Source organism: Lysobacter sp. A378, from assembly GCF_054052125.1.
Window position 1 is genome coordinate 57,672 of the sequence record NZ_JBSVRK010000003.1, and the last position, 115,343, is coordinate 173,014.

A 115,343-nucleotide genomic window follows, 5' to 3' on the forward strand; every position below is an offset into this window, starting at 1 on the left:
TCACGAACACGAAACGCGCCGGACTCATGTTGGCACTGGTCGGACCCCACTTCACCAGCTCATACAGTTGGCGCAAGGTCGCGTCGCTGACCTCCCCTCCCAGCTCGTTGTGGGTGCGGGCGGTGCGGAACAACTGGTCAAGTGCCGGCTGGTCGAGCGCGTCGTGTCGGGTCTGGGGCATTTATGATCTCCATGGGATCGGACAAGTCTGAGTGGGAAAGCGGCGCCTGCCGTCATTGCCGCCGGTCGGTGGCCGCACTGCGGGATTGCCGCGTACCCGACAAGTGTATGGTCTCGATTATGCATTGCCATTGAGCGTTTTAAAACGGATTACGTACAAAAATGGAACGATTGAACCCCCAGGGATCCACCTGGGTCCTGACCGATGGTCACTCCGGCAACCTGCGCCAGGCCCACGCATTGGCGGCGGCACTGTCCCGGTCGGCGCGCGACTGGACGCTGCACGCCCGCGTACCCTGGCGGTGGACGGCACCACGTGGATCCATCCTGGCGCGCCGGGCATTCGGGCCGGACTTCGCCCAAGCCTTGTCCAAGCCACCGGAGCTGGCCATCGGCTGCGGCCGTCAAGCCGCACTGGCGACCCGGTTGCTGCGTCGGCTCGGGTCGCGCAGCGTGCAGATACTGGATCCACGGATCGCGACCCGCCATTGGGATCTGGTGATCGCCCCGGAGCATGACCAGTTGGAAGGCGACAACGTGATTCCGTTGCTGGGCAGCCTGCATCCGGTCGATGAGCAATGGCTGGCCGCCGCGCGACGCCGGTTCAGCGCGTTGGCGACCCTGCCGCAACCGCGGACCGCGCTGTTGCTGGGCGGGAGCAGTGCGCACGCACGATACGAGCCGGCGATACTGGAGGCCATTGCCACCCGCGTGCAACGCTGCACGGAAGCCGAAGACGGTTGCCTGCTGGTTACGACTTCCCGGCGGACACCGGCGGAGTTGGCAGGCCGGCTTCGTCACCATGTCGCCGGCCGCAGCGGCATGGTCTGGAGCGGGCCCGGCGATGGTGCCAATCCCTATCCGGGCCTGCTGGCGTGCGCGGACCGCATCGTGTGCACCGCCGATTCGGTCAACATGCTGTCGGAGGCATGCGCAACCAATGTGCCGGTGTTCGTCGCCGGACTGGAGCAACTGAAGGGCCGGCCCCGGCGCTTCCTCGATACCCTGCTCGGCTCGGGCCGGGTGCGCCCGGTCGACGACACGATGGCGCCCTTTGCGGTGACCCCACTGCGCGAGACGGCGCGCGTGGCCGCCGAAGTGCAGCGTCGGCTCAATCAGGATTAAATTCCGGCAGGATTAAATTCCAGCAGGATTGAATTCCAGGCCATGGCGCTGCACCGCGGCGCGGATCGCGCTGCGCGCCAGCTGGATGGATTCGTCCAGTGGCAGCCGACGCGCCCGGCGATCCAGGCTGCATTCCAGGCCGCGCGCCAGCAACGTGGCATGGGCCGCCTGGAGCGACGCCCGGGTCGGGTCGTCGAACACCGCGGCATCGTGCATCGCCTCGATCAAGCCCGACGTGTCGCGCGGCTGCATCAACCCGGGCGCCCCGTCGGCATGGTCCAGCACCAGCGCTTGCAACAGGAACTCCAGGTCCACCAGACCGGCCTCGCCCTGCTTGAGATCAAAACGTGCGCCGGGCGACCCGGGGCTCTCGCTGCGGTCGAGCTCGGCGCGCATCCGCACGCGCATTTTCGATACATCGGCGCGCACGGTCGCCGGATCACGCGGGCGCGCGAGGATGTCGCGACGAAGCTTGCCGAAGCTGGCACACAGGCCGGGATCGCCGGTCACGCATCGTGCGCGGACCAGCGCCTGGTGCTCCCAGTTCCACGCACGCTGGCTTTGGTACTCGGAGAAACTCGCCAGGCTGGACACCAGCAGTCCCTTGGCACCGTCGGGCCGCAGGCGCACGTCGACCTCGTACAGGCGACCGGCGACCGACGGGGTATCGAGCAATGCGACTACCTTCTGCGCCAGCCTGGCAAACCAGCGCGACGCGTCCAGCGGGCGCTTGCCATCGGACATCACGTCCTTGCCATGACCATCGCGGACATCGCCATCGCGCCCGCCGGGCTCGCTGCTGGTGTCGATGTCGTACAGGAACACCAGGTCCAGGTCGGACCCGAAACCCAGCTCCTCCCCGCCGAGGGAACCGTAGCCCAGCACCGCAAAACGGGCGCCCGGCAAGCGGCCGTGGGCACGATTGATCTCACCCTCCGCCAATGCCACTACCCGCCGTATGACACCGTCGGCCAGCCACGCCAGCTGGCCCGCGCTGGCACCGGCGGGTTGCCGGCCATCACGATGCGCCATGGCAATGCGGAAGCTCAGCGCCTGGCGCACTTCGTTCAACTTGTTGAGCACCGCCTCCGGCGCATCGACGGCGCTATCGTTGACGTGGTTGGCGACCGCGGTACAGGCGGCGATCAACGCCTCGCGGTCCGGCAACGGGCCGCCAATGCGGGCATCCAACAACTCATCAAGCAATAGTGGGTACGACGCCAGTCGCTCGGCCAGCAGCGCACTCTGGCTGACCACCTCGACCAGGCGCGCCAATGCGGCGGGCTGCTCATCCAGCAAGGCCAGGTAGGCGCTACGGCGCAGGATGTTGTGCAGCAGTGCCAGCATCCGGCGCAGACCAAGCAGCGGCTGGCTGGAGGTCGCAGCGCCCTGGACCAATGCGGGCAAAACCCGGCCCAGGCGCCCGCGGGTAATGTCCGACAACCCCCGCACACCCAGGCTGCGCGCGAAATCACGCAGCAATCCGTCCGCCTGCGCAGCATCGTCAAACCCGGCATCGGCCAACACCTGTGCATCGCCGGCTGTGGGCAAAGCCAGCCAGTAGTCGGCCAGCGCGCCCGGCGCCTGTTTGCGTTCACGTGGCGCCAGCAGTGCATTGAACTCCTCGTTGATCACCGCGCGGTGACCGTCCAGTGCTTCATGCAAGCCATTCCAGTCCGCATAGCCCAGGCCCACCGCGATCCGGGCCCGGTCGCTCGCGTCTTCGGGCAACGCGTGGGTTTGCTGGTCGCGCAGCATCTGCAGACGGTTCTCAAGCCGGCGCAGGAACCGGTAGGCCTGGGCCAATGCGGCACCGGCTCCGGGTTCTATCTGGTGGGCTTCCACCAGCGCCGTCAACGCCGGTTGAAGCGCGCGCTGGCGCAATGCCGGCTCCCGCCCGCCACGGATCAGCTGCAGCGCCTGGACCAGGAACTCGACCTCGCGGATACCGCCGGGGCCGCGCTTGATGTCATCGGCCAGCTCCTTTCGCGCCACCTCGGCGGCGATGGTCGCCTTCATCGCGCGCAGACCGTCGAGCGCTCCGTAATCGAGATAACGGCGATACACGAACGGGCGCAGCGTTTCCAGTAAGAGCCTGCCTGCCTCGATATCGCCGGCCACGGGCCGCGCCTTCTGCCAGGCGTAACGCTCCCAGTCACGCCCCTCGCGCTGGAAGTACTGTTCCATCGCCGGGAACGACCACGCGACCCGTCCGGCGTTGCCATACGGGCGCAGCCGCAGGTCGACGCGGTGGCAGAAACCGTCGGCGGTGACCTCGTCCAGCAACTTGGCCAATTGCTGGCCCAGGCGGGAAAACCAGGTTTCCGCCGCGAGCCCGCGCGCGCCGTCACTGGCCGCCAGCGTCCCCTCGCCGGGCTGGTCGTAGCCATAGACCAGGTCGACGTCGGAGCTGAAGTTCAACTCGCCGCCTCCCAGTTTTCCCAATGCGAACACGACCAGCCGCTGCACGCTGCCGTCCGTGTCGCGCACCACCCCGTGGTGGACGGAGAATTCCTGTTCCAGCGCATCCAAGGCGATTCTCAGGCAGGTTTCGGCCAGGGCTGTGCTGCCGGCCAATGTGGCATCGACGTCATCCATCCCGTGCACGTCACGCCAGACCAGCCGGGTCGACTCGGCGGTGCGATAGCGCCGCAGCAACGAGGGCCACTGGTCACGATTGTCGGCCAGCAGTTCCGGTACCGGCAACGGCACATCGCCATCGTCCGCCAACAGCCGGGCCAGCAGCGCGGGTTGTTTTGCCAGGGTGGCGATCGCAAAGTCGCTGGCGATCGCCACTCGCTGGCAACGCTGCGCCGCGCGCTCGTCCCACGTCCGGCCAATCGCCGCCTGGCTTGCCTGCAACTGCGCCAACGCACGTTCGACGGCCGGCTGGACGAGCTCGGCAACAGAAAGGGATATGGGACTCATGCCGGAATGATGGCATGCCGTCGGTCGACCTCCGCGCGCCATCACGGCAGACGCCACCTTCGCGTCATCGACAGAGCGGCGCAACGCAGCGGAGCCGGCAGGGCGCTCATATCGACATAAGCAAACGTCATAAGAAATTACATCCATCCGCATAGACAGATATAAACCCAGCCTGCAAAGTCGGTCCGTCGGAAATCATGACGCACCGCAACACGCGTCACGGGGACTTCCGACCTTCACCCCACCTGCTGGAACTCACGATGAACTCCCATTCCAAAGCGACGCGTCACGCGTTGCGACCGGCACTTCTCACCCTGCTGATCGGCCAAGCGTTGGTGATGACCGCCTGGGCGCAGGAAGCTCCCGGCAGCGACAGCGCTGCCCTTCCCGACGCATCCAACGCCACCGTCAGCAACTCGTCGCCCATCGCCAGCGCGCCGTCCACCGCGTCATTGGCGACCCAACTGGATGCGGTGGTGGTCACCGGGTCACGCATCACGCGTCCGGATTACGAGGCCAGCAGCCCCACCACCACCGTCAGCCGCGAGGCGCTCAACCACACCGGCGCCGTCACCATCGAAGCCGCCCTGAACCAGTTGCCGCAACTGGGCATCGGCGCCAACCAGACCAACGCGGCCTGGGGCGGGACCGGCCGCGCCAGCTTGAACCTCCGCGGTCTGGGTGCCCGCCGCAATCTGGTGCTGCTGGATGGCCGCCGCTTGCAGCCTTCCGACACGCTGCAAGTGGTCGACATCAACACCATCCCCAAGGCGCTGATCCGGGACATCGAGATCATCTCCGGCGGCGCATCGGCGGCCTACGGGTCGGATGCGATCAGCGGCGTGGTCAACGTCAAGCTCGACGAGCACTTCGAAGGCGTCGAACTGGACAGCCAGTACTCGGTCTACGAGCCCGGCGATGGCGCGACCAGGGACGTGTCGCTCACTGTGGGCGGCAACTTCGCCGACGGGCGCGGCAACGCGACGCTGTCGTTGTCCCATACCGAGCGCGACGGCGTGGACTACATGTCCCGCGCGTTCTTCCGCCAATCCCAGGGCGGCAGCGACTTCCGCCTGCCTACCGGAATCTACCGGCCCAGCATCAATCCACCCTCGCAGGCCGCAGTGGATGCGGTGTTCGACGGCTACGGGATCGATCCGGGCCGGGTGCCGGCGCAGTCGGTGCTGGGCTACAACGATGACGGCAGCCTGTTCTCCGCCAACAACGGCCCGCTGAACTACCGTGGCCCGGACGGGCTGCTGTTCAACACCGGCACCCAGCTCAACAACCTCAACCAGTTCGTGCAACTGCAGGTGCCGCTGGAGCGCCAGAGCGCGTTCGGCCGCCTGCGTTTCTCGATCAACGAGGACATCACTGCCTACGGCCAGTTCATCTACACCACCACCTCGGCCTGGGTCGGCGCCGAAGCGGGCAACGACGCCTTTTCGGTGCCGGTGAGCAACCCGTTCATTTCTGCCGACCTGCAGGCGATCCTCGCGTCGCGGGCAGATCCCGACGCACCCTTCCGGTTCGAGAAGCGCTTCCAGGCGGAAGCCGGGCCGCGAACCTTCGAGCGCGATTTCGATGTCCACCAGTTCCTGGCAGGCGTGAAGGGCACGCTGCCGGCGGTCGATGGCAGTTGGGACGTATACGCCTCCCGCGGCCGAACCCGGCTGCTGGAGGCAAACCGCGGCGCGGTGGTGGTTTCCGCGCTCACCTCACTGCTGAATGCACCCGATGGCGGCAAGAGCCTGTGCACGGGAGGCTACAACCCGTTCGGGCTGAGCGTGCTCTCGGACAGCTGCCGCGATTTCCTGGTCGCCACACCCCTCAGCCACACGGTGCTGGAGCAGGACGTGGTCGAGGCCAACCTGGAAGGCCGGCTGCTGTCGCTGCCCGCTGGCGATGCGCGCTTCGCCGCCGGACTGGGGTACCGCAACGATGCCTACGCCTACCAGCCCGATCGGCTGCTGCAGCGCGGCGACATCGTCGGCGTGTTCCGCACCGGGCCCAGCGCCGGCAGCAGCCGGGTCCACGAGATCTACGCCGAGACCCTGCTGCCCTTGCTCAGCGGACGGACCTTCGCCGAATCCCTCGACGTCGGCCTGGGCTGGCGCTACTCGGACTACCAGCATGCCGGCGGCGTGAACACCTACAAGGCCGACATCAACTGGGGCATCAACGAGCCGTTGCGGCTGCGTGGCAGCTACCAGCGCGCCGTGCGCGCACCCAGCGTGGGCGAGTTGTTCGTCGCGCCCAGTGTGTCGATTCCCAACATCGGCACGATGGCCAGCGGCGCCGGCGACCAGTGCCATGCCTTGAGCCAGGCGCGCACCGGGACCGATGCGGCGGCGGTACGTGAACTCTGCCTGCAACAGGGTGTCCCGGCCGGGTTGGTCGACACTTTCGACAACCTGCAGGACGAAGTGCTGGCCACCAGCTCCGGCAATGTTCTGTTGAAGCCGGAAACCGCCGACACCTACACCGTCGGCGCGGTCTGGAACTCGACCTCCTCCCGGCCACTGTGGTCCGGGCTGTCGGCGGCGGTGGACTACTACGACATCCGGATCAAGGACGTGATCGGCACCATCGACGCCACCCGGATCCTGGCGCGCTGCTTCAACCAGGACGGCGTCTCCAACCCCGCCTTGTCGCAGGCCAACGACAACTGCCGCCAGATCACCCGCGATCCGGTCACCGGCCTGATCACCAGCGTGGGCCTGCCCACCCTCAACCTGGGCGGCTACCGGACATCGGGCGTGGACGTGCAGTTCGACTGGCACGCCAAGCTGGACGCTTTGGGCTTCGACCGCGCCAACGGACGCCTGAGCGCGGGCTCGATCGTCAGCTACGTCGAGAAATTCGAACAGCAACTGGAACCGGGCGGGCCCGTATACGACTACGCCGGAACGATCGGCACGCTGCCGCGCTGGAAGTCCGTCAGCCACCTGGAATACGACGACAGCGCGTTCACCGCCGGCTTGCGTTGGCGCCACCTCGGCTCGCAACAGCACGCATCGCGGGTGACAAATCCCGCCTCGACCACACCGGGCGTGGCCGCGCATGACTACTTCGACCTGTACGGCACCTGGCGCATCGACGGTACCTGGTCGATCCGTGGAGGCATCAACAACCTCGCCGACAAGGGGCCGCCACAGGTCGGGAGTTCATCGGGTTCCACCAACGCAAGCGTCTACGACATCTACGGGCGCCAGTACTACCTCAGCCTCAACGTCCGGCTGTAACCCCACCTCAACCACCACCACGAGAGAACAGGAAAAATGAGCATCGCCACCGCAAGAAAAACCCTCGTCATCGCCGCCGTACTGGGCTTCATCGGCACCTTCGGCCTGGGCGAGGCATCCGCCCAGGCCCAGAACGGCCGCGGCGTCGGCAAGAACCAGGTCAGCCTCTCCTACTACAAGACCCCGCCCGGCAAGCAGGATGAATGGCTGGCGCTGTACAAGCAGTACCACAAGCCGATCGTGCAATACGGCGTCGACCACGGCAACACCATCAGCTCGACCATCTACGCGGCCGGCAATCACTCGCCGGGCCAGCCCTGGGATATCGCGATCATCAGCATCAGCGACCCGACGAAGCAGCCGGCCGACATCTCGCGCGCCGAACTGATCAAGAAGCTCTACCCCAACCTGAAGGACTACGTCCGGGCCGAGAAGGAGCGCTGGTCGCTCACCATCGACCACTGGGACGAGCGTCTGGTGGAACTGGACCCCAACGAGGAGCCGTTCTCGGTCTACTTGCCGTTGACCACCACGCCACGCAAATAACCCCGTACAGCAAGCCGGACGCGCTCAGGAAGGGAGCGTCCGGCCCGCTGTCCGCGCCTTGCACCACGCCTGCCAATACAGCGGTTCGTGCGCCGGCACCTCGCCATCATTCAACGCACGCCGGAGTTCGTTGCCGGGGACATGCGGCATCAGGCTGGCGATCAACGCGTGGCTGTAGTCGCGCAGCAAGTGGTCACGCCGCAACAGGAGCCAGGTGGTGCAGGAAGGCCACAGTCCGTTTCCGGGCAGAGCCACCAGATCCCGGTCGTCGACCGTGACGGCCATCTCGGCCACGATGCCGACGCCCACTCCTTCGCGCACATAGGTTTTGATCAGATCGCCATCGCGGGCGGTCAGGGCGATCTGCGGCTCCAGGCCCACCGTACCGAAGGCACGACGCAACGAAGAGCCGGGTTCGCGGCTGGACTCGTAGCTCACCAGGGGATGCCGCGCCAGATCGGCCACCGCAAGACTCCGCTGCCGTGCAAGCGGATGGCCTGCCGGAACCAGCACCGCCCGGTCCCAACGATAGAGCGGCAGCGCCAGGTGGGCTTCCGGCGCCGCACCACCGGTGCTGATGATCGCCATGTCGGCCTCACCCCGAGCCAGGCGCGCCAACGATTCGGCATCGCCACCCGGGGCCAGGTGGACGGCAACACCGGGAAAGCGCTTTTTCAATCGCGACAACAGGTAGGGCAAGGCATAACGCGCCTGCGTGTGGGTCGTGGCGATACGCAGCTCGCCCTGCTCGTCGCGACGCAGGTTGGCCGCCAGCGCCTGGATGTTGGCGGCCTCGGCCAACACCCTGCGGGCGTGATCCAGCACACGCTCACCGGCCGGCGTCAACGCCGCCAGGCTGCGGCCACTGCGCGTGAACAACTGGAAGCCCAACCCGTCCTCGAACTGCCTGAGCTGCTTCGACAGCCCGGACTGGGTTGCATGCATCCGCAACGCAGCCGCCGTAATGTTCAACCGGCAGTCGACGATCGCGACAAACTGGTGCAACTGGACCAACGTCATCAGCGCCTTCCTGGCATCCCGCCTTGATCGGCAGACAGCGATGATCCATCACCACACGGACGCCATTGCCGCAGATGCTGCAACGCTGGGACGACGGCTTTGGCACGATCCCGTTCATCGTTGCTTCGCGGACACGACGCGGCATCCGACGACACGATGCGCTTGACTGGATCACGCTCGACTGGATCAGCGGTTCCCCGGCTTTCGAAGAACCACTAAAAAGCCCGCCCCGGACGAACCGGTAACGGGCCTGCTCCCTCCCCCACGTCGGGATGCGGCCCAACTGTGAAGGAGTTGTTAGTCGGGTTGCACGCTGCAGTGCAAAACAGAACCAGCGGGTTCTGTATTACGACCGTCTGGAAACAAAAAGGCCCCACATCGCTGCGGGGCCTCTTGTCTTGCAGGCAGTGCCGGTGGAAAGGCTTAGAAGCCCATGCCGCCCATGCCGCCCATGCCGCCCATCCCACCCATGTCGCCGCCGCCACCCATCGCGGGCTCGTCCTTCTTCGGCAGCTCGCCCACCATCGCTTCGGTGGTGATCATCAGACCGGCGATCGACGCGGCATTCTGCAGCGCGGTGCGGGTGACCTTGGTCGGGTCCAGGATGCCGAACTCGAGCATGTCGCCATACTCGCCGTTGGCGGCGTTGTAGCCGTAGCTACCCTTGCCTTCCATGACCTTGTTGAGGATCACCGAGGCTTCTTCACCAGCGTTGATGACGATCTCGCGCAACGGCGCTTCCATCGCCCGCAGGGCAATGGCGATACCGTGGTTCTGGTCTTCGTTGTCACCCTTCAAACCGGTGATCGCGGCCAGCGCACGGATCAGGGCGACGCCGCCGCCCGGGACCACGCCTTCTTCCACTGCAGCGCGCGTGGCGTGCAGGGCATCTTCGACGCGGGCCTTCTTTTCCTTCATTTCCATCTCGGTCGAGGCACCGACCTTGATCACCGCCACGCCACCGGCCAGCTTGGCCACGCGCTCCTGCAGCTTCTCGCGGTCGTAGTCCGAAGAGGTCTCTTCGATCTGCGCCTTGATCTGCTTGATGCGCGCCTCGATGCCACCGGTCTCGCCGGCGCCGTCGATCACGGTGGTGTTCTCCTTGGAGATCTGCACCTTCTTGGCACGGCCCAGGTCGGCGATGGTCGCCTTCTCGAGCTGCAGGCCGACTTCCTCGGAGATCACGGTGCCGCCGGTGAGTACGGCCATGTCTTCCAGCATCGCCTTGCGACGATCGCCGAAGCCCGGAGCCTTGACGGCGCAGACCTTGACGATGCCGCGGATGGTGTTGACCACCAGGGTCGCCAGCGCTTCGCCTTCCACGTCCTCGGCGACGATCAGCAACGGCTTGCCCGCCTTCGCCACGCCTTCCAGGACCGGGAGCAGGTCACGCACGTTGGAGATCTTCTTGTCGTAAAGCAGGATGAACGGGTCTTCCAGGTCGGCCTGCATCGACTGCTGGTTGTTGATGAAGTACGGCGACAGGTAGCCACGGTCGAACTGCATGCCCTCGACCACGTCCAGCTCGTTGTCCAGGCCCGAACCGTCTTCAACGGTGATCACGCCTTCCTTGCCGACCTTGTCCATCGCCTTGGCGATCAGGTCACCGATGTTGGCATCGGAGTTGGCCGAGATGGTACCGACCTGGGCGATTTCCTTGCTGGTCGAGGACGGCTTGGAAAGCTTCTTCAGCTCGGCGACGGCCTCGGTCACGGCCTTGTCGATGCCGCGCTTGAGGTCCATCGGGTTCATGCCGGCGGCGACCGCCTTCATGCCCTCGCGGATGAACGCCTGGGCCAGCACGGTCGCGGTGGTGGTGCCGTCGCCGGCATCATCGGAAGTGCGCGAGGCGACTTCCTTGACCATCTGCGCGCCCATGTTCTCGAACTTGTCGGCCAGCTCGATCTCCTTGGCGACGGACACGCCGTCCTTGGTGATCGTCGGGGCGCCATAGCTCTTGTCGAGCACGACGTTGCGGCCCTTCGGGCCCAGAGTTGCCTTGACGGCATTGGCGAGCGTGTTGACACCGCGCAGCATCTTGGAGCGCGCGTCTTCGCCGAAACGAATTTCCTTGGCAGCCATTGTCTAAAACCTCAAAAAACTAAAATTAGGGAAAAAGTAGTTGGCCGATATGGCCGGCAACACTCGGATCAGTCGAGGATCGCGAAGATGTCGTCTTCCTTCACCACCAGCAGGTCGGTACCGTCCAGCTTGACCTCGGTGCCGCTGTACTTGCCGAACAGCACCTTGTCGCCGGCCTTGACCTTCGGGGCGCGCACGCTGCCATTGTCCAGGGTCTTGCCTTCGCCAACGGCGACAACCTCGCCCTTGATCGGCTTCTCGGTGGCGGAGTCCGGGATCACGATGCCGCCAGCGGACATCTTTTCTTCTTCCATGCGTTTGATGACCACGCGGTCGAACAGCGGCTTGATATTCATTTGCAGCAACCTCGTAGATGGTTGAAAAAATCGTAAAACGGTGGGATTTCGACGCTCGCGCCGACCCGACCGATACCGGATCAACTGCCAGCGCGCCCGACAAGCCGGGACTGCACACGAAGATGGGGCGTGCGGCAGGGCTTTCAAGGGCTCGTCCGCGGATTAATTGCCCACGGCGGCGGCAAGCTCCAAGCCGGCGTAATCCGATAAAGAAAAAGCGCGCCTCCCATGGGAAACGCGCTCTCCTGGTTCGGGAATGGCATCCAGCTCGGCGCATCCCTGCGCCCCTCCCTGACCTGACCCCCTCGTCAAAGCCAACTCCTTGTCGGCCAGCGGCAATATTGGCCGATTTTCGTCACTTTTGCCATAGGCAAACACTATCGGTGCTGCCGCCCGAGCACTATCCCGGGTCGTGACGGCGGGCAAAGGCCACCGCCGTCACGGACAGCCCGCATCAGTACAATCGTCCGCATGTCGGTCGTGATCGTTTATTGCTTAAGAACTCCTGGAGTTGATCGCGGTCGAAGCCGTCGGCGGACACGCCCCGTACCTGGCGTGGATCGCCGAACAGATAAATGATGACGATGACTGAACCGAACCCTTCGCCGCGCTGCATTCGACGCATGGGCAGGTGGACGACATGGGTCAGCGCCCTTGTCGTACTGGCGGCGCTGGCATTGCCCGCAGGTGCGGCGATCAATCCCGATGACCTGTTGCCGGTCGACGAGGCATTCGCGGTCAGCGCACGCGCCGGAAGCGCCGATGCGGTCGCCATCCAGTGGAAGATCGCCGATGGCTACTACCTCTACCGCCATCGCATCTCGGTGACCACCGACGCCGGTTTCGAGGCAAGGCCGCTGCAGCTGCCCAAGGGCCAGGCCCACGAAGACGAGTTCTTCGGCAAGGTCGAAACCTATCGTGACCGGCTCAGCGCCAGGCTGCCGGGCACGGCGGCGGCGGCCAGCACGACGTTGACGGTCAAGTACCAGGGCTGTGCGGACCTGGGCATCTGCTACCCGCCCCAGACCCGTACGCTGACGGTAGCGTTGCCGGCGCAGCCAGCGACACTGGACCCATCCGCCGCGGGCCCGGCAAACGCGGACCCGGCAAACGTGGTGTCGCCGCGTTCCGGGAGCGGCCTGTCGAACACGATTAGTGCCAATCCGCTGCTGTCGGGCTCCCGATCATCGGGCTCGTTGCTTGGCGGCTGGACGAATAGCGGCACCGACCCGTTGCCACTACCGCCCGAGCAGGCGTTCGGCTTCGAGGCCATTGCCGGCGACGGGGACTCGTTGTTACTGCGCTTCACTCCTGCGAGCGGGTATTACCTGTATCGCGACAACACCACGCTGGCGTTGGCCGCAAACGACGCTGGCATCCGCCTGGGCAAACCTCAATGGCCGCGCGGGACGGACCACAGCGACGAACATTTCGGCGATGTCGTGGTGTATTTCGACCAGATCGACGTACCCCTGCCACTGATACGCCAACGCGCGGATGCGACCACGGTCGCGCTGACCGCAACCTTCCAGGGTTGCCAGAACGATGGCATCTGTTATCCACCGATGACGCGAACGGTCGAGGTGGCGTTGCCGACCGGCACGGTGGCCATCGCAACGGCTGCGGTAAAAGGGGCGAGCACCCCTGCCGACGCGCCTACCGTCAACGAAGTGGCCGCCGATATTCCGGATTCGCCGGTAGCGAGCAGTGCCGACCAGGACTCCAGGGCCGCGATCGGGACAGCCACCCCCGAGGCCGCCACGGCGGACGCCAATGGGTTTGATTCCCCCGGCAACACCGACGGTGCCGGTGCACCAGCAACCAACCAGCTACCGCAAGCGCAGGACAGCCTGCTGGCCGACGCTTTGTCGGGACCGAGCCGCTGGTGGGCGCTGCTGAGCTTCTTCGGATTCGGCCTGTTGTTGGCATTTACGCCTTGCGTGCTGCCGATGATCCCGATCCTGTCGGGACTGATTGCCGGCGCGTCCGCCGGCCACGACAAGGGTCTGGGGGCCGGGCGCGCATTCGGGCTGTCCTTCGTTTACGTGTTCGCCAGTGCGCTGGTGTTCACGGTCGCCGGCGTGGTGGCGGGGCTGGTGGGCGCGAACGTGCAGATTGCCTTCCAGAACCCGTGGGCATTGGGCACGTTCGCCCTGCTGTTTGTCGCACTGGCACTGTCCAGCTTCGGCCTGTACGAGTTGCAGTTGCCGTCGGGCCTGCGCAATCGGCTGGGCTCGCTGGCCGACCATCAGCGCGGTGGCTCACTGGCCGGCGTGGCCGTGATGGGCGCGCTGTCGGCGCTGATCGTCGGCCCCTGCGTGGCACCGCCACTGGCCGCGGCCGTGCTCTACATCGGCCAGACCCAGGACCCGGTATTTGGTGGTGCCGCGTTGTTCCTGCTGGCGATGGGCATGGGCGTGCCGCTACTGGCGTTCGGCGTCGCCGCCGGCAAGGGACTGCCGACCAGCGGGCCGTGGATGGTCGCGGTGCAGCGCGCGTTCGGCTTCGTGTTCCTGGGTCTGGCGATATGGATGTTGTCGCGGGTGCTACCCGACTCCTGGACCCTGGCGCTGTGGGGCTTGCTGTTGATTGCAGCGGCGGCGTCGCTGGCACTGGCGGCCACCAGACCCGCCGCCCGCGACGTGCTGCGAGTGCTGGGCTGGACCGCCGCCATCGCACTCGGCGTGGTCGGGGCGAGCCAGCTGGTCGGCTCGCTGGCCGGCAGCAGCGACCCGCTGCGTCCGCTCGACGGTCTGGCCTCGGGCACGGCGACGGAATCGCGCGAGCTGCCGTTCCGATTCATCAAGTCGGTGGCCGACCTGGAGCGCGAAGTCGCTGCCGCGCACGACGCCGGCCAACCGCTGCTGCTGGATTTCTATGCCGATTGGTGCGTGGCCTGCAAGGAGATGGAGAAATACACCTTCCCCGAGCCGCAAGTGCACACAGCGCTGGATGGTTTCGTCCTGCTCAAGGCCGATGTCACCGCCAACGACTCCACGGACCAGGCACTGATGAAGGCACTCGGCATCATCGGCCCGCCGGCCACGTTGTACTACGTCGACGGTGCCGAGAAACGCGAACTGCGGCTGTTCGGCTTCGAAAAAGCAGGCAAGTTCGCCGAACGCGCGCAAGTCGCACGTAGCTCGATGGGAGCTGGAACATGAAGTCCGGCACCCGGATCGTGTTGGTCGCGGTGGCCGCCGGCATCGTGGGCGCCGTTGCCGGGTTGTGGTTCAACGGTTCCGATCCGTTGCTGCGCAGTGATCTCGGCCAGCGCACCCTGCAGCAGGCGATCTCGGCCACGGCGCCGCCCGCGCCGGCCGGGCTTGCAGTCGCCAAGCGCGGCGAGACGATACCGACCTTGCAGCTGCCGGACCTGGACGGCCGCATCATCGAATTGCCAGCGGCGCACCTCGGCCGTCCCCAGTTGATCAACTTCTGGGCCAGCTGGTGTGGCCCGTGCATCGAGGAGATGCCGGAGTTGGACCGCTTTGCCGCCAGCCAAGCCGCGGATGGGACCCAGGTGGTCGGCATCGCGCTGGACGAAGCGGCCGCCGTGGCCGCGTTTTTGCAGAAGGTTCCAGTCAATTATCCGATCCTGATCGATGCCGCCGGACCGGCCGATTCCGGCGTGCAACTGGGCAATCTGCGAGGCGTGCTGCCGTATACGGTCCTGCTGGATGGCCAGGGCCGGCTCGTCAAGCAGAAGATCGGCCCCTTTCGGCCCGGCGAGATTGATCATTGGGTGCGCCAATAACCGCCGGGACAGCGGTATTCCCGAACCTTGGCATTTTTCAAACAGCCGCTTAATTTGCGACAACTTCGGCGAAACAACTGCGAACTTCTGGACAGCTGACCCGCGCTCCGCCACACTGCCGACCTTTCCGATAGCCGGCCCAACATGGCAAAATTGCTGCTCCTGCATGGTCCCAACCTCAATTTGCTTGGCGAGCGCGAGCCGGCCATCTATGGCAGTGCCACCCTGGCCGAGATCGATTCCCGCTTGCGTGCCACCGCCGTCGCCGCGGGGCATCAACTCGACAGCCTGCAGTCCAATGCCGAGCACGAACTGGTGGAACGGGTGCATGTGGCGCGCAGTGATGGCACCACGCTGATCCTGCTCAACCCGGCCGCCTTCACGCATACCAGCGTGGCCCTGCGCGATGCGCTCGCCGCCGTTGGGATACCGTTTTACGAAATTCACTTGTCCAACCCGCACGCCCGCGAGCCGTTCCGCTCCTACAGTTACTTCAGCGACCTGGCACTGGGCGTGGTCGCCGGCTTCGGTGCCGACAGCTACCGTTACGCCCTCGATGCCGCCTTGTTGCGGCTGGCGACCGCCTGAACCCCAGGCACACCGACCATTTATTCCGTCGCCTCGGCGGCACCCGATCAAACATCAAGAGGGCCCACCATGGACCTGCGAAAAATAAAGAAACTGATCGACCTGCTGGAAGAGTCCAACCTGGCCGAGATCGAGATCAAGGAAGGTGAGGAATCCGTCCGCCTGGCGCGCACGCCGCGCGGCGGCTTTCCGGCGGTTGCACCAGCGTATGCGCCGATGGCGGCTCCCCTGCCGCCGATGCCGATGGCCTCGCCAGTGGATGCCGCCACCGGCGGCAGCAAACCGGCCGACAGCGGCGCCGGATCGACTCCGGGGCAGGCGTTGCCCGAGGGCCACGTCGTGCGCGCACCGATGGTCGGTACGTTCTACTCGTCCCCGGCGCCGGACAAGCCGCCGTTCGTCACTGTTGGCCAGACCGTGGCCGCCGGCGACACCATCGGCATCATCGAGGCGATGAAGATGTTCAACCCGATCGAGGCCGACGCCTCCGGGACCGTGCTCAAGGTCGTGGCCGAGAGCGGCCAGCCGGTCGAGTTCGACCAGCCCCTGTTCGTGATCGGCTGAGGCCGGGTCGATGCTGGACAAAGTCGTCATCGCCAACCGGGGCGAAATCGCGCTGCGTATCCTGCGTGCCTGCCACGCACTGGGCATCCACACGGTCGCGGTGCATTCCACTGTCGATCGCAACCTAAAGCACGTGGCCATGGCCGACGAGTCGGTCTGCATCGGCCCGGCGCCGTCGACCGACAGCTACCTCAACATGGCTTCGCTGATCTCCGCGGCCGAAGTCACCGACGCCCAGGCGATCCACCCCGGCTACGGCTTCCTGGCCGAGAACGCCGATTTTGCCGAGCGCGTGGAGGAGTCGGGTTTCATCTTCATCGGCCCCAAGGCCGAGACCATCCGCCTGATGGGCGACAAGGTCGAAGCGATCCGCGCGATGAAAGAAGCCGGCGTGCCGTGCGTGCCGGGCAGTGGCGGCCCGCTGGGCGATGAGCCTCAGGCCAACATCAAGATCGGCCGCGAGATCGGCTACCCGGTGATCGTCAAGGCCTCCGGCGGCGGCGGCGGGCGCGGCATGCGCGTCGTCCACACCGAGGCCGCGCTGGTCACCGCGATCCAGACCACCAAGGCCGAGGCCAAGGCCGCGTTCGGCAACGACATGGTCTACATGGAGAAGTTCCTGGAGAACCCGCGCCACGTCGAGATCCAGGTCCTTGCCGACGGCCAGGGCGGCGCGATCCACCTGGGCGAGCGCGACTGCTCGATGCAGCGCCGTCACCAGAAGGTGGTCGAGGAAGCGCCGGCGCCCGGCATCAGCGACCAGCAGCGCGCCGACATCGGCCAGGTCTGCGTCGATGCCTGCATCCGCATCGGCTACCGCGGCGCGGGCACGTTCGAGTTCCTGTACGAGGACGGCCGGTTCTATTTCATCGAGATGAACACCCGCATCCAGGTCGAGCACCCGGTCACCGAGATGATCACCGGCATCGACCTGATCCGCGAGCAGCTGATGATCGCCAGCGGTCAAAAATTGAGCATCAAGCAGGAAGACATCGTGATCAACGGCCACTCGATCGAGTGCCGGATCAATGCCGAGGATCCGGAAACCTTCATGCCCAGTCCGGGCCTGATCCAGGAGTTCCACGCGCCGGGCGGCCCGGGCGTGCGCGTGGATAGCCACATCTATGCCGGTTACCGCGTGCCACCGAACTACGACTCGATGATCGGCAAGCTGATCGTGCACGGCCCCGACCGCGAAACCGCGATCGCCCGCATGCGCGTGGCGCTCAGCGAGATGGTGATCGACGGCATCAAGACCAACATCCCCCTGCACCAGCGCATTCTGGCCGACGTCGGCTTCCAGCAGGGTGGGCAGAACATCCATTACCTGGAAAAGCGGCTGAAGGAGCAGAAGGAAAAGTCGCTCTCGATCGTCTGATCGGGCTGTCGGGCTGTCGGCCCAGCGGGCTATCGCGGCTCGGCGGCCACTCCCGGTGCCGGCCGCTGCGTCCCCTCGACCGGCTTCACGCCGTCGCTCGAGGACACACTGACCACGGTCACGTATTCGCTTGAACCGTCGGGCCAGACCACCTTGAAGGTGCTGCCGGTCGGCAGCGCGGAGAACGGCGCGCCGCTGCTGGCCCGGTAAGCAGCGGCCACCTGCGCGGCTCCCGCCATCCGTTTATCCAGCGACGAATGCACCGAGGTTACCGCCACGGCCGACATCTCGCGGTAATCCTGTCCCAACACGTCGATCATGACCCCGGTGGCAGCGACGGAATACGCCGCGAGCAACAACGTCCAGAACATCATCTTGATCCTGCGCACGGTGGCTTCCTTCTTCATTTCGGCACCTTCTCCTCGCCTGTCAGCGAGTTGACCATTTCATTCACCACGTCCGCCCCCTGTCGCGGAACTGCAGCATCGAAGACAAAACTACGGAAATCCTGACCGGAATTCCGCGAACAGATCCCACCATTGGCGCACAGCGACGTCATCAACGTGCTGCCGGCGCTGCAATCCATTCCCAGCTCGCACGCGGCGACCTTCCAGGCCACCTCCGCCAGCTGGGTGCCCGCCACCTGCCCGGCGAAAGCCTGCTGGCCGCTGGCACGGATGCCCATCGCCGGCGACAGCGCGGCAAACGATTCCGGGTCACCGGAGCGCTGCACCCGCTCGACCAGGTCATGCCTGTACGCGTCGCTCGTTTCGAGCGGCTCGCCGATCGCCAACAGAGCCGCCTCCGCGGCGAGGCTGCCGGCCTCGGCCGCCTCGGTTGTCCCCACGAGGATCGCCGTATAGGACAGGTCATCGCGCGGCACGAACCGGGCACAACGCTTACCTGTTCGGGTTCGGGCGGCGACCATCGCCTCGGAGGTCCTCAGCTGCATCTCGCCGATCGCCTGCGTGTCACGGGCATAGTCGGCCGGAGCCATCGCATAAGCGGAACAGTATTCGTGTACCCGGCTCAGCATCCAGGCCGCTTCCGGATCCCCGGCCCGTACGGCGGGAGCCAGGGTGTTGGCATAGGCATACAGGTCCGGCGCGCTTTCAAGTTCCGCGCGGCGGCTGGACTTGCCGGGTAACGTGGCTCGGTGCGCCTGGCGACGCGGGTCGAGGGGGGCGTGATCGACGGGGGCTCGCTGCGCATTCGCGGGAACCGGAACCGGAACCGCGATATCGGCCTCGACCGGTCCCGCGCCGGTGGAGGCGACCGTGCCTTCCCCACCTGGATACGCCAGGACCGCCGCCAACAACAGCAACGACGCCAGGCAGAGCAGAAGCAGTTGGCGAGGCATTGCTGGCAACGGAACGGCGACTCCCTGGGTTCGGACCCGGCGTCATCTTAGATCAAACACCGATCAGCCGGTTGCCTGCGGCCGCACTACGCCCCAACATGCAATGTCCCACACCCACCCCGCCGGTATGCCTTTCCTCGAACTTACCCTGCCCTGCACCGAGGCCGACCAGCCCCGCCATGAGCGCGCGCTGGAAAACGTCGGTGCACTCGCGGTCACCTTGACCGATGCCAACGCCGACGCGCCCGACGAGCAGGCGATCTTCGAACCGGGCGTCGGCAAGACTCCCCTTTGGGGCGAATTGTCGCTGACGGCGTTGTTCCAAGGCGACACCTTGCCGGAGTTGTTGCTGCATGCGTTGTCGGCCGCCGACGAAGGCATCGACTGGTCGCGCGCAACGTTCCGCGAGGTCGCCGACCAGGACTGGGAGCGCGCGTGGATGGACCAGTACGAGCCGCTGAAATTCGGCCAACGCACCTGGATCGTGCCGTGGAACCACGATCTCCCCGATGGCGCGGATGCGGCCGACGCTGCGGTGGTGCGGCTTGATCCCGGCCTGGCATTCGGCTCCGGCACCCACCCGACCACCGCGCTTTGCCTGCAATGGCTGGACGGGCTCGCCAGCGACGGCGTGTTGCCCGGCGCGAGAGTCCTGGACTTCGGTTGCGGCTCCGGCATCCTCGCTCTTGCCGCACTGAAGCTCGGCGCTTCGCAGGCGACCGGGGTCGACAACGATCCCCAGGCGCTGACGGCCACCGCCGACAATGCCCACCGCAACGGGGTGGAAGCACGCCTGGCGGTGTACCTGCCCGAAGATGAGCCTGCCGGGACCCGCTATCCGGTGGTGGTCGCCAATATCCTCGCCACCGCGCTGATCGCCCTCGCCGACGTGCTCGCCGCGCGGGTCGCGCCGGGTGGCCGGATCGCACTGTCAGGCATCCTCGCCGGACAAGAGAACGAGGTCCTGGCCCGCTATGAGGCGGACTTCGAGCAACTGCAGGTTGCACAACACGAAGACTGGATCCGGATCAGCGGCATCCGGCGCCACTGACCCGGCGGACAGCCCATGGCCATGGTCATAGTGATGCGCCGGTCTCGCCGTTCGCCAGTTGGTGTCGGCTAGACTGCGCCGATGTTCGTTCCGTGCCCACACTGTGGCTTCCTGGTTGCACTGATCGTCTCTGGCGCCGGTGCGCCGCAACGTTGTCCACGTTGCCAGACTGAATTGCGAAGTGAAGCCCACTCGACCCGTCCCCCTCCAAGCGGCCCTGTCGCACCGGCAACCAAAGCCTCCTCCCCGACCGCATCGAAAGCGCCAGCCGACACCGTTTCGGTGCGTACTGGGCGCGGTCGCACAAAGCGGGGCATTCCCAGCTTTGCCCGCATCGCCTCACGGTCCCGGACGACTGGTCCTCGTTGGCCAAAGATGCTGGGCGTGTCCGCGCTGGGTCTGTTGCTGGTGGCGCAACTGGTACTGGCGCAACGCAATGAGCTCGCCGCCAACGAGCGCTGGCGCCCGGTGATCGGCGCCATCTGTACCGCGCTGTGGTGTGACTTGCCCGCCTGGCACGAGCCGGGCGCATACACCATGCTGGCCCGCAGCGTGCAGCCGGCCCCCGGCAAGACCGGCGTACTCCGCGTCCGGGCCAGCTTCCGCAACGACGCGCGCTGGCCACAACCATGGCCCGCACTGGTGCTGAACCTGTCGGATATCAACGGGCAGCCCGTCGCCGCGCGCGTGTTCGACGCGTCGGAGTACCCGCATCCGGGTTCAGGTGGTGCCCGCAGCGAGCTGGCGCCGGGCCAGAGCGCCAGCGTCGAATTGGAGATCATCGAACCGGCCGTGCCGGTCGTCGCGTTTGCATTCGACTTCCGCTGATGCGGAGAAAATCGATATGTTGCAGGGCAATCGCACGTTAGACTCCTAGGCCGTCGTCGTCTCGCGCCTCGCGATGGAAACACACGATGACGGACGCCACAGGATTTGGGGGACACCATTGAACGCTGCAAGCCGTACCGACTCTTCCCGTCCCGGGCCACGGGTGCCGCTGCGTGATCACGTTGCCACGTCGATCCGGCGCTACCTGGGAGACCTGGACGGTTGCGACAACGGCGATCTGTACGAGATCGCCCTGCGCGAGCTGGAAATCCCGCTGTTCGCCGAAGTGCTCGGCCATTGCGACGGCAACCAGAGCCGCGCGGCGGCGATGCTGGGTATCCATCGCGCGACCCTGCGCAAGAAACTGCGTGAGTACGGGCTGGCCTGATACCCGCTGACGCAAAGCGCGCTGACCCGTCGCCCGGCACTGCCGCCGGCAAGAGCGCTGCCGGCCGGACCAGTCGGGTGCCGGCCGGTATAATTAACGGCTTTCCCGACCAAAGCCTGCCGCCATGACCGCAACCTCCACGCCCGGCCCGGTGACCCACCATCCGGTCAAGATTCGCCGTGCCCTGTTGTCTGTTTCCGACAAGACCGGGCTGATCGAGCTGGCTCGCGCCCTCGTCGGCCATGGTGTCGAATTGCTGTCGACCGGTGGCACCGCGAAGGCGATCCGCGACGCCGGCCTGACGGTCAGGGACGTCAGCGATGCCACCGGTTTCCCGGAGATGATGGATGGCCGGGTCAAGACGCTGCACCCGGTCGTGCATGGCGGCCTGCTGGGCCGCGCCGGGACCGATGATGGGGTGATGGCCGAACACGGCATCAATGCGATCGACCTGCTGGTGCTGAACCTGTATCCGTTTGAGCGGGTCTCGGCCGACCCGGACAGCTCGATGGAGCAGATCATCGAGAACATCGACATCGGTGGGCCGGCGATGTTGCGCTCGGCGGCGAAAAACTTCGCCCGCGTCGCGGTGGCGACTGATCCTGCACAGTACGCCGCACTGGTCGATGAGCTGGCGAGCAGCGACGGTGCGCTGTCGGCACGGACGCGCTTCGCGCTCTCGGTCACCGCGTTCAACCGCGTCGCCTTCTACGACGCCTGCATCAGCAACTATCTGTCATCGATCAACGACGACGGCAGCCGCGCCTTGTTCCCGGCGCAGAGCAACAGCAGCTTTGTCAAAGTCATGGACCTGCGCTACGGCGAGAACCCCCACCAGTCGGGCGCGTTCTACCGCGACCTGTGGCCGGTGCCGGGCACCCTGGCCACTTTCACCCAGTTGCAGGGCAAGGCGCTGAGCTACAACAACCTCGCCGATGCCGATGCCGCGTGGGAATGCGTGCGCCAGTTCGACGCCCCGGCCTGCGTGATCGTGAAGCACGCCAACCCCTGCGGCGTGGCGGTGGCGGCGAACAACGGCGACGCCTATGAGGCCGCCTTCGCGACCGATCCAACTTCCGCGTTCGGCGGCATCATCGCCTTCAACCAGACGCTCGACGAGGCCACCGCGAAGTCCATCCTGGACCGCCAGTTTGTCGAAGTCCTGATCGCACCCGACTACGAGCCGGCCGCGCTGGATTACTGCAACAAGAAGGCCAACGTCCGCGTATTGAAGATTCCCCACGGCGACGGTCGCAACAACATCGACGTCAAGCGTGTCGGTTCGGGCTTGCTGATGCAGACCAGCGACATCCGCGAGGTGACGCACGACGAGCTCAAGGTGGTCACTCAGCTTGCCCCGACCGACGCCCAACTAGCCGACCTGATGTTCGCCTGGCGGATCGCCAAGTTCGTCAAATCCAACGCTATCGTCTACGCCCGCGACCAGCGCAGCATCGGCATCGGCGCCGGCCAGATGAGCCGCGTGGTATCGGCGAAGATCGCCGGATTGAAAGCCGAAGACGCCGGTTTGAGCGTGCCCGGCTCGGTAATGGCCAGCGACGCCTTCTTCCCGTTCCGTGACGGCATCGACGCCGCCGCAGCCGCCGGCATCAAGGCCGTGATCCAGCCGGGCGGCTCGATGCGCGACAAGGAAACGATCGCCGCCGCCGACGAGCACGGCATCGCCATGGTGTTCACCGGCGTGCGGCACTTCCGGCACTGAGGCATCAATTTATGTTTAAAGCAATCAAGAACAAACTATTTGGGAAAAGCCGTGCACCCTCTCCCGGCGAACTTAGTGATGAAATGATATCCGCATATTTATTCAGAAAGAACATGGATGAATTCTCGTCGATTGGGACTCTCGTTGACCCCAACTCCAAGACTAGACTGGAAGAAGAAATTGCAAATGTAGTTGCAAACATCACCGAGATCACTCTCGAAAAATCAAACGGTAAAATAAACCCTACTGATGAATCATATATATTCCCGTCATTTATCATCACAATGATTGCATCAGATGCATTATGCCAAAAAGCGCCGGGCACCTCGTCCGAGCTTGCGACATCAACTGCTGCCTTGCAGCTTTGGACAAAACACTTGTCTAAAGAGAAAATATTTGAGAATCTCCTAGATGCCGTTGATACCTTTAACTCGATGACTCAAATGAGCAACTACCTGGATGCAATGATTGAATCTGGCCGCTCTGTCAACGCTTATTTCGAGACTAGACAACCAGATCAACTGCTTCCCTTGTGCGATTTATTGACGCATTTGGCGATTCGCACTCAGCCACGCGAAAATTCAACGGGCCGTCCAGCGACATCCGCAAAGTGACCCGCGACGAGCTCAAGGTGGTAACCCAACTAGCCCCGACCGATGCCCAGATGGCCGACCTGATGTTCGCCGGGCGGACCGCCAAATTCGTGAAATCCAACGCCATCGTCTATGCCCGCGACCAGCGCAGCATCGGCATCGGTGCCGGCCAGATGAGCCGCGTGGTATCGGCGAAGATCGCCAGATTGAAGGCCGAAGAAGCCGGCTTGAGCGTGCCCGGCTCGGTGATGGCCAGCGACGCCTTCTTCCCGTTCCGTGACGGCATCGACGCCGCCGCGGCCGCCGGCATCAAGGCGGTGATCCAGCCCGGCGGCTCGATGCGCGACAAGGAAACGATCGCCGCCGCCGACGAGCACGGCATCGCCATCGTGTTCACTGGCGTGCGGCACTTCCGGCGCTGATAGAGCTTCGCTGCGGAGTTGTCTGCTCTGCGGCGCGATCAGGCAACCGCTGCTTGTGACGACGGCAACGCGGCGTAATCGATCGTGTCGTCGCCGCCCTGGTAGAGCCAACGATGATCAACCGCGCGCGTGCGGTCGCTATCGAACCCAGCCAGCGAGTCGGTAACGTACTCGTCGAAGAGCGCGATGATCTTTTCATCGGCTAGGTCCGGCGCGTCCCAGGCGTCGCGCAGGACACGCTCAAACGGGCGAAGTCCGTCCAGTTCCGCGTTGAGCACGCGCTTGCTGTCTTCGATGAACTGCCGGTCGTACTTGTCCAGTGCGTCGATCAGAGTCTGGGCTTCACTCGGCATCGTGTTGACCGTGGCCGATTGCTGGATCAGCGCCCACTTCAGTTGCTCCTTGTCCGCACTGCCGTCGGCCGCCCTCAGCAACGCTGCACGTTTGCGCTCTTCCTCTGCCCGTTTGGCCGTGCGCTCGGGCGCCAGCGCGTTGTCGTAGGCGCGCAGGCGTTCGGCCTCCCAATGGCTGTGTCCCGCCTCCCGGGCCTGACGTTTCTGGACCACATGATGGATCCGCCAACGGAAGTACATGCGCATGTGATCGGAAACGGTGACCCCGATCGGCTTGCCGCCCCAGCCGACGACGGTCATGTAGTGATTGAAGCGCTCGCTGAGTTGGTTGCGGGCGATGATGTCGCTGGCTTCTGGTGGCAGGAAATCGTCCTTTACACGGGATTCTGCGGCGTGGATATCCTTCAAAGGCACACCGGCCTTGATCGCACGGCTGTACATCGCCTTCAATGGGATCAGGCTGATCATGGCGAATCGGTTCCGATTTCGGCCGCCTTCGCCCGGGCGGTAACCGCCACCGACGTTGGAATGCACGCCGGGGTATACCATTTCGGTGCAGTTGCCGGGGTAGCGCGCGTCTTCCAGTACGGTATCGAGTGGAAACGAGTTGCGGTTTTCATGGGCAGCGCAGAAGTGGACGCAGTCCTCGACCATCGCCGGGATGCGCAGGTCACTTGCCCAATCCATGTGACCGTCGGCGGTGGAGGTGACCAACACCGGTACCACGCCCACCACAGGACCCAACATCATGCTCGCCAATGGTTGGGTCAATGCGGCCTCGCGTCGATACTTGCGTGCGCTGGTCGGCGCGCCCACCGCTGCGACCGTGTCGAACAGGCCCATGAAGTAAAGTCGCGTCGGGTACTTGCCTTGCCATAACTGGCCGAGGCCACTCAGGTTCTTGCGGCACTTGTGCTCGATCTGCAGCGCGAATGCGCGCGCCAGCGCAGCGCCTCGTGAGAATCCGAACAGGGCAATGTTAATCGAGCGAATCTTGTTGGCGGGATTTTTTGCGCGGGCTTCGGCCGACCGGATTTCCTTCTCTATCCGTTGCATTGCCCACTCAAGTCGCTTCTCGCCGCCGAGCGCAACGACCATCGCCAGTTTGCCGCCGGGGTCACCGATCTCGCGGAAGGGGGTGCCGATCCCGGGAACGTAGAACGTAAAACGTCCTGCGGCCCGTGCATCGTCTGGCATCGCGCGATAGAGTCGCGCCACATTGCTGTGCTCGAACGTTGGCGCATCAATCTTTTCATTGTTACCGGTGCCATCGAAGTACACCGTCAACCACAGGTCTTGGTTGCAGTCCGCGACAACTCCGCTGGGGTCCGGAAGGTACGCGGCTCGGAAGGCAAACCGGGCCGATGCCGAGCCCGTCAGAGTCCGATCTCGCGGTACTCCAGCGGTGGCCGCACGCGGATAGCGAATATTACTCATGAGGATGCTGCTCCAAGAATGTTGCTGGTCGTCCCAGCGATGCCCGGGAGGCGCCGCTGCGGTCTATTTGCAGCAATGGCTTGGAGTGCTCCGCAGTAATGAGAAGCTGCACTGTTCCGTCCGGCATGAAGTGCACCTCAAGATTGTAGGGGTCCTCTGGTACCGGCCCGTCCAAGACAGCGGTTGTCTCGTGGTACTCGTCCGGCACGGTAACCTGGCCACTTGGGCCACGTTGATAGCCGAACATCCATTCAACATCCATGGTGATCGGTAGGGGGCGGTCCGGGTTGTAGCCGATGCAGCAGGCAGTTTTTCCACCCCCGGAATCGTGATCGCTGAGAAAGACGTTACTTCCACCTGCCCCTCCCACCGAGAACCGATCGATGTACCGGTCGGTGTAGTTGTAGCCAACGATCCCCAGCATCACCGTCTCGTTCTTTTCCCGGCAACCGCCGAGCATCGGAACGACCAGTAACAGCGTCACGAAAGCGAGCCATAGCTTTCCGCCAAACGTCTTCATGCCACCTCCAGATAGTCTGTGTAGGCCTTGATCAGCGTGGCCTGCTTTGCCTGTTCCAGCACCGATGCCCATGCCTCGTCATCCCACCAGCGTGGACCATGTTCGATCGCAAGATTCAATGCCAATGCATGATCGCGCGGCGAGCGCAGCCCGCGCTTCAGGCAGGTGTCCAGTTGCGATTTCGCCAGCGGATGCCGCTCGGTGTCCGCGAGCGCATCCAGCGCTTCGGGATTGCCTTGCCGCAACAGGCTCAGGACGGCGTCGACCCGGGACGCCTGGCCAAGTGCGAGCATGTCTTCGCGATCAAACGCGATGCGACTGGTTTCGACCGGGTCGTCGTTTGGACAGTTCAAGTCAAAGACGATGCATCCCCCACGACGATCAGAAACAAGCGCCTGCTTGCCGAAAGCAAACAAGCGGTCCCTCGTGGCATCAGCCAGAACGGAATGCAGACTCAGCATGACGCGGCTGTCCCAGTACCGAAGCATCATGTCCTTTCCCTCGGCCGTCACGTCGATACGGCGACGCAGGCGATCGGCAAGGTGCGACAACGATAGCGACGAGGAGACGAGTGTTCCCCAAGGCGCTTCCGCATTTTGTGCGCCTATGGCTGCCGGCACGGGGCTAGCTGCAGCCACCGACAAGTGCAGGAGGCGTGGTGCGACCTCCAACGCATCCACACTCTTGGTTCGGGTGGCGAACAAATTGACCGCCTCGCGCTCGACCAGACTCCGCACGGGGCGCGGGATGGACGCCGATACCGGGTTGACCAGCGCGAACAGACTCAGCGGTCCATGCCGAACTTGTTCGCACCAGTCTTCGACGCGCAATGGCGTCTTGGCTGCGGCCGTCGGGATTTGACTATCCATTCTTGGCCGCCAATGGCGCACCCTGCGCCTGCGCTTTCAACAGGCACTCCACGCAGACCGTGCCGGGAAACTCGGGTAACCCGTAGGCTTCCTTCACCGGCCCCATAAACGATTTCTTCCCCGTATGGACGGTGATATTGCCGGGGCAGCTGACGCTGATGTTGCCGCCTTCGATGGTGATGCTGGCGCCGCCTGCGGTGGCCAGGTGGATGGTCTTGCCGGCGGCCAGTTCGATTTCGGCGTTGGCGCTGATGACCTTGAGCTGGTCTTTCGATTGCAATTTGATCTGGTCGTGCTGGGCTTGCAGGTCCAGCTCCCCTTCGGCGGTGACCAAGGCCAAAGCCTGCTCCGGACTTGAGCCGGGGGTGTCGACCGCGCCCGCCAGCCAGCCGATGGCCTGGCCGGCATGGATGCGCAGGTCGCCGGCAATGGCGGCATTGCTGGCCTGGCCGCTGGCGATGGCCAGGGTCTCACCGACGCTCCAGTGCAGGCTCTGACCGGCGACCAGGCCGATCCCGGCCGGGGCAGTCAAGCCGAGGATCGCGTCACCGCTGTGCGGGACGCGGTCTTTGCCGGCATCGGGCTTGCGGTTGCGGGCGTCGGTTTCGCCGGAGGCGAAGGCGCTGCCGTCGACGACGGTCTTGGCGCTGGTCAGCAACGCCTTGAGCGGCGACTGGTCATCGATCAGTCGCGACTGGCCGGGCTTGGCCTCGCCTTGGTGAGCGGCCAGCCGGACGGTCTGGTGGGTACCGGCGATGTCGCTGAAGGCTTGGCCAAGTTGTTCGGCCTGCCGGAGCAAGGCGGTGGCGGCCACTTGCTCGCCGGCCGGGGCGTCGGGGTCGTTGGCGTAGGCGCTGACCCACACGCCGCGCTGGCCGCGGATCGCGCCCCACTGGTCGGTGCGCAGCTCGAACCCTTCGCCGCGGAAGCTGCCGCGGTAGTTGTCGGCCTGGTGGATCAGGTGGCCGAGGTTGAGCTCGGTCGCACCATGGGTGGTTGCCAGCTGCAACCGCAGTTGGCCGTCGCTGTCGTCGAACACCAGGCGGTTGTGGCCGCTGCCGCCAAACTCCTTGGACTTGAACCCCGATAGCGCCGCCGGGTTGCGGTGGCCGTCCTTGTCGCCACTCATGCCATGCCAGGCCGGGGCGTTGCCACCGGCGAGGTTGGACTGGGCGCTGGGACGGTGGTCGCGGGCGTCGGCGTAAGTGTCGGTGTTGGACTCGGCGCCCTGACCGCCCGGCGTCGCCGGGATGCCGGCTTCACCCTGGCCGTTGTAGAGGCCGCCGACGATCACCGGGCGGTCGATGTCGCCGTCCAGGAAGCCGACCAGCACTTCCTGGCCGATCCGTGGCAGGAATTGGCTGCCAACGCCGGGGCCCGCGTAACGCTGGCTCACGCGCAACCAGCAGCTGTGGCTGGCGCTGGCGCTGGCGCTGGCGCTGGCGCTGGCGCCGTCGGCATCCCGCTGCCAGTGGAAGCGCACCTTGATCCGGCCCAGGCCGTCGCTGTGCAACTCGCCCGCGCTGGCACCGTCTGCGCCAACCACGATTGCGCTTTGGTAGCCCGGCGCGGTCGGCCGCGGGTTCAAGCGGGCGCCGGTATCGTCGGTCAGGACCGGCCGCCACGACAGGTCGCGCGGCACTGCGGTGAAGGCGTTGCCATAGCCGACGGCTTCGGCCCGCGCTTGCACCGCGGCCCAGGTGGTGCGGGACAGGTCGGCGACCGTGCTGGCACCGGCGTCGCCAAACAGGCGGGCGGCGCTGTCGCGGACGGTCTCGGGCAGGTTATTGATGCCAGCCTGGTGGACGGCGACCAGCAGCAGCTCGTCGGGCGTCGCCTCGCCGTCGGCAGGTGCGTCGATGACGGCGAACCACTGGCCGGCGCGAAAGCTGCGCACGCTGGACTGGCCGAACCACTGGGTGGCCTGGGCGGCGCGGGCCTGGCCGATCAGTTCGGCGTAGCGGCTGGCTTCGGTCTGGTTGGCAAAGGCGTAAGCGCCGGACGGGTCGTAGTCCTCCAACATTGCCGCGCTATCGGTTGCCGCGCCCAGTGGCAGGCTGGTGCTGAGGCTGTGGCTCTTGTAGTCGTCGCTGAGCAGGGTCAGTACGGTCGACTCAACGCCGTGCGCAGTCCCGAGCGCCTGGATGGTATCGCTCGATTCAGTGGCATCGCTGCGGTGGAAACGGATGCCGTTGCCGGCCTCGGCAGTGGCGTCCTGCAAGCCCTGTCCGCTGGCCGCGAACAGCACCATGGCGTGGCCACCGGGGGCGTCAGCGGATTCCTCCAGCCGCCAACCCAGACCTTCCTCGGCCAGCAGACGGCTGATGAAGTCGAAGTCGCTTTCGCGGTACTGGCAGCAATAGCTGCGGGGGCGTACCTCGTTGAGGAACGGGCCGACCTCATCGCCGACCTGCCACGTTGCCAGCGGCGCGTAGTCGGTGAACACCGTCTCGACGATCTCGATCACGGTCTTGTCCTGGAACACCCGGCTGTGCCGGCCCTGGCTCAGCAACCACGTCCACGGAACCACACATAGCCGGTAGCGGGCGAGGCCACCGTCGGAGCCGACGCACGTGGCCTCGTTGACCAGCCCGCTGCGCGGCACACGAGTGCCATCGGCGCTGCGGGTCAGCAGGGTTGCGCGCTTGCCGAGCAGGTCGTCCAGCGGCAACTGGGCGTCGGTCGACAGCAGCTCGATCCACCATTCATAACCCGAAGACAGCGACTCCCAACCCTGCCAGCGCTCGACGGTGAGCGCCCCGGCGGCCAGTCCGTCGAGTTCAAATGCATATAGCCGGTCTGCATCGGTGTACCGGGCCAACCCCGCCAGTACCGATTGCACCGCATCCATGATGTTCACGCCCGTCGCTCCTTGACCGGGGCACTGCCCCGACACGTCCTGTGTGGATGGCGTAATCCTACCTCATGGACGGGACGGGGATTCTGTTATCAAGCCATGCGGTCCGGCGCGCATCGCTACCCGGCCCGATCCTTCCAGATCTCGTGGTCCACGCCATCACCGAGCTCGGGATAGTCGGCGATGTGGAATACCGGCGACTTGCCGGCGTCGAGCTGCCGGTCGTAGTCGCGGGTCAGCTTGACCACCACGCCCGACAGCCCCAGCAGCGCGACCAGGTTGAGCGTCGCCATCATCGCCATCGCCGCGTCGGCCGCGTTCCAGACCAGTTGTACTTTCGAGTACACGCCCCACACGATCACCCCGAGCGCGGCGACCCGCAGCACGAACAGCCCGCGATCACCGCCACCGAGATACAACAGGCCGCTTTCCGCATACGCGTAGTTGCCCAGGATCGTGGTGAACGCGAAGAAAAACAGCGCGATCGCCGCGAACCAGCTGCCCCACTGGCCGAAGAACACCACCAGCGCGTTCTGGGTGATCACCACCCCGTCGCCGCCGTCGGCCAGCACGCCCGACAACAGGATCATCAGCCCGGTCGCGGTGCAGATCAGCAAGGTGTCGATGAACACCCCGAGCGACTGCACCAGCCCCTGGCTGGCCGGATGGTGCGGCACCGGCGTGGCCGCAGCGGCGATGTTGGGCGCGCTGCCCATGCCCGCTTCGTTCGAATACAGCCCGCGCTTGACGCCGTTGAGCATTGCGGCGGCCAACCCACCCATCAGGCCGCCGGCCGCCGGCTCCAGGCCGAACGCACTGCGCACCACCAGCGCCAGCACCGCCGGCACCTCGGTGATGTGGGTGACCACCACCCACCCCGCCAGGCCGAGGTAGGCAACCGCCATGAACGGCACCACCCACTCGGCCACCCGCGCGACCGAGCGCACGCCGCCGAAGATGATCAGCGCCGTCAACAGCACCAGTCCGGTCGCAATCTGCGCCTGGCTGAAGCCGAACGCCAGATTCAGCGACTGCGCCATCGCGTTGGCGTGTACGCCACTGAAAATCAGCCCATAGGAAAACACCAGGCAGACCGAGAACGCCACGCCCAGCCACGGCAGCTTCAGCCCCCGTGACATGTAGTAGCCTGGCCCGCCGCGGTACTGGCCGTCCTCATCGCGGACCTTGTACAGCTGCGCCAGCGCGCTCTCGGCATACGCCGTGGCCATGCCGACCACGGCCACCATCCACATCCAGAACAATGCCCCGGGCCCGCCCAGGCTCAGCGCGATCGCGACCCCGGCGAGGTTGCCGGTGCCGACCCGCGAGGCCAGGCTGGTGCACAGCGCCTGGAACGGCGAGATGCCGGCGGCGTCGCCATCGGTGCCACGACCGATCACGTGCAGCATGTGCGGGAACCGGCGCAGCTGCAGGAACTTCAGCCGCACGGTGAAATACACCCCGACTGCGAGCAAGCCGTACACCAGCACGTAGTTCCACAGCACCAGATTGATCAGCTCGATCACCGGCGCCAGCAGCGCCTCGATGCCGCCGAGGATGAACTCCATCGCGATTTCCGTTGTTGTCACCGAAGCAGGGGATGCTAGCAGCCGGCAATCCTCCCGCTCCGGTAAAATCTGACAAATCATCGAACCAGCCGATCGACAGACCCATCTACAAGGACCACGCAATGAAAATCCTCGTCATCGGTGCCGGCGGCCGCGAACACGCACTGGCCTGGAAGCTCGCGCAATCACCCCGTGTCACCGAGGTATTGGTAGCCCCCGGCAACGCCGGCACCGCGACCGAGGGCAAGTGCCGCAATGTGGATGTCGCAGCGACCGATATCGATGGCTTGCTGGCATTGGTCGAGCGCGAGGGTATTGCGGTGACGGTGGTCGGCCCCGAGGCGCCGCTGGTAGCCGGCGTGGTCGACCGTTTCCGCGCGGCCGGCCACCGGATTTTCGGCCCCAGCGCCGCAGCCGCGCAGTTGGAAGGCAGCAAGGCATTCGCGAAGGATTTCCTCGCCCGCCACGGTATTCCGACGGCGTTCTACGCGGTGCATACCGACGTCGAGCAGGCGCTGGCCTACGTCCGCGGGAAGGGTGCACCGATCGTGGTCAAGGCCGACGGCCTGGCCGCGGGCAAGGGCGTGATCGTCGCAATGACGCTGGCCGAGGCCGAGGCCGCGATCATCGACATGCTTGACGGCAACGCATTCGGCGCCGCCGGCGCACGGGTGGTGATCGAGGAATTCCTGGACGGCGAGGAAGCCAGCTTCATCTCGATCGTCGATGGCACCACCGCGCTGCCGATGGCCACCAGCCAGGACCACAAGCGCGTCGGTGATGGCGACACCGGCCCCAACACCGGTGGCATGGGCGCGTATTCGCCGGCGCCGGTAGTGACCGACGAGATCCACGCGCGCGTGATGCGCGAGGTGGTCGAGCCCACCGTGCGAGGCATGGCTGCCGACGGCATCGCGTTCACCGGCTTCCTGTACGCCGGGCTGATGATCGACCAGACCGGCGCCCCCAAGGTGATCGAGTTCAACGTCCGCTTCGGCGACCCGGAAACCCAGCCGATCCTGATGCGCCTGCAATCCGACCTGCTCGACATGCTCGAGGCCGCGATCGACGAGCGCCTGCACGAGGTCACCGCGCAATGGGACCCGCGCCCATCGCTGGGCGTGGTGATGGCCGCCGAGAACTACCCTGACACCCCACGCACCGGCGACCCGATCAGCGAACGGGATGTGCCCGACATCGCCGACACAAAAGTCTTCCACGCCGGCACAAAACTTGTCGACGGCCAAGTAGTAACCGCCGGCGGCCGCGTGCTGTGCGTGTGCGCGCTCGGCGACACCGTGGCTGCCGCGCAGGAACACGCCTACGAATCGGTTGCGAAAATCTCCTGGGAGGGCGAGTTCCATCGCAGCGACATCGGCTGGCGCGCGATCAAACGGGGCGCAGCCAAGAGCTGAGCCCATTGTCCGACGGGCCATGCGCAGGAACGCGGCGCGCAGGGGTCGCTCGGACCGCATCGCACTAGTTAGAGCCGGGTGTCCATCTGTCGCTTAATTACCCTACTTGCCAAATTCTTCCGGGCGAATTATCCTGCCGGCAATGGAGAAAAGGACGCCCCATTGCCGGCTGCCGGTGGTTGAAGCGCTGCTCGACGCCGGCAAAGTGCGCGCCACGTTTTCGGCCTTGTCCGGTGCCGCTACGTTGGGACTGGACTTCGACGACATGCTTGCCATCGTGCATGAGCTTGCCCCAATGGATTTTTTCAAGAGTATGTCGACGCATGCTGACCATCGGATCTGGCAGGACGTGTATCGACCCGCCACCCCGGTTGGCATGGTTTACCTGAAGCTGACGGTGATGGAGGACTTGTTGATCGTGTCCTTCAAGGAGTTATGAGCATGAAATGTCCATCGTGCGCTGCCAAACTGGTGCAGGACACCCGCGACCTGCCTTACATCTACAAGGGCGAATCAACCGTCATCGCAGCGGTGACGGGCGGGTTCTGCCCGGCCTGCGGCGAGTCGGTACTCGATGCGACGCAGTCGACTCGGGTCAACTTGGCGATGCTCGCGTTCAACAAGCAGGTCAACGCCGCGATTGTGGACCCGATGTTCATCGTCAACGTCCGCAAGAAGCTCGCGCTCGACCAGCGTGAGGCCGCCGAGATCTTCGGCGGTGGCGCAAACGCCTTTTCACGCTATGAGAACGGCAAGACCAAGCCACCGCTCGCATTGGTCAAGCTGCTCAGGGTGCTGGATCGCCATCCCGAGTTGCTGAGCGAAGTCCGGAAGGTGTGATCGTGTTCTCCCATCGTGGCACCTCCCAGCGGTACCACTGACTGTTCCGGAAAACCCGCATGTCGCACAACCAGTACGCATTGCTTGGACAACGCCGTTTCCTGCCGTTCTTCGCGACCCAGTCGCTGGGGGCTTTCAACGACAACGTCTACCGCCAGGCGATCATTGGCCTGCTGTTCTGGTTGGGGGTCAGCAGCGAGCAGAAGACGCTGTATACCAACCTGGCGCCGGCGCTGTTCATCCTGCCGTATTTCCTGTTCTCGGCATTGGCCGGACAGATCGCCGAGAAGACCGAGAAGTCGACCCTGATCCGCATCACCACGGCGATGGAGATCGGCATCATGTCGCTGGCGGCGGTCGGCTTCGTCTTGCAAAGCATGACCGTGTTGCTGGTTGCGTTGTTCTGTACCGGCTTGCAGTCGACCCTGTTCGGGCCGGTGAAGTATTCGATCCTGCCGGCGGTGCTGCACCCGCGTGAGTTGACCGGCGGCAACGGGCTGGTCGAGATGGGCACTTCGTTCTCGATCCTGTTGGGGATGATCCTGGGTGGCTCGATCTTCGCCATGGCCGGCGCCAACGGGCCGTGGGTCGCCGGCGCGGCCGTGATCACGCTGGCGATCATCGGCCACCTGGTCAGCCGGGCGATTCCCAAGGCCGGTGCCGGCGCCCCCGGGCTGAAGATCAACTGGAACCCGATCCCCGAGTCGATTGCCGTGTTGCGTCTGGCCAAGAAGCAGTTGGCGGTGCGCAATGCGGTGCTGGGGGTGTCGTGGTTCTGGTTTGTCGGCACCGTTCTGACCTCGCAACTGCCGTCCTACGCCGAGGTCAACCTGGGCGGCTCGGCGACGTTGTACATCTTCGCCCTGGCGTTGTTTTCAGTCGGTACCGGCGTGGGTTCGCTGCTGTGCGAGCGGCTGTCGGCACGGACGGTGGAGATCGGGCTGGTACCGCTGGGCGCATTCGGCATGACGGCCTTCATGCTCGACCTGTACTTCGCCCGTCCCGGCGCGGCGACGGTCAGCGGGCTGGATTTGCTCGGCTTCATGCAGCAACCGGGCAGCTGGCGGATCGTGGTCGACCTGCTCGGCATCGGCCTGTTCACCGGCTTCTTCGTGGTGCCGCTGTTCGCGTTGATCCAGAGCCGCACGCCAAAGTCGGAGATGTCGCGGGTGTTCGCCGGGCTCAACATCCAGAACTCGGGTTTCATCGTGTTGGCCGCGGTGCTCGGGCTGGCGCTGCAGCTACCGCCGTTCGAACTGGCGGGCATGCGCGTGCCGATGCCCGACCTGGACATCCCGCAGGTATTCCTGGCCTTGGCGATCGCCAATGCGCTGGTCGCGATCTGGATCTTCACGATCGTGCCCGAGTTCCTGATGCGCTTCCTGAGCTGGGTACTGGTGCGCACCTTGTACCGGCTTCGGGTGCAGGGGATCGACCACATTCCCGACGAGGGCGCGGCGCTGGTGGTGTGCAACCACGTCAGCTACATGGACGCGTTGCTGCTGGCCGCCTGCATCCCGCGGCCGGTGCGTTTCGTCATGTACTACAAGATCTTCAACGTGCCCGTCATGCGCTGGATCTTCCGCACCGCCAAGGCGATCCCGATCGCCGGCGCGAAAGAGAACCCCGAGTTGATGCAGCGCGCGTTCGACGAGATCGACGCGGCGCTTGCGGACGGCCAGGTGGTGGGAATATTTCCCGAAGGCCGGCTGACCAGCGATGGCGAAATTGCCGCGTTCAAGTCGGGGGTGGAGAAGATACTGGAACGACGACAGGTGCCGGTGATCCCGATGGCATTGCGCGGAATGTGGACCAGCATGTGGAGCCGGCGCGAAACACGTTTGGGCCGTATGCGTGTGCCGCGGCGCTTCCGCGCGCAGGTCGAAGTGGTGGTCGCTAGCCCGCTGGAAGGCGCCCACGTGGATGCGGGAGTGCTGGAGGCGAAGGTGCGTGCGCTACGTGGGGATGCCGCTTAGGACCCCCGGGTCCTTGCCCCGGCTTTGTCGCAAGCTCTAGCTCACGAAGCCGGCAATCACGAACAGCGCCAGCGCAGCGAGCCAGACCAGCAGGCAGCGCCAAACCAGGCTCATCGCGTCGTGCAATTCGGGCAGGGCCGCCACGCCCGGCCCGGCCTCATCGGCGTCATCGTCGATGCCGGCGGCGGGATAACCCAAAGCCGCTCCGTCGGCTACCTCTTCGGCCAGCTCACTTCGCACGCTGGCGCGCGCCGCGGCCCCGAGGAATCGGTTATCGATCCGCGCCGAGGCCCCTCCGCCGGAACGCCATGCGTCCAGCACGCTGTCAAAGTTTCCAACCAGCGCCAATGACAGGGTCACCAACTGTGCCACCGGCCATTCCAGCACGGCCAACCAGGTTCGCGCTCCACGCCGGGTCTGATCCGGCACACGAGCGGCGACATCGCCGGCCGCCGACAGCACGCTCAAGCGATACAGCACCGCGCCAAACGGACCCAGCACCAGGAACCAGAACAGTACGCCGAACCAGCGTCGCACCGCGCTGCGGAATACCGGCTCGACCAAACCCGCTCCATCCACCGGTGCATCGGCTTCCATGCCTGTCAGATTCGCAATGGCATCCCGACGGGCGGTCGAATCGGTCGCATCCAGGACTGCGCCGACATCGCGGTCCAGGTCACGTGGCCCCCATGCGTAGAACAGCATGGCAACGCCGAACAGCAGTTCGGCAGTACCCGCCAAGCGGCCTTCGAGCGAGAGTTGCAACAGCCCGACGATCAACAGCCCAGGCACCAGCGCCAACACGATGCCCCAGCGGCTGCGCCAGAAGGTCTGCTCGCCGAAGCGCCCGTTGAGCCAGCCAGCCAGGTCGCCATACCAGGCGTGCTGACGTACCGCAGCCGCAAACGACGGCGCCAGGTGGCCGAGTACGAGCGCAACGACCGTGGCGATCAGGGCGATGGACATGTTGGCTTCCCTCCCAGCGTCGCTATGGCTGCGACCGAGTGCATTGATGCCTGATTCTAACGGGGAAACTCCAACGGCGAACCCGCTATCGGGATTGGCGACCGGGTGCAGGGTGGCGCATCCCGATCGGCGCGGGTACCGGTATCCGCGTCAGTCGCCCGACGCCGCTTCATCCATGGCGGCCAGCCAGTAATCCATCAGCCAGCGCGAGATCGAGATCGATGGCGATAACCGCAACCCTTCGCCGGTATCGTCATCGCCCGCCACCACGGCGGCCCGGATCTCCTGGACACTGAACCAGCGCGCATCCTCCAGCTCGTCATCAACCCGGGGCTCATCGGGATGGGCCAGCGCGATGAACCCCAGCATCAGTTGACCGGGGAACGGCCACGGTTGAGACGCCAGATAGCGCGACGCCCGCACCCGGACCGCGGATTCCTCCAGGACCTCGCGCGCAACGGTTTGCTCGAGTGATTCCCCCGGCTCCACGAACCCGGCCAGGACCGAGTAGCGCCGCGGCGCCCAACCCGCCTGGCGACCGAGCAGCAAGCGGGTGCCATCGGTCACCGCGACGATCACCGCCGGGTCGGTGCGTGGGTAGTGTTCCAGGCCACAGCCGCTGCAGCGCCCCAGCCAGCCACCACGCGAAAAACCGATCTCACCGCCGCATACGCCGCAATAGCGGTGTCGGGTACGCCAGTGTTGCAACGCCCGGGCCTGGGCAAACACGCAAGCGTCGAACGCCGGCCACTGGGCGGCCGCGGTACGCAGATCGATGCAATTGGGTGCGTTGGCGGCGGTCAGCGCGGCATCCAGCGCAAACCAGCCGCGACCATCTCCGTCCTTGCCCAGGAAAATCGCCGCACCGGTGCCTCCCGGGCCCTGGCTGAGGTCTTCGCCCAACGGGGCGTACAGCACGCCGTCGGCATCGGCCAGGGCCTGGCCATCATCGGTGAGCAGAATTACCCGTGCGTGCGCCCATAGCGCTGACAGCGCTTCGGGATCATCACGCAGGTGATCGGCGCGGTCGAGCGCTCCAGATGAGGACGGGTCGTCCCGGGTGGGGATGGCTCTTGCCCGGTTCCCGATGGCGTCACCGGTGGCGAATGCACCCGCCTCGACGAATGCGAAAGGCGTGCGGGCGGCACTCACGCGGCGAACGAGGAACCGCAGCCGCAGGTGGTCTTCGCGTTCGGATTGCGGATCACGAACTGGGCGCCATGCAGGCTTTCGGTGTAGTCGACCACCGCGCCCATCAGGTACTGCAGGCTCAGTGGATCCACCAGCAGCGTGGTTCCGTCGGTTTGCACGGCCAAGTCGTCTCCGGCCTGCTCCTCGTCGAACTCGAACCCATACTGGAAGCCCGAGCAACCACCGCCCTGGATGAACACCCGCAATTTCAGTGCCGGGTTGCCTTCTTCGGCCACCAGCTCGGTGACCTTGGCTGCTGCGGCGGAGGTGAATTGCAACGGGCGATCCAGCGATTGATAGTCCGGCGCGCTGTCGATGCCGGGTAACGGGATGATCTGGCTTTCCATGTGCTCAGGATGGGGGGTTCGACGGGTGCATTCAAGCCGGCGGCGCGAAAAGGTTCATTCCACCGTTGGCGCCCTCGCCGGTGGCACTGCCCCGGTCGCCTCCGCCCAGGTAAATGACTTCTCGACCTGCGCACCGGAACGGGGTTGCAACCGCACTGTTACCCGCACCGGCGTGAAACCTTCGGGCAGGAACACATCGCCCTGGACCTGCTGGAAATACTTGAAGGAAAATTCCACATCGTCGGCATCGGGCTGCTGGCGCAAGGCATCCCAGTCGACGGTCTGCAGCTTGTCATTGCGCGAGCCTTCGATGGACAGGCTCAGTTGCCCGCTGCTGACCGCGCCGCGGTTCAGGTTCTGGGTCAGGGTGGTCTGGAAGTGCCAGACACTGTCGCTTTGCGGCTCCACCTTCAACGCGTGCACGCTCAGCCCACGACGTTGTGCGGTGGCACCTACCAGACGCTCGTAGAAGGCGACATCGGCGCGCAAACCGGCAATCTCCTCGTCGCGCTCGGCCAGGGTGCCTTGCAAGTCCCGGTTGGCGTCGCGGCTGATCTGGTCGGAACGGCCCAGCGTTGCGACCCGCTGTTGCAACCCCTCGACGCGCCCCTGCAGTTGCTCGGCAACATCCTCACTCACGGCCAGCCTGGTGCGCACGTCGGCGGATCCGGGCGCGAGTACCCGCCACAGCCCCCAGCCGCCAAATGCCAAGGCGAGCACGAACGCCACCATCGCGCCTATCCGCAAGCGGCGGCGCCAATCCGGGCGCGCTTGCACCTTGGTATCGGCGCCGGCTTCATCAGGGATCTGGGCAGATTCAGGCTCGGTCATGGGGGTCGCCGGCAGTTGCACGGCGACCAGATTACAACGTCACCCCGTGCCGGTCAGCCGCCGACCACCGCGAAATCGGCGGCTGTTTCGGTTTCATGCAGTTGGCCCCCATGCGGCTCGGTTGCCTGGGCTGCCGCCGCTTCCACGTGCAACAGCCGACCGGTGAGCACCGAGCCAGCAGTCATCTCGACCACCTTGTAGTACACATTGCCCTCCACCCGCGCCTTCGCGCCCAGCTCAATCCGCTCGCTGGCGTGGACATCGCCATCGATCCGACCGTTGACCACCATGACCGGCGCACGCACCTCGCCCTCGATGCTGCCGCTGTCGGCCAGGGTAAGCACGGCCTCCTTGCCCTCTTCGGCGATCACCTTGCCGACGACCCGACCTTCGATATACAAGCCACCACTGAAATGAAACTCGCCGTGGATCACCACGTGCGCGCCAATCAACGTGTCGATCTGGGCTGCTGGCACGGATTTGTTCTTGAACATGTCAGATGTCTCCGGTTTGCGCGGGCTGCACCCATGCCAGTGCCTGGTCGAACGAGGCATTCTCGCCCCGCAACGACACCCGCACCCGCTGAGGCGTGAAGCCCACGGGCAACATCACGCTGCCCTTGATCTGCTGGAAGTAACGGAATGAATACCCATGAGCGGGGGCGTCCTCGCGCTGGTGAAGCTCGTCCCAGGCGATCGACGTGAGTTTCCCGTCACGCACGCCATCGACGGAAAAACGCAATTTACCGGCGCTGACCGTGCCACGCTCCAGACTCTGGGTCAGCACGATCTGGTAACGCCAGGTGCCGCCGCGCTCGGCAGTGAACTCGGCCGAATGCACACTCAGCCCCTTGGGCTTGCCGGTTGCCCCGGCCAGCCGCTCGTAAAAAGCCAGATTGGCCTGCAGGTCGGCGATATCTTCCTCGCGCTCGGCCAGCGATTGCTGGAGTTTGCGGTTGGCCGCGCGACTGATCTGGTCGGATCGCTCCAGCGTGGCCTGTTGCTGGCGCGACGCCTGCAACTGCTCCTGGACCTGGTGCAAATGCCCGCGACTCGACGTGAGCTCCGAGCTCAGGCCCGGCAGTATCGGCGTGGCATTCCAGCTGGTGGCCGCCCATAGCGCCGCCAGCGACAGCAGCCACGCCAACCCCAGCACAGCCCACAGCTGCGTGCGGTGGCCGGGCCGATGCGGCACGATCACGTAACGAGAGTTGATTTTTTTCCCCATGGTGCAAAGGCGAGGATATCGCCGAAGTTCCCTATACTCGACCCGATTCTAGCGAGATTGCCCGATGACGGATGCGCACCTGTTCGCAGTTGGCATAGTTCTGGCCTGGTTGGCCGGCATTCGGGCCTACATGACCGTGTTCGGAGTCGGCCTGGCGGGGTTCTTTGGCTGGCTCGACCTGCCACAGGCGCTGGAAGTCACCACCTCGCCCTGGGTGATCGGCGTGTCCGGGCTGCTGGCGGCGGTTGAGTTTTTTGCCGACAAGATCCCTGGCGTCGATTCCGTCTGGGACCTGCTGCACACCCTGATGCGGGTGCCTGCCGGCGCGTTCCTTGCGGCGGCCACGCTGTCGCCGGACGGCAATCTCGGCGTCGGCGCGCTGGCCGCCGGTGCCAGCGTCGCATTGGCCAGCCACGCGCTGAAATCGGGTTCTCGCGCCCTGCTCAATACCTCGCCCGAACCGGTGACCAACTGGACCGCCAGCCTCACCGAGGACCTGACCGCCGTCGGCGGATTGGCGCTGGTGTTCAGTTACCCGTGGGTTGCGCTGTCGATCGTGGTGCTGGTCAGCGTGACCATGGCCACCGTGCTGTGGTGGCTATGGCGGACGCTGTTCCGGCGCCGGCCGAAAGGCCCGGTCGGGCCGGCGACGTAAGTCCATGGATCCCCGCCTTCGCGGGGATGACGAGCAAAAGCCGCCGGTCTGGCCGTTATCACTGGTGCTACGGCGCGATGATCAACTTTCGGTGCGCGTCAACAGGTAGTTCTGCTCGCCCAGGCGATCCATCAGGCTGAGGTGGGTTTCAATCCAGTCGACGTGCTCTTCCTCCGACTCCAGGATGTCGGCGAACAACTTGCGGCTGACGTAATCGCTGACGCTTTCGCAATACGCAATCGCCTCGCGCAGCACCGGCAGTCCGTCCATCTCCAGCGCCAAATCGCACTCCAGGACCTCGCGTGGGCCCTGACCGATGCGCAATTTCCCCAGTGACTGGAAGTTCGGCAAGCCGTCCAGGAACAAGATCCGCTCCGACAACAAGTCGGCATGCTTCATCTCGTCGATCGACTCGTGGTACTCGTGCTCGGCAAGTTCCTTCAAGCCCCAGTTCTTCAGCATCTTGGCATGCAGGAAGTACTGGTTGATCGCAATCAGCTCGTTGTAGAGCGCCTTGTTGAGAAACTCGATGACCTTGGCGTCGCCTTTCATGGGCCCGCTCCGTTGTGGGGATGCGACCACTGTAGACGCTTCAGACAGACGCTGACGGAATGCGAATCGAGTGCGCCCGCGGGCGAGAATCATTGCTCTGAGGGTGATATTGCAAAGCGCGTGGCGGCGTCAGGCGGCCCGGCGCAAGACCGGCAATGGCAGTTCACGTACGGCGTGGGCTTCTTCCAACAGACTCGTCGCCATCTCTACGCAACTGCCGCAGCAGGCACCCGCCCCGGTGCGCATGGTCAGCTCGGCCAGCGAGCTGCAACCTGCCTGCGCAGCCTCGCGGATGTCGTGGTCGGTAATTCCGTTGCAGATGCATACGTACATGCGGGCAAGGCCGCGCGGCGGCGGCAGGTTGGCAACCGGACTGGCTGCAATCCAATTCAACTACGAATGAGAATGATTGTCAATTCGACGGAGTTCCGCCGCCGCTATCGCCCCGCAAAGGGGATCTCAGGGGGCGGGTCCGCGGCCGTTGCCGATTCCACCCGCCATGCCCCGGACCCGGCAGCGGCACCGCCTGTGCGCCAGCCACATGCCGGGCAAATGGAGCCAGATGTTGCAATGCGCTGGCATACACGCCGCGCTTGAACATCACGACATGCTCCAACGGGTACCAGAAGTCGACCCAGCGCCAATGATCGAACTCCGGCTTGCTGGTCGCGTCCAACTGCAGATCGGTTTCCTGACCGGTCAACCGCAGCAGGAACCAGACCTGTTTCTGGCCAATGCAGACCAATCGATCGTTGCGGCGGATCGATCGTTGCGGCAGGCGGTAGCGCAACCAGCCCGGGGTCGCACCCAGCACTTCAACGTGCCGTGGCCGCAGCCCGGTCTCCTCGCGCAGTTCACGGTACATCGCCTCGATCGGCGTCTCGTCGGTGTTCATCCCGCCTTGCGGGAACTGCCAACCGTCGCGATGCACCCGGCGCGCCCAGAACAGGCGTCCGTCGGAATGCATCAGCACGATGCCTACATTGGGTCGATAACCGTCCGGATCGATCACGACGCGGACTCCTGATTTTATTTGACTTGCGTCACTGGTTCCGACTCTGCCACGGGGTTCGCGGTACGACAAGGGTGGAGTGGATGCGACCCTGCCCTCGTGCACGCCTGCGTATCTAGGGCTGCATCGACTGGCCCCAGCGCGGGTCATGGGTCTGTGTGGGGTCCAGGCCGCGGGGCATAGTCGACGCCTGCCCGTGGGAGAAACGCAATCCAAAGCTGTTGGCGGAGCCGACTCCCGATGACTGTTCGCGTCGCAGCAGGAACGACAGGCTCCATCCCGAGTCCAGATCGATATCCAGTCCGGCCCCAAAGGCCAGGGTGTCGTCGTTGTAGCTGCGCATGCCCAGCAGATAGTCCTGCGCCACCGGCAGCAGCACGTAGTTCAGCCGTGCGTCGCCACGGTTTTCCAGCGCCTGTCGGTACTCGACCGACCAGAACGGTCGCAGCGATCCTGCGGCGGTCTTGAACTGATGGCTGCCCTCCACGCCCAGCGCCAGCGTGCTGTTGTCAATCGTTTGCCGGTCGTAGGAAAGGTCGTAGATGCCCAGCCCGCGTTCACGGTAGGCGTCGAGCGTGGTGTGGCTCGCGTCGTAGCGGCCGTATCCGGCCAGGCGGCCGTGCTCGCCGGCGTGTTCGTAGCCAAAGGTCAGCCCGCCAAACAGCTGGTCGCCATCGCGCCTCGCCCGGGCGGTGGCATCGGCTACTGTGCTCCAGCGCCAGAGGTCGAAGTCCAGGCGTCCCAGTCCCAACTGACCGTCGACGAACAGGGGACCGTCGCCACGCCACAGACCGTAGAACGCCACGCTGCGCTGGCGCGCCTCCTGCTGCGAGGGTGAGTCATCGAAGTCGGTGTCGTTCCAGCCCAGGCCACCGGCCACGCCCAGCACCAGTTGTTCGCCGAACAGGCGGTCCACGCCGAGAGTCACGCCGTCGCTGCGGAAATCGAAGCCGTTGGCCCCGCCGCGGGTGTCGCGCTCGCCCAGCGATATCGTGCCGGCCATCCATAGGCCCCAGCCGTGCGCCAGGGCGGGCATGCCACCGGCTACTTGCTCCGCACCCAGCGACAGCCCCGAACCGTGGCCCGCACTCGCACTGAACGTCACGTTGTTGGCCGAAGGGTTACCGCGCCCGTCGCGCAGCTGACGCAGGCGGCCACGGACGTTGTCCTGCTGCGCATTGGCAAAGCGCACGCTGGCGTCCACCTGCGCCTGCAGGCCGCCCACCACTTCCGGGTCGAGCGTCGGGTCCGGGCGCGTCATCACGGCAAGGATCAGGCTCACGGTGCCCTTGGTGTAGTTGCCTTTCGCCGCCTGCGTGGCCACCAGCATGGTCGTACCGGTACCAACGATCGTCACCGTGGACCCGCTCACCGTCGCCACCTCCGCGTTGCTGCTCTCGAAGCTGAAGGCGCCGGTGCTGTCGCTGTCCGGATCGGGCAGGTCGAATGCGGGCTCGCCCAGGACCTTCTGCAGGTCCTCGATCCAGGCCAAAGTAGGCGTAGCTGCGGCGATCGCTACCTCGAGCGTGGCCTGCGCCGCCGGGGCGTAATCGTCGTTGCCGGCCTGGTCGGCGGTCAGCGCGCAGGTGCCGGCCGATTGCATCGTCACCGTGCTGCCGCTGACGACGCAGACCTGCGACGAAGTACTGGTGAAGACCACCGGATTGGCGGAGTCGCCACCGGTCGCCGATACCGCGAACGTGCCGCCCGATGCGAAGGTTGGCGCCTCCGGATTGGCGACGAATCCGGTAATCGCCTGCGCGGCCTTGCCGATCGCGATGGCCCGGGTCACGGTCGCCGCGGCCGCGTAGTCGTCGCTGCCCGCCTGGTCGGCGGCGATGGTGCAGGTGCCAGCCGACTGCATCGTCACCGTGCTGCCGCTGATGGTGCATACGGCCGCGCTCTGCGTGGTGTAGCTCACCGGCAACCCGCTGCTGGCGGTCGCCACCGGGTCGAGTGCAAATGTGCCACCGCCGACGAACGTCCTCTCCTCCTGCGCGTCGAAGGTGATCGTCTGGCTGCCCGCGCCAATGACGACATCCAGGCTCGCCTGCGGTGCCGGACTGTAGTTGGTATCACCGGCCTGGTCGGCGGTCAGGGCACAGGTCCCTGCCGATTGCATCGTCACCGTGTTGCCGCTGACGGCGCAGACGGTTGGCGTCGCCGTACCGAACAGCAGCGGATTGCCCGACGCGCCACCGGTCGCCGACACCGTGAACGTGCCCTCGGGCACGAATGCGGGCGCCGCGGGATCGGCGACGAACGCAGTGATCGCCTGCGCCGCCTGGCCGATCGCGATGTCCCGCGTCACCGTCGGCGCAGCGGCGTAGCTGGCATCGCCCGCCTGGTCAGCGGCGATGGTGCAGGTGCCGGCCGACTGCATCGCCACCGTGGTGCCGCTGATGGTGCATACGCCGGCGGTCTGGCTGCCGTAGCTCACCGGCAGCCCGCTGCTGGCCGTGGCCACCGGATCCAGCACGAACGTGCCGCCCGCAACGAACGCCTGCGCCGCCTGCGCGCCGAAGGTGATCGCCTGGCTGCCCGCGCCGATGACGACATCCAGGCTCGCCTGCGGTGCCGCGCTGTAGTTGGCATCGCCGGCCTGGTCGGCGGTCAGGGCGCAGGTGCCGGCCGACTGCATCGTCACCGTGCTGCCGCTGACGGCGCAGACGGTTGGCGTCGCCGTACCGAACAGCACCGGATTGCCTGATGCGCCACCGGTCGCCGACACCGTGAACGTGCCCTCGGGCACGAATGCGGGCGCCGCCGGATCGGCGACGAACGCGGTGATTGCCTGCGCCGCCTGGCCGATCGCGATGTCCTGCGTCACCGTCGGCGCGGCTTCGTAGTTCGCATCGCCCACCTGGTCTGCGGCAATCGTGCAGGTGCCGGCCGACTGCATCGTCACCATGGTGCCGCTGATGGTGCATACGGCCGCGGTCTGCGTGGTGTAACTCACCGGCAGGCCACTGCTGGCCGTCGCCACCGGGTCGAGTGCGAACGTACCGCCGGACACGAACGACTGTGCAGCTTGCGTGCCGAAATCGATGGTCTGCGCGCTATTCCCGACCAGCACGCCGCTCGTGTCGCCCACGGCATTGAGTGCCGGTGCAGCATCGTTCCCGACGGCGTCGCGCAGAGTCCCTCCGTTGGTCTCGATGGACGCACCCAACACCACGCCATCGTCGTCGCGGTCACCGGACTGAACGGTGTAACGAAAGAGAAGCGCGCTGGTCCCGGAGCCCGTCAGATAGCTCGCATATCGCGTGCCGGCACCCAGCGTCAATGCCAGGCGCGGGGTTCCTCCAGCCGTGTTGACGGTGAGGCTTTCGCTCATGTGGACGGTAAAGTCGAGATTGTCGTTCTCGAAGTAGCGGCCATTGGCCGGCACGGAAACCGACGTCACCGTCGGCGCCGTGTTGTCCACGGCATACGCCTGCCCGCCGGTAAAGCCGGCCGCGGCGTTGCCCGCGTCATCGATGATGCCCGTGCCGCTGCCATTGAGATCCAGCCGCAGGCTGCCGTCACCGGCAACGCCGTTGACGGTGACGGTGTAATCGCTGGAATCGGTGGTCGTGACGGAAGCGACGGTGCCTGCCGCCGTGCCGCTAGCGGCCAACGCGAAATCGGCCGCGTCCACGCCGGTGACGGCCTCGGAGAAGGACACCGCGTAACGCACGCTGCCGGCGTTGGTGGGGGAGGCATCGAGGCGGTCAATCGCCGTGACCACGGGCGGAGTGTTGTCGGCAGCCACAACAGTGAATGCGCCCGGCAGCGAGGAATTACCGGCATCGGTGGTGACGCTCACGTCGTAAGTGCCGGCGGCGAGACTGGCGGGCACGGTCACGGTGACCGTATCGCCCTTGTTCTCGGTGATGGTGGCCGCAACGCCACCGATGGTGATCGACAATTCAGTGTCGAAGCCATAGAGCGCCTGCCCGCTCAGCGTGACGCTGGTGCCGACCTCACCGCTGTCGGGACTCACGCTGGCCAGCACCGGCAGCGCCGATGCACAACTGATGGTGTAGTCGAACCCTCCCGTGTCGGAACTGAGCGAGATGCTGCCGGCACCTCCCGAGTAGTAGTTCCCGACTGTTTCCTGGAATGCGCCGGCATCGTCGAAGCTGGTGGAGATATCGGCGCCTGAAAAGTATCCGGTTGAACCCGCGGTGATATTGGAGATCTCGAACGAGACCGTGTCCCCGACGTTCGATGCCCACGAGACGTCATTGAGGTCGACACTGCCGCCATCGGCAACGCTGCCGCTGCGCGGCGTGCCGTCGGGATTGTTGATCACCTGGCAGAACGAGGATGCCGACGCCTGCGGAGCCCAGCAGGCAAGCCCAAGCAACCCCGGGATCAGTGCACTACGCAGCCATCCGGCCAGATCACGATTCATCGCATTCCCCTCCCCCAGTTGGTCCCTTAACCGTGGAGACGGTACCGACCCTGCCTGAGTCACGACTCCATCCGCGGTGCCGGCACAGCGGGCCGACGGTGGCTTTGCAATTTGCGTCGCATCACGCCTGTACCCGATGCGATGCGACGGAAATTGTAGCGTGGCGGGTTTGCTTGAACATGGGCGCAACGCACGGTTGCGGCAATTGACACACGGGCCGGAATCAGGAAGAATTCCCGGTTCTCCGCGCGGCTATGTAGCTCAGCCGGTTAGAGCACAGCACTCATAATGCTGGGGTCGGTGGTTCGAGTCCACCCATAGCCACCACGTGATGATCACCCTGGAGCGAGACCAGGGCACAGCCAACCCCGCGTAATTGCGGGGTTTTTTGTTTCCGCAAACCGAGACAAACGGCTGCCTCACCAGCCGCTGCATAGCGGCCGGGTGTGGGCGAGGCATGCATCCATGCCTCGCGATACGGGTGACTCCCGTCAGTAGCTACCCACCAAGTTGATGAACCAGCCCTTGTGGTCGTAATCAAAATTGGTCAGGTCATCGCTGAAGTCGGTGAAGTTGTAGCCGACGCCCAGCCGGAAGTGCCGATTCAGATCCCGGTCCAGACCGACCAACCAGCCTTGTCTGGTGCCGCCATTGTCGACATCCAGCCAGCGGTACTCCGCCAGTCCATGCCACTGCTGGATCAACTCGTAACGGATCTGTCCGGCAGCAAACGTGGTTGCCGAATCCGCCCAGGCACCGGTGCCGCGGCCGTAGCGCACTTCGCCTTCGCGACGGGCCAGCTTGGCGGCGAATTCCCAGTGCTGGTCGCGCTTGTACACGCCTTCCAGCGACAGCACCTGCGAGCGCTGGTCGTAGTCCGCCCCACCGACCTGGCCCAATGTGGACAGGTCGTAGAGGTAGGTGTAACGGCCGAACAGGCCCCAGCGGGTGCTGTTCCACGGACGGTAGGCAAAGCCCAGGTTGCCTTCCGCGAACCTGGCGCCGGCCTGCACGTCCAGCTTGTCGGTGGTCTCGGAGTAGTTCACGCGTGCCGCCAGGCTCAAGCTGTCGTTGACCTTGTGCATCAGCCGGTTGGTGGTAACCCACTGTTCGCGCTGCTCCGCACCGGTGTCACGCCGCCATTCCAGCTTGGTCTGCCAATCCGTGCCCGGCGAGCTCCGGCCACCGCTGACACTGACCGCACGACGATCGACATTGTCTCCATCGGCATTGGTCAGGTCGCCATCCTGCAGCGTGAAACCAAGGTTCCAGCCTTGCGCCGGATAGAAATCCATGCCGAACGTGTGGGCAAGACCCGAGGCGCTGGGCGTCTTCAGGAACTGGCTCTCGTTGAACATGTTGACCTGATTGGACAGGCGCCAACGCTGCCCCAGGGTCCAGCCATTCTGGCGATTGGCATTGAACAACGGGTCGTATTCGGTTCGATCGGTCGAATGGGTGTATGCGCCGTAAAGGCTGTGGTCCGGATCGATCCGATACTCGGCGTTGACCTGCGCGGCGTCGCCACGGTCACCGGTGCTGACCTCGGCCCCCACGGTGGACAAGTCCCCGAACAGGTACTTGCCGCCCACGATCAGCGCGTCGTTTGCCGCGTACTTGCCGCCATCATCGTCCAGCGTGAGTTGGCCGGTGCCATACAACTCCAGTGCGGTGCCGACACGTTGGCTGTACTTCAGTGCGCCCAGCACACCACTGATGTCACCCGTCACGCGATCCTCGTTGACTCGGCGGACTTCGCCGCTCAAGGTGCTGTCGTCGTTGATCCGCCACTCCGCGGTGAGCTGCGCCTGGGTCAAGGCTTCTGCACCGCGCTCGGCACGGCTGGCACGGGTGTAGATACCCAGGCTCGGATTGATTTGGCCAATCAGTTCCGCGCCGTACTCTTCGATCTGGCTACCGATGTCATGGCGCGACACCGAATAGCCGGCATCCACGCGACGCCACCAGGCACCCGTACTCCAGTCCTGTTCGGTGATACCCAGCTCCTTGAAGTTCAACCGCGCTTCGGCAGCACTGGCCTCGCCCTCGCGCGGACCTACCGGGTTGAGCTGGGTAAAGGTGAAGCCACCATTGTCGGAGAAGAAAACCGGCGCGCCGGTGGCTTCGGTCTGGCTGTGCTCCAGCTTCAGGTAGGTACCCTTTCCTGCCTGCAAGGTCAGGTCGACACCGGCCAAGGTGTAATCATCCCCGGCGCGATTCTCGTCGACGTGTGTCGCGCCGATTGCGACATGATCGCCGAACCAGTGCTTGCCACGGAAGCCGGCAGTGACCTGATCCGAATCGAATCCCGACGGCACCCATTCGTAGTCCACCATCAGGCGCTGCTCCAGGCCGTCCAGAGGCGCGTCACGCGTGAGGGTAGGACTGTTTTCAAGCGTGACCTGTGCCAAGGGTCGCGTCAGCAACAGTCGGCCCTGCAATTCGTCGATCTCGTAATCGGCGCCGCGCACCAGGTCGATGCGGTTCTCGACCCGACCGGTGGTCAGGTCGCGTACTTCCAGCACCACCACGTCCGAGCCGGGCAGCACATCGGTGTGCTTGAGGTAGTACAAGCTGCCGCCGGTACCGATGAATTCGCTGTGCCCCGGCGAAGTCTGCGCCTCGGACGCAAATACCCGCAGCTGGCTACCGGGGTCGCCCCAGGCGTTGTTACCCATCGATCGCCAATCCAGCGCCGCGCCGTACAGCGAACGCACGTACTGGGCGTACTCGGTCCCGGTGAAGCCGACACCGTAGTTGCCCCATAGCGCCTGGTTCTTGTCCCAGTCCGCACGCAGGTAGAAGCGTCCCATCGTGTCCACGTCACGATAGGTGGTGGAGTCATCACCGTAGACCGGGTAGTACATGTCCGGATCCAGACGACGGAAAATATCCTGCGGGTCGGCGTTGGTGAATCCACTGAACAGATGCTTCAGGTCACGCTGGGTGGTGTCGGCCTGGGCAGTGACCAGGTACTTTCCCGCAAACTTGCCCTTGCCATAAAACGCCAGGCGGCCATCACTGAGAATGTCGTCCTGGTAGCGGCGGTCATTGTCGAATGGCGTGGTGGACCCGCTGATGTTGTTCTCGGAGACGGTGATGTCCGCCAACGCCACCGCAAACAGGTACTTGCCTGACACCTCGACATCCAGCGTCTGCTTCAGCGTGTTGTCGGTTCCCTTCTGCAACTCCAATGCGAACGGGTGATTGCCTACCGGAGCCAAAAATTCGGCTACGAACTTGCGCTCCATATCGACCGGATAGGTATCGCCATTGATCTTCAGCGCGTAACCGTCGGGGAGGTCGCGCCCCTGGATGCGGATACGTGAGCCGTGGATCGGGATGTTCTGCTGGCGGAGCCCATTGGCGGCAAATACGCTGTCAACCAGACTCTGCATCTGCGCCTGTTCGGTCGTCATCGCGCTTCCCAGCGACTTCTCCACGTTGTCGCGGATCATGCTGGCACCACGCGCCGCTTCTTCCGGCGTGACCAGTTGCAGGGTGCGTGGCTGGGTCTCGTCGAAGCGCCCATCCTTGTCATAGGCACGCAAGACGTACACCAGCTCGTCGCCAGCACGGTGCTTGAACCGGGATGGAAGTTCGCCATTCCAGTCCATGTTGGACACGGCGGCGACATCGATCGGCAGTTGCGCAATCGGGTCGATCAGATCGCCATCGGCGGCGCGGTAGAGCGTCAGCTCGTAACGCTCGATGAAACTCGGGTAGTTGCTGCGGACGAAGAACGCCACCGGCTCGGTGATGCGGCGGCCATCAAAAGCCACCATCGATGGCGCCGATATCGACAGCTCGGGCTGGCCCAGCGTGGGATCTTCGGTCGCCCAGATAATGCCGCCATTGGGCAGCGTCATCGTGAACTTTCCCGCTACGGTGGCTTTGCCCGGCTGCTGCAGGCCGATCTCCACCCGGCGGTCCGGCTCCAGCGCATTCGACGAGGAGTGCAGGTCGGTACCGTGGGTCGCTGGCTCATCCAGGCCGCGGGTACGCAACTGGAACAACAGGACATCATCATCGCCGCGGCAGCTTTCATCACCGCATACAACGGTGCCTGCCGCAACATCGCTGTCGACAACCCCCGCTTCCTGCGCGGAAACCGATCCGGCCATGCCGGCCAGCAGGGTGATGAGAGCGCAATCCAACAGTTTCATTTTAATTTTCATGACTCGCCCCTCAGTTCTTGCCAGCAGCAGGGGCTGCCGAATCGTTGCTGGATTCCACACGCAACGTGGCGCGGACCTGGGGACTCAATCGCTCGGCTATGGCTTCGTAAACTGCTCTGGACCGACGCAAACCCAGGGCGGCGTTGTACTCAGCTGACGCACGCACGTCGGTGTGGCCTACCAGCACCACCGTCCCGCCCTCGCGGCGTTCAAGCTCCGCGGCAACCTGCGCAATCAGTGCGTTGAATTCCGGCCGGATCGTGGACTTGTCGGTATCAAACAACACCGTCCCCAGCAGGGTGTCATCGCCGTCAAAGCCAACCAGCCGGGTGCTGGCATCGTCCACATCGGCACGCACGCTGATCGATGTTTTTCCAGCCACCTGCTCGGGCAGTAGCTGCATCAGCGCCGCTTTCACCGTAGAAGCGCGTTCGAACGCCAGAGCCTCGCCACCGTTCGCATCAATCACCACTTCGCCGCCGTCGTATTGGACCAACTTGGTAGCCAACTCTCCGATTGCGGGCAGGTAGATATCCCGGAGTTGTGCGCTGCCGGGGCTGAACAACATCTCCTCCAGCATCATCTCGACCTGCTCTTCACCGCCAGGGATCTCCTCCACCGGCAGCTTCACACCGAAGTCGAAGCGCACTGGCAAACCCGGAGTGATACGCCGTACCAGCGGGTTGTCGGTGGTGAACTCCGCTCCCGGCGGCAACGTCGACGGATCAACCTTGAGGATAAAATTGCGGCCACGTGCCCAGTCGCCACCGGCGATTCCGGCCAGGTGATAACGACCGAACTGGTCAGTCTCGATCAACAGGCCTTCCACCGAAGCGATCCGGACTCCCGGGACCCCGCGCTCGTCGATACCGGTGTTGGTGATTACGTAATCCACCGCATAGCCAGCGTCGACCTGCGCGACACGACGCTCCACTACAGGCGCCGCGGCCGTCAGGCCCTTGGCGGCATCCCCGCGTTGCTCGACCGTAGTCTTGCCACCCGCATCCATCCGTACGGTGACGCCCTGCGCGCTGGTCATTACGAAGTCATTCGTGAAGCTCAGCTTGTCCAGTCGTTGGCTGATCACCACCCGATGGCTATCCACCGGGTCAGCCAGCGATCCACGCCCGCTGATCTCACCCACCCGGATGCCGTGAAGCATCGGCGAGCTGGCATCAGGCTCCGCTACCGGCCCCTGGCCACGGTCGACCGTGGTCGAGCCCGCGATATAGGCATCCGGCGAGAAACCACCCTGCACATGCAACTTGGTCAGCGCGGCACCGTCCTGCCAGCCATCGCCGTCACGGTCATCAAACACCGTGCCCAGCAACAGGCTGTCATCCAGCACCGCGTCGGCGGTCAATGCGACTTCCGCGGTGGCGATGTTGGACAGCGGCTGTTCGCCATCGCCGGAATATGCCTGGGCCTGGTTGATGTGGCTGCCCGGACGGACACCCGCACCGACCCGCATCAGGTACACCAGCGTGGCGCGCTGGCCGATCGCGATATCCAGTCCCTCGAAGCGCAGCGGACTCTGACCGACGACCGTGCCGGCGTTGTCGCCATCAGCGACCGTCAGCGAGCCCTCGACATAGCTGAATCCGGCTGGTGCCGTATCCAGCACCATCGCGTTGGCGACATCCACCACACCCGTGTTCTCCACGTTCAAGGTGTAACGGACCAGGTCACCAATCTTCACTTCCCGCACGCTGGCGGCCTTGCTCAGGCGCAAGGAAGCTTCACCCGTCACCGTGATCGTGACCGTCGCCTCGTCGCACACCGGAGTCGGTGTCGAGGCATCGCAGATGCGATAGACAAAACTGTCCTCGCCGGCAAAGCCCGGAGTTGGCACATAGCTGATGCTGCCATCCGGGTTGATGGTGATACTGCCATGGGACGGCGGGCTGACCTGGGTCACCGAGCCCGGATCCAGCGGGGCTCCGATGCTGGTGTCGTTGCCGGGCACCATGATCTTGACCGGCGTGCCCGATTTGGTGGTTTCGGCATCGTCGATCGCTTCCACCACGTTCGGCAAAATGGTGATTGTCACCGTCGCGATGGCGCAGTTTGACGGGTTGGCCGCCTCACAGATCTCGTACTGGTAGGTATCAGTGCCGGAGTACCCCGGTACAGGCGTGTAGGTAATCGTCCCGTCCGGGTTGACCACAACTTCACCGTGCTCAGGTTGAGCGATTACGGTTACCGACACGTCCTGCGGATTCTCGATCGGGGAACCGTTGAGGCTGTCGTTGACCAGCACTGACGTAGTCACCGGAGTGTTCTGCGGCGTGATGTCGCTGTTGTCGTCCGCGCTGATTTCCGGCACCACCACAGGCACTTCGATGGTTGGCTGGCAGGCCTCGGCGGTGGAGCCCACCGGGCAGGCTTTGCCATCGGTAATCACCGCGGTATTGACCACTACACCGGCAAGGGCATCCTCTACGGTCACCACATAGGCGCCAGTGAGTACGCATGCCGCACCCGGCTCCAATGTGCCGCAGGTGATCGTGGCGGGGACGATCTTGCTGTCCGCCACCGTCACGTCCGTCAACGTCACGTTGCCGGTGTTGGTCGCCGTCACGGCGTAGGTGATCGTGTCGCCAACGGTCACCGTGCCGCTGCCGTCCTCGTCGGCATTGCCGGACATCACCTTGCTCGACGTGATGGTCGGGTCGGCGTCAATCGGCGTGTTGGTCGTCGACGGCGGGCTATCCACCGGCGGCGGCGCGGGGTTGCCTGGCGTGACCGGCGGGGTGCCGGTCGCGGTCGCGGTGTTCACCACTTCACCCGCGTTCACGTCGGCCTGTGTCAGCACGTAGCTGCCGGTACAGGTCGTTTCCGCGCCCGGGGCCAGCGTCGTCACCGGGCACACCGCCGGCGTCGTCAGCTGGTCATCGTTGATCACCAGGGCGTCGATCGTCACGTTGCCGGTGTTGGTCACCAGGAAGCTGTAATCAATCGTGTCGCCCACGGCGTTGCCGCTCGGAGCGGCCGCGCTCTTCACCACCGTCATCGACGGGGTGCTGGCGATCGGCGTGTTCGTCGTTGACGGCGGGCTATCCACCGGCGGCGGCGGCGGGTTGCCCGGCGTGACCGGCGGCGTGCCGGTCGCGGTCGCGGTGTTCACCACCTGACCTGCGTTCACGTCCGCCTGGGTCAGCACATAGGTGCCGGTGCAGGTCGTCGTGTCGCCCGGAACCAGCGTCGTCACCGGGCACACCGCCGGCGTCGTCAGTTGGTCATCGTTGATCACCAGGGCGTCGATCGTCACGTTGCCGGTGTTGGTCACCAGGAAGCTGTAATCGATGATGTCGCCCACGGCGTTGCCGCTCGGGGCGGCCGCGCTCTTCACCACCGTCATCGACGGGGTGCTGGCGATCGGCGTGTTCGTCGTCGACGGCGGACTATCCACCGGCGGCGGCGTCGGATTGCCAGGCGTGACCGGCGGCGTGCCGGCCGCAGTCGCGGTGTTCACCACCTGACCCGCGTTCACGTCCGCCTGCGTCAGCACATAGGTGCCGGTGCAGGTCGTCGTGTCGCCCGGAACCAGCGTCGTCACCGGGCACACCGCCGGCGTCGTCAGCTGGTCATCGTTGATCACCAGGGCGTCGATCGTCACGTTGCCGGTGTTGGTCACCAGGAAGCTGTAATCAATCGTGTCGCCCACGGCGTTGCCGCTCGGGGCGGCCGCGCTCTTCACCACCGTCATCGACGGGGTGCTGGCAATCGGCGTGTTCGTCGTCGACGGCGGACTATCCACCGGCGGCGGCGTCGGGTTGGACGGCGTGGTGGGCGGGGTTGCCTCGGCAGTCGCGCTGTTCACCACCTGACCCGCGTTAACGTCCGCCTGCGTCAGCACGTACACACCCGTACACGTTGTCTTCTCTGCCGGCTCCAGGATCGTTGCCAAGCAGATCGGCGCCACGTCAAGTTTGTCGTCGATGACGACCAGATCAGTAAGCCGGGTATTACCGGTATTGGTCAACAGGAAGCTGTACTCGATGCTGTCGCCCACGGCGTTGCCGCTCGGGGTGCCCGCGCTCTTGACCAAAGTAAGACTACTAACCGGTGTGGCTTCCGTCGGGGTGTCCACCGGCGGGCTGCTCGGCGTCGGCGGCGGGATCGCCCCCGGCGTGCCTGGAGGCACACCGGTCGCGGTCGCGGTGTTGGTCACCTTAGTCGCGGTCACATCGGCCGCGGTGATCGTGTAGGTGTTGTTGCTCGGCGCGCACGCAATGTCCGTATCACCGACCGCCAGGGTCGGAATGGTGCACACCAGACCCGGCAGCATCGGATCGCTGACCACCACATCCGTCAGCTCCACCGTGCCGGTGTTGGTCGCGGTAAATGTGTAGGTGATCACGTCACCTTCGTCACCGGCCACCGTGTTGCCATTGGTGTCCGCCACGCTCGCCGACTTACCCAGCGTGAAGTCCGCCACTGGCGCCCCCCCCGTCGGGGTGTCCACCGGCGGGCTGCTCGGCGTCGGCGGCGGGATCGCCCCCGGCGTGCCTGGCGGCACACCGGTCGCGGTCGCGGTGTTGGTCACCTTAGTCGCGGTCACATCGGCCGCGGTGATCGTGTAGGTGTTGTTGCTCGGCGCGCACGCAATGTCCGTCGCGCCCACCGGCAGGCTGGCGATGGTGCACACCAGGCCTGGCAGGTTTACGTCGCTGACGACCACATCCGTCAGGTCCACCGTGCCGGTGTTGGTCACGGTAAACGTGTAGGTGATCACGTCACCTTCGTCACCGGTCACCGTGTTGCCATTGGTGTCCGCCACGCTCGCACTCTTGGCCAGCGTAAAGTCCGCCACCGGCGGACCCATCGTCGGGGTGTCCACCGGCGGGCTGCTCGGCGTCGGCGGCGGGATCGCCCCCGGCGTACCTGGCGGCACACCGGTCGCGGTCGCGGTGTTGGTCACCTTAGTCGCGGTCACATCGGCCGCGGTGATCGTGTAGGTATTGTTGCTCGGCGCGCACGCAATGTCCGTCGCGCCCACCGGCAGGCTGGCGATGGTGCACACCAGGCCTGGCAGGTTTACGTCGCTGACGACCACATCCGTCAGGTCCACCGTGCCGGTGTTGGTCACGGTAAACGTGTAGGTGATCACGTCACCTTCGTCACCGGTCACCGTGTTGCCATTGGTGTCCGCCACGCTCGCCGACTTGGCCAGCGTAAAGTCCGCCACCGGCGGACCCACCGTCGGGGTGTCCACCGGCGGGCTGCTCGGCGTCGGCGGCGGGATCGCCCCCGGCGTGCCTGGCGGCACACCGGTCGCGGTCGCGGTGTTGGTCACCTTAGTCGCGGTCACATCGGCCGCGGTGATCGTGTAGGTGTTGTTGCTCGGCGCGCACGCAATGTCCGTCGCGCCCACCGGCAGGCTGGCGATGGTGCACACCAGACCTGGCAGGTTTACGTCGCTGACGACGACATCTGTCAGGTCCATCGTGCCGGTGTTGGTCACGGCAAACGTGTAGGTGATCACGTCACCTTCGTCACCGGCCACCGTGTTGCCATTGGTGTCCGCCACGCTCGCCACCTTGGCCAGCGTAAAGTCCGCCAATGCGACCTCGGTGATGACTGAGTCGCTGTTATCCCCACGCCTGTCCGTGGGTTCGCCAACCGTTGTATCGAGCACGGAATCGACTTCCACGACGGCGTTATTTTCTATATCCCCAGCCACTGTTGGTGCGATTGCACGAATGATTATGACAACCGAGCTTCCCGCCGGCAGGCTCTGGATTGATCCCGTCACGACAGAGCCGGCGACCGCAGTACCCAGTACGCCGCAAACAGCGCCATTGAGGGCGCTGCCGCAAGTGAGATCGGCCGCGTCAATGGTCATTCCGGCAGGCAAGTTGTCAGTGAACTTCGCACCGGTGGCGGTGTGGGTACCGTTGTTGCTGATGGTCAGGGTGTAATCGAACTCCTCCCCAGCCCCCACCATTGCCGGCGCCGTCTTGACTACCGTCAGGTCGACGATACGGGGGATATTGATAATGTCGCAGGCAACGTTGTCGCCTTTGTTCGCCAGGTCGATGGTTGGCGGACTGGCCGGGTTATAGGGCCCGCTGGGCAACGCCGTGCTGGAAGCACCGCTATTGGTACAGCTGATCGTGCTGTCGTATTGCTCCAGCCTCGACGGGCTTCCGGCAACCATCACCTCTTGCAGCGTAATGGTGTTACCGGGCATGACCGCTTGTCCGGTTACGTAGGGGTACTCGGCTGCCGCACCCGAGGTGACATTGCCATCCATCCGAACCATGTTGACGTTGGCAGCGCTGTAGTCGAATTGATCCTGCGGCTCCATGCGGCCTTCCGGCAGCAGCTTGCGTACTTTCACGCCGCCCCAGCGCACCCCGAAGGCGAAGCCTTGATTGCCGCTAACGGCATGCAACTGGCCCACCACCGAGAATGGAGTGCCGGTTCGAGTCGTGGAAAAAACAGCTGCGTTGGCGGTGCCGGCCTTTCCGACCAGGCGCTTGCAGTCGACAGCCCCTACGCCACCACACCCAGTAGGCACCGTATTGATGGTCAAGTTGTTGCTGGGACTGGCTCCCAACCATTCGAGGAGTTGCAGGGGGGTTCCGCCCGCGACGACGCCAAAATCCAGCGACTCTCCGTTATTGGTGCTCTCGCCGTCAGCGAGAATCAGCTCGAACGCATTGGTCTCCTCGACGCCCAACGGATTGAACAGCCGGATATCCTGCAGCGTCACGCTCGTATTGTTATTTCCATTGCCCTGCAAAACCGCCCTATTGGGCGTATAGATGGTGTAAAAATCGGTGTTGCCGCTGAATTGCGAACCGGTCCAACTCGGGGCTTGGACGGCAGCCAAGCCGTTCCCGCTCAGGTTGGCAACAACGACCGTGACCTCCATGGTCGAGCCATCCGGAAGATCGAATGTCAGCGGTGTCGAGCCATTGGCACCCAACAAGACACCGTCCAACTGCAGCCAGCAAATTTCGTTGACATGCTCACCGTTTGAGTTGGGATCGGCCATGCGGCATTCGTTGGCTGCGGTCGCCGGGGCCGCCAACCCCAGCCACAACAGCGTCCCAACCCAGGCGAGCGCCCAGCTGCGGCGTGCGGTCGACGGGGCGCTCCGCCGTAAAGCAGGCCTGCTCACTTGGAGTAACTTCCACGCTGCCGCGCGACAACTGGCAAAAAATCCACCGCCACAAAGAGACTTCCGAGCCATCACGCTTCACCCTGTTCCATCATTTTCGTTTGCTGCGCTCGCGCAACGTTATTTCGGCGGGCCAATTGGCCCGCCGAAAGAGGCTTTCCAGGGTTTGTCGAACCGCCCGACAGGCGCGAACTTCCATTTAGCACCACGATTCGTGGTGATTGCTTCCCGATTTGGGCCGGATATTAACCTAACTCGTCAGACAATGCCCTCGTCAGTCAGGCTGGTGTATCTGAAACGCCACCTATGGAAGCTTCAAAGCGTGTACGCCGTCTCTAAAGCTACGATCGTCCGACGCAAGCGATAGACCCATGCACCAGCCGACGCCGGGGTGAAAAGATCCGCGGCCAGCCCGATTCCCTGCGGGCGCGAGGATCGTGAGCTATACCCCACTGCCGAGTTGGTCTGACCAAACCCGCATCCGCAAGCCGAAGACGCTCTTTCCCGCAGTCATTTGACGCCGATCAAGGCGCGCGGCGAGGCCGCTGGATAGCCTGACCCGCATGTCCAGCCCCCTGCTCTTCGATGCGGCGCTCCTGCAGCGCTACGACCGGCCCGGGCCGCGGTACACCTCGTACCCGACCGCGCCGCAGTTCTCCACCACCTTCGGTGAGGAGGCGCTGCGCGAGGCGGTGATGGCCAGCAATGGCGACCCGATCCCGCGCCGGCTGTCGCTGTACGTGCACGTGCCGTTCTGCATGAGCCCGTGCTTCTACTGCGGCTGCAACCGGATCATCACCCGCGACCTGGCTCGCGGCGAAACCTACCTGGTACGCCTGTACCGCGAGATCGCGATGACCGCGGCGCTGTTCGACCGCGACCGCGAGGTGATCCAGCTGCACTTCGGCGGGGGCACCCCGAACTTTCTGTCGCCGGCGCAACTGGGTGACGTGGTGGACTCGCTGCGCAGCCATTTCCATTTCTCCGAGTCGCCCAAGCGCGACCTGTCGATCGAGCTGGACCCACGCTTCATCTCGCCGGCGGATGTCGGCGAACTGGCCGCGATCGGCTTCAACCGCGCCAGCCTGGGCGTGCAGGACTTCGACCCCGCGGTGCAGGAGGCGGTCAACCGCATCCAGTCGGTCGCCGAGACGGTGGCGATCATCGAGGCCTGCCGCCAACACGGCATGCGTTCGGTCAATGTCGACCTGATCTACGGACTGCCCAAGCAGAGTCTCTCCGGTTTCTCACGCACGCTGGACACGGTGATCCAAGCGCGGCCGGACCGGCTGGCGGTATACAGCTACGCGCACCTGCCCGACCTGTTCAAGGCCCAGGGACAGATCAACGAAGCCGACCTGCCCTCGGCCGACGTCAAGCTGGGACTGCTGCAGTTGGCGATCGAGAAACTCACCGACGCCGGCTACTGCTATGTCGGCATGGACCATTTCGCCCTGCCCGACGACGACCTCGCCACGGCGCAAGACCGCGGTGGCCTGCATCGCAACTTCATGGGCTACACCACCCACTCCGACACCGACCTGATCGGCCTGGGCGTGAGCGCGATCAGCCATGTCGGCGACAGTTTCAGCCAGAATCCGCGCGACCTGCCGAGCTGGCAGGTCGCCCTCGACGAAGGCCGGCTGCCGGTGTTCCGCGGCATGCGCCTGAGCGAGGACGATCAATTGCGTGCCGATGTGATCCAGCGCCTGATGTGCCAGGGCGAGATCCCGATCGACGCGCTGGAGCGGCGGTATTTGATCGACTTCCACGAGTACTTCGCCGACGCATTTGAACAACTGCAGCCACTGATCGACGATGGCCTGGTGCGGGTCGAGCCACGACGCATCGTCGCAACGTCGCGCGGCCGGCTTTTGCTGCGTAACATAGCCATGTGCTTCGACCATTACCTGACCCTGCCTTCCGACCCGCCCCGCTTCTCCCGCGCTATCTGAGCGCAGCATGGAGGCGCGGGTGAGCCCAATCGCATTTCCGCGGCAGGATGCGAGCACGCTGGCCGATGACGGCGACGAGCTGACATTCTGCTCGACCTGCGCATTCTCCCAGGCGTGCCTTTCCGAGGGCATGGACAAGCGCTCGCTAGAAGACCTGCACGTACTGGTCGAGCATGTCGGCCCGTACCACGCCGGGGACCACATCTTCCGCGAGGGCGACCCGTTCGAGGCCATCGCGGCGGTGCGGGCGGGCACGGTCAAGACCTACATGATCGACCGCGACGGGCGCGAACACGTGCTGGGCTTCTACTTGCCCGGCGAGGTGATCGGCCTGGACGCGATCGATGGCGAGACCTACCCGTGCAATGCGGTCGCACTGGACACGGCGATGCTGTGCCGGTTCTCGTTCCCCAAGATCGCGGTATTGGCAACCAAGCTGCCCGGCCTGCAACACCACCTGTTCCGGCTGCTCAGCCGCGACATCGGTCGTGCGGCGATGCTGGCCGGCGACTGGACGGCCGACCAGCGCATGGCCGCGTTCCTGATCGGCCTGTCGCGACGACTGGCCGCGCGTGGCTTCTCGGCCAACCGGTTCCAATTGACCATGGCGCGCACCGATATCGCCAACTACCTGCGCCTTGCGCCGGAAACGGTGAGCCGGGTGTTGCGCCGGTTCCAGAAGGATGGCCTGTTGCTGGTTGATCGACGCGAACTGGAATTGCTTGATCGCGACCGGCTCGACGCGCTGGCCGATCCCATACTGCATCGCTGAGCTGCGTTGCCTTTGCCGCCGGTGATGTCCGGCGTCGCAGCAACAAACTGCCGCCGGACTGGTATAAGCAAGACACGCCGAAGGGGATGGCGCTCCAAGCTTGACTCAAATCAACATGCCCGCGCCGGCAACCGGCGAAGATGCGGCATCTGTCCGGAGAACGAGTGCTATGGAACCAAAAAGCGTGCTAATCACCAGGCGACTCTGGTGGGGCCTGGGGGCCCTGTTGGTCGTCAGCTTCGGCATCATGTTGTGGATCGGCAAGGACCTGTACCAGACGGCACCGCCGATGCCGGAACAGGTCGTGACCGAAAGTGGCGAGGTGGTTTACACCCGCGACGGGATCTTGACCGGCCGTCACGTGTGGCAAAGCATAGGTGGGCAGCAGAACGGTTCGATCTGGGGCCACGGCGCGTTGATTGCTCCGGACTGGTCGGCCGAATGGCTGCACCTGGAGGTCGTGGCCTGGCTGGATTTGCGTGCACAGTCCGAGTTCGGAAAACCCTACGAGGAGCTCGACGACAGCACCCAAGCCAAGCTGCAGGCGGAGATCAAACCGGAGATCCGTCGCAATACCTACGATCCCGAGACCGGTACCATCGTCATCTCCGACGAGCGTGCGCAGGCAATCTCGCAGGTCGCGGCGCACTACATCAGCGTGTTTTCCGCAGATCCGGCAACCGCGCATCTGCGCGAAGCCTACGCGCTGCGCGAGAACCCGGTGCCCGATGAGGAGCACCGGCGCCTGATGACCGGGTTCTTCTTCTGGGCGTCGTGGGCGACGGTGACCAACCGCCCCGACGACGTGAAGTCGTACACCAACAACTTCCCGCACGAGCCGCTGGTGGGCAACAAGCCGACCTCCAGCAGCTTCATGTGGTCGATGTTCTCGATCCTGTTCATGATTGCCGGCATCGCGTTGTTGGCCTGGCATTACGCGGCTTATCACGGCAAGGAAAAGCCACTGGTGCCGCCCGTCGAGGATCCGGTCGCCAAGATCGTGGTCACCCCATCAATGCGGGCCACGGCCAAGTACTTCTGGCTGGTGATGGCGTTGTTCCTGTTCCAGATCCTGATGGGCGCGACCACCGCGCATTACCAGATTGAAGGCCAGCAGGCCTACGGCTTCGAACTGGCGAACTACCTGCCTTACGCGGTGACCCGCAGTTGGCACACGCAACTGGCCATCCTGTGGATCGCAACCGCGTGGCTGGCCACCGGCCTGTACCTCGGCCCGGCGATCTCGGGGCATGAGCCCAAGTACCAGAAATTCGGGGTGAACTTCCTGTTCATCAGCCTGATCATCATCGTGGTGGGCGCCTTTGCCGGCCAGTGGTTCGCGGTGATGCAGAAGTTGGGGCTCGCCAACAACTTCTGGTTCGGCCACCAGGGCTGGGAATACACCGATATCGGCCGCTTCTGGCAGATCTACCTGTTCATCGGGCTGATGTTGTGGGTGGTCCTGCTGGGCCGCGCGCTGTGGCCGGCGATGCGTCGCAAGGACCAGACGTCCTCGATTGCCGGCTTGCTGTTCCTGTCCACGGTGGCAATCGGCCTGTTGTACGCCGCCGGCCTGATGTGGCGCGAGGACACCCATATCTCGATCGTCACCTACTGGCGTTTCTGGATCGTCCACCTGTGGGTGGAAGGGTTCTTCGAGGTGTTCGCGGTCGCGGTGATCAGCTTCATCTTCGTCAAGCTGGGGCTGGTGCGCGGCAAGTCGGCGACGATCAACGTGCTGTTCGCCACCATCGTGTTCATGTCCGGCGGCGTGCTGGGCATGTTCCACCATCTGTACTTCGCCGGCGTCACTACCGGCGTCATCGCACTGGGCGCCAGCATCTCGGCGCTGGAGGTGGTGCCGCTGGCGTTGATCGGACTGGAGGCCCACGAGACCTGGAGGAACAGCCGCGCCACGCCATGGATGCAACGCTACAAGTGGCCGATCATGTTCTTCCTCGCGGTCAGCTTCTGGAACCTGATCGGTGCCGGACTGCTGGGCTTCCTGATCAACACCCCGCTGGCGCTGTTCTACATGCAGGGCACCAACATCACCGCCGCCCACGGCCACACCGCGTTGTTTGGCGTGTACGGCATGCTGGGTATCGGCTTGATGCTGTACTGCCTGCGCGGACTGAGGCCCGAGCGGGTGTGGATGGAAGGACTGATCCGCAGCGGCTTCTGGTCGCTGAATATCGGACTGGCCCTGATGACCCTCCTGACCCTGCTGCCGATGGGCGTGCTGCAACTGGAAGCCAATCTGGAACACGGCTACTGGTATGCACGCTCGGCGGAGTTCATGAACCGCCCGATCATCGACCTGCTGGTATGGCTGCGGGTGCCGGGTGACACGGTGTTCGCGATCGGTGCATTCCTGATCGCACTGTTCGTGGTCTCGCTGTGGCTGGGCCCGCGTCCGGTCAACAAGCCCGCTCCGGCAGTGTTGGAGGCGGAGCGCAGCAGCTGATCCATAGCGGCAACGGGTAACACCAAGGGGCGACTTCGGTCGCCCTTTTTTTGGTTCTTCTCCCAACTGAGGGGAGAGGCAGCTCCGTCTCAGTAGGTCACCGACCAGGTCGCCATTGCGCCGGTCAACGTCTCGCCGTGTTCGCGACGCGCATCCAGGTTCAAGCCGAGTCTGCCACGACGACCGAACCGCGCGTCGAAGCCCAATCCGAACACACCCACGTCGCGGCCCAGTCCCTCGCCGCCGATCGGTGCCCACGCATCCACTGCGGAAAATCGCGCTTGGATATCCTCGCCCACCTGCGACAGCAGGTGCTGCCATTCTATCCGCGCACGCAGTGTCCACGCACTCCAGCCGAAGTTGACGTCCTGATCGAAGCGCGCGCCAAGCAGTGCCTGACTGGCGCGCAACGTCGAGTCGGCCGTGCTCAGGCCGAAACCCGCGGCACCCGACTCTTCGAAGCCGTCGCGATCCAGTTGCACGCTCTGCACGCCGGCGTACGGCGTTGCCCGGCCCGTGTTCCAGGAAAAGGTCAGACCCGCCTGTACGCCGGCCGTGAAGTAATGTTGGGTGTGGTCGGAATCGAGCCGGAATGCGTTCGTACCGATCAGCACGTCGCGCTGTGTCCAGCGCTGCATCTGCCCGAACGACGCAGCACCGAGCAGGTAGCCTCGGCCCAGGCCCCGGGTGGCATAGAGTTGACCCTCGGTCTGGCGGTTCTGCTCGCGGTCGCGGCGCTGCGCGTGGTACCCGGTACCGTCGCTCTGCGACAACGCCGCACCGATGGTGAAGCGATCGTCGCGCTGGACATCCACGCCCATCGCCCACCCTTGGGACTGCATGCTGAAACGTCCGAACTGGCGATGCGATTGCTGCGTGTCTGACCAGACGCCGGCACGGCCGTTGGCCAGTTCATCCACGCGCGACTCCAGTTTGCGACGGTTGCCGTCGATGGCCATCATCGCAAAGGTCATGTCGGCCCCATGGAGTTCGCCGGACAGACTGTCCAGCGAGTCCTGCAACACCTGCCGGCTGTCGATGCGCTGGAGCACGCCGGCCGCATCGGCAAACGTGTCGACCGGATGGTAACCCGCCGCTCCTGCCGGTATGTCGGCCATTCCGTTGAGCGTGTCGAGCGCATTGTCCACGCGCTGCGCGGCACTGAAGCTGGCGGGCGTGAAGTTCATGCCGCTCAGCGCCGTCGCCTGTACCTGCGTGACATCGAGCCAGACCCGGTTGGCGTCGTAACCGATGGTCGCTTGCAGCATCAAGCTCATGGGCGCATGGAGGCTGGAGAACACGCCGTGCACGCCGCCGTCGGCGACCAGTACCTCAGTGTTGCTTCGCGCCACATAGCCCGGTGCCGTGGCCGCGACGTACAGCTCGCCGTCGATGTTAGCCCGGCCTTTCACGTGCAGCGGCGCATTGCCCAGGTAGATCGAGTACCGGCCTGGCACGCGCAGTTCTAGGTTGCCTTCCAGCGTCGTGCTCGGCATCGGCCCGTTGTAGAGCACGCCATCGCTAACAACGTTGCCCTTGAATGTCGTTGGCTGTTTGGGGTTGTTGTTGGTGTTGATTGACAGATTGCCGTGGTTTTCCACATCGCCTTCGACTGTCACGTCCCAGGCATACAATTGCGTGCCCGCGTCGATGGTCACGTCCGCGCCCATGCGGCCGTTGATGGTCACCACGGAACCGTTGGTCAAGTGCAACGGACCGGTGAACGTGTTGTTGCCGCTCAGGCTGAGCCAGCCGTCGCCCGAGGTGCTGATGCCGCCGCCGCCAGAGATGTCGTTCCACCAGGTCATCTGTTCGCCATAGGGCAGCCACACATCCATGTCGCCCCAGTCGAGCCGGCCGGGACCGCGCAGCGCTTTCTCGACGTTGATCAGTCCCTGGCCGAATATCGGATCCGGCCCCGGCACGCCCAGATCAGTCGCCGTGCCCAACAAGATATCGCGGACCTGTTCGCCGCTGATCAGCGGGAACGCCTGCCACACCATCGCCGCCGCACCGAGCACCAGCGGTGACGCTGCCTGTGTACTGGTCATTGACCAGTAGCTGGGGTTGCCTGCCGTATCGGCGTTGCCGACCAGCGTCACGTCGCCCGGTGCCACCACGCAGTAGTCCATCGCCACGCCGCAGCCGTTGGAGTATGCAGCCAGACGATCGGGACGCGCCGTTTCCACAGCGGCGACGGTGATCCAGTGCTCCGAAAGCGATGCCGGCGCACCGGGTAGGCTCGGCAGGCTCGCCATCTGAGTCGGATCAGCGTTGCCACCATCACCTGCGGCGAACACCACCAGACCGTCGTACGACGGCGAATCGGCCGACCAGTCGACGTAGGCCTCGAACGCATCGAACAGGCGCTGCGTGATGGCCGGGGCCTGCCATCGGAAATTGCCGTCCCAAGTGAAGCCCGCTGCGCGGGTGAATGCACTCTTGCTGGCTAGCCCGCGTTCGAGCGCGCTGATTCCGTCTTCCACGGTGGGCTGGCCGAACGGATTTCCGTCGGTGGGACGATCGGGGATGATCCGCATCACGTGCAGGTTCGCGTCGGGCGCGGCACCGCCAGCCCAGTCACCCTGTGGGCTGCCGATGGCGACCAGGGCGGTTGATGTGCCGTGGCCGTTGGCATCGTCCTGTTTGTAGTCATTGGTGGACCAGTCGACCAGGTCAGAACCGTTCCCCCACCACAGGTGCTGGTCGAGGGCCGGGTGGCCGCCCCGTGCGCCCGAGTCGTACAGGGCGATGAACTGCCCGTTGCCGCGATTGCCGTTCAGATGCGCGGAGACGGCATTGATGACCTGCAGATGGGCGGCACCATTCATCGGAGGCTCCTGTAACCGCGTGGGCATCACCAGTTCGCCCGCCGGCAACAACGGAGCGGGGGCAGGCGGCACCGGCGGCTCAACGGGGGGCGTAGGCGTCACCGGCGGCTCAACGGGGGACGTAGGCGGCAGCACGTCGGGTGGCGTGGGAAGCTGTCCCGCGGGCGGTGGATCGCTGCGCACACCCCCACCGCCACCGCCACACCCGGCCATCGTCAGCGCAAGGCTCAGCATCACCGCCCGGGCCATCGGCTCGCGCAAAAATTTCTTTTTCATGTCGCCCCCAAACGGCCCACCCCCACTCCCCAGCAGGATCCTTGAGCCGTCGAACGCGTGATTTAACCATGGGCCAAGCGCTAGGTCCATGCGCCGTTGGCGCGCGGCCCACGCCACTCATAAGATGCAACGCATGCCACGTTGGCCCCGTCCCTCATCGCGTGGATGGCCTACAGTCAACCGCTTTGGAGAATGTCGACCTGCCAGAACATCACGAAAGGTGGCTACCTGCTCACATATGGGCGTCAACAAGAAGAGTCATGGCACTCCAATTGCTTCGTAATGGTCGCCCTGCGACGTCGCGACAGCGATACCAGGCATCTGGCGCACGGTCGCAGCAGTAAGTCCAACTCGTACGCAGCTACTGGCTGCTCGATCGATGCACCAGCGGCGCACAACTCGGTGCTCCCCAGCCGCGGGCTGACCTGGATCAATGCCCCGCCGTCGCCGACGCGCCAGACTCCGCCCATGAACACCCGAGCGCATCGCCTTTCGCCCCGCCTGCTGGGCACCGCCCCGCACCGGCTGATGTTCTTCATTGGTGCGACCAACGTGCTGATCGCAATGGCGTGGTGGGCCGCATGGCTGCTGGCGGCGCGCTGGCCGGCCTGGACGATGCCGCAGTCGCAGCCGTATGCCGGCTGGGTCCATGCCTTCGTCATGCAATACCAGGTGCTGCCGAGCTTTTTCTTCGGCTTCCTGCTGACCACCTTCCCAAAATGGCTCGGCCTGCCGGAGATTGATCGCTGGCGATATATCCCGGTAGGCCTGGGCCTGTTCGGTGGCCAGATCGCGACGCTGCTGGGCGCACTGGGCTGGGAGGCCGGCGTCGTCATCGGCATGTGGATGACCGCAGCTGGCTGGCTGGTTGGCCTGCTGACCCTGGGGCTGCTGTTGTGGCGGGAAAAGGGGGTCACCTGGCATGCACGGTCATGCTTCGCGGCTTTGCTACTGGGCTTTATCGGCGTACTGGCGTGGGGCGCATTCCTGCTTGGCGCATCATCGGCATGGCTGTTCGCCAGCATCAAGATCGGCAGTTTCGGATTGCTGCTGCCGGTGTACCTGACCGTTGCCCACCGGATGTTCCCGTTCTTTGCCAGCCGCGTCGTGCCGGGCTACCAGCCGTGGCGACCGATGTGGCTGCTGGGAGTGTTCTGGCCGCTGGTGCTGGGTCATCTGGCGCTGGACCTGCTGCACGCCTACAGCTGGTTATGGCTGGTCGACCTGCCCCTGCTGGCCTTGACCACCATGATGCTGTGGCGCTGGTGGCCGCGTGGCAAGCAACCGGGCCTGCTGTCGGTGCTGTTCATTGGCCTGGCGTGGCTGCCAATCGCCTTCGCACTGTATTCGGCGCAGAGCATCATCCACGCGATGACCGACGTCTACTGGCTTGGGCGCGGTCCGGCGCACGCGCTGTTCGTCGGCTTCTTCGGCAGTGTCCTCATTGCGATGGTGACCCGGGTCACCCAGGGCCATGCCGGCCGCGCGCTGGAAATGTCGGGCGTGGCATGGTTCGCATTCATCGCCATCCAGGTCGTGACTGTCATGCGGGTCGGCGCCGAGGTGTTGCCCGATGCCGGCGCATGGCAGGCTGTGGCCGGGCTGGGCTGGCTGGTCGCTTTCGTGCCCTGGGTGGCGCGGATCGGACGCATCTACCTGAGTCCCCGCGCAGATGGCAGGCCGGGTTGACGGCCAGCAGCCACCGTCACCACGACCGTCGAGGATTCCCCGTGATCGAGTTCTACCCGCAAATCAAGAGCATCCACGTCGCCATGGCGCTGACCAGTGGCGCGATCTTTGCGCTGCGCGGCGCTGGCGTACTGGCCGGGATGCGCTGGCCGCACTGGCTGGTCGTGCGCTGGACCAGCTATACCGTGGATACCGCGCTGCTGACCGCGGCGCTGATGTTGTTGACGATCCTGCCCGGCGCGCTGTTCGCCAATGGCTGGCTGACAGCGAAGTTGCTGCTGTTGGTGGTCTACATCGTGTTGGGCGTCATGGCGATCAAACGCGGACGCACGCGGATGGCCAAGGCCGGGTTCTACGTAGCCGCGCTGCTGACCTTCGCGATGGTGTATTCGATTGCCCGCGCGCATAGCCCCTGGGGATTCCTGTATGGAATTATCGGCTGACCTCCTGGCAATCAGCGGCAGAGGTGACGACGGTATTCCCGTCGCGACAGCTCTGCCCGTTGGCGACCTGCCTGCGGACAGGTCGGTCGCAGCAGTCCCCGCCGGCACCGACCCGGACCGGCCACTGCTGGATGCGCTGTTCCTCGGCCCGTATGGCGAGAACGACGCCTTGCTGGAAAAACTCATGGTCGAGTTCCTGCGCGACCATGTGTACTGGCGGCGCAACTTCCACCCCGAGGATCCACCGGCGATCCCGACCCACGCGGCCCAACATCCGGACTATCAGGCCTTCGAGGCACGGCTGCGACGCGAGCTGCACCAGTTGTCGGCATCGTTGAAGCGCTCGGTGCCGTTCCACAGTCCACGCTATATCGGCCACATGGCCTCCGACCTGCTGCTGCCGGGACTGGCTGCGCAGATGCTGACCCTGCCCTACAACCCCAACAATGTCAGCGAGGATGCCGCCCCGGTCACCATCGACCTGGAGGTCCAGGTCGGCCTGCAACTGGCGCGGATGCTGGGCTATCCGGACGACACCACGCGCCCGGACTGCGCGTTCGGGCACCTGACCTCCGGCGGCACCGTCGCCAACTACCAGGCGCTGCGACTGGCGTTGGCGCTGAAGGCGTTTCCGGTCGCGTTGCGTGCCGCCGGCGTGCCGGATCTGTCACTGCCGGCCACCGACTGGGCCGCCTTCAACCTCGGCCCGGCGGCGGGTATCGAGCTGCTCGAACAATGGCAGGCGTGGCTGGCCGCACAGCCGTCACGCGAGCGTCGTCACTGGCGCGACGCGGTGCAGACGCAGCGACTGGAGCACCTGGGTCTGGTCGAATTCTTCGCCCGTCACCGCGATTTACGCGTGCCGGTGGTGCTCGCCCCGGTCACCGCGCATTACTCGTGGAGCAAGGGGCTGAAGCTGCTCGGCCTGGGTCGCGACCAACTACAACTGTTGCCCGAGCGCGGCATGCGGTTGGACGCGGACGCGCTGGAAGACGCATTGCAACGCTGCGAACGCGAGCGCCAGCCGGTGTTGATGACAGTCGCCGTACTTGGCACCACCGAGTACGGCACGGTCGATCCAGTGGATGCCGTGGTTGCCGCGCGCGATCGCGCACAGGCGCGAGGACTGGGCTTCAGCGTGCATGTCGATGCCGCCTGGGGTGGCTATCTGGCGACCCTGTTTCGCAATCCGGACGGCAGTCTGCGCAGCCTGGCCGAGGTGCGCACTGGCTTCAGGCAATTTCCGCTGCCGGAAGTACACGCCGCGTTCGCCGCGCTCGGACAGACCGACTCGGTCACCGTGGATCCCCACAAGCTGGGCTACCTGCCCTATGGCGCGGGCGCCTTTATCTGCCGCGACCACCGCGCGACGGCGTTACTGGCCGAAGCTGCCGACTACGTGTTCCACGACACCCGCGCCACCGATTACCTGAGCCGCTACCGCCGGCTGGGCCAGTTCGTGCCGGAGGGCTCCAAATCCGGTGCCGCGGCCGCTGCGGTTTACGTCACCCACAAAGTGTTGCCGCTGGACCACGCCAACTTCGGCCGGTTGCCGCGCCAGACCGTGCTGGCCGCCGAGGCATTCCATGCCCGCACGCACCATCTGGCTACCGAGCTGGAAGGCATCGCCCACGTGCTGGTGCCGTTCGCGCCCGACAGCAACCTGGTCTGCGTGGCGATCAACCCCGCCGGCAACCGCGACATCGCCCGCGCCAATGCCTTCGTACGTCGGATCCATGACGAATTGCGCGCCGATTCCAGCCAGCCGCTGCAGCTCAAGCAGTTCTTCGGCTCGATGACCACCCTGCAGCCCGAGGCGGTGGGCACGGCGGAGATGCACCGCATCCTGTCGGCACTGCGCATCGACCCGGACACGCTGGGCGACGGCGCCAATGACGCCGATGACGACCGCCTGGTGATCCTGCGCCACACGTTGATGAACCCGTACCTGATCGACCACGAGAACGGCATCAGTTACATCGACCTGTACCTGGCCCACCTGGGCCGGCGCATCGGTGCGTTGCTGGCGGAGGCGTCACCATGAGTCCGGACTCCTTCCACCCCGGCCCGGCGTTCGGCTCCAGCGACGAGCCGCCCGGGCGCCACTACGACACCGACGCACAGCGCTCATGGACCGGCCAGGCCCTGTCGCGGTTGCGGCAGGAAGCTGCTCGTTCGGCCGATACCCACCTGTTACGGCTGGAGTTCCCGGGCTTTCCGGGCATCGAGTTCTACTTCAAGGACGAGGCGGCACACCCGACCGGCAGCCTGAAGCACCGCCTCGCACGTTCGCTGTACCTGTATGCCCTGTGCAACGGGCGGCTGCATCCGGGCCAGCCGGTGGTGGATGCGTCCTCGGGCAGCACCGCCATCTCCGAGGCGTGGTTCGCGCGATTGCTCGGCTTGCCGTTCACCGCGGTGATGCCGGCGGCCACCGCGCCGCGCAAGATCGCCGATGTGCAGGTGCTGGGTGGCCATTGCGACCTGGTCGACGACCCTTCGCAGGTCTACGAGCGCGCCGCCTGGCATGCTGCCAACGGTGCCTGCCATCTCGACCAGTTCGGACTCGCCGAACGTGCGACGGACTGGCGCGGCAACAACAACATCGCCGAGTCGATCATCGGCCAGCTGGCCCGGGAGCCGCATCCCGAGCCGGCATGGATCGTCTGCGGCGTCGGCACCGGCGGCACCTCGGCGACGATCGGCCGCTACCTGCGCTACCGCGCCCTGCCAACCCGTCTGTGCGTGGCCGAGCCAACCGGAAGTGCATTCGTACACGGCTGGCATGCGCGCGACCGCACGGTCGTTGGCAGCCAGCCGACCGTCATCGAAGGCATCGGCCGACCGCGGGTGGAGCCGGGCTTTCTGTTCGAAGTCGTCGACGACGTGGTCGAAGTGCCCGACGTCGCCTCGATCGCCGCAATGAGCCTGCTGGAAGAACACATCGGCCGACGCTACGGCGGCTCATCGGGTACCAACCTGGTTGCCTGCCTGCAGTTGGCCACCCGGATGCGTGCCGCAGGCGAGTGCGGCAGCATCGTCAGTCTGTTGTGCGATCCGGGCGAGCGTTACGACCAGACCCTCTACGACCCGGACTGGCTGTCGCGTAGCGGGCTGGACCCAAGCGCTGCGGAAGCGGCCTTGCGCGCGACGCTGGCCACCGGCGAGTGGCACCCGACGGTCTGAACAACGCAGTGGAGCGGTTGCAGATCCCAGCCCGAAGACGATGGCACTTGATCCGCATCAGGGCACGACGCTGACGCAGCGACGAGGCTGTCGCCACCCCTGCTTGCGGTGCCCTCATGGCCGACCACGATCTGCGTACGTTCCTGTCCCGGCTGGAGCGCTCCGGCCAGTTGCACCGGGTATCGGCATCTGTCGATCCGGACCTTGAGTCCACCTCGCTGTGCCTGCGCGCGCTGCGCGAAGGCGGGCCGGCGCTGTTGATGGAACACCCCGTCGGCAGCGCGCATCCGCTGCTGGGCAACCTGTTCGGGCACCGCGACCGGATCGAGGCCGCGCTGGCCGGGCGACCGCTGGCAAGCCTGCGCGAACTGGGCCAGCTACTGGCGGCGATCAAGGAACCACGCTGGCCGTCGAGCCTGAAACAGGCGCTGTCCACCTGGCCCGAACTGGCCCAGTTGGCCCACGTCGCCCCGCAGCGCGTTCGCGAAGCCGCATTCGAGCACGAGACGCTGGAGGGCGAAGACATCGATCTGTCGCGACTGCCGGTCCAGCGCTGTTGGCCGGACGATGCGGCGCGCCTGATCACCCTGGGCCTGGTGATTACCCGCGGCACCCGCAAACCGCGCCAGAACGTGGCGATCTACCGCATGCAGGTGATCGGCCCGGACCGGGTGATCATGCGCTGGCTGCCACACCGCGGCGGCGCGCTGGATTACGCGGACTGGCAAGCGGCGCATCCCGACAAGCCCTTTCCGGTGCTGGTCGCGATTGGCGCGGACCCGGCGACCACGCTGGCCGCAGTCGCGCCGGTACCGGACACGCTGTCGGAATACGAATTCGCCGGCCTGCTGCGCGGCCAACGCACGCGCATCTGGCACAGCCAGCGCACCGGACTGGACGCTCCGGCCGGCGCGGAGATGCTGATCGAAGGCGTCATCCATCCCGGCGACACGGCACTGGAAGGCCCGTTCGGCGACCACACCGGCTACTACAACGCCGCCGACCACTTCCCGGTGCTCACCATCGAGCGCCTGCACCTGCGCAGGGATGCGATCTACCAAGGCAGTTACATGGGCCGCGCACCGTTCGATGAACCCTCGGTGCTGGCGATTGCGCTCAACGATGTCTTCGTGCCGATCCTGCAGAAAGTGTTCCCGGAGATCGTCGACTTCTTCCTGCCGCCCGAAGCCTGCTCGTACCGCATCGCGGTGGTCAGCATCCGCAAGCAGTACGCGGGTCACGCGCGCCGGATCATGATGGGCGTGTGGTCGTACCTGCGCCAGTTCACCTACACCAAGTTCGTGATCGTCACCGACGAGGACATCGACGTGCGCGACTGGTCGCAAGTGGTCTGGGCGATGTCCACCCGGGTCGACCCGGCGCGCGACACGATGCTGGTGGAGAACACGCCCATCGACTACCTCGACTTCGCCAGTCCGGCACCGGGACTGGGCTCCAAACTCGGCTTCGACGCCACCAACAAATGGCCCGGCGAGACCACTCGCAAATGGAGCCAGCCGATCCGCCTCGACCCTGACATCGAGCAGCGGGTCGACGCGCTGTGGTCCGGGATTCGTGGTTGATCACTACTGCGACCGACCTACCCGGCCACCACCTGACCCAGATCAACGACGCCCCCGTCACAAGGGGCGACGATCCCGGCGATCTCGACGACCGCGGAGCGCCCATGCAACTCGTATGTCCCGCCGGCAACCTGCCGGCCCTGCAGGCCGCGGTCGATGCCGGTGCCAACGCCGTCTACGCCGGCTTCCGCGACCAGACCAACGCCCGCGCCTTTCCCGGCCTGAACTTCTCCGACGAGGAATTGCGCTGCGGCATCCGTTACGCCCACGCCAAGGGCGCGAAGGTCTACCTCGCCCTCAACACCTATCCCGACAGCGTGCGCCTGGGGCAATGGCATGCCGCGGTCGAAAAGGCAGCCGAGTTCGGTTGCGACGCGATCATCGCCGCCGAAATGGGCGTGCTGGATTACGCCGCGCGCACCCACCCCGACCTGGCGCGGCACCTGTCGGTGCAAGGATCGGCCACCACCGAACCGGCGCTGCGTTACGCCTACGAGCGCTTCGGCATCGCCCGCGCTGTGTTGCCGCGGGTGCTGTCGATCCAGCAGGTGGAGCGCCTGTGCGAGCGTTCGCCAGTGGCCATCGAGGTGTTCGCGTTCGGCAGCCTGTGCATCATGGTCGAAGGCCGTTGCCAACTCTCCAGTTATGTCACCGGCGCATCGCCCAACCGGCACGGCGTGTGCTCGCCGGCGAAGTTCGTGCGCTGGGACGAGTTCGACGACGGCAGCCGTACCGCGCGGCTCAACAACGTGTTGATCGACCGCTTCCAGCCCGAGGAGCCGGCCGGATACCCGACCGTGTGCAAGGGTCGGTTTGATGTCGGCGGCGAGACCTTCCACGCGTTGGAAGAGCCGACCAGCCTCAACACCCTGGAGCTGCTGCCGCGGCTGGCGAAAGCCGGTGTGGTGGCGCTGAAGATCGAGGGTCGCCAGCGCGGCGTCGCGTACGTCGGCTCGGTCACCCGCACCTGGCGGTCGGCACTGGACCGGTACCGCGCGAACCCCGATGCCTGGGCGTTGCAGCCGGACTGGCAACGCACGCTGTCGGGCCACGCCGAAGGCCACCAGACCACGCTCGGCCCGTATCACCGTGCCTGGCACTAGTGCAGGACTGAGCACGCATGTTCTTGAGGCAACCCGGATGGCGAAACACATGAAGCTGAGCCTGGCACCGCTGCAGTATTTCTGGCCCCGCGAGCGCACGCTGGCGTTCTATCGCGAGGTTGCCGGCTGGCCACTGGAGGTGATCTATCTGGGCGAGACGGTCTGCAGCAAGCGCCGCGAGCTGGGCACGCGCGACTGGATTGCGCTGGCCGAGGAGCTGGCCGTCAGTGGCAAGCAGATCGTGCTGTCGAGCCTGGCGTTGATCGAGGCCGAGTCCGAGCTCAGCGTGCTGTCGCGACTGGTCGAGCACGGCGGCTTCTGGGTCGAGGCCAACGACCTGTCCGCTGTACAGATGTGCCGCACCGCCGGCCTGCCGTTCGTCGCCGGGCCGACGCTCAACATCTACAACCACCGCGCACTGGCGATGCTGATGGAGGACGGCCTGCGTCGCTGGGTACCGGGCGTCGAGCAGGGCGAGCAGTTGATCGGCGAACTCAAGGACGCCCTGCTCGCTGACGGCATCGCGATGCCCGAGCTGGAAGTCACCGTCTGGGGCCGGTTGCCGTTGTCGTACTCCGCGCGCTGCTTCACCGCGCGTGCGCTGGACGTGCCCAAGGACCAGTGCGGCTTCCGCTGCATCGACTACCCCGACGGCATGCCACTGGACACCCGCGAGGGCAACGCCTTCCTGCGCATCAACGGCATCCAGATCCAGGGCGAGGAAACCGTCGACCTCGGCCCGGAACTGCCCTCCCTGCGCGCACTCGGCGTCGACCTGCTGCGGATCTACCCGCAAGCCGAAGGCTGCCGCGAAGTGGTCGAACATTTCGACCTCGCCCGGCAATCGATGACGCCGCCACCCCGCAGGGGAGCGCGCAACGGCTTCTGGCATGGGGAGCCGGGAATGCGGCCGGAGCATATGGAGATTGCGGCCGGGTAGCGGGTAGTAGGCGGCTTTATCAAAAGGGGATGTCTGCTTTTGGCGGCGGTTTCAACAGGTCACATCAACCTGCTTTTCTCCCCAAACACCCGCGCGCCCAACCGCGGGCGACGGGCTGCGGGGGAATTGCGTAGAGCGGCCATGGATGGCCGCGGCCGCGAGTCAGCCATGAATGGCTGACCGAGCGGAAGAGCAATCCCCCGCAGGCCGGCGCACGCAGCCCGCGCCCTCATCAAAGCTAAGCCGTTCTCACAGCGCCAGGAAACCCGGCCTCCAGAAAGCAAAACGCGCCGCCCTCCCGGGCGGCGCGCTTGAATCACCTGTCAGTCGCAGCCGCCGCAGCGGCTCTTCCTCACACCCGCGCGAACACCAGGCTGCCATTGGTGCCGCCAAAGCCGAAGCTGTTGGACATCACCGTGTCCAGCGTCGCGGCGCGGCTTTCGCGCACGATCGGGAAGCCTTCGACCTTGGGGTCCAGGCTCTCGATGTTGGCGGAGCCGGCCATGAAGCCGCCCTGCATCATCAACAGGCAGTAGATCGCCTCGTGCACACTGGCCGCACCGAGTGAGTGGCCACTGAGCGCCTTGGTCGACGACAACGGCGGCACCTTGTCGCCAAAGACATTGCGCACCGACTGCAGCTCGACCACATCGCCCAGCGGGGTCGAGGTGCCGTGCGTGTTGAGGTAGTCGATCGTGCCAACCTCACGGCCGCCGAAGCCGGCCAGCGCCATCTGCATGCAGCGCACCGCGCCTTCGCCGGACGGGGCCACCATGTCGACGCCGTCAGAGGTCACGCCGTAACCGACCAGCTCAGCGAGGATGTTCGCGCCGCGCGCCTTGGCGTGCTCGTACTCCTCCAGCACCAGCATGCCGCCACCGCCGGCGATGACGAAGCCGTCGCGGCCGATGTCGTACGGGCGTGATGCGGTCAGCGGAGTGTCGTTGTGCTTGGTCGACAGTGCGCCCATCGCGTCGAACTGGGCGGTCATGCCCCAATGCAGCTCCTCACCGCCGCCGGCAATGATCACGTCCTGCGCGCCATGGCGGATCAGGTCGGCGCCGGCGCCGATGCAATGGGCCGAGGTCGCGCAGGCGGCGGAAATCGAATAGCTCAGGCCACGGATGCCGAATGCGGTCGACAACGTCGCCGACACGGTCGAACCCATCGTGCGCGGCACCATGTACGGGCCGACTTTGCGCACGCCGCGGTTGCGCAGCAGATCGCCGGTTTCAATCTGCCATTGCGGCGAGCCGCCACCGGAACCGGCAATCAGCCCGGTGCGCACGTCGTGTACCTGTTCGTCGCTCAGACCGGCCTGGGCAATCGCATCGCGCATCGCGACATAGGCAAAACCGGCGGCATCGCCCATGAAGCGCTTGAGTTTGCGGTCGATCTGTTCGGTCAGGTCGATCTGCGGCTCGCCAGCCACCTGGCTGCGCAACCCCAGATCGGCATATTCGGGGATGAAACGGATGCCCGGACGGCTGTCGCGCAGCGAATCGGAAACGCTGGCCAAGTCATTGCCCAGGCACGAAACCACGCCCATCCCGGTGACGACTACGCGTCGGTCGGATGCATGCGCCATGCTCAGAAACCCTCCGTTGAGGTAAACAATCCAACCCGCAGGTCGGACGCATTATAGATCTCGCGGCCGTCGACCAGCGTTCGTCCGTCGGCGATGACCAGCTCCAGCTTACCGCGCATGACCCGGCGGATATCCAGCTCGTACGTCACCAGTTTTGCGTCCGGCAGCACCTGGCCACTGAACTTGACCTGGCCCACGCCCAGCGCACGGCCGCGGCCCGGCGCACCCAGCCACGGCAGGTAGAAACCGCACAGTTGCCACATCGCGTCCAGACCGAGGCAGCCGGGCATGACCGGATCGTTCTCGAAATGGCAGGGGAAAAACCACAGGTCGGGGCGAATATCCATCTCGGCGCGGACGAAGCCCTTGCCGTACTTGCCGCCGTCGGTGGTGATCTGGGTGATGCGATCGAACATGAGCATCGGCGGAGCAGGCAGGCGCGCGTTGCCGGGGCCGAACATCTCGCCGCGGCCGCAGGCCAGCAACTGCTCGTAGTCGAAGGAAGAAGGTCGAGTCATGTGTTCACGCAACGGGGGAAACCTTGGATTTTGCAGGTTTGGCGCGAAAATTGTATTGACGCGCATCAACATCACACTTCCATACTAATGCGTATGTAGGCGTGAATCCTTGCTCCGGGTAGATTCTGGCGGTATCCGTCCGTCTCAGGCGGCTTGGCTGGTGGATGCAGTTGCGGCGCAATCACTGCGCCAATGCGCGCCCACGCTGGATTGTCGATCCAGCGCCGCCCTCAGGATCGCGTTGGCCAGCCGCGCCTGCCAACCGGCTGTTTCCAGAGCTTCCATCCGGGTAATGGCCTCACGCAACCGGTCGGCCGAACGCGCTGGGCCGGCCGCATGCCACATCAACGCGCGCAGCCCATGCAGGCCATCGGCAGCCAGACCCGGCCCGCGCTCGATTGACACGGCCTTTGCGACGACGCCCCTGCTTGCACCCACCGCGCTGGCATCCGCCGCACGACCGGAGGCCAGATGCGCGCCGAGGCGGCGGCCGAACACCACGCCCTCCAGCAGCGAATTGCTGGCCAGCCGGTTGGCGCCGTGGACGCCGGTGCAGGCCACCTCGCCCACCGCATGCAGGCCCGGCAGGCTGGTCCGGCTGAGATCGTCAACCGCCAGGCCACCCATGTGGAAATGCGCGGCCGGGGTAACCGGGATCGGGCTGACCCGCGGGTCAATACCGTGGGCGATACAGGCCGCCAGAACGGTCGGGAACTCGCATTGCCAGCAGATCCCCAGCCGACGCGCGTCCAGCCTGACCAGTCCGCCATCGCGCCGGGCCTGCCAGACCCGGCGCGCCACCACGTCGCGTGGGGCGAGATCGCCCAGCGGGTGCACGCCATCCATCAACGGCTGGCCCGATGCATCCAGCAACCGTGCGCCGGCGCCGCGCAGCGCCTCGGTGATGAGCGGCAGCGACTTGGCGCGCACGTCCAGCGCGGTGGGATGGAACTGGATGAACTCCAGGTCGCGCGGCTGTGCGCCCGCGGCCAGCGCCAGTGCCAATCCCGCGCCATCGGAGCCGGCAGGGTTGGTGGTCCGCGCAAACAGGCTGCCGATGCCACCGGTCGCCAGCACCACGGCGTCGGTGTCCACCCACGCGCTGTGGTCTCCGTCCCGCAGTCGCACGCCGCCCACGCGGCCTGCGCCTAGCCGCAACGCGTCCACATCCACGCCCCCACGCCACTGGATGTGTGGTGCACGCGAGGCCGCCGCCGACAATGCGGCCATCACACCGGCGCCGGTTGCATCGCCGCCAGCGTGCACGATGCGGGCACTCGTGTGCCCGCCTTCCCTCCCCAACATCAGTCCGGCGCCATCGCAGTCGAACGCCACGCCCAGCGTCGCCAGCCACGCCACCGCATCGGCCGCGCCGGCGGCGAGCGTGCGGACCTGCGCCGTCTCATTGCATGACGCCCCAGCCGCCAGCGTGTCCCGGACGTGCGACTCGACACTGTCACCCGCCCCGAGCGCGGCGGCGATACCGCCCTGGGCCAGCATGCTGGCACTGTCTTCGACGCGTGCGCCGCGACCCAGCAGCAACACCGGTCGTGGTGCGGCGGCCAGCGCGGCGCACAGGCCGGCGATCCCGGCACCAACGACCACTACCGGCGCGCGCTTCCTCATCAGATGCGCTCGCGCCGGCCCACGACCAGCATCCGGTCCAGCGCGGCGCGGGCGCGGGCGGCCACCTCGGGCGCGATCACGATTTCGTGCTTGAGATCGCGCAGGCAGGCATGGATGTTCTGCAGCGTGATCCGCTTCATGTGCGGGCACAGGTTGCAGGGCTTGATGAACTCGACCTGCGGAAACCGGTCGCGCAGGTTGTCGGCCATCGAGCATTCGGTGACCATCGCCACCCGTGCCGGTTTGACCTTTTCCAGCCACTGGCCCATCGCGCTGGTGGAGCCGACGAAATCCGCCTCGGCCAGCACCTCCGGCGAGCACTCCGGGTGGGCGACCACCAGGGTGTCGAACTGTTCGCGGGTGTGCCGCACCTGCTGCGAGGTGAACTGGTCGTGCACCTCGCAGGTGCCGTGCCAGAGCACCAGCTCGACGTCGGTCTGGCCGGCCACCCATTTCCCCAGGTACTGGTCGGGCAGGAAGATCACCTTGTCGGCGCGCATCGACTCGACCACCTGCACGGCGTTGGCCGAGGTGCAGATCGCATCGGACTCGGCTTTGACCGCCGCGGAGGTGTTGGCGTAACTGACCACCGGCGCGCCGGGATGGCGCAACCGCAATGCGCGCACGTCAGCGGCAGTGATCGACGACGCCAGCGAACAGCCCGCGTCCATGTCCGGCAGCAGCACGGTCTTGTCGGGCGCCAGGATCTTCGCGCTCTCGGCCATGAAGTGCACCCCGCACATGACGATCAGGTCCCCGTCGCAATCGGCCGCCGCCTGGGCCAGCGCCAGCGAATCGCCGGTGATGTCGGCCACGCCGTGGAAGATCTCCGGCGACTGGTAGCTGTGCGCCATGATCACCGCGCCGCGCTCGCGCTTGAGCGTGTTGATCGCGTCGACCCACGGCAGGTGGATGGGCACTTCCAGACAGGGGATCAGGCGTTCCAGTTTTTCCACCAGCGGCGCGTACTCGGTTTCGAGTTCGGGCCGCCAGCGCGGGTTGGCGAGAGCTGCGGCGTGGTTCATGGCATCCAGAAGTGAAAGGTGGTCAGGCGGCGCGACCGGCCGCATGGGCGGTCCGGGCTGCACGGGCGAAGCGGGCGCCGCGGTTGAGGCCGATGCGCAGTCCCAGCGGCACCGATTCCCACGGCAGCCGTTCCAGCAGGTTTCGCGCGGTCAGGCCCAGCTCGGTATCGCCGGTCAGTACCAGCCGACGCTGGAAGAACAGCGTGTCCGCGTCCTCCAGCCGGCTGGCGAGCAACAACAGGTCGGTGGCGGTACCGCGCACGCTGGCCTCCGGCACATCATTGATGACGGTCAGGCAGGAGCCGCGCTGCTCGATCACCCAGCGCAGCCCCAGATCGGTGACCTCGATGCCGAGCCGTCGGCCCTGCATGAAGTCCAGCGTGCCGTCGGCCAACGGGGCAGCCAGAACGCGCTGCATTGCGCGCTCCAGCAGCCGGTGCTGGGCCGCCAGGGGCACCACGCGCAACAACGGTGCCAACCGCGACGGCGGCGGGATCAACCGCAGCAGCGACGAATGGCGAGGGGAGGAAGCGTTGTGTGCGGAGGTCTCATGCATGGCGGGAGCGATGATGCGGTCGATGACCGGTTCTCGGCCTTGACCCAGATCAGTTACAAGCCCTTGTTGCCGACAGGCGTGGTCAATCGCGACACAGGTCATCGCCTGCGCGGTCGTGGCAGGCAGCCCGATACGCAATGCCAGCCATTGTGCGCGCGCATGCACCCGCGCCTCACGGTCCGGGTCGCGACCGGGTATGCCGGCGTTTTGCTTGATCCGTGCGACACGGCGCGCCAGCCGGCCGCGACCGGCCAGCAGCACCAACATCGTGGCGTCGACACCGTCGATCACGCGGCGCACCCGGCTCAACGCGGATTCGTAGTCGGCCATCGGCTCCCGGCCCTCTTTGCCACAGACGCACGCAACCGTCGCGCGGGTTGGCAGCAGACCATGGGTTACCCGCGACACCCATGACGTGGATCAAGTGACCCCCACAGCGGCCACAACCGACCGGCGCGCCATTCGGCCCGGCCCGCTCAGTGCGCGAGTCGTCCCAGGGTCGCCAGTCCCGCCGCCGCCCGCGCATCCAGCGGGTGGCCGCAATTGAGGCGCAGGCAGTGCCCGAAGCCGCGGCTGGCGGAAAACATCGGCCCCGGTGCGATGCTGATGCCCAGTGCGGCGGCGCGTTGCTGGATCGCCAGCGCGTCCGCGCCCTGGGGCAATTCCAGCCACAGGAAATATCCGCCAGCCGGCCGTGGCACCCGCGTGCCGCGCGGGAAATGTCGCGCTATCGCTTCCAGGTAATCCGCCTGTTGCTCCGCCAGGGTCTTGCGCAGGCGCCGCTGGTGGCGATCAAAACCACCGCGTTGCAGATACTGAGCCAGCGCGACCTGGGTGGGCACGTTGGTGTTCAAGGTGGTGGTCAGCTTGCGACGGGCGACACGCCGGGCAAACCGGCCCGGCGCGGCCCAGCCGATCCGGTAACCCGGCGCCAGGCTCTTGGAGAACGAGGAGCAATGCAGCACCAGGCCTTCCCGGTCGAAGGCCTTGGCCGGCAGCGGCCGCTGCGGATCGAAGTACAACTCGGCGTAGACGTCATCCTCGACCAGCGGGATCCGGTGACGCGCCAGCAATGCGACCAGCGCGCGCTTGTGATCCTCCGGCATGCTTGCCCCAAGCGGGTTCTGGAAGCTGCTCATCAGGCAGCATGCGCTCGGCGAGTGGCGGGCGATCGCCACCTCCATCGCCGCCAGGTCGATGCCTTCACGCGGGTGGGTCGGCACCTCGATCGCGCGCAGGCGCATCCGCTGCAGCATCTGCAAAGTGGCGTAGAAACACGGTGATTCCACCAGCACCGCGTCGCCGGGTTCGGTCACCGCGCCGATGCAGAGGTTCAGCGCTTCCATCGCGCCGTTGGTGATCACGATCTCGTCGGCGCCCACGTGCATGTCGGCCAGCAGGTAGCGCAACGCGATCTGCCGCCGCAGCTCGGCGTTGCCCGGGGTCAGGTCGTCGACCGTGCTCCACGGGTCCAGGTGGGTCGCGGCGGACGCCAGCAGCCGGCCAATGCGGTCCAGCGGAAACAACAGTGGACTGGGGAACGCAGACCCCAGCGGCACCACGTCGCGCGACATCGAGGATTCCAGCACCTGGAACACCAGGTCGCTGACGTCCACCGCGCGCGACTCGCCATCAGGCTGCGAAAGCAGGTCCGCCTCCGGCGGCCGCATGACGGCGGCGCGAGTGACGTAGTAGCCCGAACGCGGCCGCGACTCCACCAGGCCACGGGCTTCGAGCAGGTAATAGGCCTGGAAAACGGTCGCTGGACTGACCTTGCGCGCCGCACTGGTCTGGCGCACCGACTGCAGCCGGTCGCCAGGTTTCAGCAGGCCCTGGTGGATCGATTCGGCAATGTCGTCAGCAAGCGCCTGATACAGCGTCATCGCAACTCCCGATGTCCCTGGCCAAAATTCCGGCAAAGCTCGCGGAACTGAACGGAGCCATCTGATACGGTCATTTGGTCGATTTTTGAGTCTACGCCAACTGATCCGGTCGCCCTATCCTGACCCGTTGAACTGGATGTCCCATGACTGGAGCCCCGACGGGGGACGACCGCCGATGAACCCGCTAGTCGAACTCAACCTTGCCTTGATCCTGTTCGTGCCGTGGTTTTCGATCCTCGCGGTGCTGTTCTGGATCTACCCCCGGCAGCCGCGTACTCGGGCGCGAAAACTGTTCGATGTCACCAGCCTGGTAATCGCCACCGGCCTGGCCGCGTACGGCATGTATTGGGGCTTCAACGACGCCACTGCGATTCACGGCGGCATGTGGAAGCAGGTGGTCGCCACCATGTGCGCCTACACCATGTTCCTGCTGGTGATGACCGTCGCGGTATGGCTGCGCCATCGCTGGCTGCGGCGCATTCGCCTCGGCGGGTCGCGGCAGCCAGAACCGGCACCTGCGCAGGCAGCCGTGCGGGAGCCGACGCCATGAAACGCGCCCGCATCCTCGGCTTCCTCCGGTGTGATCATCTACAATCGCGGTGCCAACCCCTGGCTCGATCCCGTCTGAACCGGACGGCAAACACATGGCCAACGCGCCGACAGGCATTCCCGTTATCGATCCACACGGATCGCACGTGATCGCCTGCACGGCCATGACCGTGGTCCCGCTTCACCCAATTGACCCAGATCAACTATCCACACGCTGATCCCGGGGAAAATACGTGCTTACAAAATGGAAGGTCTCCTGAATGTCTGTGCATGACGATGCCGTGGCAATGCCGGCTGACACCGGTGATTCCGCGCTGGCCGCGCCCCGCGGTTACTACAACGACAAGGTGGTCCACCAGTTCGTGGTCGCGACCATGTTCTGGGCCATCGTCGGCATGGCGGTCGGCGTGTTCATCGCCGCCCAGCTGTATTGGCCGGCGCTGAACTTCGACACCCCCTGGTTGAGTTACGGACGGTTGCGGCCGCTGCATACCAACGGGGTGATCTTCGCCTTCGGCGGCTCGGTGCTGTTCGCCACCAGCCTGTACGTCGTCCAGCGCACCTGCCATGTCCGGCTGGTCTCCGACAAGCTGGCCAGCTTCGTGTTCTGGGGCTGGCAGGCGGCGATGGTTGGCGCGGTGATCACCCTGCCGCTGGGCATCACCCAGAGCAAGGAATACGCCGAGCTGGAATGGCCGCTGGACATCCTGATCGCACTGGTCTGGGTCGCTTACGGCTGGCTGTTCTTCCGCACCATCGCCAAGCGCCGGGTCAAGCACATCTATGTCGCCAACTGGTTCTACGGCGCCTACATCATCGGCGTGGGCTTCCTGCACGTGGTCAACAACCTGGTGCTGCCGGCCAGCCTGACCAAGTCCTACCCCATCTACAGCGGCGCGGTGGATGCGATGGCGCAGTGGTGGTACGGCCACAACGCGGTCGCGTTCCTGCTGACTGTCGGCTACCTGGCAATGATGTATTACTTCGTGCCCAAGCAGGCGCAGCGGCCGATCTACTCCTACCGGCTGTCGATCGTGCATTTCTGGGCACTGATTTCGGTCTATATGTGGGCAGGCCCGCACCATCTGCATTACACCGCCCTGCCCGACTGGGCACAGTCGGTCGGCATGGTGTTCTCGGTGATCCTGCTCGCCCCCAGCTGGGGCGGCGCGATGAACGGCCTGCTGACCATGTCGGGGGTATGGCACAAACTGCGTACCGACCCGATCCTGAAATTCCTGATCGTCGCCATCAGTTTCTACATGATCGCGACCTTCGAAGGCCCGTTGCTGTCAATCAAGACCGTCAACTCGCTCAGCCACTACACCGACTGGACCATCGGCCACGTCCACGCCGGCACCCTGGGCTGGGTGGCGATGATCTCGTTCGGCTCGGTGTACTGCCTGTACCCGAGATTGATCGGGGCGGCAAAGATGTACTCGACCAAGATGATCGACTACCACTTCTGGCTGCATACCATGGGCGTGGTGTTCTACATCGCCTCGATGTGGATCGCCGGCATTACCCAGGGCCTGATGTGGCGCGCCACCAACGCCGATGGCACCTTGACCTACAGCTTCGTGGAAGCGCTCAGCGCGACCTACCCGTACTACCTGGGCCGCCTGCTGGGCGGACTGATGATCCTGGCCGGCACCTGCCTGATGGCCTGGAACCTGTGGCGCACCCATCAGAGCGTGCGTGCGTTGGCAAACCATCCGGTGCTGGCACCGCACCCGACTGCGGCGCGCGGCTGAGGACGAAGAAATGAGTTTTGGTCACGAGAAAATAGAAAAAAACATCGCCGTGCTGGCTATCCTGACCGCGATTGCGGTGTCATTGGGCGGCCTGGCCGAGATCGTGCCGATGATGTATCAGGCCGAAGCGATCGAACCGCTGCCCGGGGTCGAGCCGTATCCCGCGCTGGCACTGGCCGGACGCGATGTCTATGTCCGCGAAGGTTGCTACAACTGCCACTCGCAGATGATCCGTACACTGCGCTTCGAGACCGAACGCTACGGCCACTATTCGCTGGCCGGCGAGTCGGTTTACGACCGCCCGTTCCAATGGGGGTCCAAGCGTACCGGTCCGGACCTGGCCCGGATCGGCGGGCGTTATTCCGACGACTGGCATCGCGTTCACCTGACTGACCCGCGTGCGGTGGTACCCGAGTCCAACATGCCGGCGTTCCCGTGGCTGGAGGAAACCGCCGTGGATGGCGCGGAGATCGCCGGCCGCATGAAGACCCTGCAGCGTCTGGGCGATCCCTACACCGATGAGCAGATCGAGCAGGCCGCGGCAGACGTCGCCGGCAAGAACGAGCTGGACGCAGTGGTGGCCTATCTGCAAGGCCTGGGCATCCACGGCCCGAAGGGAGGCTGAGCCATGCTTTCTGGAATCATCACCGTCGCCCTGATGCTGCTGTTCCTGGCCATCTGCTATTGGGCGTGGCTACCGGAACACAAGCAGGCATTCGACGCCACCGCACGTCTGGCCCTGGACGACACGCCCACAGATACCAGGCACGACGCTGACGGCGACAACAAAAACGAAAACGAAAACCCAGTGGAGCCACGCCCATGAGCACTGGCTGGTCGTGGTACCTCATCGCCCTTACGGCGCTCAACATCCTTGGCGTGGCCTGGTTGCTGTGGTGGACGTCCAAGCGCCGGCCCGGCGACCCCAAGCCGGAGGAGACCAGTCATTACTGGGACGAGGACATCACCGAATACAACAAGCCGATGCCACGTTGGTGGATCCAGGGCTTTTTCATCTCCATCGCCTTCGGCATCGGTTATCTGATCTGGTACGGCGGTCTGGGCAACTACGAGGGCATCAGCGGCTGGAGCTCGCAGGGCGAGCATGCCCAGGACAAGAAGGTCTGGGATGCGACGCTTGATGAGACTTTCCGTCCCTACAACGGTCTGCCGATCGACCAACTCGCCGCCGACCCGGTCGCGCGTGAGCTCGGCCGTTCGATCTTCGCCAACACCTGCGCCACCTGCCACGGTTCGTCCGCGCGGGGCGCCATCGGCTACCCCAACCTGAGTGACGACATCTGGCACTGGGGCGGAGCGCCGGAGCAGGTCCTGCAGACCGTGCTGGATGGTCGCGACGGGGTGATGCCGCCATGGGGCAAGGTATTGACCGGCATGGGCGGGGACAACGCGGTCGACTACGTGATCGCCTACGTGCGCGTACTTGGCACGCCCGAGCAGTCGGTGCAGAACAACTACCTGGCCGCGCAAGGCAAGAAGCTCTACGACGGCGTCTGTGTCGCCTGCCATGGGGTGGAAGGCAAGGGCAATAGCGAGCTGGGCGCCCCGGACCTGACCGACAACTACTGGATGTACGGCGACAGCAACGCCAGCCTGCGCGAGACCATCGTCAACGGACGCCATGGCGTCATGCCGGCGCACCGCGACTTGCTGGGTGAAACCCGCACGCGCCTGGTAGCCAGCTATGTCTGGTCGTTGTCCAACCCGCCCGCCGCCGATGCCGCGCCGGCGACCGACGAGGCGTCATTGTGAACCTGTCGACGACGCCCCCAATCGACCATCCGCCGCGTCCGATGGTGCAGCGGATCGGCGCCATTCTCTGGCCCAGCTTCTTTGCCGCCTGCGTGGCGACGATGGTGTTTTTCGCCTTCGTCGACCCGTTGGAACTGTGCGAGATGACCTTCCCGAACCTGACGATCAACCGCGGGCTCGGCTATACGGTCGGCGGCCTGATGTTCTGGTTGGCGACGGCATCGTCCAGCCTGTTCACCTGGCTGCTGCTGCGTCCACCGAGCCGCTTCAACAGATCATTACCCCGGGAGTAGAAGTTTCGCGGTGAGCAGAAAAATTGACATCGATTTGCTCGATGGCGGAGAGTCGCTCTACGTCAAGGAACGCAAGGTGTACCCGCGGGATGTATCGGGTCGACTCGACCGGTTGCGCAAGATCTCGGTGTTCTGGCTGCTGGGAATGTATTACGTCTTTCCGTGGCTGCAATGGGACGACCGCCAGGCCGTGCTGTTCGACCTGCCCGCGCGCCAGTTCCACATTTTCGCACTGACCTTCTGGCCGCAGGACTTCACCTTCCTGGCGATGCTGCTGATCATCCTGGCGCTGGTGTTGTTCTTCGTCACCGCGCTCGCCGGCCGGGTGTGGTGCGGCTATGCGTGCCCGCAGACCGTGTGGACCGAGGTGTTCCTGTGGATGGAGCGCTGGACCGAGGGTGACCGCGCCAAACGAATGAAGCTCGATGCCGGCCCGTGGAACCGCGACAAAATCCTGCGCAAGGGCTCCAAGCACGTGCTGTGGGTGGTTTTCGCACTCTGGACCGGCTTCACCTTTGTCGGCTTCTTCACCCCGATCGTCAGTCTGGCTGAACGCACCTGGCCGCTCGACTGGAATGGCTGGGAGACCTTCTGGGTGCTGTTCTACGGGGCAGCGACGCTGGGCAACGCTGGCTTCCTGCGCGAACAGGTCTGCAAGTACATGTGCCCGTACGCGCGCTTCCAGAGCGCGATGTTCGATCGCGACACCCTGATCATCGCCTACGACCCGATGCGCGGCGAGCCGCGTGGCCCACGCCGGCGCGGCCTGGGCGACGTCATCTCCCGCGGCCGCGGCCTGCTCGACAAGGCGCTTGCCTATGAGCTGGTATTCCGCGCCAGTGGCCACGACGCGGCCGGAAACGCCATGGTGGAGGCGCGCGAAGACGCAGGCCTGGCCAACGACGCCACATTTACCGCCAGCCTGGATCACCCGTTGACCCGGCCGGAGATCGACACCGCCGGCGACTGCATCGACTGCACCATGTGCGTGCAGGTCTGCCCGACCGGCATCGACATCCGCAACGGCCTGCAATACGACTGCATCGCCTGCGGTGCGTGCATCGACGCCTGCGACGATGTCATGGACAAGATGGGCTACCCGCGTGGCCTGATCCGCTACTCCACCCAGAACGCCATTGATGGCAAGCCGACCCGGATCCTGCGCCCGCGGATGTTCGTGTATGCGGCGCTGTTGCTGGTACTGGTGGTCGGCTGGGGCTGGGGCGTTGCCGCCCGCAGCCCCTTGATCGCCGACGTGCTGCGTGACCGCAACGCCTTGTACCGCGAGGTCAGCGATGGCATCGAGAATGGCTACACGCTCAAACTGGTCAACAAGACCAACCAGCCGCAGGAGTACCGTGTGAGCCTGGACGCGGCCACCGACGGGATGGTCTTGCGCACCGGCCCGCAGAGCGTGAAAGCCGGGGCCGCCGCGGTGGTATCACTGCCGTTGGCCGTTACCGCGCCGGCCACCATCACCGGCCGCCATGACCTGCGATTCGTCATCGAATCGGCCGACGGCAGCACCCGCGAAACCGTAGACAGCAGTTTCTTTGGACCCCAGTAATGAGCACTCCCGATTTCCAACCGAATAAGCCTCCCCGCAACAAACCTGCCACCGAGGAACCAACCGGGGGCAGCCGATCGCCTTGGCGCCAACCGATCGTCTGGCTGGTGATTGCCTTGCCAACCGTGGTCGTGGTGGCCAGCGTGGTGATGATTTTCATCGCCAGTGGCGAGGGCTACAGCGACCAGGTCATCGATACCGTATCGCGTACCGCGCAAATCCAGACCGCCGACCTGGGACCGGATGCGATCGCGCAGCAGGAGAAGCTCAGCGCGATCGTGCGCATCGATACCGAGCAGGCATTCATCGAGGTACTGCCGGTCAGTGGCGACTTCGACCGTGCCGCACCGCTGCAGCTGACCCTGATCCACCCCACGCGTGCCGCCGTCGACCAGGTGCTGCTGCTGCAACCGGGCGAGCTGGGCTGGCGCCTCCCGACCACCATTGATGCCAGTCACGACTGGAAACTCCAGTTGGAGCCCCAGGACGCACGCTGGCGGTTGAAGGGCCGGCTGCCCAAGGGCCAACTGGCCGCGAACCTGCACCCGTCGTTGCAGGCGCCCTAGGTCATGCAATGGCGGTGGCATTGACCCGCGCCGTGCCGGCTCGCAACGAAGCGTTACTGGCCGATACCGACGGCTGCTACCACTGTGGCGAAGTCTTGCCTGCCAGCCCGGCACGGGTCGATCTGGACGGGGCAACGCGCAGGTTCTGCTGCGACGGCTGCGCCGCCGCCGCGCAGTGGATCCGCGAAGCCGACCTGGGCGACTACTACCGGCTGCGCAGCGAACACGCCGGCCGGGTCGGTGTCGAACCGGTCGACCTGTCGGTGTGGGACCGCGACGAGCTGCTGTCCGAGCATGCCCACGACATCGACGGCGGCCGCGAGATCACCCTGCTTACCGACGGCATGCGCTGCGCGGCTTGCGCGTGGTTGATCGACCGCGTGCTGGCGCGCGAGCCGGGCGTGCTGGAGGCCGGCGCCAACGCCGTCACCGGTCGTATCCGGTTGGCCTGGGATCCACGGCTCACCAACCTGTCGCAACCGTTGCAACGCCTGGTCACCCTGGGCTACCGGCCCTACCTGGCCAGCGGCGAGGCGCGCGAGCGTGCCCAGCGGGCACAACGCAACCGTGACTTGATCCGGATTGGCGTCGCCGGACTGGGCTCGATGCAGGCCATGATGCTGGCCGGCTCGCTGTACCTGGACACCAACGGCAGCATGCCGCTGCCGACCCGCGACTTCTTCCGTTGGCTGACCTTCCTGGTGTCCACCCCGGTGGTGTTCTACGCCGGCTGGCCGTTCATCGCCGGCGCCTGGCGCGAGTTGCGCCATCGCCAGCTGGGCATGGACACACTGATCGCCGGCTCCACCCTGCTGGCCTACTTCGCCAGCGTGGTCGGCACCATCCGCGGCAGCGAGCATGTCTGGTACGACGCGGCGGTGATGTTCGTATTCCTGTTGCTGGTCGCGCGGATGCTGGAGCAGCGTGCGCGCCGGATTGCCAGTGCCCAGGTCGATGCATTGGCGCGGGCACGCCCCGCATTCGCGACCCGCGAGTTGGCCGACGGCAGTCGCGAATCGATTCCACTGGCCGCGCTGGCGGTCGATGATGTCGCCTGCGTGGCGGCCGGCGAAGTGGTGCCGGCCGATGGCGAATTGCTTGATGGCCACGCCCGCTTCGAGGAAGCGCTGCTGACTGGCGAATCCAGCCCGGTCGACAAACAGGCCGGCGCAACCGTGTACGCGGGCACCGTCTGCCGCGAACGGCCGGCGCGGTTGCGGGTGACCCGGACCGGCAGCGCCACCCGCCTGTCGCAACTGGCGCGGCTGGTCGAGCAGGCCCAGTCGCAACGGCCGGCACTCGCACGTGCCGCCGAGCGCATCGCCCACTATTTCGTCGCCGCGCTGCTGGTCGCTGCGGTGATGGTCTACTTCGGCTGGCGCGCCTACGACCCCTCTCGCGCGTTCGAAGTCACCCTCGCCCTGCTGGTGATCAGCTGCCCGTGCGCGTTGTCGCTCGCGGTGCCAACGGCACTGACCGCCGCCCATGGCGCGCTGGCCCGGATCGGCGTGCTGGCGGTGCGCGAGAACGCCCTGGATCGACTCGCCAAGGTCACCGACATAGTGTTCGACAAGACCGGCACGCTCAGCGATGGGCGCCCGGTGCTGGCGGGCATCGAGACCTTCGGCGGCATCGACCGTGATCACGCCCTGCGCATCGCCGCCGCGCTGGAACGCGACAGCGGCCATCCGATCGCATTGGCGTTTGCCGCGGTCGCCGATGCGCCGCATGCCCGCGACGTGCAGGCGGTCCCGGGCCAGGGCATCGAAGGCGTCGTCGATGGCGAACGCTGGCGGCTGGGCCAGGCCGGCTTTGCCGCCAGCACCGAGGATGACGGACGGCTGTGGCTCGGCAACGGCAAACGTGCGGCGGCACGGTTCCAGCTGGCGGAGTCGGAGCGCACCGATGCGCGCGCCGCCGTGTCGCTGCTGGGCAACCAGGGACTCACGGTGCACCTGTCCAGCGGCGACGCCGCCGAGCCGGTGCGGGGTTTCGCACAACGGGTGGGGATCGACCAGGCGCATGCGCGGCAGTCCCCGGAGGACAAACTCGCCTTCGTTCGCGAGCTGCAACAACGTGGCCGCGCGGTGGCGATGGTCGGCGACGGGCTCAACGACGCACCGGTACTGGCCGGTGCGGATGTATCGCTGGCGATCGGAGAAGGCGCGGCACTCGCCCAGCGCGCCGCCGACCTGGTGCTGACGGGGCACTCGCTGACACGTGTGCCCGAGGCAATCGCGATTGCCCGCCGCACCCGTCGGGTCATCCGCCAGAACATCAGCTGGGCATTGGGCTATAACCTGCTGGCACTGCCCTTGGCCGCCGCCGGCATGGTCACGCCGTGGATCGCCGCGCTGGGGATGGCGGTGTCATCACTGATCGTCACCGCCAACGCGTTGCGGCTGACCCGGTCGCCTGCACCGGGCGACGCGCCGACACCTGCCCTGGCCACCGCGGACCTGCACCCATGAACATCCTGCTGTTCCTGATCCCCGTCAGCATGTTGGCCCTGGGCGTGGCGCTGTGGGCGTTCATCTGGGCGGTCAAGCGTGGCCAGTTCGAGGACCTGGATACCCCGGCACTGGATATCCTGCGCGAGGACGAGCACGACCGCGTCGCACCCTTGCCACCTCCGGCCACTGGCACCGCTGATGATATCGATATCGATGCTGTCGCGCCGGCAGACGGCCGCCGTACCGGCGACGGCCGGCAAGCTGACTGACCATGCCGATTGACTGGCTCACCCTCGGCGCCGCCCTGCTCACCGGACTCATGGGCGGCGTGCATTGCGCGGCGATGTGCGGCGGCATTGCCACCGGGTTCTCGGCGATGGGGCCGAAGGCCAGCTGGAAGTATGCGATCGAACCAAACCTGGGCCGGGTGCTTGGCTACACTGCGGCCGGCGCGATTGCGGGCGGCATCGGTCACGGCATCGTCGACCTGGCCCGGCTGGATTGGCTGGCGTGGGGGTTGCGCGCTGCGGTCGGACTGGTCCTGATCGTGGTCGCGGCGCGGCTGCTGGATCGCAAGGGCCGGCTGGCGTTCCTGTCCGGGCCGGGCACCGGCGCGCTGTGGTCGAAACTGCGACCGTTGCAACGGCGGCTGCTGCCCGCCAACACCAGCGCAAAACGGATCGGGCTGGGCATGTTGTGGGGCTGGATGCCATGCGGCCTGAGCACCACCATGCTGGCCGCAGCGTGGCTGCAGGCCGATGCTCGCAACGGTGCGTTGACGATGGCCGCGTTTGGCCTTGGCACACTGCCGTTGATGGTGTCGCTGACCTGGTCCGGGGCGCGGTTGGGCCAGCGCCTGCAGCGTGGCGGCTGGCGGCTGGGCGCGGGCTTGCTGGTACTGGCGGCGGGCCTGTTGACGCTGGCCTCGCCGTGGCTGATGCAGGTGCCGGCGATGCATGGCCTGCTGTCTGCGCTGGGCTGCCTGCCGCGCGCGACCTGAGTCCGTCCCCGCCGCACCAATACCGCCCGAGCACCAACCGCGGCGATACAATGACGCATGGATATCTTCAAGATTTTTACCCTGGAGGCTGCGCATCGCCTGCCCAACGTTCCCGAAGGACACAAGTGCGCGCGCCTGCACGGCCACTCCTTCCGGGTCGAAATCCACCTGGAAGGCGAGCCTGGTGCGGAAACCGGCTGGGTGGTCGACTTTGCCGACGTCAAAGCCGCCTTCCAGCCGCTGTACGACCAGCTCGACCACAACTACCTCAACGACATCGAGGGTCTCGACAACCCGACCAGCGAGCGCATCGCGATATGGATCTGGGATCGGCTCAAACCCGCCTTGCCATTGTTGAGTGAAGTGGTGGTGCACGAGACCTGCACGTCGGGCTGCCGGTACCGGGGGTAAAAGCTGAACGATATTCAGCTTGCGGATTGATCGATGTTGCATCGCAACATATGGGCAGTTATGCTGCAACGCACAAATCGACAAATCTCTTGTCGACGCCAGCAGGAGCCTCCCGCCATGTACCAGCAATTCAACGAGCAGTTCGCCGCCGCCACGCGTCAGTTCGCGGATGCCGCGGCCCAGGTCAACCGCCTCGCGATCGAAAATGTCGAAGCCGTATTCGGCCTGCAGATGGCCGCGATCGAAGACCGCGCCAATGCCACCTTTGCGTTCCTCGGTGAAGCCGCCGAAGTGCGCGACGCCGACGGCCTCAAGAAGATCTGGCCGAAGGGCGTGCAGGTCGCCCGCGAGAACGTCGAGCGCGGCGTCGCCATTGGCCAGGAAGTGATCGGCCGCACCACCAAGGCCAATGAGCAGATCAGCGACATCACCAAGTCGCAGCTCGAAGCCACCGCCAAGACCACCCAGGCCAATGCCGAGAAAGTCGCCAAGGCCGTGACCGAGAAGGCCGAGTCGTTCACCAAGGGTGCGACCAAGGCTTCCAAGTCCAAGTAAGTCTCTCTCTCCAGCTACGGCCGGAACACGAAACCCGGAAGCGCAGGCTTCCGGGTTTTTTGTTGCCCGCCGATCAGGCCGGGAGCACGGTATCGGGCAGTTGCAGGTGCCCGGCCAGGGCAGCGGGATCAGGCTGGGGTCGATGGGGCAATCGTCCCCAGCACGGCATTGGCAGGCGATCGCACAGCGTCTGGAAGTTGTCGTCGATGCGCGCCATCGCCGGATCCACTTCATTGGCGATCCAGCCCAGCAATGGCACGCCATCGGCCTGGATCGCCCGCACGCTCAGCCGCGCATGGTTGATGCAACCCAGCCGCAGACCCACGACCAGCACGACCGGCAGGTCCAGCGCGCGGACCAGGTCGAGCTGATCCAGCCGTGCCGACAACGGCGCGGCCCAGCCGCCGACGCCTTCGACCACCACCGTGTCGGCCTGCGCCGCCAGCCGCGCATGGGCGTCCAGCAACGGTGCCAGTTGCAACTCGACGCCCTCATCGCGCAACGCCAGTTCGGGCGCAATCGGCGATTGCAGTGCAAACGGATTGATGTCGGCATACGCCGGTCGCGGGTCACTGGCGGCCTGTAACAACAAGGCGTCCTCGTTGCGCCAGGCACCGTCAATGAACCCACAACCGCTGGCCACCGGTTTCATCCCGACCGCGCGCCGGCCGCGTGCGCGCAAGGCGTGCAGCAAACTCGCGCTGGCGACGGATTTTCCCACCCCGGTGTCGGTACCGGTGACATAGAAACTACGGATATCCATGGCCACATGGTAGTCCCGGCCCACCGACATCACCGCTGCTAGACTGGAACCATGTTCAATCCCACCTCTCTGTCCGGCAGCAAGCCGGAACAATATGCCGACCTTGCGGCCCAGGTCCGCGCCCTGCTCGCTGGCGAGCGCGACCGGATCGCCAATGCGGCCAATTTGTCGGCGCTGGTGTATCACGCACTGCCGGCGCTGAACTGGGTCGGATTTTATTTTTTCGATGGTCGCGAACTGGTGGTCGGGCCATTCCAGGGCCAGCCGGCCTGCGTGCGCATCGCGCTCGACAGGGGCGTGTGTGGCGCGGCGGCATCCACTCGCAAGACCCAACGCGTTGCCGACGTCAATGAATTCGAAGGCCATGTGGCCTGCGACTCGGCCTCGCGATCGGAACTGGTGGTCCCGCTGTTTCGCGGCGATGAGCTGATCGGCGTGTTCGATATCGACAGCCCGCAGACGAACCGCTTCGACGCGGACGACCAAGTCGGGATGGAAGCCATTGCACGGATATTCCTGGAGTCGCTGGAATGAAGGAGAAGCTGCGCAATATCGGGCCCAAATCCAGTGCCTGGTTGCGGCAGGTCGGCCTGCACAGCCGCGACGAGCTGGTCGAACTCGGTCCGGTCGAGGCATTCATGCGGGTCAAGCGCGCGGGTTTCAAACCGACCCTCAACCTGCTCTATTCCCTCGAGGGCGCGCTGCTGGATTGCCATTGGCAGGATATTCCCGAACAACGCCGCGACCAGTTGGTCGCCGCCGCCGAAGCGGCCACCGGCCAGTTGCCGCCGCCCCGGCACAGTCCACCGGCCGGCCCGGTCACCACGACCGTGTTGACCGCCGACACTGTGCCCGCCAGGCCCGACCCGGACGCGCCCTATCGGCGCAACTACTGAGCCGCCGCGTTGCCGCCACCCTTTGCGCTGGCCACCGCCGATCGCTTAGACTGCGCACGCTTCGAGGTGACCCGGCGGCGTCCTGCCAAGGGGTTGAAACGGGAAGCCGGTGACACCGCCAACGCGGTCACCCCGGCACTGCCCCCGCAACGGTAAGCGAGCCCAGCCGCGGCTCACCGCCACTGTGTGGCAAGTCTCCTGGGACTTGCAGGCATTCATCAAGAATGCTGCATGGGAAGGCGCCACGGCCGGTGTCGACAACGACACCACTCGCGAGTCCGGAGACCGGCCTGGATGCAGGGTTTCGACCCACTATTGGTTGCGATGCGGCGGGCATTGCGGCGACAACGCCGGTGCCCGTCCGACCGTTTTCGCAACAACTCCCCTCCAAGCAGCTTCCCCAAGCCCGGCACGGCGATTTCCGTGCGCGTTGGAGAACCATCGATGCAGTCCCGTTCGCTGTCCCTGGCCGTTGCGGCCGTTCTTGTCCTGCCTGTTGCCGCCTTGACGGGGCCGGCCCACGCCGCCGGCGCGCCCCTGCTCGAAGCCGCTCCGCAATCGGCCACCGATCTCGATGGCGTGGTGGTCACCGCCACCCGTACCGCGATCGACGTCGACACCGCACTTGCTCCGGTCGAGGTGATCGACCGCGCCGAGATCGAGCGCAGCCAGGCCCGTTCGCTGCCGGACCTGCTGCGCGGCCGCGCCGGCGTGTCGATGTCCAACCAGGGTGGCGCCGGCAAGCTGACGACGCTGTTCCTGCGCGGCAGCGAGTCCGACCACGTCGTGGTGCTGGTCGACGGCATCCGGATCGGGTCTGCCACCTCCGGCCTGGTGTCGCTGCAGAACCTGCCGCTGGCGCTGGTCGAACGGGTCGAGATCGTCCGCGGGCCGCGCTCCAGCCTGTACGGCAGCGAGGCGATCGGCGGAGTGATCCAGATCTTTACCCGTCGCGTTGGCGATGCCCCGGGCTACGCGCCGCGCCTGCACGTCGGCGGCGGCAGCCACGGCGCGCATGAGTACGGCGTCGGTTTCGGCGGACGCAACGAGCGCACCTGGTTCGGTGTCGATTACCAGTTCCAGCGTACCGAGGGCTTCAACGCGTGCAGCGTCGCCGCCCCGGACCCGTTCGCTGCTGGATGCTTCATCGCCGCGCCGGAACCCGACCTGGACGGCTACATCCAGAACGCGCTGGCATTGCGCGGCGGCATCGACCTCAACGACGCCTGGCAACTCAGCGCGGTGGCCTTGCGCAGCGAGGGGGAGAACGACTTCGATGGCGACTTCACCAACCGCTCCGAGACCGTGCAGCAGGTGGTCGGGGGCAGCGTGCGCTGGCGACCGTCCGACACCCTGCAGTTGAAGCTGACTGCCGGCCGCAACGTCGATGCCTCCGAGCAGTTCAAGGACAGCGTCAACCTCGGCAATTTCGACACCGACCGCGACAGTGCCAGCCTGCAGGGCGACTTTGGCATCGGCGAGCAGCAGGCCATCACCGCCGGCGTCGACTGGCTGCGCGACCGGGTCGCCGGCAGCACCACCTATGACGAGAGCGAGCGCGGCAACCGTGCCGCGTTCGCGCAGTACCAGGGACGCTTCGGCGCGCAGTCGCTGCAGGCCAGCGTGCGCCGCGACGACAACGACCAGTTCGGCGGCCACACCACCGGCAGCGCGGCCTGGGGCATCGATTTCTCCGATAACTGGCGGCTCAGTGCCGGCTACGGCACCGCGTTCAAGGCGCCTACCTTCAACGAGTTGTACTACCCGTTTTTCGGCAATGCCGAGCTGCGTCCAGAAGAATCGAAGAGCGCCGAACTCGGCCTGGGCTGGAGTGGCGACCGCTTCGATGTCCGCCTCGACGCGTTCCAGACCACCGTCGACGACCTGATCGCGTTCGATGCCGCTATCGGCTTGCCCAACAACATTGATCGCGCACGCATGCGCGGCGCCGAACTCGGCATCGACACCGAGCTCGCACAGTGGCAGGTGGCCGCCAGCGTCAGCTTCCTGGACACCGAGAGCCTGACCGGCTTCCAGGCCGGCAACGACCTGCCACGCCGCGCCCGCGAGAGTGCCCGTCTCGACCTCGACCGCGCGTTCGGCGACTTCCGCATCGGCCTGACCGGCATCGCCGAAGGCGCGCGTTTCGACGACGTCGCCAACACCCGCCGCCTGCCCGGCTACGCGACTCTCGACCTGCGCGCCGAATACGCGTTGACCAATGTGCTGACCCTGCAGGGCCGGCTGGCCAACGTGTTCGACCGCGACTACGAGACCACCTCGTTCTACAACCAGCCGGGGCGCGAGTGGTTCGTGACCTTGCGTTACGCGCCCGCGCAGTAGGTCCAGGGAAAGCCTGAACACCCCCGCTGTCGCCGGTCATCCCCGCGAAGGCGGTCGTCCCCGCTTTCGCCGGTCGTCCCCGCTTTCGCCGGTCATTCCCGCTATCGCCCGTCATCCCCGCGAAGGCGGGGATCCATGGACCTGGATTCTCAAGCACTTAACGTCCATGAATGACCAGCCCTTTGGGCTGTTGTGGAGCGCTTCCCGCCTTCGCGGGAATGACGGCGGTTGTTACTCCACCGTCACCGACTTGGCCAGGTTTCTCGGCTTGTCCACGTCGGTACCGCGTGCCAATGCCACGTGGTAAGCGAGCAGTTGCACAGGGATGGTGTGGATCACCGGCGAGAGCACGCCGACGTGGCGGGGGGCGCGGATGACGTGGACACCCTCGGAGGGGCCGAACTGGCTTTCCTCGTCGGTGAACACGAACAGCTCGCCGCCGCGGGCGCGGACTTCCTGCATGTTGGACTTCACCTTCTCCAGCAGGCTGTCGTTGGGGGCGATCACCACCACCGGCATGTCCGCGGTCACCAGTGCCAGCGGGCCGTGCTTGAGCTCGCCGGCGGGGTAGGCCTCGGCGTGGATGTAGGAGATTTCCTTGAGCTTGAGCGCGCCTTCCAGGGCGATCGGGTAGTGCACGCCGCGGCCGAGGAACAGTGCATGTTCCTTGGGGGCAAACCGCTCGGACCAGGCGATGATCTGCGGCTCCAGGTTGAGCGCGTGCTGGACACTGCCGGGCAGGTGGCGCAAGGCGTCGAGGTACCCGGCCTCGCGGGCCTCGTCGAGGCGCCCCTGCAGCTTGGCCAGGGTCGCGGTCAAGGTGAACAGCGCGACCAGCTGGGTGGTGAAGGCCTTGGTCGAGGCGACGCCGATCTCGGCGCCGGCGCGGGTGTAGTAGACCAGCCGGCTGGCGCGCGGAATGGCGCTCTCAGGCACGTTGCAGATCGACAGGGTCTTATCGTGGCCGAGCGACTTGGCGTATTTCAGCGCCTCCATCGTGTCCAGCGTCTCGCCCGACTGCGACAGGGTGATGATCAGGTGCTTCGGGTTGGCTACCGCGTCGCGGTAGCGGTACTCGCTGGCAATCTCCACCGAGCACGGCAGCCCGGCGATCGCCTCGATCCAGTAACGCGCGGTCAGGCCGGCGTAGTAGCTGGTGCCGCAGGCGAGGATCTGCACGCCTTCGACGCCGGCCAGCACTTCCGCCGCGTCCGCACCGAACAACTCCGGCGAGAAGCCGTCGGCGTCGATTACCCCTTCGATGGTGTCGGCGATCGCGCGCGGCTGTTCGTGGATCTCCTTCTGCATGAAGTGGCTGTAGGGGCCGAGCTCCAGCGACGCCAGCGACACGTCCGACAAGTGCACCTCACGCTCGACCGGTGCGTGGTCGGGGCCAAATACCTGCACCGCATCGCGGGTGATCTCGGCGGTGTCGCCTTCTTCCAGGAAGATGACCTTGCGGGTCGCCTGCAGGATCGCGGAGACGTCGCTGGCGATGAAGTTCTCGCCCTCGCCCACCCCGATCAGCAGCGGGCAACCCATGCGTGCGGCGATCAGGCGGTGCGGTTCCTTGCGGCTGACCACGGCCAACGCGTAAGCACCGTGCAACTCCTGCACCGCGGCCTGCACCGCGTGCAGCAGATCCTTGCCTTGGGTGAGGAAGGAATGGATCAAATGGGCGATGACCTCGGTGTCGGTCTGGGACTCGAACTCGTAGCCCATCGCGATGAGTTTTTCGCGCTGCTGGTCGTGGTTCTCGATGATGCCGTTGTGCACCAGCGCGACGCCGTGGCTGACATGCGGATGCGCGTTGGCTTCGGTCACTCCGCCATGGGTCGCCCATCGGGTGTGGCCGATGCCGAGCTGGGCGTGGAAGCCCTCGGCCAGGGCGGCACCTTCCATCTGTGCGACCCGGCCGGTACGGCGCACCCGGCGCACATCCTGACCGTCGATCACGGCAATGCCGGCCGAGTCGTAGCCGCGGTACTCCAACCGCTTCAGGCCTTCGATCAGGACCGGAACCACATCACGATCCGCGATCGCACCGACAATTCCACACATGGCTAGAACTCCTGCAGGTAGCGGCACAGTTTAGCCGGGACCGGGCCGGAATATTGGCCGGGGCTTTATCACCCCACGGTCGTCCGGCCGGACGCGGAAGACCGTCCGCCGGACGCCAAGCGACGATGCATTTCGTTTTGATATCAATTGGTTACGCGTTGGCATGGAACCTGCGTGAGTGTTGGTAATCACCCAAGGCGAATCCATGAGCATCCGCGACACCTCCGCGCAGGACCAACCCGTTTCCAGTGCTTCCGGACAGGCGCGCAAGCGTCGCAACCGGTTGCTGGCCGTCGTCGCCGCAATTGCCGTCGTGTTGCTGGTTGTCTGGCTGGTATCGAGCTGGAGCGCGGGCAGCCGGTCGTACGACGCTGGCCGCGTGCGTATTGCCGAGGTCACCCGCGGCGACCTGGTGCGTGACATCTCCGCCGACGGCCGGGTGATCGCCGCCAACAGCCCGACCCTGTACGCGATCGCCGGCGGCACCGTCACCCTGGACGTGGTTGCCGGCGATGTGGTGAAGAAGGGCGCCGTGCTGGCGGTGATCGACAGCCCCGAGCTGCTCAGCGAGTTGGCCCAGGAGGAGGCGACACTGGCCAGTCTGGAGGCCGAGGCCAGCCGCGCCACGCTGGATGCGCAGATCGCACGCTCCGCCGCACGCCAGAACCTTGATCAGGCCGGCATTGATCGCCAGGCCGCCGAGCGTGACCTGCAGCGCAACCAGCACGGCTACGACGGCGGTGCGGTCGCGCAGATCGATGTCGCCCGGGCGCAGGACGACCTCAAGAAGGCCGAGATTGGCCTGGACCATGCGCGCCGCGAGTTCACCCTGCAAGGCAAGGGCGCCGGGCTGGACAGCCGCAACAAGCAACTGCTTGCCGACCGCCAGCGCGCGGTCGTGTCCGAGTTGCAACGCCAGGTGGATCTGCTGACCTTGCGGGCGCCGTTCGATGGCCAGGTCGGGCAGGTGCTGGTGGACCAGCGTGCCAACGTCGCCGCAAATGCTCCGGTGCTGGGTGTGGTCGACCTGACCCGGTTCGAAGTGGAGATCAAGGTGCCGGAAAGCTTCGCCCGCGATCTGGCCATCGGCATGCCGGCACAACTGTCCGGCGGTCGCGGCGAGTACCCGGCCAAGGTGTCATCGGTGTCGCCTGAAGTGGTCAATGGCGAGGTCACCGGCCGCCTGCGCTTCACCGACGAGCAGCCACCGGGCCTGCGCCAGAACCAGCGCATGCGCGCACGGATCCTGCTCGACACCCGCGACAACGTGCTGCAGGTCGAACGCGGACCGTTCCTTGAGCAGGGCGGCGGCACCCGCGCCTACGTGATGGACGGCGACATCGCGGTGCTGACCCAGATCCGCACCGGCGTCAGCAGCCTCGGTGCGGTCGAGATACTCGAAGGCGTACAGCCTGGCGACCGCATCGTGGTCTCCGGCGCCGACCAGTTCGGCGACGCCGAGCGCGTCGTCATCAACTAACCAATTATCACCTGCAAGGAACAATCCCATGCTCGACATGCGCCAGGTCACCAAGGTCTACCGCACCGAACTCGTCGAAACCCACGCGCTGCGATCGCTCGACCTGCACGTACGCGAAGGCGAGTTCGTCGCCGTCACCGGTCCGTCGGGCTCGGGCAAGACCACGTTCCTCAACATCGCCGGGTTGCTGGAAACCTTCAGTGCCGGCGTCTACAAGCTCGATGGCGAGGACGTAAGCACCCTGTCCGATGATGCCCGCAGCAAACTGCGCAACCAGAAAATCGGCTTCATCTTCCAGAGCTTCAACCTGATCCCGGACCTCAACCTGTTCGACAACGCCGACGTGCCATTGCGCTACCGCGGCATGCCGGCGGCCGAGCGCAAGCAGCGCATCGAGGCGGCGCTGGCGCGGGTCGGCCTGGGCTCGCGGATGAAGCACTACCCGGCTGAGTTGTCCGGCGGCCAACAGCAACGCGCCGCGATCGCACGCGCCCTGGCCGGCAGCCCGCGCCTGCTGCTGGCCGATGAGCCCACCGGCAACCTGGACTCGCAGATGGCCCGCGGCGTGCTCGAGATGCTCGAGGAAATCAACGCCGAAGGCACCACCATCGTGATGGTGACCCACGACCCGGAGCTGGCGGCACGCGCACAACGCAACGTGCATATCGTCGATGGCATGGCGACCGATATCTCGACCAACCACGGCCTGGCACGGCCGGTCGAGACAGCTCCTGCCACTGCGGGCGACTGAGGCAAGCCAATGTTCGGCTACTACCTGAATCTGGCCCTGCGCAGCTTCCGCCGCAACAAAATGATGACCGCACTGATGGTGCTGGCAATCGGTTTGGGCATTGGCGCCAGCATGACCATGCTGACCGTGTTGCACGTGATGTCCGGTGATCCGTTACCGCAACGAAGCGCGCAGCTGTATTACCCGCACATCGATCCGCTGCCTCTGGTTTTTCCTCCCAACGGTGGTTGGAATCCGGCGGACAACTTCACCTGGCCCGACGCGATGGCCCTGCTCAAGGCGGATCGCGCGCAGCATCAGGCGGCGATGTCCGGCGGCCGGGTGCTGGTACATCCTGCACAGGCCGATGCACGGCCGTTCTTCGCCGCGGGTCGATACGCCACTACAGATTTCTTCGCCATGTTCGGCGTGCCGTTCCTCCACGGACGCGGCTGGTCACAGAGCGGAGACGATGACCGCGCGCGCGTCGTGGTGCTGACGCAATCGCTGGCCCACACCCTGTTCGGCGAGACCGACGGTGTCGGCCGACTGGTGCGCCTTGGCGAAAACGACTTTCGAGTGATCGGCGTGACCACCGACTGGCAGCCGCAGCCAAAATTCTATGCCGACGCCAGCGCCAGCGCGTTCGGCCAGGCCGACCAGTTTTTCCTGCCGCTATCGACCGCACTCGATATGGATCTAGACGTGAACGGAAACATCTCCACCTGGGTCGAAGGCGATGCCGACCGCAGCGGCCCGGCGACTTCGTGGCTGCAGGTGTGGGTGCAACTTGATACGCCGGCGCAGGTCGCGGCCTACGGGCGCTTCCTGGTGGATTATTCTGCGCAACAGAAAGAGCTGGGCCGTTTCGAGCGCCCGGCAAGCAACGCCAAGCTGTACAGCCTGGTGCAATGGCTGGATCACCAGAACCTGGTGCCCAGCGACGTGCGCTTGCAGATGTGGCTGGCGCTGGGATTCCTGTTGGTGTGCCTGATCAACATCGTCGCCCTGTTGCTGGCCAAGTTCCTGCGGCGCAGCGGTGAGATCAGCGTGCGCCGCGCGCTGGGCGCGAGGCGGCGCGACATTTTTATGCAATTCGGAATGGAGTCCGCAGTGATCGGTGTGGCCGGCGGCGTGCTCGGTCTGGGGATCGCACAACTCGGGCTGTGGAGCGTGCGCCAGCGTCCGGACGACTACGCCCAGCTTGCACAAATGGATCCGGCCCTGTTACTGGGCACCGTCGGACTGGCCGTCACCGCCAGTGTTCTGGCTGGCTTGCTGCCCGCCTGGCGCGCGTGCCGCATTGCGCCGGCGCTGCAACTGAAAACCCTGTGAGGCACGCCACGATGCAACTTCGCCCCCTCGTTTCCAGTCTGCGACACCACAAACTCACCGCGAGCCTGTTGGTGCTGCAGGTGGCGTTGACCTGCGCCATCGTCTGCAACGTGGCGTTCATGATCGCCGACCGCGCCGGCCAAATGCTGCTGCCGTCCGGTGTCGCCGAGAGTGAGCTGTCGATGCTCGGCAGCACCAACATCGACCCCAATGCCAATCTGCAAGCTGCGCACAGCGCCGATCTGGCCGCGTTGCGCACCATTGCCGGCGTGCACAACGTGGTCGCGGTCAACTCGTTGCCATTGAGCGGCAGCATCGACAGTTACGGTGTCTGCGCCGACACGGACGCGATGAAGCGCGCGATGGCGACGCGTGGGATAGTCGCCGGCTGCTTCCAGGTCAGCGAATACAATGGCAGCCCCGGCGAAATTGACGCGCTTGGTCTGCAACTGGTGGCCGGGCGCGACTTCCTACCCGATGAATACGTCATCGGCGACGAGGTGCCAAGCGCCGTCGTCAGCCGCAGTCTCGCCGATGCCATGTATCCGGACGCGCAAGCCGTCGGCCAGACGATGTACACAGGCCCGAACCGCAGCGTGCGTATCGTTGGTGTGGTCGACACGTTGCTGGCACCGCGGTTGGGTAAGCCGGCGACGGATCAGCACACCATGCTGTGGCCGAAACTGCCCAATCGCAGCCGCGTAACCTACGTATTGCGCAGTGCGCCGGAAGACCGCGAACGCGTGCTGGACGAAGCGGTGAAGACCCTGACCCGAGTCAACCCGCAACGCCTGATCGACGACGACTCCGTGCGCACGTTCACGCAGATACGGGCCGACTACTTCCGCCGCGACACCGCCATGATCGGCCTGCTGCTCGCCGCGGCGCTCGGCTTGTTGTTCGTTACTGCGCTGGGGATCACCGGCCTCGCCAGCTTCTGGGTGCAGCAACGCACTCGCAACATTGGCATACGTCGCGCCGTCGGTGCCACGCGCGGGGATATCCGGCGCTATTTCCAGATCGAGAACTTCCTGATCGTCGGTGGTGGTGTTTTGGTCGGACTGGCCTTGGCCGTGCTGTTGAACCTGACCTTGATGCGCTACTACGAACTGTCACGGCTACCGCTGTACTACCTGCCAATCAGCGCAGCGATGTTGTGGGCGCTCGGCCAGCTGGCGGTGCTGGCCCCGGCCCGGCGCGCGGCGTCGGTGCCGCCGGCGATAGCGACACGCTCGGTGTTGTAAGGCGCTACCCCTTCACCCACAACCTTCCTTTCACGCACTGCCCGAGGCCACCACGATGTTCCGCAACAGCATGTTCGGCTACTACTTCGACCTCGCCTTGCGCAGCTTCCGCCGCAACAAGGTCCTCACCGCGCTGATGGTGCTGGCCATCGCGCTCGGCATCGGTGCCAGCATGACCACGCTGACGGTGTTCCATGTGTTGTCGGGCGATCCGCTGCCGGGCAAGAGCCATACGGTGTTCTATCCGCAGATCGAACCGCGCTCGATGGGCGGCTACGTCGCGGGCGAGGAGCCGTCGGATCAATGGACCCGTTTCGACGCGGAGGCGTTGCTGCGTGACGCCAAGGGTGATCGCCAGGCGATGATGTCCGGCGGCGCGGTGGCCGTCGAGCCGCAAGTCGAGGGGCTGGCGCCGTTCTACGCCAACGCGCGCTACACCTCGGCTGACTTCTTCTCCATGTTCGAGTTGCCGTTCGCCCAGGGCAAGGGCTGGGGCGCCGCCGAGGATGCCGCCGATGCGCGGGTCGTGGTGATCTCCGGGCCTCTCAACGAGAAGTTGTTCGGCGGCGGCAACAGCGTCGGCAAGACCATCCAGTTGGACCAGCTGACGTTCCAGGTGATCGGCGTCCTCGACGAATGGCGACCGACGCCGCGCTACTACGACCTGACCAATGCCCGCTATGGCGAGGCCGAGCAGGTGTTCCTCCCCTTCTCCACCTCGCGCGCGCTGGAATTGATCACCCGCGGCAATATGAACTGTTGGGACCCCGCCGGCGGTGCCGCCCAGGATGGCGACAATTACTCGATCAACGCCCCGTGCGCCTGGATCCAGTACTGGGTCGAACTGGAGACCCCGGAGAAGGTCGAAGCGTACCAGCGCTACTTGACGAATTATTCCGATCAGCAGCGCGCCGCGGGCCGCTTCGAGCGCCCGACCAACGTGCGCCTGCGCGACGTGATGGGCTGGCTGGACTACAACGGCGTCGTGCCCGGCGACGTGCGCCTGCAGGTGTGGCTGGCGATGGGCTTCCTGCTGGTGTGCCTGGTCAATACCGTCGGCCTGCTGCTGGCCAAGTTCCTGCGCCGCTCCACCGAGATCGGCGTGCGCCGGGCGCTGGGGGCCTCGCGTCGCGCGATCTTCGCCCAGTGTCTGGTCGAGGCCGGGACGATTGGCCTGGCCGGCGGCGTGCTCGGTCTGGGGCTCGCGCTGCTGGGGTTGTGGGCGGTTCGCCAGCAACCGACCGGTTACGCCGAGCTCGCCCAATTGGACCCGGCCATGCTGCTGCTCACGTTCGTCATCGCGGTCGTCGCGAGCCTGCTGGCCGGCATGTTGCCGGCCTGGCGCGCCTGCCAGATCGCCCCCGCCATCCAGCTCAAGAGTCAGTGAGGCACACCATGGCCGATATCCGCCCCATCCTGTCGACCCTGCGTCGGCACAAGACCGCCGCCGCGCTGATCGTGCTCGAGGTCGCGCTCAGCTGCGCGATCATCTGCAACGCGGTATTCCTGATCAACGACCGGCTGCAGCGCATGGACCAGCCGAGCGGACTGGTCGAGTCCGAGATCGTCCGGCTGCAGCTGGCCGGTATCGGCCGCGACGACAACGCCGAGGCACTCAGCCGCGCGGACGTCACCGCATTGAGCGCCATTCCCGGGGTCAAGTCCGCCGCGCTGACCAACCAGCTGCCATTCGGCAACTCCTCGTGGAACAGCTCGGTCAACCTGATGGCGGACCAGCAGGTCCCAACCCTCAATGCCGCAACCTACCTGGGTGACGAGCAATTGCTGGAAACGCTCGGCCTGCGCCTGGTGGCCGGCCGCGACTTCAACCCCGACGAGTACATCGACTGGGAGGCGTTCAACACGCCGAACTCGGGCATCCAGGCGCACTCGGTAATCCTCTCCCGCGCGGTCGCCGAGCGGCTGTACCCGGGGGAGAACGCCATCGGCAAGCGGCTCTATACCTGGGGCAAGGATCCGATCCGGGTAGTCGGCGTGGTCGATTATCTGATCAGGCCCAATGAACAGGGCGGCTCATCGGAGGTCCAGCTGTCGCTGATCCTGCCGATCCGTGTGCCGTTCACGCTGGGCAGCAACTACGTGCTGCGCACCGATCCGGATCGACGCGAAGAAGTGCTCAAGGCCGCGGTGGCGACGCTCGAACAGGCCAATCCGAACCGGATCCTGATGGACCACGAGACCATGGAAAAGAGCCGCGCCGACTATTACGCGGCCGACCGTGCCATGGCCTGGTTACTGGCCGCCGTCATCATCGGCCTGCTGGTGGTGACCGCACTGGGCATCGTCGGGCTGGCCAGTTTCTGGGTGCAGCAGCGCACCAAGCAGATCGGCGTGCGCCGTGCACTGGGCGCAACCCGCGGCCAGATCCTGCGCTACTTCCAGACCGAGAACTTCATCCTTGCCACGGTCGGCATCGTGATCGGAATGGCGCTGGCCTACGGCATCAACCTGATGCTGATGGAGCGTTACGAGCTGGCGCGGCTACCGGCGATCTACCTGCCGGTCGGCGCGATCGCGCTATGGCTGCTGGGGCAGATCGCGGTGTTCGGGCCGGCCCGGCGCGCGGCCGCGGTGCCGCCGGCGGTGGCCACGCGCAGCGTTTGACTGCGGCCTCCAGTACGCTTGCCCGATGCCCACCATCCTCGTCATCGATGACAACCCCGCCGTCGCCACCGCGCTGGAGGTGCTGTTTTCGCTGCACGAGATCGACACCTGCGCGGCAACCAGCCCCGAAGACGGGCTCGCCTTGCTCGACCGGTCCCCGGTCGACCTGGTCGTGCAGGACATGAACTTCCGCGCCGACACCACCTCTGGCGAAGAAGGCATGGCGCTGTTCGGCCAGATCCGCGAGCGTCACCCGGACTTGCCGGTGATCCTGCTGACCGCGTGGACGCACCTGGAATCGGCCGTCGACCTGGTCAAGGCCGGCGCCGCCGACTACCTCGCCAAGCCGTGGGACGACCGCAAGCTGCTGGCCACGGTAAACAACCTGCTGGAGTTGTCGGAGGCGCGGCGTGAGCTGCGGCACCACCGCCAGGGTGAGCGCCGTCGCCGCGATGCACTGGCACGCGACTATGATCTGTGTGGGCTGGTCTACGCCGATCCCGCCAGCGAGAACGTGCTGTCGCTGGCCTGCCAGGTCGCACGCTCCGACCTGCCGGTGCTGATCACCGGCCCCAACGGCACCGGCAAGGAGAAGTTTGCCGAGATCGTGCACGCCAATTCAGCGGTGCGCGACGGCCCATTCGTCGCGCTTAATTGCGGTGCGCTACCGGGCGAGTTGATCGAGGCGGAGTTGTTCGGCGCCGAAGCGGGCGCCTACACCGGCGCGAACCGTGCCCGCGAGGGCAAGTTCGAGGCCGCCGACCGCGGCACGCTGTTTCTCGACGAGATCGGCACGCTGTCCCCGGCTGGCCAGGTCAAGTTGCTGCGGGTGCTGGAAACCGGCCGCTTCGAGCGCTTGGGCGGCAACCGCGAGCGCAGCGTCAAGGTGCGCATCATCAGTGCGACCAACGCCGACCTGCCGGCACTGATCACCGACGGCCGCTTCCGCGAGGACCTGTACTACCGGCTCAACGCGATCGAGCTGAAACTGCCGGCGCTGGCGGACCGGCCTGACGACATCCTGCCGCTGGCGCGCCATTTCCTGCCGCCAGGCAAGCAACTCGATACCGGCGCCGAGCATGCCCTGCTGGCCCACGCCTGGCCGGGCAACGTGCGCGAACTGCGCAACACCCTGCAACGTGCCGCGCTGCTGGGTCGCGGCCAGCGCATTGTCGCCAACGACCTCGGCCTGCCCCCACCTGCGGCCGGCAGCCCCACGCGCGGCGCTGCAGCCATCGTGAACGATGAACCCGACCGCAGCCAGATCGAAGCCGCGCTGGAGCGCAATGGCGGTGTACTGGCGCAGGCGGCGAGCGAGCTGGGACTGTCGAGGCAGGCGCTGTATCGCCGCCTCGACCGGCTCGGCATCAAGCGCGACTGAACCGCCATGAGCTGGCTACGGCGACTACCGATCAGCCTTGTCTTCACCTTGTTGGCGCTATTGCATGCCGCCGGCGTCACCGCGCTTGCGCTGTGGTTCACGCACTGGCTGCCGCAGCCGTGGATGGCCTGGGCGCTGTCGCTCGCCATTGATCTGCCGTTGCTGGCGTACCACGTGCGGCGTGTCTTCGCGCCGATGAAGTCGCTGTTCCGGGCCCTGGCCGGGACCGTCGCCAGCTACCGCGACGGCGACTACAACTTCAGCCTGGTATCGAACGTGCATGGCGAACTGGGCGAACTGGTGCAGGCCCACAACCACCTCGGCGACACCCTGCGTGACCAGCGGCTGGCGCTGGTGGAGCGCGAGCTGTTGCTGGACACGATGGTGCAGAACACGCCGGTGGCGATGCTGCTGGTCGACCCGTCGCGCCGGATCGTCCACGCCAATCTCGCCGCCCGCACGCTGCTCGGCGAAGGTCACAAGCTGGAAGGGCAGTCGTTCGACGCGTTGGTATCGCGAATGCCCGACGCACTGCGCGACGCCCTGGAACGCGGCGGCGACGGGATATTCACCGTCAGCGATGACCCGGGCGACATCAACCAGGGCAGCGACAACGGCAACGAGGAGATCTATCACCTGAGCCGGCGTGAGTTCCGCCTCAACGGCCGCCGCCACGAGCTGGTGCTGTTGCGTGCGCTGACCGCCGAGCTGCGCCGTCAGGAAGTGCAGACCTGGAAGAAGGTGATCCGGGTCATCAGCCACGAGCTCAACAACTCGTTGGCACCCATCGCTTCGCTCGCCCACTCGGGCGCCGAGCTGCTGCGACGTGGCCAGTACGAACGGCTGCCGACCGCCTTCGCCACGATCGAGGAGCGGGCCCGGCACCTGGAAGGCTTCATCCGCGATTACGCCCACTTCGCCAAGCTGCCCGCGCCCCGACGCGAGCCGGTGGCGTGGTCGCGCTTCATCGAGCAATTGCGCAGCCAGGTGGATTTCGCCACCGACGAAGGCGGCATCGACGGCATCGCCCGCCTGGACGCGGCGCAGCTGGAACAGTGCCTGCTGAACTTGCTGAAGAACGCCCACGAGTCCGGCTCGGCACCCGAAGATGTCCGCCTGTCGCTACGCCGCATGCCCCAGGCGTGGCGCATCGACGTGCTTGACCGCGGCAGTGGCATGAACGAGGCGGTGCTGGCCAACGCGCTGTTGCCGTTCTATTCGACCAAACGCCATGGCACCGGTCTGGGATTGGCCCTGGCACGCGAAATCGCCGAAGCCCATGGTGGCCGCGTCGCGCTGCTGAACCGAGAAGGTGGCGGGCTGTGCGTGACGTTGCTGATCCCGGACGCAAGGAGTCCGTAGCTGCCCATCTGCGTATGGCCACAGGGAGCGGTCAACCCGCGAGGGGCAACTCTACTTTTTCTTCGGCCGCTGCCAGCCCTCGACCACCGACTGCCGCGAACGCGCGACGCTGAGCTTGCCCGCGGGTGCCGTGCGCGTGATCACCGAACCGGCGGCAATCGTCGCCTGCTTGCCGACCGTCACCGGCGCGACCAGCGAGGTGTTGGAGCCGATGAAGGCGCCGTCCTCGATCACCGTGCGCGATTTGTTCACCCCATCGTAGTTGCAGGTGATGGTACCCGCGCCAACATTGACGCCGCTGCCGATCACCGCATCACCGAGGTAACTCAGGTGGTTGGCCTTGCTGGACACGCCCATGGAGGTGTTCTTGATCTCCACGAAATTGCCGACGTGGGCGCCGTCAGCCAGTACCGTGCCGGGGCGCAGCCGGGCGAACGGTCCAATCGTCGCCGCCCCTTCGACCACCACGCCGTCAAGGTCGCAATGCGCACGCACCTCGGTACCCGGGCCGAGCTTGACGTTGCGCAGGCGACAGAACGGCCCGATGCGCACGTCATCGGCCAGCTCGACCGTCCCCTCGAACACCACGTCGACGTCGATCTCGACGTCACGACCCACGCTGACCTCCCCGCGCACGTCGACCCGCGCCGGGTCGGCCAGTCGCGCACCGGCCACGCACAGCGAGCGGGCGGCACGCAGTTGGTAGGCGCGTTCAAGTTGCGCCAGCTGCCACGGATCGTTGGCACCCTCGACCTCGATAGGATCGTGGACGTGGACCATCTCGGCGGCGCTGAACTCCTCGGCCGCCGCGGCAAACACGTCGGTCAGGTAGTACTCGCCCTGTGCATTGTCGTTGTCCAGGTGCTCCAGCCAGCGACGCAGCGGCTCGCCATCGGCCACAAGGATGCCGCTGTTCACGGTGCGGATCTCGCGCTGCTCCTGGTCCGCATCTTTCTGCTCCACGACCCGGGCCACGTTGCCCTCGGCATCGCGGATGACCCGCCCATATCCGTTCGGCTCCTCGAGCTCGGCCACCAGGACCGCGAGCCTACCGGACACCGCAAGCAAACGACGCAGGGTCGTCAGCGTGATCAGCGGCACGTCGCCGTACAGGACCAGCACCCGCGCATCCATCGGCACCGCCGGCATCGCCTGCTGCAATGCATGCCCGGTGCCCAGGCGCAGGGACTGCTCTGACCAGGTCAGGTCCGACTGCAGGGCGAAAGCATCACGCAGCTGCTGCCCGCCGTGCCCAAACACCACATGGATGCCTTCCGCGTTCAACGCCCGGGCGGTATCGATGACGTGACCCAGCATCGGCTTGCCGGCGACCTGCTGCAGCACCTTGGGCCGTGCCGACTTCATGCGTTTGCCTTCGCCGGCAGCGAGGATAACGACGTGCAATGGGGGGGACATGCGGACTCCAGGTTGCAACGTGGTTTGCAGCCGCAATTCTATCCGGCCGGAGCGATCCAGGGCGAGTGACGCTCCTGCTAGGATGCCGCGGTGCCCAACCTGTCATCGCTCCCTGCTCGTCGCACCCCGCCTGCCGCGCGCCAATGCGGGGTCGTGGCTGTGCCCCGTGCGGTCATTGCTCCATGAGCCTGTCGCGCGAAGGCAGGCACTACCTGATGATCGGCATCGTCCAATGGCTGCTCGATTGGGCGGTAATGGTGGCGCTGAGCCATTACGGGATGCCGGTGGAGCCGGCGAACGTCGCCGGCCGGATCAGCGGCGCGCTGCTGGGCTTCTGGCTCAACGGCCGGATCACCTTTGCCGGCGACCACACCACCGTCGGCAAGCGGCAGTTCTTCCGGTTCCTGCTGATGTGGATGTTGACCACCGCGATCAGCACCTGGTCGCTTGGCGCGATCAACCAGATGGCCGGACTGAAATGGGCGTGGTTGGCTAAGCCGGGGGTGGAAGTCGTGCTCGGCGGCGTCGGCTTTTTGCTTTCCCGGCATTGGGTGTATCGACGCTGACGCGGCTGGTTGGCGCATTGTTAATGCGCCCTACCGTCCCGGACACGACGACGCCGGCACGGGGCCGGCGTCGGGCATTGCTGTCGCGGGAATCGCTGCCTAGTGCTTCATGTTCTTGCGCAGCCGCTCCAGTGCCTGCAACTGGACGGTAACCTCGGCCAGTCGCGCCTGCGCCTCGGCAATCTCCATCGGTTCGCCACGGCCGGAAAGAATCCGCTCGGCCTCTTCCTTGGCGGCGCGAACGGCGGCTTCGTCGATGTCCTGGGCGCGCACGGCGGTGTCGGCCAGCACGGTGACCACTTGCGGCTGCACTTCCAGGATCCCGCCGGTGACGGCGAAGTCCAGTTGCTCACCGCTCGGCAGGGTCACCACCACCTTGCCCGGCTTCAACCGGGTGATCAGCGGGGCGTGCCTGGGCGCGATGCCGAGCTCGCCGAGCTCGCCGGTCGCCACCAGCATGGTGGCTTCGCCGCGGAAGATCTCTTCCTCGGCGCTGACGATGTCACAACGGAACGTGCTGCTCATGGACATTCTCTTTGTTCAATGAATCAGGCTGCTTCGCCGATGATCTTCTTGCCCTTCTCGACCGCGTCCTCGATGCTGCCGACCATGTAGAACGCCTGCTCCGGCAGGTGGTCGTACTCGCCATCGACGATGCCCTTGAAGCCACGGATGGTGTCCTTCAGCGGCACGTACTTGCCGGGCGAGCCGGTGAACACTTCGGCGACGTGGAATGGCTGGCTGAAGAAGCGCTCGATCTTGCGCGCGCGCGATACCGCCTGCTTGTCTTCTTCGGACAGCTCGTCCATGCCCAGGATCGCGATGATGTCCTTCAGTTCCTTGTATTTCTGCAGGGTCTGCTGGACGCGCTGGGCGGTGTCGTAATGCTCGTTGCCGATCACGTTCGGATCCATCATGCGCGACGTCGAGTCGAGCGGATCAACCGCCGGGTAGATACCCAGCGAGGCGATGCTGCGCGACAGCGCGACGGTGGAGTCAAGGTGGGCGAAGGTGGTCGCCGGCGACGGATCGGTGTAGTCATCGGCAGGCACGTAGACGGCCTGGATCGAGGTGATCGAGCCGGTCTTGGTCGAGGTGATGCGCTCCTGCAGCACGCCCATCTCCTCGGCCAGGGTCGGCTGGTAGCCCACCGCCGACGGCATGCGGCCGAGCAGCGCGGATACTTCGGTACCGGCCAGGGTGTAGCGGTAGATGTTGTCGACGAAGAACAGCACGTCGCGGCCCTTGCCCGACTCGTCCTTCTCGTCGCGGAAGTACTCGGCCATGGTCAGCCCGGTCAGCGCGACGCGCAGGCGGTTGCCCGGCGGCTCGTTCATCTGGCCGTAGACCATCGCGACCTTGTCCAGGACGTTGGAGTCCTTCATCTCGTGGTAGAAGTCGTTGCCCTCGCGGGTACGCTCACCCACGCCGGCGAACACCGACAGGCCCTCGTGCGCCTTGGCGATGTTGTTGATCAGCTCCATCATGTTGACGGTCTTGCCGACGCCGGCGCCGCCGAACAGGCCGACCTTGCCGCCCTTGGCGAACGGGCACATCAGGTCGATGACCTTGATGCCGGTTTCCAGCAGGTCGTTGGCCGCGGCCTGCTCTTCGTAACTCGGTGCCTCGCGATGGATTTCCCAGTTCGCGGTCGCCTCGACCGGACCGGCTTCATCGATCGGCCGACCCAGCACGTCCATGATGCGGCCCAGCGTACCCAGACCGACCGGCACCGAGATGCCCTTGCCGGTGTTGGTCGCGATCAGGTTGCGCTTCAGTCCGTCGGTTGAGCCCAGCGCGATCGCACGCACCACGCCGTCACCCAGCTGCTGCTGCACTTCCAGCGTGATCTCGGTGTTGTCGACCTTCAACGCGTCGTAGACGCGCGGAACGGATTCGCGTGGGAACTCGACGTCGACGACGGCACCGATGATCTGAACGATCTTGCCCTGGCTCATGATGTTTCCTCGTATCTCTGAATGCTGCTTGCGGATCGCAGGTCGCGGCCGCGGGATGTTGGATTGGAACCGTTGTGATGCCGGTCAGACCGCTGCCGCACCACTGACGATTTCGGAAATTTCCTGGGTGATCGCCGCTTGCCGTGCCTTGTTGTAGACCAGTTGCAACTCGTCCATCAGCTTGTTCGCGTTGTCGGAGGCGGACTTCATCGCGACCATGCGAGCGGCGTGCTCGGAGGCCACGTTCTCCAACACCGCCTGATACACCAGCGACTCGATGTAACGGGTCAACACGTGATCCAGCACGGTCTGCGCATCGGGCTCGTAGATGTAGTCCCAATCGTGCCGGGACACCGGCGCGTCCGATGGCGGCAGCGGCAACAGCTGCTCGAACGTCGCCTGCTGGGTCATGGTGTTGACGAAATCGTTGTAGCAGACGAACACGCGGTCGATGTCGCCGCCGCTGTACCCGTCCAGCACCACCTTGACCACGCCGATCAGCTGCTCCAGCTTGGGCTGGTCGCCCAGATGGGTGACGGTGGCAAGCATGTTGACCTTGACCCGGCGGAAAAACACCGAAGCCTTCTGGCCGATGGTGACCACGTCGACCTCGACGCCCTGCTGCTGCCAGTTGCGGATCTCGCCCAGCAGCTTGCGGAACAGGTTGTTGTTCAGCCCACCGGCCAGTCCGCGGTCGGACGACACGATGATGTAACCGACGCGCTTGGGATCTGCGCGCTCGGTCATGTACGGATGCTGATAATCGGAGTTGGCCTGGGCCAGGTGCCCGATCACCTGCTTCATCACCCGCGCATACGGCCGCGATACCTTCATCCGCTCCTGCGCCTTGCGGATCTTGGAAGCCGAGACCATCTCGAGCGCGCGCGTCACCTTGCGGGTGTTCTGCACGCTCTTGATCTTGGTTTTGATTTCACGTCCGCCTGCCATCGTCTTGTCCGCCTTACCAGGTGCCGGTTTTCTTGAACTCTTCGATGCCCTGCTTGAAGGCCGCCTCGATCTCGTCGTTCCACGCGCCGCTGGTGTTGATCTTGCCGATCAGCTCGCCCTGGGTGTTGGCAAAGTGCGCGTGCAGGCCTTCCTCGAACGCCAGCAGCTTGTTCACCGCGACGTCGTCAAGGTAACCCTCGTTGACCGAGTAGATCGACAATGCCTGGTTGGCGATCGACATCGGCAGGTACTGCTTCTGCTTCATCAGCTCGGTCACGCGCTGGCCGCGCTCAAGCTGCTTGCGGGTCGCCTCGTCCAGATCGGAAGCGAACTGTGCAAACGCCGCCAGCTCACGGTACTGGGCAAGCGCGATGCGGATGCCGCCCGAGAGCTTCTTGATGATCTTGGTCTGCG

At 65.5% G+C, this 115,343-nt stretch carries 91 protein-coding genes, 1 tRNA gene, 1 pseudogene and 1 riboswitch (2 of these 94 cut by a window edge); of the genes and pseudogenes, 55 read left to right on the forward strand and 38 right to left on the reverse strand.

Translation table 11 applies throughout. The annotated features are described in order from the left end of the window. Window positions 1-181 carry the 5' end (the start) of a malonic semialdehyde reductase gene (locus ACW7G1_RS11785; protein ID WP_456979955.1) on the reverse strand. It extends 419 nt beyond the left edge of the window, so 181 of the gene's 600 nt are visible here — the first part of the coding sequence; it begins with the start codon at window positions 179-181; the stop codon falls past the left edge of the window. 161 nt (window positions 182-342) lie between these two features. Between ACW7G1_RS11785 and ACW7G1_RS11790 the strand changes: the two genes are divergently transcribed. Further along, window positions 343-1,305 (forward strand): mitochondrial fission ELM1 family protein, encoded by a 963-nt coding sequence (locus ACW7G1_RS11790; RefSeq protein WP_456979956.1) that lies wholly within the window; start codon window positions 343-345, stop codon window positions 1,303-1,305. 12 nt (window positions 1,306-1,317) lie between these two features. Here the strand turns inward: ACW7G1_RS11790 and glnE are convergent, their stop codons facing one another. Then, window positions 1,318-4,233, reverse strand: a complete 2,916-nt coding sequence (gene glnE, locus ACW7G1_RS11795; protein WP_456979957.1) for a bifunctional [glutamate--ammonia ligase]-adenylyl-L-tyrosine phosphorylase/[glutamate--ammonia-ligase] adenylyltransferase — start codon at window positions 4,231-4,233, stop codon at window positions 1,318-1,320. A gap of 260 nt (window positions 4,234-4,493) precedes the next feature. On the opposite strand from glnE, the gene ACW7G1_RS11800 reads away from it, so the two are divergent. Next, window positions 4,494-7,478: a TonB-dependent receptor plug domain-containing protein gene (locus ACW7G1_RS11800; RefSeq protein ID WP_456979958.1), complete on the forward strand. Its 2,985-nt coding sequence runs from the start codon at window positions 4,494-4,496 to the stop codon at window positions 7,476-7,478. A gap of 36 nt (window positions 7,479-7,514) precedes the next feature. Next, window positions 7,515-8,024, forward strand: a complete 510-nt coding sequence (locus ACW7G1_RS11805) for a hypothetical protein (protein ID WP_456979959.1) — start codon at window positions 7,515-7,517, stop codon at window positions 8,022-8,024. Between the two features lie 24 nt (window positions 8,025-8,048). Here the strand turns inward: ACW7G1_RS11805 and ACW7G1_RS11810 are convergent, their stop codons facing one another. The 3 genes from ACW7G1_RS11810 to groES all read right to left on the reverse strand — a co-directional run bounded on the left by ACW7G1_RS11810 (window position 8,049) and on the right by groES (window position 11,482). After that, on the reverse strand, window positions 8,049-9,044 hold the full coding sequence (locus ACW7G1_RS11810) for a LysR substrate-binding domain-containing protein (RefSeq protein ID WP_456979960.1): 996 nt from the start codon (window positions 9,042-9,044) through the stop codon (window positions 8,049-8,051). Between the two features lie 423 nt (window positions 9,045-9,467). Beyond that, on the reverse strand, window positions 9,468-11,126 hold the full coding sequence (gene groL / locus ACW7G1_RS11815; protein WP_456979961.1) for a chaperonin GroEL: 1,659 nt from the start codon (window positions 11,124-11,126) through the stop codon (window positions 9,468-9,470). A gap of 68 nt (window positions 11,127-11,194) precedes the next feature. Continuing rightward, the gene (gene groES / locus ACW7G1_RS11820; protein ID WP_456963359.1) at window positions 11,195-11,482 is read right to left on the reverse strand and encodes a co-chaperone GroES; all 288 of its coding nucleotides are present in this window, start codon (window positions 11,480-11,482) and stop codon (window positions 11,195-11,197) included. 623 nt (window positions 11,483-12,105) lie between these two features. On the opposite strand from groES, the gene dsbD reads away from it, so the two are divergent. The 5 genes from dsbD (at window position 12,106) to accC (ending at window position 17,769) form a co-directional block, all read left to right on the forward strand. Next, window positions 12,106-14,646 carry a protein-disulfide reductase DsbD gene (dsbD, locus tag ACW7G1_RS11825; RefSeq protein WP_456979962.1) on the forward strand — a complete coding sequence of 847 codons (2,541 nt, stop codon included), beginning with the start codon at window positions 12,106-12,108 and terminating at the stop codon, window positions 14,644-14,646. After that, window positions 14,643-15,239, forward strand: coding sequence for a redoxin family protein (locus ACW7G1_RS11830; RefSeq protein WP_456979963.1), 597 nt, complete (start codon window positions 14,643-14,645; stop codon window positions 15,237-15,239). Before dsbD ends, ACW7G1_RS11830 begins: the two co-directional genes overlap by 4 nt. 144 nt (window positions 15,240-15,383) lie before the next feature. After that, window positions 15,384-15,827 carry a type II 3-dehydroquinate dehydratase gene (locus tag ACW7G1_RS11835; RefSeq protein WP_456979964.1) on the forward strand — a complete coding sequence of 148 codons (444 nt, stop codon included), beginning with the start codon at window positions 15,384-15,386 and terminating at the stop codon, window positions 15,825-15,827. Window positions 15,828-15,896: 69 nt separating this feature from the next. After that, window positions 15,897-16,391: an acetyl-CoA carboxylase biotin carboxyl carrier protein gene (gene accB, locus ACW7G1_RS11840; RefSeq protein WP_456979965.1), complete on the forward strand. Its 495-nt coding sequence runs from the start codon at window positions 15,897-15,899 to the stop codon at window positions 16,389-16,391. A 10-nt stretch (window positions 16,392-16,401) separates the two neighbouring features. After that, window positions 16,402-17,769, forward strand: coding sequence for an acetyl-CoA carboxylase biotin carboxylase subunit (accC, locus tag ACW7G1_RS11845; RefSeq protein WP_456979966.1), 1,368 nt, complete (start codon window positions 16,402-16,404; stop codon window positions 17,767-17,769). Window positions 17,770-17,798: 29 nt separating this feature from the next. Here the strand turns inward: accC and ACW7G1_RS11850 are convergent, their stop codons facing one another. Both ACW7G1_RS11850 and ACW7G1_RS11855 read right to left on the reverse strand, forming a co-directional pair. Continuing rightward, the gene (locus ACW7G1_RS11850) at window positions 17,799-18,176 is read right to left on the reverse strand and encodes a hypothetical protein (RefSeq protein ID WP_456979967.1); all 378 of its coding nucleotides are present in this window, start codon (window positions 18,174-18,176) and stop codon (window positions 17,799-17,801) included. Further along, window positions 18,173-19,129: a hypothetical protein gene (locus ACW7G1_RS11855; RefSeq protein WP_456979968.1), complete on the reverse strand. Its 957-nt coding sequence runs from the start codon at window positions 19,127-19,129 to the stop codon at window positions 18,173-18,175. The genes ACW7G1_RS11850 and ACW7G1_RS11855 overlap by 4 nt, the downstream gene beginning before the upstream one ends. Window positions 19,130-19,256: 127 nt before the next feature. Between ACW7G1_RS11855 and prmA the strand changes: the two genes are divergently transcribed. The 6 genes and pseudogenes from prmA to purH (ACW7G1_RS11885) all read left to right on the forward strand — a co-directional run. Continuing rightward, window positions 19,257-20,180: a 50S ribosomal protein L11 methyltransferase gene (gene prmA, locus ACW7G1_RS11860; RefSeq protein ID WP_456980142.1), complete on the forward strand. Its 924-nt coding sequence runs from the start codon at window positions 19,257-19,259 to the stop codon at window positions 20,178-20,180. Between the two features lie 384 nt (window positions 20,181-20,564). Further along, window positions 20,565-21,008 carry a DUF3426 domain-containing protein gene (locus ACW7G1_RS11865; protein WP_456979969.1) on the forward strand — a complete coding sequence of 148 codons (444 nt, stop codon included), beginning with the start codon at window positions 20,565-20,567 and terminating at the stop codon, window positions 21,006-21,008. 118 nt (window positions 21,009-21,126) lie between these two features. Further along, window positions 21,127-21,396: a DNA-binding transcriptional regulator Fis gene (gene fis, locus ACW7G1_RS11870; RefSeq protein WP_456979970.1), complete on the forward strand. Its 270-nt coding sequence runs from the start codon at window positions 21,127-21,129 to the stop codon at window positions 21,394-21,396. Window positions 21,397-21,520: 124 nt separating this feature from the next. Beyond that, entirely contained in the window at window positions 21,521-23,119 is a 1,599-nt protein-coding gene (gene purH / locus ACW7G1_RS11875) for a bifunctional phosphoribosylaminoimidazolecarboxamide formyltransferase/IMP cyclohydrolase (RefSeq protein WP_456979971.1), read from the forward strand. Window positions 23,120-23,130: 11 nt separating this feature from the next. Further along, window positions 23,131-23,733, forward strand: coding sequence for a hypothetical protein (locus tag ACW7G1_RS11880; RefSeq protein WP_456979972.1), 603 nt, complete (start codon window positions 23,131-23,133; stop codon window positions 23,731-23,733). Window positions 23,734-23,741: 8 nt separating this feature from the next. Next, a pseudogene (gene purH / locus ACW7G1_RS11885) lies at window positions 23,742-24,134 on the forward strand (bifunctional phosphoribosylaminoimidazolecarboxamide formyltransferase/IMP cyclohydrolase); the annotation flags it as partial. Between the two features lie 38 nt (window positions 24,135-24,172). Here purH (ACW7G1_RS11885) and ACW7G1_RS11890 read toward each other — a convergent pair. From ACW7G1_RS11890 to ACW7G1_RS11910, 5 genes are all read right to left on the reverse strand, one after another. Next, window positions 24,173-25,768, reverse strand: a complete 1,596-nt coding sequence (locus ACW7G1_RS11890; protein WP_456980143.1) for a T6SS phospholipase effector Tle1-like catalytic domain-containing protein — start codon at window positions 25,766-25,768, stop codon at window positions 24,173-24,175. A gap of 148 nt (window positions 25,769-25,916) precedes the next feature. After that, window positions 25,917-26,444, reverse strand: a complete 528-nt coding sequence (locus ACW7G1_RS11895) for a DUF3304 domain-containing protein (protein ID WP_456979973.1) — start codon at window positions 26,442-26,444, stop codon at window positions 25,917-25,919. Continuing rightward, window positions 26,441-27,274, reverse strand: a complete 834-nt coding sequence (locus ACW7G1_RS11900) for a DUF4123 domain-containing protein (RefSeq protein WP_456979974.1) — start codon at window positions 27,272-27,274, stop codon at window positions 26,441-26,443. Before ACW7G1_RS11900 ends, ACW7G1_RS11895 begins: the two co-directional genes overlap by 4 nt. Window positions 27,275-27,305: 31 nt before the next feature. After that, a complete protein-coding gene (locus tag ACW7G1_RS11905; protein ID WP_456980144.1) occupies window positions 27,306-30,164 on the reverse strand; it encodes a type VI secretion system Vgr family protein in 2,859 nt (952 codons plus the stop codon). Between the two features lie 125 nt (window positions 30,165-30,289). After that, entirely contained in the window at window positions 30,290-31,738 is a 1,449-nt protein-coding gene (locus ACW7G1_RS11910) for an alanine/glycine:cation symporter family protein (RefSeq protein ID WP_456979975.1), read from the reverse strand. A gap of 122 nt (window positions 31,739-31,860) precedes the next feature. On the opposite strand from ACW7G1_RS11910, the gene purD reads away from it, so the two are divergent. From purD to ACW7G1_RS11930, 4 genes are all read left to right on the forward strand, one after another. Beyond that, window positions 31,861-33,153, forward strand: a complete 1,293-nt coding sequence (purD, locus tag ACW7G1_RS11915) for a phosphoribosylamine--glycine ligase (RefSeq protein WP_456979976.1) — start codon at window positions 31,861-31,863, stop codon at window positions 33,151-33,153. 142 nt (window positions 33,154-33,295) lie between these two features. Then, a complete protein-coding gene (locus ACW7G1_RS11920) occupies window positions 33,296-33,592 on the forward strand; it encodes a type II toxin-antitoxin system MqsR family toxin (RefSeq protein WP_456979977.1) in 297 nt (98 codons plus the stop codon). Between the two features lie 2 nt (window positions 33,593-33,594). Further along, the gene (locus tag ACW7G1_RS11925) at window positions 33,595-33,993 is read left to right on the forward strand and encodes a type II toxin-antitoxin system MqsA family antitoxin (protein ID WP_456979978.1); all 399 of its coding nucleotides are present in this window, start codon (window positions 33,595-33,597) and stop codon (window positions 33,991-33,993) included. Between the two features lie 59 nt (window positions 33,994-34,052). Further along, entirely contained in the window at window positions 34,053-35,969 is a 1,917-nt protein-coding gene (locus ACW7G1_RS11930) for an MFS transporter (RefSeq protein WP_456979979.1), read from the forward strand. Between the two features lie 36 nt (window positions 35,970-36,005). On the opposite strand, the gene ACW7G1_RS11935 is transcribed toward ACW7G1_RS11930, so the two are convergent. The 6 genes from ACW7G1_RS11935 to ACW7G1_RS11960 form a co-directional block, all read right to left on the reverse strand. After that, window positions 36,006-36,935 (reverse strand): cobalamin biosynthesis protein, encoded by a 930-nt coding sequence (locus ACW7G1_RS11935; RefSeq protein WP_456979980.1) that lies wholly within the window; start codon window positions 36,933-36,935, stop codon window positions 36,006-36,008. A gap of 150 nt (window positions 36,936-37,085) precedes the next feature. Next, window positions 37,086-38,003 (reverse strand): NAD(+) diphosphatase, encoded by a 918-nt coding sequence (nudC, locus tag ACW7G1_RS11940; RefSeq protein WP_456980145.1) that lies wholly within the window; start codon window positions 38,001-38,003, stop codon window positions 37,086-37,088. 80 nt (window positions 38,004-38,083) lie between these two features. Continuing rightward, the gene (erpA, locus tag ACW7G1_RS11945) at window positions 38,084-38,473 is read right to left on the reverse strand and encodes an iron-sulfur cluster insertion protein ErpA (protein WP_456963341.1); all 390 of its coding nucleotides are present in this window, start codon (window positions 38,471-38,473) and stop codon (window positions 38,084-38,086) included. Window positions 38,474-38,527: 54 nt separating this feature from the next. Beyond that, the gene (locus ACW7G1_RS11950) at window positions 38,528-39,304 is read right to left on the reverse strand and encodes a DUF6776 family protein (protein WP_456979981.1); all 777 of its coding nucleotides are present in this window, start codon (window positions 39,302-39,304) and stop codon (window positions 38,528-38,530) included. A 53-nt stretch (window positions 39,305-39,357) separates the two neighbouring features. Then, window positions 39,358-39,798 carry a bactofilin family protein gene (locus ACW7G1_RS11955; protein ID WP_456979982.1) on the reverse strand — a complete coding sequence of 147 codons (441 nt, stop codon included), beginning with the start codon at window positions 39,796-39,798 and terminating at the stop codon, window positions 39,358-39,360. Window position 39,799: 1 nt separating this feature from the next. Next, complete coding sequence (locus ACW7G1_RS11960; RefSeq protein WP_456979983.1) at window positions 39,800-40,531, reverse strand: DUF6776 family protein; 732 nt, start codon at window positions 40,529-40,531, stop codon at window positions 39,800-39,802. 64 nt (window positions 40,532-40,595) lie between these two features. Between ACW7G1_RS11960 and ACW7G1_RS11965 the strand changes: the two genes are divergently transcribed. After that, window positions 40,596-41,186, forward strand: a complete 591-nt coding sequence (locus tag ACW7G1_RS11965; protein ID WP_456979984.1) for a DUF4126 domain-containing protein — start codon at window positions 40,596-40,598, stop codon at window positions 41,184-41,186. 81 nt (window positions 41,187-41,267) lie between these two features. Here the strand turns inward: ACW7G1_RS11965 and bfr are convergent, their stop codons facing one another. The 4 genes from bfr to ACW7G1_RS11985 form a co-directional block, all read right to left on the reverse strand. Further along, window positions 41,268-41,738, reverse strand: coding sequence for a bacterioferritin (gene bfr, locus ACW7G1_RS11970; protein WP_456963336.1), 471 nt, complete (start codon window positions 41,736-41,738; stop codon window positions 41,268-41,270). Between the two features lie 129 nt (window positions 41,739-41,867). Next, window positions 41,868-42,071, reverse strand: a complete 204-nt coding sequence (locus ACW7G1_RS11975; RefSeq protein WP_456980146.1) for a bacterioferritin-associated ferredoxin — start codon at window positions 42,069-42,071, stop codon at window positions 41,868-41,870. 79 nt (window positions 42,072-42,150) lie between these two features. Then, complete coding sequence (locus ACW7G1_RS11980) at window positions 42,151-42,750, reverse strand: RNA pyrophosphohydrolase (RefSeq protein WP_456979985.1); 600 nt, start codon at window positions 42,748-42,750, stop codon at window positions 42,151-42,153. Between the two features lie 115 nt (window positions 42,751-42,865). Further along, entirely contained in the window at window positions 42,866-47,149 is a 4,284-nt protein-coding gene (locus tag ACW7G1_RS11985; protein WP_456979986.1) for an autotransporter domain-containing protein, read from the reverse strand. A gap of 250 nt (window positions 47,150-47,399) precedes the next feature. On the opposite strand from ACW7G1_RS11985, the gene ACW7G1_RS11990 reads away from it, so the two are divergent. After that, window positions 47,400-47,476 (forward strand) — tRNA-Met (locus ACW7G1_RS11990). Window positions 47,477-47,640: 164 nt separating this feature from the next. Here the strand turns inward: ACW7G1_RS11990 and ACW7G1_RS11995 are convergent. Together ACW7G1_RS11995 and ACW7G1_RS12000 are read right to left on the reverse strand one after the other, a co-directional pair. Next, a complete protein-coding gene (locus ACW7G1_RS11995) occupies window positions 47,641-51,315 on the reverse strand; it encodes a hypothetical protein (RefSeq protein WP_456979987.1) in 3,675 nt (1,224 codons plus the stop codon). A gap of 22 nt (window positions 51,316-51,337) precedes the next feature. Next, window positions 51,338-58,333 (reverse strand): DUF7507 domain-containing protein, encoded by a 6,996-nt coding sequence (locus ACW7G1_RS12000; RefSeq protein ID WP_456979988.1) that lies wholly within the window; start codon window positions 58,331-58,333, stop codon window positions 51,338-51,340. A 689-nt stretch (window positions 58,334-59,022) separates the two neighbouring features. On the opposite strand from ACW7G1_RS12000, the gene hemN reads away from it, so the two are divergent. From hemN to ACW7G1_RS12015, 3 genes are all read left to right on the forward strand, one after another. After that, complete coding sequence (gene hemN / locus ACW7G1_RS12005; RefSeq protein ID WP_456979989.1) at window positions 59,023-60,414, forward strand: oxygen-independent coproporphyrinogen III oxidase; 1,392 nt, start codon at window positions 59,023-59,025, stop codon at window positions 60,412-60,414. A gap of 7 nt (window positions 60,415-60,421) precedes the next feature. Further along, window positions 60,422-61,186 carry a helix-turn-helix domain-containing protein gene (locus ACW7G1_RS12010; protein ID WP_456979990.1) on the forward strand — a complete coding sequence of 255 codons (765 nt, stop codon included), beginning with the start codon at window positions 60,422-60,424 and terminating at the stop codon, window positions 61,184-61,186. Between the two features lie 169 nt (window positions 61,187-61,355). Then, window positions 61,356-63,653 carry a nitric-oxide reductase large subunit gene (locus ACW7G1_RS12015; RefSeq protein ID WP_456979991.1) on the forward strand — a complete coding sequence of 766 codons (2,298 nt, stop codon included), beginning with the start codon at window positions 61,356-61,358 and terminating at the stop codon, window positions 63,651-63,653. Window positions 63,654-63,742: 89 nt separating this feature from the next. On the opposite strand, the gene ACW7G1_RS12020 is transcribed toward ACW7G1_RS12015, so the two are convergent. Next, entirely contained in the window at window positions 63,743-66,760 is a 3,018-nt protein-coding gene (locus tag ACW7G1_RS12020; protein ID WP_456979992.1) for a S8 family peptidase, read from the reverse strand. 468 nt (window positions 66,761-67,228) lie between these two features. Here ACW7G1_RS12020 and ACW7G1_RS12025 point away from each other — a divergent pair, with 468 nt between their 5' ends. The 7 genes from ACW7G1_RS12025 (at window position 67,229) to ACW7G1_RS12055 (ending at window position 75,704) form a co-directional block, all read left to right on the forward strand. Further along, the gene (locus ACW7G1_RS12025) at window positions 67,229-68,449 is read left to right on the forward strand and encodes an NnrS family protein (protein WP_456979993.1); all 1,221 of its coding nucleotides are present in this window, start codon (window positions 67,229-67,231) and stop codon (window positions 68,447-68,449) included. Window positions 68,450-68,490: 41 nt separating this feature from the next. Continuing rightward, complete coding sequence (locus ACW7G1_RS12030; RefSeq protein WP_456979994.1) at window positions 68,491-68,892, forward strand: SirB2 family protein; 402 nt, start codon at window positions 68,491-68,493, stop codon at window positions 68,890-68,892. Then, window positions 68,876-70,936, forward strand: coding sequence for a pyridoxal phosphate-dependent decarboxylase family protein (locus ACW7G1_RS12035; protein ID WP_456979995.1), 2,061 nt, complete (start codon window positions 68,876-68,878; stop codon window positions 70,934-70,936). The genes ACW7G1_RS12030 and ACW7G1_RS12035 overlap by 17 nt, the downstream gene beginning before the upstream one ends. Continuing rightward, on the forward strand, window positions 70,933-72,078 hold the full coding sequence (locus ACW7G1_RS12040) for a PLP-dependent cysteine synthase family protein (RefSeq protein ID WP_456979996.1): 1,146 nt from the start codon (window positions 70,933-70,935) through the stop codon (window positions 72,076-72,078). Before ACW7G1_RS12035 ends, ACW7G1_RS12040 begins: the two co-directional genes overlap by 4 nt. A gap of 116 nt (window positions 72,079-72,194) precedes the next feature. Next, window positions 72,195-73,661, forward strand: coding sequence for a UbiD family decarboxylase (locus ACW7G1_RS12045; RefSeq protein WP_456979997.1), 1,467 nt, complete (start codon window positions 72,195-72,197; stop codon window positions 73,659-73,661). A gap of 104 nt (window positions 73,662-73,765) precedes the next feature. Further along, window positions 73,766-74,764, forward strand: a complete 999-nt coding sequence (gene ubiU, locus ACW7G1_RS12050) for a ubiquinone anaerobic biosynthesis protein UbiU (RefSeq protein ID WP_456979998.1) — start codon at window positions 73,766-73,768, stop codon at window positions 74,762-74,764. A 49-nt stretch (window positions 74,765-74,813) separates the two neighbouring features. Further along, a complete protein-coding gene (locus tag ACW7G1_RS12055) occupies window positions 74,814-75,704 on the forward strand; it encodes a U32 family peptidase (protein WP_456979999.1) in 891 nt (296 codons plus the stop codon). Window positions 75,705-76,056: 352 nt separating this feature from the next. Here the strand turns inward: ACW7G1_RS12055 and fabB are convergent, their stop codons facing one another. The 6 genes from fabB to ACW7G1_RS12085 all read right to left on the reverse strand — a co-directional run bounded on the left by fabB (window position 76,057) and on the right by ACW7G1_RS12085 (window position 82,900). Continuing rightward, complete coding sequence (gene fabB / locus ACW7G1_RS12060; protein WP_456980000.1) at window positions 76,057-77,292, reverse strand: beta-ketoacyl-ACP synthase I; 1,236 nt, start codon at window positions 77,290-77,292, stop codon at window positions 76,057-76,059. 2 nt (window positions 77,293-77,294) lie between these two features. Continuing rightward, on the reverse strand, window positions 77,295-77,810 hold the full coding sequence (gene fabA, locus ACW7G1_RS12065) for a 3-hydroxyacyl-[acyl-carrier-protein] dehydratase FabA (RefSeq protein ID WP_456963259.1): 516 nt from the start codon (window positions 77,808-77,810) through the stop codon (window positions 77,295-77,297). Between the two features lie 144 nt (window positions 77,811-77,954). After that, the gene (nadB, locus tag ACW7G1_RS12070; RefSeq protein WP_456980001.1) at window positions 77,955-79,436 is read right to left on the reverse strand and encodes an L-aspartate oxidase; all 1,482 of its coding nucleotides are present in this window, start codon (window positions 79,434-79,436) and stop codon (window positions 77,955-77,957) included. Then, window positions 79,436-80,461 (reverse strand): quinolinate synthase NadA, encoded by a 1,026-nt coding sequence (nadA, locus tag ACW7G1_RS12075; RefSeq protein ID WP_456980002.1) that lies wholly within the window; start codon window positions 80,459-80,461, stop codon window positions 79,436-79,438. The genes nadB and nadA overlap by 1 nt, the downstream gene beginning before the upstream one ends. Window positions 80,462-80,483: 22 nt before the next feature. Beyond that, entirely contained in the window at window positions 80,484-81,347 is an 864-nt protein-coding gene (gene ubiT, locus ACW7G1_RS12080; protein WP_456980003.1) for a ubiquinone anaerobic biosynthesis accessory factor UbiT, read from the reverse strand. A 146-nt stretch (window positions 81,348-81,493) separates the two neighbouring features. Then, a complete protein-coding gene (locus ACW7G1_RS12085) occupies window positions 81,494-82,900 on the reverse strand; it encodes an aminotransferase-like domain-containing protein (protein WP_456980004.1) in 1,407 nt (468 codons plus the stop codon). A 175-nt stretch (window positions 82,901-83,075) separates the two neighbouring features. On the opposite strand from ACW7G1_RS12085, the gene ACW7G1_RS12090 reads away from it, so the two are divergent. From ACW7G1_RS12090 to ACW7G1_RS12150, 13 genes are all read left to right on the forward strand, one after another. Next, window positions 83,076-83,450 carry a hypothetical protein gene (locus tag ACW7G1_RS12090; protein ID WP_456980005.1) on the forward strand — a complete coding sequence of 125 codons (375 nt, stop codon included), beginning with the start codon at window positions 83,076-83,078 and terminating at the stop codon, window positions 83,448-83,450. A 286-nt stretch (window positions 83,451-83,736) separates the two neighbouring features. Then, window positions 83,737-85,203, forward strand: a complete 1,467-nt coding sequence (gene ccoN, locus ACW7G1_RS12095) for a cytochrome-c oxidase, cbb3-type subunit I (RefSeq protein WP_456980147.1) — start codon at window positions 83,737-83,739, stop codon at window positions 85,201-85,203. A gap of 10 nt (window positions 85,204-85,213) precedes the next feature. Beyond that, window positions 85,214-85,828 carry a cytochrome-c oxidase, cbb3-type subunit II gene (gene ccoO, locus ACW7G1_RS12100; protein ID WP_456980006.1) on the forward strand — a complete coding sequence of 205 codons (615 nt, stop codon included), beginning with the start codon at window positions 85,214-85,216 and terminating at the stop codon, window positions 85,826-85,828. Between the two features lie 3 nt (window positions 85,829-85,831). Further along, complete coding sequence (locus tag ACW7G1_RS12105; protein ID WP_456980007.1) at window positions 85,832-86,029, forward strand: cbb3-type cytochrome oxidase subunit 3; 198 nt, start codon at window positions 85,832-85,834, stop codon at window positions 86,027-86,029. After that, window positions 86,026-86,976: a cytochrome-c oxidase, cbb3-type subunit III gene (gene ccoP / locus ACW7G1_RS12110; RefSeq protein ID WP_456980008.1), complete on the forward strand. Its 951-nt coding sequence runs from the start codon at window positions 86,026-86,028 to the stop codon at window positions 86,974-86,976. The genes ACW7G1_RS12105 and ccoP overlap by 4 nt, the downstream gene beginning before the upstream one ends. A gap of 41 nt (window positions 86,977-87,017) precedes the next feature. Next, entirely contained in the window at window positions 87,018-87,269 is a 252-nt protein-coding gene (locus ACW7G1_RS12115; protein ID WP_456980148.1) for a hypothetical protein, read from the forward strand. Window positions 87,270-87,279: 10 nt separating this feature from the next. Beyond that, window positions 87,280-88,836 carry a 4Fe-4S dicluster domain-containing protein gene (locus ACW7G1_RS12120; protein ID WP_456980009.1) on the forward strand — a complete coding sequence of 519 codons (1,557 nt, stop codon included), beginning with the start codon at window positions 87,280-87,282 and terminating at the stop codon, window positions 88,834-88,836. Continuing rightward, complete coding sequence (locus ACW7G1_RS12125; protein WP_456980010.1) at window positions 88,836-89,402, forward strand: FixH family protein; 567 nt, start codon at window positions 88,836-88,838, stop codon at window positions 89,400-89,402. The genes ACW7G1_RS12120 and ACW7G1_RS12125 overlap by 1 nt, the downstream gene beginning before the upstream one ends. 8 nt (window positions 89,403-89,410) lie before the next feature. Next, window positions 89,411-91,873 carry a heavy metal translocating P-type ATPase gene (locus tag ACW7G1_RS12130; protein ID WP_456980011.1) on the forward strand — a complete coding sequence of 821 codons (2,463 nt, stop codon included), beginning with the start codon at window positions 89,411-89,413 and terminating at the stop codon, window positions 91,871-91,873. Beyond that, on the forward strand, window positions 91,870-92,124 hold the full coding sequence (ccoS, locus tag ACW7G1_RS12135) for a cbb3-type cytochrome oxidase assembly protein CcoS (protein ID WP_456980012.1): 255 nt from the start codon (window positions 91,870-91,872) through the stop codon (window positions 92,122-92,124). The genes ACW7G1_RS12130 and ccoS overlap by 4 nt, the downstream gene beginning before the upstream one ends. 2 nt (window positions 92,125-92,126) lie before the next feature. Then, the gene (locus ACW7G1_RS12140; protein ID WP_456980013.1) at window positions 92,127-92,855 is read left to right on the forward strand and encodes a sulfite exporter TauE/SafE family protein; all 729 of its coding nucleotides are present in this window, start codon (window positions 92,127-92,129) and stop codon (window positions 92,853-92,855) included. A gap of 57 nt (window positions 92,856-92,912) precedes the next feature. Continuing rightward, a complete protein-coding gene (gene queD, locus ACW7G1_RS12145; RefSeq protein ID WP_456980014.1) occupies window positions 92,913-93,266 on the forward strand; it encodes a 6-carboxytetrahydropterin synthase QueD in 354 nt (117 codons plus the stop codon). Window positions 93,267-93,383: 117 nt separating this feature from the next. Then, window positions 93,384-93,821 carry a phasin family protein gene (locus ACW7G1_RS12150; RefSeq protein ID WP_456980015.1) on the forward strand — a complete coding sequence of 146 codons (438 nt, stop codon included), beginning with the start codon at window positions 93,384-93,386 and terminating at the stop codon, window positions 93,819-93,821. A gap of 73 nt (window positions 93,822-93,894) precedes the next feature. Here ACW7G1_RS12150 and bioD read toward each other — a convergent pair whose 3' ends face one another. After that, window positions 93,895-94,584 carry a dethiobiotin synthase gene (bioD, locus tag ACW7G1_RS12155; RefSeq protein ID WP_456980016.1) on the reverse strand — a complete coding sequence of 230 codons (690 nt, stop codon included), beginning with the start codon at window positions 94,582-94,584 and terminating at the stop codon, window positions 93,895-93,897. A gap of 51 nt (window positions 94,585-94,635) precedes the next feature. Between bioD and ACW7G1_RS12160 the strand changes: the two genes are divergently transcribed. The 3 genes from ACW7G1_RS12160 to btuB all read left to right on the forward strand — a co-directional run bounded on the left by ACW7G1_RS12160 (window position 94,636) and on the right by btuB (window position 97,823). Then, window positions 94,636-95,118: a GAF domain-containing protein gene (locus tag ACW7G1_RS12160; RefSeq protein WP_456980017.1), complete on the forward strand. Its 483-nt coding sequence runs from the start codon at window positions 94,636-94,638 to the stop codon at window positions 95,116-95,118. Next, window positions 95,115-95,480 carry a TfoX/Sxy family protein gene (locus tag ACW7G1_RS12165; protein WP_456980018.1) on the forward strand — a complete coding sequence of 122 codons (366 nt, stop codon included), beginning with the start codon at window positions 95,115-95,117 and terminating at the stop codon, window positions 95,478-95,480. The genes ACW7G1_RS12160 and ACW7G1_RS12165 overlap by 4 nt, the downstream gene beginning before the upstream one ends. A 47-nt stretch (window positions 95,481-95,527) precedes the next feature. Next, window positions 95,528-95,788: riboswitch (cobalamin riboswitch) on the forward strand. A 136-nt stretch (window positions 95,789-95,924) separates the two neighbouring features. Continuing rightward, the gene (btuB, locus tag ACW7G1_RS12170; RefSeq protein WP_456980019.1) at window positions 95,925-97,823 is read left to right on the forward strand and encodes a TonB-dependent vitamin B12 receptor; all 1,899 of its coding nucleotides are present in this window, start codon (window positions 95,925-95,927) and stop codon (window positions 97,821-97,823) included. Window positions 97,824-98,054: 231 nt separating this feature from the next. Here btuB and glmS read toward each other — a convergent pair whose 3' ends face one another. After that, on the reverse strand, window positions 98,055-99,884 hold the full coding sequence (gene glmS, locus ACW7G1_RS12175; RefSeq protein WP_456980020.1) for a glutamine--fructose-6-phosphate transaminase (isomerizing): 1,830 nt from the start codon (window positions 99,882-99,884) through the stop codon (window positions 98,055-98,057). Between the two features lie 205 nt (window positions 99,885-100,089). On the opposite strand from glmS, the gene ACW7G1_RS12180 reads away from it, so the two are divergent. From ACW7G1_RS12180 to ACW7G1_RS12215, 8 genes are all read left to right on the forward strand, one after another. After that, window positions 100,090-101,364 (forward strand): efflux RND transporter periplasmic adaptor subunit, encoded by a 1,275-nt coding sequence (locus ACW7G1_RS12180; RefSeq protein WP_456980021.1) that lies wholly within the window; start codon window positions 100,090-100,092, stop codon window positions 101,362-101,364. 28 nt (window positions 101,365-101,392) lie between these two features. Further along, window positions 101,393-102,115, forward strand: coding sequence for an ABC transporter ATP-binding protein (locus tag ACW7G1_RS12185; RefSeq protein ID WP_456980022.1), 723 nt, complete (start codon window positions 101,393-101,395; stop codon window positions 102,113-102,115). Between the two features lie 9 nt (window positions 102,116-102,124). Continuing rightward, window positions 102,125-103,429, forward strand: a complete 1,305-nt coding sequence (locus tag ACW7G1_RS12190) for an ABC transporter permease (RefSeq protein WP_456980023.1) — start codon at window positions 102,125-102,127, stop codon at window positions 103,427-103,429. 11 nt (window positions 103,430-103,440) lie between these two features. After that, the gene (locus ACW7G1_RS12195) at window positions 103,441-104,673 is read left to right on the forward strand and encodes an ABC transporter permease (protein WP_456980024.1); all 1,233 of its coding nucleotides are present in this window, start codon (window positions 103,441-103,443) and stop codon (window positions 104,671-104,673) included. Window positions 104,674-104,743: 70 nt separating this feature from the next. Then, entirely contained in the window at window positions 104,744-106,060 is a 1,317-nt protein-coding gene (locus tag ACW7G1_RS12200; protein WP_456980149.1) for an ABC transporter permease, read from the forward strand. Window positions 106,061-106,068: 8 nt separating this feature from the next. After that, a complete protein-coding gene (locus ACW7G1_RS12205; protein ID WP_456980025.1) occupies window positions 106,069-107,298 on the forward strand; it encodes an ABC transporter permease in 1,230 nt (409 codons plus the stop codon). Between the two features lie 25 nt (window positions 107,299-107,323). Further along, window positions 107,324-108,679: a sigma-54-dependent transcriptional regulator gene (locus tag ACW7G1_RS12210; RefSeq protein WP_456980026.1), complete on the forward strand. Its 1,356-nt coding sequence runs from the start codon at window positions 107,324-107,326 to the stop codon at window positions 108,677-108,679. A gap of 6 nt (window positions 108,680-108,685) precedes the next feature. After that, the gene (locus tag ACW7G1_RS12215) at window positions 108,686-110,041 is read left to right on the forward strand and encodes a sensor histidine kinase (protein ID WP_456980027.1); all 1,356 of its coding nucleotides are present in this window, start codon (window positions 108,686-108,688) and stop codon (window positions 110,039-110,041) included. A gap of 51 nt (window positions 110,042-110,092) precedes the next feature. Here the strand turns inward: ACW7G1_RS12215 and glmU are convergent, their stop codons facing one another. Beyond that, window positions 110,093-111,457 (reverse strand): bifunctional UDP-N-acetylglucosamine diphosphorylase/glucosamine-1-phosphate N-acetyltransferase GlmU, encoded by a 1,365-nt coding sequence (gene glmU / locus ACW7G1_RS12220; RefSeq protein WP_456980028.1) that lies wholly within the window; start codon window positions 111,455-111,457, stop codon window positions 110,093-110,095. A 182-nt stretch (window positions 111,458-111,639) separates the two neighbouring features. Between glmU and ACW7G1_RS12225 the strand changes: the two genes are divergently transcribed. Continuing rightward, window positions 111,640-112,023 carry a GtrA family protein gene (locus tag ACW7G1_RS12225; protein ID WP_456980029.1) on the forward strand — a complete coding sequence of 128 codons (384 nt, stop codon included), beginning with the start codon at window positions 111,640-111,642 and terminating at the stop codon, window positions 112,021-112,023. Between the two features lie 99 nt (window positions 112,024-112,122). On the opposite strand, the gene ACW7G1_RS12230 is transcribed toward ACW7G1_RS12225, so the two are convergent. The 4 genes from ACW7G1_RS12230 to atpA all read right to left on the reverse strand — a co-directional run. Continuing rightward, window positions 112,123-112,548 carry a F0F1 ATP synthase subunit epsilon gene (locus tag ACW7G1_RS12230; RefSeq protein ID WP_456980030.1) on the reverse strand — a complete coding sequence of 142 codons (426 nt, stop codon included), beginning with the start codon at window positions 112,546-112,548 and terminating at the stop codon, window positions 112,123-112,125. Between the two features lie 23 nt (window positions 112,549-112,571). Next, window positions 112,572-113,981 carry a F0F1 ATP synthase subunit beta gene (atpD, locus tag ACW7G1_RS12235; RefSeq protein ID WP_456980031.1) on the reverse strand — a complete coding sequence of 470 codons (1,410 nt, stop codon included), beginning with the start codon at window positions 113,979-113,981 and terminating at the stop codon, window positions 112,572-112,574. A gap of 84 nt (window positions 113,982-114,065) precedes the next feature. Next, window positions 114,066-114,929, reverse strand: coding sequence for a F0F1 ATP synthase subunit gamma (gene atpG, locus ACW7G1_RS12240; RefSeq protein ID WP_456980032.1), 864 nt, complete (start codon window positions 114,927-114,929; stop codon window positions 114,066-114,068). Window positions 114,930-114,942: 13 nt separating this feature from the next. Beyond that, a protein-coding gene (gene atpA / locus ACW7G1_RS12245) for a F0F1 ATP synthase subunit alpha (protein ID WP_456980033.1) crosses the window boundary here: on the reverse strand, window positions 114,943-115,343 show its end. The gene runs 1,147 nt beyond the window's last position; the window shows 401 of its 1,548 coding nt (coding positions 1,148-1,548); the start codon falls outside the window, past its right edge; its stop codon occupies window positions 114,943-114,945.

Bases quoted from the DNA above. Each gene is read 5' to 3' on its own strand.
- ACW7G1_RS11790 (WP_456979956.1), top strand. From the start codon at position 343: ATGGAACGATTGAACCCCCAGGGATCCACCTGGGTCCTGACCGATGGT.
- glnE (WP_456979957.1), bottom strand. From the start codon at position 4,233: ATGAGTCCCATATCCCTTTCTGTTGCCGAGCTCGTCCAGCCGGCCGTC.
- ACW7G1_RS11800 (WP_456979958.1), top strand. From the start codon at position 4,494: ATGAACTCCCATTCCAAAGCGACGCGTCACGCGTTGCGACCGGCACTT.
- ACW7G1_RS11805 (WP_456979959.1), top strand. From the start codon at position 7,515: ATGAGCATCGCCACCGCAAGAAAAACCCTCGTCATCGCCGCCGTACTG.
- ACW7G1_RS11810 (WP_456979960.1), bottom strand. From the start codon at position 9,044: ATGACGTTGGTCCAGTTGCACCAGTTTGTCGCGATCGTCGACTGCCGG.
- groL (WP_456979961.1), bottom strand. From the start codon at position 11,126: ATGGCTGCCAAGGAAATTCGTTTCGGCGAAGACGCGCGCTCCAAGATG.
- groES (WP_456963359.1), bottom strand. From the start codon at position 11,482: ATGAATATCAAGCCGCTGTTCGACCGCGTGGTCATCAAACGCATGGAA.
- dsbD (WP_456979962.1), top strand. From the start codon at position 12,106: ATGGGCAGGTGGACGACATGGGTCAGCGCCCTTGTCGTACTGGCGGCG.
- ACW7G1_RS11830 (WP_456979963.1), top strand. From the start codon at position 14,643: ATGAAGTCCGGCACCCGGATCGTGTTGGTCGCGGTGGCCGCCGGCATC.
- ACW7G1_RS11835 (WP_456979964.1), top strand. From the start codon at position 15,384: ATGGCAAAATTGCTGCTCCTGCATGGTCCCAACCTCAATTTGCTTGGC.
- accB (WP_456979965.1), top strand. From the start codon at position 15,897: ATGGACCTGCGAAAAATAAAGAAACTGATCGACCTGCTGGAAGAGTCC.
- accC (WP_456979966.1), top strand. From the start codon at position 16,402: ATGCTGGACAAAGTCGTCATCGCCAACCGGGGCGAAATCGCGCTGCGT.
- ACW7G1_RS11850 (WP_456979967.1), bottom strand. From the start codon at position 18,176: ATGAAGAAGGAAGCCACCGTGCGCAGGATCAAGATGATGTTCTGGACG.
- ACW7G1_RS11855 (WP_456979968.1), bottom strand. From the start codon at position 19,129: ATGCCTCGCCAACTGCTTCTGCTCTGCCTGGCGTCGTTGCTGTTGTTG.
- prmA (WP_456980142.1), top strand. From the start codon at position 19,257: ATGCCTTTCCTCGAACTTACCCTGCCCTGCACCGAGGCCGACCAGCCC.
- purH (WP_456979971.1), top strand. From the start codon at position 21,521: ATGACCGCAACCTCCACGCCCGGCCCGGTGACCCACCATCCGGTCAAG.
- ACW7G1_RS11880 (WP_456979972.1), top strand. From the start codon at position 23,131: ATGTTTAAAGCAATCAAGAACAAACTATTTGGGAAAAGCCGTGCACCC.
- ACW7G1_RS11895 (WP_456979973.1), bottom strand. From the start codon at position 26,444: ATGAAGACGTTTGGCGGAAAGCTATGGCTCGCTTTCGTGACGCTGTTA.
- ACW7G1_RS11905 (WP_456980144.1), bottom strand. From the start codon at position 30,164: ATGGATGCGGTGCAATCGGTACTGGCGGGGTTGGCCCGGTACACCGAT.
- ACW7G1_RS11910 (WP_456979975.1), bottom strand. From the start codon at position 31,738: ATGGAGTTCATCCTCGGCGGCATCGAGGCGCTGCTGGCGCCGGTGATC.
- purD (WP_456979976.1), top strand. From the start codon at position 31,861: ATGAAAATCCTCGTCATCGGTGCCGGCGGCCGCGAACACGCACTGGCC.
- ACW7G1_RS11920 (WP_456979977.1), top strand. From the start codon at position 33,296: ATGGAGAAAAGGACGCCCCATTGCCGGCTGCCGGTGGTTGAAGCGCTG.
- ACW7G1_RS11925 (WP_456979978.1), top strand. From the start codon at position 33,595: ATGAAATGTCCATCGTGCGCTGCCAAACTGGTGCAGGACACCCGCGAC.
- ACW7G1_RS11930 (WP_456979979.1), top strand. From the start codon at position 34,053: ATGTCGCACAACCAGTACGCATTGCTTGGACAACGCCGTTTCCTGCCG.
- ACW7G1_RS11935 (WP_456979980.1), bottom strand. From the start codon at position 36,935: ATGTCCATCGCCCTGATCGCCACGGTCGTTGCGCTCGTACTCGGCCAC.
- erpA (WP_456963341.1), bottom strand. From the start codon at position 38,473: ATGGAAAGCCAGATCATCCCGTTACCCGGCATCGACAGCGCGCCGGAC.
- ACW7G1_RS11950 (WP_456979981.1), bottom strand. From the start codon at position 39,304: ATGACCGAGCCTGAATCTGCCCAGATCCCTGATGAAGCCGGCGCCGAT.
- ACW7G1_RS11955 (WP_456979982.1), bottom strand. From the start codon at position 39,798: ATGTTCAAGAACAAATCCGTGCCAGCAGCCCAGATCGACACGTTGATT.
- ACW7G1_RS11960 (WP_456979983.1), bottom strand. From the start codon at position 40,531: ATGGGGAAAAAAATCAACTCTCGTTACGTGATCGTGCCGCATCGGCCC.
- ACW7G1_RS11965 (WP_456979984.1), top strand. From the start codon at position 40,596: ATGACGGATGCGCACCTGTTCGCAGTTGGCATAGTTCTGGCCTGGTTG.
- bfr (WP_456963336.1), bottom strand. From the start codon at position 41,738: ATGAAAGGCGACGCCAAGGTCATCGAGTTTCTCAACAAGGCGCTCTAC.
- ACW7G1_RS11975 (WP_456980146.1), bottom strand. From the start codon at position 42,071: ATGTACGTATGCATCTGCAACGGAATTACCGACCACGACATCCGCGAG.
- ACW7G1_RS11985 (WP_456979986.1), bottom strand. From the start codon at position 47,149: ATGAATCGTGATCTGGCCGGATGGCTGCGTAGTGCACTGATCCCGGGG.
- ACW7G1_RS11995 (WP_456979987.1), bottom strand. From the start codon at position 51,315: ATGAAACTGTTGGATTGCGCTCTCATCACCCTGCTGGCCGGCATGGCC.
- ACW7G1_RS12000 (WP_456979988.1), bottom strand. From the start codon at position 58,333: ATGGCCGATCCCAACTCAAACGGTGAGCATGTCAACGAAATTTGCTGG.
- hemN (WP_456979989.1), top strand. From the start codon at position 59,023: ATGTCCAGCCCCCTGCTCTTCGATGCGGCGCTCCTGCAGCGCTACGAC.
- ACW7G1_RS12010 (WP_456979990.1), top strand. From the start codon at position 60,422: ATGGAGGCGCGGGTGAGCCCAATCGCATTTCCGCGGCAGGATGCGAGC.
- ACW7G1_RS12015 (WP_456979991.1), top strand. From the start codon at position 61,356: ATGGAACCAAAAAGCGTGCTAATCACCAGGCGACTCTGGTGGGGCCTG.
- ACW7G1_RS12020 (WP_456979992.1), bottom strand. From the start codon at position 66,760: ATGAAAAAGAAATTTTTGCGCGAGCCGATGGCCCGGGCGGTGATGCTG.
- ACW7G1_RS12025 (WP_456979993.1), top strand. From the start codon at position 67,229: ATGAACACCCGAGCGCATCGCCTTTCGCCCCGCCTGCTGGGCACCGCC.
- ACW7G1_RS12035 (WP_456979995.1), top strand. From the start codon at position 68,876: ATGGAATTATCGGCTGACCTCCTGGCAATCAGCGGCAGAGGTGACGAC.
- ACW7G1_RS12040 (WP_456979996.1), top strand. From the start codon at position 70,933: ATGAGTCCGGACTCCTTCCACCCCGGCCCGGCGTTCGGCTCCAGCGAC.
- ACW7G1_RS12045 (WP_456979997.1), top strand. From the start codon at position 72,195: ATGGCCGACCACGATCTGCGTACGTTCCTGTCCCGGCTGGAGCGCTCC.
- ubiU (WP_456979998.1), top strand. From the start codon at position 73,766: ATGCAACTCGTATGTCCCGCCGGCAACCTGCCGGCCCTGCAGGCCGCG.
- ACW7G1_RS12055 (WP_456979999.1), top strand. From the start codon at position 74,814: ATGAAGCTGAGCCTGGCACCGCTGCAGTATTTCTGGCCCCGCGAGCGC.
- fabB (WP_456980000.1), bottom strand. From the start codon at position 77,292: ATGGCGCATGCATCCGACCGACGCGTAGTCGTCACCGGGATGGGCGTG.
- fabA (WP_456963259.1), bottom strand. From the start codon at position 77,810: ATGACTCGACCTTCTTCCTTCGACTACGAGCAGTTGCTGGCCTGCGGC.
- nadB (WP_456980001.1), bottom strand. From the start codon at position 79,436: ATGAGGAAGCGCGCGCCGGTAGTGGTCGTTGGTGCCGGGATCGCCGGC.
- nadA (WP_456980002.1), bottom strand. From the start codon at position 80,461: ATGAACCACGCCGCAGCTCTCGCCAACCCGCGCTGGCGGCCCGAACTC.
- ubiT (WP_456980003.1), bottom strand. From the start codon at position 81,347: ATGGCCGACTACGAATCCGCGTTGAGCCGGGTGCGCCGCGTGATCGAC.
- ACW7G1_RS12085 (WP_456980004.1), bottom strand. From the start codon at position 82,900: ATGACGCTGTATCAGGCGCTTGCTGACGACATTGCCGAATCGATCCAC.
- ACW7G1_RS12090 (WP_456980005.1), top strand. From the start codon at position 83,076: ATGAACCCGCTAGTCGAACTCAACCTTGCCTTGATCCTGTTCGTGCCG.
- ccoN (WP_456980147.1), top strand. From the start codon at position 83,737: ATGCCGGCTGACACCGGTGATTCCGCGCTGGCCGCGCCCCGCGGTTAC.
- ccoO (WP_456980006.1), top strand. From the start codon at position 85,214: ATGAGTTTTGGTCACGAGAAAATAGAAAAAAACATCGCCGTGCTGGCT.
- ACW7G1_RS12105 (WP_456980007.1), top strand. From the start codon at position 85,832: ATGCTTTCTGGAATCATCACCGTCGCCCTGATGCTGCTGTTCCTGGCC.
- ccoP (WP_456980008.1), top strand. From the start codon at position 86,026: ATGAGCACTGGCTGGTCGTGGTACCTCATCGCCCTTACGGCGCTCAAC.
- ACW7G1_RS12115 (WP_456980148.1), top strand. From the start codon at position 87,018: ATGGTGCAGCGGATCGGCGCCATTCTCTGGCCCAGCTTCTTTGCCGCC.
- ACW7G1_RS12125 (WP_456980010.1), top strand. From the start codon at position 88,836: ATGAGCACTCCCGATTTCCAACCGAATAAGCCTCCCCGCAACAAACCT.
- ACW7G1_RS12130 (WP_456980011.1), top strand. From the start codon at position 89,411: ATGGCGGTGGCATTGACCCGCGCCGTGCCGGCTCGCAACGAAGCGTTA.
- ccoS (WP_456980012.1), top strand. From the start codon at position 91,870: ATGAACATCCTGCTGTTCCTGATCCCCGTCAGCATGTTGGCCCTGGGC.
- ACW7G1_RS12140 (WP_456980013.1), top strand. From the start codon at position 92,127: ATGCCGATTGACTGGCTCACCCTCGGCGCCGCCCTGCTCACCGGACTC.
- queD (WP_456980014.1), top strand. From the start codon at position 92,913: ATGGATATCTTCAAGATTTTTACCCTGGAGGCTGCGCATCGCCTGCCC.
- ACW7G1_RS12150 (WP_456980015.1), top strand. From the start codon at position 93,384: ATGTACCAGCAATTCAACGAGCAGTTCGCCGCCGCCACGCGTCAGTTC.
- bioD (WP_456980016.1), bottom strand. From the start codon at position 94,584: ATGGATATCCGTAGTTTCTATGTCACCGGTACCGACACCGGGGTGGGA.
- ACW7G1_RS12160 (WP_456980017.1), top strand. From the start codon at position 94,636: ATGTTCAATCCCACCTCTCTGTCCGGCAGCAAGCCGGAACAATATGCC.
- ACW7G1_RS12165 (WP_456980018.1), top strand. From the start codon at position 95,115: ATGAAGGAGAAGCTGCGCAATATCGGGCCCAAATCCAGTGCCTGGTTG.
- btuB (WP_456980019.1), top strand. From the start codon at position 95,925: ATGCAGTCCCGTTCGCTGTCCCTGGCCGTTGCGGCCGTTCTTGTCCTG.
- glmS (WP_456980020.1), bottom strand. From the start codon at position 99,884: ATGTGTGGAATTGTCGGTGCGATCGCGGATCGTGATGTGGTTCCGGTC.
- ACW7G1_RS12180 (WP_456980021.1), top strand. From the start codon at position 100,090: ATGAGCATCCGCGACACCTCCGCGCAGGACCAACCCGTTTCCAGTGCT.
- ACW7G1_RS12185 (WP_456980022.1), top strand. From the start codon at position 101,393: ATGCTCGACATGCGCCAGGTCACCAAGGTCTACCGCACCGAACTCGTC.
- ACW7G1_RS12190 (WP_456980023.1), top strand. From the start codon at position 102,125: ATGTTCGGCTACTACCTGAATCTGGCCCTGCGCAGCTTCCGCCGCAAC.
- ACW7G1_RS12195 (WP_456980024.1), top strand. From the start codon at position 103,441: ATGCAACTTCGCCCCCTCGTTTCCAGTCTGCGACACCACAAACTCACC.
- ACW7G1_RS12200 (WP_456980149.1), top strand. From the start codon at position 104,744: ATGTTCGGCTACTACTTCGACCTCGCCTTGCGCAGCTTCCGCCGCAAC.
- ACW7G1_RS12205 (WP_456980025.1), top strand. From the start codon at position 106,069: ATGGCCGATATCCGCCCCATCCTGTCGACCCTGCGTCGGCACAAGACC.
- ACW7G1_RS12210 (WP_456980026.1), top strand. From the start codon at position 107,324: ATGCCCACCATCCTCGTCATCGATGACAACCCCGCCGTCGCCACCGCG.
- ACW7G1_RS12215 (WP_456980027.1), top strand. From the start codon at position 108,686: ATGAGCTGGCTACGGCGACTACCGATCAGCCTTGTCTTCACCTTGTTG.
- glmU (WP_456980028.1), bottom strand. From the start codon at position 111,457: ATGTCCCCCCCATTGCACGTCGTTATCCTCGCTGCCGGCGAAGGCAAA.
- ACW7G1_RS12225 (WP_456980029.1), top strand. From the start codon at position 111,640: ATGAGCCTGTCGCGCGAAGGCAGGCACTACCTGATGATCGGCATCGTC.
- ACW7G1_RS12230 (WP_456980030.1), bottom strand. From the start codon at position 112,548: ATGAGCAGCACGTTCCGTTGTGACATCGTCAGCGCCGAGGAAGAGATC.
- atpD (WP_456980031.1), bottom strand. From the start codon at position 113,981: ATGAGCCAGGGCAAGATCGTTCAGATCATCGGTGCCGTCGTCGACGTC.
- atpG (WP_456980032.1), bottom strand. From the start codon at position 114,929: ATGGCAGGCGGACGTGAAATCAAAACCAAGATCAAGAGCGTGCAGAAC.